Origin of the sequence: Methylobacterium sp. 37f (assembly GCF_023093475.1) — a bacterium.
Lineage (GTDB): Bacteria > Pseudomonadota > Alphaproteobacteria > Rhizobiales > Beijerinckiaceae > Methylobacterium.
The window spans coordinates 1-94,251 of the sequence record NZ_JAGHKN010000018.1 but is presented as its reverse complement, the minus strand read 5'-3'; the positions used below and the strand labels follow the sequence as shown (position 1 = coordinate 94,251).

Here is a 94,251-nt window from a genome sequence, read left to right as displayed (position 1 = left end):
ACTGCGTCCAGGACGCGAATGCGCAGATCGTGACTGTAGGCACGGGCCATGGCGATCTCCCTGACGAACCTTCAGGGATCAACGCTCACCTCGCCGCAACGACTCAGGGATCGTGGAAAACGCTCTAGGAGAACAGCGCCCGCTTCTCGTCATCGGTGAGCGCATCGATCTCGGCGAAGGCCGTGGCGATATCGGTTTGGGCCTTCTCCGAGACCTGAACCGTGGGGGGGCTCATTCGGTCGGCCACATCGTCGACCGATGCGACTTGCGGCTGGTCTTCCGCGTCCGGCCGGATCTGCGCGTCGCCGCGCCCCTCATCGGCATCGAGGGGCTTGTCGAACGAGGCGGCGGCTTCGGGAAGCCCGGTGCTGAGACCCGAGGCATCCACGTCGGGAGCGTCTCCTTCGGAAGCATCCATTTCGGGAGCGTCCGCTTCAAAGGCATTCAAATCGGAGGCTTCCAGATCGGAGGCTTCCAGATCGGGCACCTCCACCGCATCCGGCTCCCGGTCGGGCTCCATCACGGCATCGGTCACCTCCAGGAAGACGATGTCGTCCGCCATCGGTCCATCCGGCAGAGGCAGGGGGGTCGACGCCCTCGGTTCTGCGGCGGAGGTGTCCATCGCGATATAGCGGTCGACATCGCTCTGACAGAGATCGGCCGGAACCTCCGGTGTCGCGGAGCCGCCGGGCGCCGTCGGCACCGGATCGAGCGCATCGCCCCAGATCGCCATCATGGCGGCGAGGCGTTCCTCCAGATACCGCAATGTGTGGATGACGCGGGCGATGCGCTGAGCCGTGAGATCCTGGAACGAGCAGGCGGTGTAGATCGCGGTGGCCCGCCGGTCGAGTTCGTCGCAAGCCGCCGCGTCGGAGCCGGATTCGCGCAGGTTCCAGGCGGTTTCCTGGACGTTCTCGGCGGCACTCAGGATGTCCGAGGTCGCCCGCTCGGTGGAGCGCACGATGGCGTCGAGGGCCGCCGAAGCCCCGCCCAGGCTGCTCTGGTCCTGATCGGGCGACTTGATCGCCGCGATCTCGGCTTTCGTGCGGGCGATGGCATGGGCCATGTCCATCAGGTCGCCGCGGACCCGGCCGATCTGGCTGGTGTCCCGGTCGCTGGTCACGGCAGCCTCGAGCCGGGCGATGGCGTCGAGGAGAATTCCGGTGTCGCTGGTGCGGTTGCGGCGCAGGTAGGCGTCGAGAAACCAGCGTCCACGCTCGCTCTCGGTCATCGCCGCTTCGATACGGTCGTATTCGGAGACGTCGATCGACGTCAGCGATTGGGAACTCGACATCAAGCACTCGTCCTTGCCGGTGCTGTGACCGGCACGTGGTGCCTGGGTCCAAGCCACCGCAGGTTGACAGGATCGTTTTAACGCCGGCTTTACGCAGCTTCCGCCTGACGCGACGTATCCACAGGCCCCCTCGCCCCGATCCGGTCGACTTGTCCGACACCGCCTCTGCCGACACCCGCCAGGTCCATCCGGAGCCGAACGCCGCCCGGCTCTCGGTCCTGTACGCCGTCGTCTTCGTGGAGATCGGCATCGCCATGCCGTTCATGCCGGTCTGGCTGAACGCCCTCGGGCTCGACCCCACCGTCATCGGCGCCCTGCTCGCTCTGCCGATCGCGATCCGCATCGTCTCGACCGCGCCGCTAGTGGGTCTCATCGACCGGGGCATCGCGGCCCCTCGCATCCTCCTGGTCGGAAGCCTCGTCCTGGCGGCGACCTACGTGCTGATGCCGGCGGGGGCAGCGATCGGGTGGCCGGTGCTCGCGCTCCTGATCGCGCTCAATGCCGTGGCGGCGGCGCCACTGGTGCCGAGTATCGATTACCTGACCTTGAGCGCGGTGCGGCGGAGCCGGCACCTCGAATATGCCCGCATCCGCATGGCCGGCTCGATCGGCTTCCTGCTGGCGAACTTCGCGGGCGGTACCGCCCTCGGGGCGCTGGGCGAGCGCCTGGCGGTCCCGCTCCTGCTCACCGTCCTGGCGCTGATCGCCGCCGCGGTCGTGGTGCTGGCGCGTGTCGATGCTCCACCGACGCCGCCGCCTCACCCGGACGGTGGCCGCCCGCGCCTACCCGGCGTGCTGTGGCTGTCCATCGGGGCCGCCGCGCTGATCCAATCGAGCCATGCGGCGATCTATGCGTTCGGGAGCATCCACTGGACGACCCACGGCATCTCGACGGCCTGGATCGGCACGCTCTGGGCGATCGGCGTGGCATCGGAGATCGTGCTGTTCGCGCTGATCGGCCGCCTTCCGGCGCGCTGGCGCAACCCGTTCGTCCTTCTCGCCTTTGGGGGCGGGGCCGCGCTGGTGCGCGCGCTCGGCCTCGCCTGGTTCGGCGACCGGCTCGGGCCGGTGATCGTCCTGCAGATGCTGCACGGCCTCACCTTCGGGGCGACCCAGCTCGGCGCCATGGCGGCGGTGTCCCGATTCGCACCGGACGGAGCGCGCGGCCGGGCGCAGGGCACGGTGAGTTCGGCCGGCGCCCTCGCCTCGGCCTCCGCCACGCTAATGACGGGGGTCGCCTATCAGGCCGGAGGCGGCCCGCTCACCTTCGCGCTGATGGCCCCGCTGGCCGGACTCGGCTTGTGCCTCGCGGCACGCGCCGCGCGATCCGCCCGCGCTTTCGGCCTTCACACCACCACGTTTGTGGGCCAGCACACCGGATCGCGGGATCAACCTTGACCGTCCGGTAACCGTACGCGGTGATAGATGATCGCGGCATGGGAGTGCGGCGTCATTGGGTAGAGTCGAGATCAGGACCAATCCGGAAGTGGCCGACGCCGCGTTCCTCGAGAACGGGCATATCGGCCTGTCCGGACGTTGGACCGCCGACCAGGGTGCGGCCGTGGAACGGGCAGCAGCCCGCATCGCCGCCAGCGCCCCGGGCGTCACCCTGCTCATCGACCTGAGCCGCGTGGCACGTCTCGACACGCTGGGCGCGTGGGTGCTCGAACGGACCCGGGCCGAAATCGAGGCCGCGGGCGGACACGTCGCCTATGCCGGGGCCGCACCGGAACATCGTATCCTCCTCAGCGAAGTGAAGCTCCCGGTCGCCGAGCCCGCTCCGGCGTCGCGCGGGCGCATCGCCGGGTTCCTGGACGATCTCGGCCGACGGGTCGTCGGTGCCAAGTCGGACCTCGTCACCGGTCTCGCCTTCTTCGGCGAGGTCGTGCTCGCATGCATCCGCGTCGCCGCGCGTCCCGGGACCTTCCGTGGCACCGCGCTGATCAATCAGATCGAACAGGTCGCCTTCCGGGGCGTGCCGATCATCGTGCTGATCTCGTTCCTCGTGGGCGGCATCGTCGCGCAGCAGGGCATCTTTCAGTTGCAGCGCTTCGGAGCCCAGAGCTTCGTGGTGAACCTGATCGGGCTGCTCATCCTGCGCGAACTCGGCGTGCTCCTCACCTCGATCATGGTGGCGGGCCGGTCGGGCTCGGCCTTCACGGCCGAGATCGGCTCGATGCGGATGCGCGAGGAGGTCGATGCCCTGCGGGTCATGGGGCTCGACCCGATCGAGATCCTGATCGTGCCACGCATCCTCGCCCTGGTCATCGGCCTGCCGATCCTGACCTTCCTGGCGTCGCTCGCGGCGCTGGCCGGCGGCGGCCTGACGGCCTCGCTCTATGGCGGCATGACCGTCGATGCATTCCTGGCCCGCCTGCAGGCGGCCGTGTCGCTCCATCACGTCGCCGTCGGGCTGATCAAGGCCCCGTTCATGGCTCTCATCATCGGGATCATTGCGACGATTGAGGGTTTCGCCGTGGAGGGTTCGGCCGAGTCTCTGGGGCGCCACGTCACGGCCTCAGTCGTCAAGTCTATCTTCATGGTCATCGTCCTCGATGGACTGTTTGCCGTCTTCTTCGCCGCGATCGATTTCTGAGGCCATGCAGACCGCTTCCGCCCCCCACGCGCCGGCAAACGCCAGGCCGGCCAGTCCCGGCAAGGCCCTTCCCGCCGAGGCCCTTCCCACCACGGCCAGTCCCGCCATGGGGAGCGCCGCCGCGCCCGAGCCGATCATCCGGGTCCGCGACCTCGTCGTGGGCTTCGGCAGCAAGATCGTGATGAAGGGCCTCGACCTCGACATCCGGCGCGGCGAGATCCTGGGCTTCGTCGGGCCGTCGGGCCAGGGCAAGTCGGTCCTGACACGGACGATCCTGGGGCTGGTTCCGAAGCGGGCCGGCACCATCGAGGTGTTTGGCGAGGACATGGATGGCCTGACCGTGGCCCGCAGGCGGCAGATCGAGCAGCGCTGGGGCGTGCTGTTCCAGCAAGGCGCCCTGTTCTCGGCCCTGACCGTGAAGCAGAACATCCAGATGCCGATGCGCGAGCACCTGGACCTGTCCGAGCGCCTGCTGGACGAATTCGCCCGCCTCAAGATCGAGATGGTCGGCTTGAAGCCGGATGCGGCCGACAAGCTGCCGTCCGAACTCTCCGGCGGCATGATCAAGCGGGCCGCCCTCGCGCGCTCCCTGGCCCTCGACCCCGAGATCCTGTTCCTCGACGAGCCGACCTCCGGGCTCGACCCGATCGGTGCCGGCGAGTTCGACGAACTCGTCGCGACGCTGAAGCAGACCCTCGGGCTGACGGTGTTCATGGTCACCCACGATCTCGACAGCCTCTACACCGCCTGCGATCGCATCGCGGCCCTCGGCGATGGGCAGATCATCGCGCAGGGGACCATCGAGGAGATGCTGGAGAGCGACCATCCCTGGTTGCGCTCCTACTTTCATGGCAAACGCGGACGTGCCGTCGTCACCAAGGGTCCGCATCATGCGCCCGCCTGAGACCAGCGACGCGCGGCGTGTGGCCTCGCACCGCACCAGACCCATCCCGCCAAGGTATCATTGATCCGATGGAGACTCGCGCGAACTACGCCCTCATCGGCGCCTTCACCCTCGCGGTGCTGGTGGCGGCCTTCGGCTTCGTGTTCTGGCTCCAAGGCGGTTCCCGCAGCCAGGTCCGTCAGGCCGTGCGTATCGTCTTCTCCGGCAGCGTCGGAGGCCTCGCCAAGGGTTCGACCGTGGCCTTCAACGGCATCAAGGTCGGCGAAGTCACCGATGTGCGGCTTCTGCCGCAGGACCCGCGCCGCGTCGTCGCCATCGTGGAGGTCGAGCGGACCACGCCCCTGCGCGCCGACACCCGCGCGCGCCTCGACTCGGCGATGCTGACCGGCGTCTCGACGATCTCACTTTCCGGCGGCAACGCCGATGCGCCGGCCCTTACGCCGGGCTCGGGCGATCAAATCCCGACGATCTTCGCCGACAGCTCCGACATCCAGGACATGATGGCGGCGGCCAAGCAGATCGCGCAGCGCGCCGACGACGTGCTCCAGCGCCTCGACAAGGTGGTGGCCGGCAACGAAGGCGCGATCAACCGCACCCTGGCCAATGTCGAGGCCTTCTCGAAGACGCTGGCGGATGCAGGACCCGCCGTCAGCGGTCTCGTCAAGGCGATCGACGGCCAGAAGCTCAATCGCGTCATCGACAACACCGACCGGTTCACCGGCGCGCTCGCCGCCGGCAGCGGCGACATCGAAGCGGCCCTGAAGGACGCCCGTTCCCTGGCCGCCAAGCTCAACGCGTCGGCGGATCGCGTCGACGCGGTGCTCAAGGGCGCGGAAGGCTTCCTCGGTTCGGCCTCGGGCTCCGCCGGGACCAGCACCTTCACCGAAGTGCGCGAGGCCGCGATCTCGGTTCGCGATGCGGGACGCGCGTTCCGCACGCTGTCCGAGAACCTCGATAAGCGCACCTCCAACATCGCCACCAGCTTCAATCGCCTGAGCGGGACGGGACGGCGCGAGGTCGAGGCCCTGTCGACCGATGGCCAGCGGACGCTCAACACCCTGAACCGAACGGTGAAGAGCCTCGAGCGCGACCCTTCGCAGGTGATCTTCGGCGGAAAGCCATCGTTGCCGGAATACAACGGCAACCGGTGATCGGCGTTTTCCGCAGCCGACGGTGCTGCGCCACACGCCACCAATCCTGCGCTAGGTTAGTTTACCGCCACGCCGCGCTCCAGCGCAGCGATGGGTTTTCCAGAATGCGTATGTCGATCACCAACACGGCAATGGGCTTCAGGGCGGCGCCCGCGCAGGTCCGCGGCCTGCTCGCCGTGATGCTTCTGGCGGCCGGTCTCGGTGGGTGTGGAGGCGGCGCCGTGCCGCTCACCTTCGACCTCGCCGCTCTGCCCCCGAATGGACGCGTTGGCGGGACCGCGCGCTCGTTCGTCGTGACGGAGCCGACCGGCCTCCAGCCCTTCGAGGCGGATCGCATCATCGTGCGCGAGCCGGGCGGCGCCCTGTCGTTCCTGGGCGGCGGCCAATGGGCCGATCGCCTGCCACGCCTGATCCAGGCTCGCCTGATCCAGAGCCTGGAGAATTCGGGCCGTCTGAAATCGGTGAGCCGGCCCGGCGACAAGATCACGGCCGAGTATCAGCTGATCAGCGAGATCCGGGCCTTCGACATCGCCGCCGGTTCGGGCGAGGCCGTGGTCGACATCTCCGCCAAGATCATCGCCGAGGGCACTGGCAAGGTGGTGGCCGCCCGCATCTTCACCGCACGCCTGCCGGTGTCGAAGGTCGACGCGGCCAATGCGGCTGTCGGCCTCGATGCGGCCCTGGCCCGGGTGCTCGCCGATATGGTCGCCTGGGTGAATTCGGGACGCTGAGGCGATCTCGGCGCCTCGTCTTACGCCCGATCACTCCATCACGGCGGCCTTCATGATCACCACCATGATCGCCTTGCCGGGCTCGGGTCCGATGCAGCGGACCGTGTGGGGACGGTCGCAGCGATAGCGCAGGGTCTCGCCGGCGCGCGCCCGCTGGACGGTTCCGGCGACCTCCACCTCGAACTGTCCCGCCGTCACGGTCAGGGATTCCACCGAGCCGCGCTGGTGCGGATCGGAATCGAGCACGCCGCCGAAATCGGCCGCGACGTCGTACCATTGCAGCCACTCGACGGTCTTGATCCACCCGATGATGGCGAGGCGGACCTTGCCGTCGTCGGAGACCAGGATCGGCGTATCGGCCCGCGAGGTCTTCTCGATGAAGGGTTCCTCGTCGCTGGTCGCCAGAACCCGCTCGATCGACACGTCGAGGGCCTGGCTCAGGCGCCAGATCGTCGCCAGCGTCGGGTTGGTCTCGTTGCGCTCGATCTGGCTGATGATCGATTTCGCGACGCCGGATTGCTCGGCCAATTCGGACAGCGACAGGTTGTAGGCCTTGCGCAGGCGCTGGATCGTCTTGCCGAGCTGGCCCGAGAGCACTTGCGCGCCGGTGAGGATATCACGCTGCCGCCCGCGCTCGGGCGTCGTCAACTGGTCGTCCATTGTCCCTGACTTCCGCGCACCCGTTCCGTTAACCGGACGCTTGTACGGTACTTCAAACGCAAACGGCGGGTCGGCGCAAGGGTCGCGCGAGGCTTCGGCTATCGCCATACCGCGTGGAAATGATGAACCGGGCCGTGCCCGTGTCCGATCGCGACCCCGTCCGCGGCCGCGATCGCGGCGGAGACGTAGCGCTTGGCCTCTGCGACCGCCTCCACCATCGACAGGCCGCGGGCGAGCCCCGCCGCCACGGCGGAGGACAGGGTGCAGCCGGTGCCGTGGGTATTTCGGGTCCGGATGCGCGGGGCCGCGAAGCGACGGAGCGTCCCGTCGGCGCCCATGAGGTGATCGACGCTCTCGTCACCGTCGCCGTGTCCACCCTTCACCAGGACGGCGCGGGCGCCCAGCGCCAGAAGGCGACGGCCCTGGGCGACGGCCGCGTTCTCGCTCGTCGCATCGGGCTCGGCGATCAGGGTCGCGGTCTCGGGCAGATTCGGCGTGACGAGGTCGGCCAGGGGAAGAAGGTGCCAGCGCAGGGCCTCCACCGCCGCCTCGGAGATCAGCCGGTCGCCGGAGGTGGCGACCATCACGGGGTCGAGGACGATCGGGATCGATCCCGCATGGCGGGCGAGACCGGCCGCCACCGCCTCGATGGTCGCGACCTGCGACAGCATGCCGATCTTCACCGCACCCACGGCGAGGTCCGAGAAGACGCTGTCGATCTGCGCCGCGACGAAGTCCGCCGGCACGTCGTGGATCGCCTGGACCCCGCGTGTGTTCTGCGCCGTCAGGGCGGTGATCACGCTGGCGCCGTAGACGCGCAGGGCCGCAAAGGTCTTGAGGTCGGCCTGGATGCCGGCGCCGCCGCTCGAATCCGATCCCGCGATGGTGACGGCAATGGGTGTCATGGTCTGTCCTCGGCGCCGGCGGAGCTTAGGCTGCCACGCCGCGGGCGGCGAGAGCGGAATCGACCCGGCTGCGAAGATGGCGGGCCTCGTCGGCGATGGACTCCCGCGCGAACAGGGCGGAAATGACCGCGATGCCATCGGCACCGGCCGCGATCACCGATGCCGCGTTGCCGGCGTCGATCCCCGCGATCGCGCCGAGCGGGAACGCGGCGCCGCGGGCGAGCCGAGCGCGAAACACGATGCGGGTGAGGCCGTCAAGGCCCACCGGGGCATCGGGATTGTCCTTGCTCGTCGTGGCGAAGACCCCGCCGATGCAGGCATAGTCGACGGGCAGGCGGTAGAGTTCGTCGGCCTGATTGCCGGTCTTCAGCGTCAGGCCGATCAGCGCGTCGCCCCCGAGCAGGCGGCGTGCGTCGGCCGGATGGAGGTCGCTCTGGCCGAGATGCACGCCTTCGACCCCGGCGGCGAGCGCCAGATCGATGCGGTCGTTGACGAGGAGCGGCACGCCCGATCCGGTGAGGGCCGCATGGATCGCCCGGATGCGGCCCAGCGCCGCGCGCGCGTCCCCGATCGCCTTCTCCCGGTACTGGAGCAGGGTGCAGCCACCCTGCACCGCCTCGGCCGCCATCGCCGCCAGCCGCGAACCATCCAGCCCGGACACCCCCGTATCGAGAAGGCCGTAGAGGCGCAGGTCGACCGGCCGCCCCCGGCCGATGGCTTCGTCCCGTCCGATCACGCTGAGAGTCCTCGTTTCATCGCTCGATGCCGCATTGTAGGACCGGGACCGGATCATCGGAAGCTCTGGGGTCCCACCGCGATGCGGAGCCTTTCCGTCGCAGCTGGCGTTCAATCCTGCCTGACTTGGAGATGCATCCGCGCATGAGCCGAACCCAGAAGCAGAAGATGCTGGCCGGAGAGATCTACGACCCGGACGACGCGGAGCTTCACGCCGACGCTCATGCCTGCAAGGCGTGGATGCAGCGCTACAACGCGGCGCTCGCCGAAACGCCCGCCATACGACGCGATCTCCTGCGCGAACGCCTCGCCGCCGTCGGTGAGGGCGCGGTGATCCGTCCGCCGTTCCACTGCGATTACGGGCTGCACATCAGCCTCGGCGCGCATGTGTTTCTCAATTTCGGCTGCGTCATCCTGGATTGCGCGCCCGTCAGCATCGGCGACCGCACGCAGATCGGTCCCGGTGTCCAGATCCTCACGCCCGATCACCCGCGGGAGCCGGGTCCGCGTGAAGCCGGCCTGGAGTTCGCCCGGCCGATCCGGATCGGTCGCAACGTCTGGATCGGCGGCGGCGCGATCATCCTGCCGGGGATCACGGTGGGCGACCACGCCATCGTCGGGGCCGGCAGCGTGGTGACCCGCGACGTCGCGCCGGGTGCGACCGTCGTCGGGAACCCGGCCCGCGCGCTCCCCGGCCCTCAGGGCTGAATCCTGTCCTCGAAGGCCGGTCACACACGGACCGCCCGTCCGCGGTCGATTTTCCACGTTCATCACGCGTCCCCGATATGCGATGAGCACTGCGGACCAATCGGATCGGGCGAGGATCGGACGGCGTGACCACGGCGGAGGAGACCCAGCGGCACCAGGAGGGGGCTCTTTCCAATCCGTCGGCCGTGGGACTGGTGGCCGTCATCATCGCGGCCACTGATGGCGAACCGCGCGCCCTTACCGTCCAGGTCGGCGGGCAGGCGAAGGGCCGCTCCGATGGGCTGCCGGCGGGGCCGCTCGTGCCGGAACACCCGACTTTGGAGCGTGGCCTGCGGGCCTGGGTCGAGCGGCAGACGCATCAGCGGCTCGGCTATGTCGAGCAACTCTACACCTTCGGAGACCGCGACCGGCAGGGGGACGATGCCGGGGGACTGCACTCGCTCTCGGTCGCCTATCTCGCCCTGGTGCGCGAGGTCCGCCCCGGGGGCCTGGCCGAGGCGTCCTGGCGGAACTGGTACCGCTACCTGCCGTGGGAGGATTGGCGGGAGGGCCGTCCCGAATCGCTCGGCGAAATCGAGGCCAAGCTCCTGGCCTGGATGGAAACGGCCACCGATCCGAAGTTGCGCCGCCGGCGCGAGGACCGGCTCGCCCTGACCTTCGGGCTGTGCGGCGGCACCTGGAACGAAGAGCGCGTGCTGGAGCGCTACGAACTCCTGTTCGAGGCCGGGCTGATCCCGGAAGCCCAGGGCCAGTCCGGCGAGGCGCAGGACGGGGACCGGAGAACGACGGGCCAGCCCATGGCCCTCGATCATCGCCGGGTGCTGGCCACGGCCATCGGGCGCTTGCGCGGCAAGATCAAGTATCGACCCGTGGTGTTCGAGCTGATGCCGCCCACCTTCACTCTGTTCCAGCTTCAACGGACCGTCGAGGCCCTGTCCGGCACGAACCTGCACAAGCAGAATTTCCGACGGCTCGTGGCCCAGCAGGGACTCGTCGAAGAGACGGACGCGATCACCAGCGGGGCGACCGGTCGACCCGCCCGATTGGTGCGCTTCCGGAGGGAAGTCCTGCTCGAACGCCCCGCCCCCGGGTTCCGTCTACGCGCGGTTCGTCGCCCCGCCTGACCCCCGACAGGCCGCAATGACATTTGCAGTGCAGCGTCATTTTCGCGCCGCAAAAACGTTATGCTCAAACCCTGCATATCTGGACAACGGGTCCGGCGCCGCCTACGTTAGTCGGCACAATGCTCAGATTGAGCATAAGTGAGGACGCGCAATGGCAGCGACCAGTCTCCCGATCACGCCGATTTTCCAGGGGCTTCCTGGGAGCCAGGGCGTTCCTGCGAATCAACCTCTCCCCGCCGGCTTCCCACTGCCGGACATCTACGCCCGCGTGAGCCGTCATATCCCGGCGATCGAGTGGCCGGCCCTGGCCGAGGATGTCGCCGCGATCCTCGAACTGAAGAAGACCCGCAACGCCGTCATCCTGGCCCACAACTATCAGGCGCCGGAGATCTTCCACACGGTGTCCGACATCGTCGGCGACAGCCTGGCGCTCGCCCGCGAGGCGGTGACGGTCGACGCCGACGTGATCGTGCTCGCCGGTGTGCACTTCATGGCGGAGACGGCCAAGCTTCTGAACCCCGGCAAGACCGTCCTCATTCCCGATACGCGCGCCGGCTGCTCGCTGGCCGATTCCATCACGGCAGCCGATGTGCGCGGCCTCCGCGCCCAGTACCCCGGCGTTCCGATCGTGACCTACGTCAACACCTCGGCGGCCGTGAAGGCGGAATCCGACCTGTGCTGCACCTCCGGCAACGCGGTCGAGGTGGTGCGCTCGCTGAAAGCACCGCGCGTGCTGATGATCCCGGACGAGTTCCTGGCCCAGAACGTCCAGGCGATGGTGCCCGAGATCGAGATCCTGACCTGGGCCGGCCATTGCGAGGTGCACGAGCAGTTCACGCCCGCCGACATCCGCGAGGTGCGCGAGAGCTATCCGGGCGTCACCGTCATCACCCACCCGGAATGTCCGCCCGAGGTCGTCGCCGAGGCTGATTTCTCCGGCTCCACCGCGATGATGATGAACTTCGTGCTGGAGAAGCGCCCCAAGCAGGTGGTGCTCGTGACCGAGTGCTCGATGGGCGACAACATCGCGGCGGCCAATCCCGACATCGAGTTCATCAAGCCCTGCAACCTGTGTCCGCACATGAAGCGCATGAGCCTCAAGAACATCCGCCACGCCCTGGAGACCATGACGCATGAGGTCACGGTGGAGCCCGAACTCGCCGAGCGCGCCCGGATGGCGGTGGAACGCATGCTCGCGGTGCGGACGCGATGAACGCGCACGCCCCGTTCTCCTTCACGCTGCCGGCCTCGGACCGGACCATCGTGGTCGGCGCCGGGATCGCCGGTCTCGCCACGGCGCTGCGCCTCGCGCCGCGCCCCGTCACGCTCGTCACCGCCGCTCCCCTGGGGATCGGCACCGCGACGGGCTGGGCCCAGGGGGGCATCGCCGCCGCCATGGGCGATGACGACGCGCCGGCTCTCCATGCGGCGGATACGGTCGCGGCGGGCGCCGGACTGACGGAAGCCGACGTGGCTCTGCGCGTGGCCGCCGCCGGCCCCGGCCTGATCGACTGGCTGGTCGCACTGGCGGCGCCGTTCGATCGGGATGCCGCCGGTGCCCTCGCCCTCGGACTCGAAGCGGCCCATTCCCGGCGCCGCATCGTGCGGGCGGGTGGCGATTCCACCGGTCGGATCGTGCTCGAGACCCTGGTGCGCGCGGTCGGCCGGACAGCGTCCATCTCCGTCCTGGTGGCCTCGGCCCGCGATCTGATGCGGGATTCGTCAGGGGCCGTGGCCGGTGTGATCTGCGAACGCGACGGCGCGCGTTTCGCCCTGCCGGGACGCGCCGTGGTTCTGGCGACCGGCGGCGTCGGCGCGCTCTATGCCTCGACCACCAATCCACGGGGGGCCACCGGGCGCGGCCTCGCCCTGGCGGCCCGGGCCGGGGCGATCCTGCGCGACATGGAGTTCGTGCAGTTCCACCCCACCGCCATCGCCACCGGCGCCGATCCCATGCCGTTGGCGACGGAAGCCCTGCGCGGCGAAGGCGCAAGCCTGATCGACGAGACCGGCGCGCCCGTAATGGCGGGTATCGCCGGCGGCGATCTCGCGCCCCGGGACGTCGTGGCACGCGGGATCTTCCAGGCCCTGGCCCGCGGCGCCCGGGTGTTCCTCGATTGCCGGGGCGATCTCGGTGCCCGGATGCCGGTGCGGTTCCCCACCGTGGCCGGCCTCTGTGCCGAGGCCGGCATCGACCCGCGGAAACAAGCGATCCCGGTCCGACCGGCCGCCCACTACCATATGGGCGGCGTGAAGGTGGACGGAAGCGGCGCCAGCACCGTACCGGGACTTTTCGCCTGCGGCGAGGTCGCCTCGACGGGGCTGCACGGCGCCAATCGCCTCGCCAGCAACTCCCTCCTCGAAGCGATGGCGTTCGCGCCGTGGATCGCCGAGGCGGTCTCCGGTGTGGCGGCGCCGGGTTATGCCCGCGCCGAACCGATGGAGCGGCGTGTCGACTCGGATCGCGAGGCTCTGCGCCGCATCCTGGAGCGTCAGGCCGGCGTGGTGCGCGACGCGGACGGGCTCACCGAGGCGGTCCGCCATCTCGCGCCCGCGGCCAGGGCCGGTTGCGACGCGGCCCTGACGGGCCTCGCGATCGCGGCTTCCGCCTTGTCGCGGCGGGAAAGCCGCGGCGCGCATTGGCGCAGCGATCATCCCCAGCAGGTGGCGCCGGCGCACACGGAGATGTCGTTGTCGGACCTCTGGGCGATGGCGGACGCCCTCGAACCGGGCCGGGACGTCGTCGCCGCCTGACACCCGCGCGCTCCGCCCTGCCACGACGCGGCGGTCGCGCGCCTCGTTCCCCTCTTCGGAAGCTGGATCATGCCCGACCGCACCAACGCCGACCGCACCAACCTCGTGCCCCTGCCCCACATCATGGTGGAGCCCATCGTCCGGGCGGCCCTGCTGGAAGACCTCGGCCGGGCGGGCGACATCACCACGGACGCGATCGTCCCGTCCAGCGCGCGGCTGGAAGGCGTCATCGCGGCGCGCCAGGATGGCGTCATCTCCGGCGTCGATGCGGCGACGATCGCCTTCGGGCTGATCGATCCGAGCGTATCGGTCAGCGTCGAGCGCGGCGACGGCGCGCGGGTGAAGCCGGGCGATGTGGTGATCCGCCTCGCCGGTCCGGCCCGGGCCATCCTGACGGCGGAACGGGTCGCCCTGAACCTCCTGTGCCGGATGTCGGGTGTCGCCACCGCCACCGCGTCGCTCGTCGAAGCGGCCCGCCCCCACGGCAAGGCGCGCATCGTCTGCACCCGTAAGACCACGCCGGGGCTCCGGGCGCTGGAGAAGCACGCAGTCCGCGCCGGGGGCGGCTCCAACCACCGCTACGGCCTCGACGATGCGGTGCTGATCAAGGACAATCACGTGGCGGTGGCCGGCGGGATCGTCCCGGCCATCGAGCGGGCGCGGGCCTATGCGGGCCATCTGGTCAAGATCGAGGTCGAGGTCGACACCCTGGAACAGTTGGCCCAGGCGCTCTCGGTCGGCGCCGATGCGGTGCTCCTCGACAACATGACGCCGCAGCAACTCGCCGAGGCCGTGGCGATGATCGACGGGCGGGCCATCGCCGAGGCGTCCGGCCGGATCAACCGCGACACCGTCGGGGCGGTCGCGGCGTCGGGCGTCGACCTGATCTCCTGCGGCTGGATCACCCACAGCGCACCGATCATCGATCTGGGCCTGGACGCCGCCTGAGCCACCTCGCGCAGCAGCAACGACGCCACGGTGTTGCCATGAAATCACGACGCGCGCGCAAGCGTCGTTGCGGTGCGAATAGAGCTTGGCTTTGAAGCGTGAGCGTTTACGTCTTGGGCACACTTCGCGCCGTAGCGTGCGTCAAGTTTTCCAGATCGTTTCCATAGATTTCGTTCGCCTTCGAGAGGCTCCGATGCGCCGTTTCGCCCCCGCCCTGACCGGGCTCGTCTGCGCGCTGGGCGCGTGGGCATCGCCCGCTGCCGCCTACGAGATCGACCCCCTGACCCGGCAGCCGCTCGACAACGCCCTGGTGATCCGGGTGCGTCCGCAGAACGAGCCCGTCGCCCTTCCGACCGCCAACGCTTCCCTGCCTGCCGACCCGATGAGCCCGGCTTCGGCGGTGCCGCAGATGTCGGCCATCCAGCGCGAGGAAGTCGCCTTCGCCGGCAGCTACGCGCCCGGCACCATCGTGGTCTCCACCGCCGAGCGCCGCCTGTACTACGTGCTGGGTGACGGCAAGGCCCTGCGCTACGGCGTCGGCGTCGGTCGTCCGGGCTTCACCTGGGGTGGCGTTCAGACCATCACGATGAAGCGCGAGTGGCCGGATTGGCGCCCGCCGTCGGAGATGCTGCGTCGCCGCCCCGATCTGCCGCGCTTCATGAAGGGCGGCATCGAGAACCCGCTCGGCGCCCGCGCCATGTATCTCGGCAACTCGATCTACCGCATCCACGGCTCGAACGAGCCGGAGACCATCGGCACCGCCGTGTCGTCGGGCTGCATCCGCATGACCAACGACGACGTGGCCGACCTTTACACCCGCGCCAAGGTCGGCGCGAAGGTCATCGTCCAGCGCTGATCGGCTCCGGTCGTCAGCGACCTTTCAAAGGTTTGGTGGAACGAGGGGTCGGCGGAAACGCCGGCCCCTGTTTCGTTGACGCGCCGGCCCAGCCTATTTCGAGACGGCGAAGAAGCGCGACAGGAGCCAGAGCGGCACCACCACCACCGCTCCCGCCAGGATCCAGCGTCCGAAATCGTGGAAGGTGTCGAGCCCGAGGTCGATCAGGCGGCGCATCGCGTCGTAGGCGTGCCAGAACAGCAGGCCGGGCGTGACGCCGAGCATCGCCATCACGGCACCGACCAGGACGGACAGGAACAGCAGCTTCAGGAATACCGCCGCCGGTGAGCCGCCGAGGAAGCGCCGCACAGCCGAGCGTCGGTCGTGCGCCGGGAAAGGCGCGCCGGCATAGGGCTGCCCCGGATAGGGCGGCGGGCGCCGTGGATCGTGGTCGAGGGTCATGCGGTCTGTCCTGAGACGGGGCTGTGCCGCCTGTCCAACGCGGGGAAGCCGGCGGAACCGTGACGGAAGCGACACAGGTCCGACGAAACCCATCGCATGTGTGCGCGTTAGGCGGTTTCGCACATGGGATGGATGGCACCGCTCCATGCACGGTCCCATCTTACGATCAGATTTTCGCCCTGCCGACTGACGCGTCAATGAAACGAACCGATTCATGATCGACCACGCCCTGTTCGATCCGGCGATGATCGATCCCGAGACCAAGCGTCTCAACGAGGAGATCGTGGCGGCGCATGCGGCGCAGGCCGATCCCTGGACGATCCCGATCACCGAGGTCCGCGCCCGCCGCCGCCAGGGCACCCAGGCCTCTCCGGCCATGCCCCGAAGCGCACGGGCCGAGATCCTGACCATCGACGGACCGGCGGGACCGCTGGCGCTGCGCGTCATCCGCCCCGATCCGAAGAAGTGGACGAAGCTGCGTGGCGCCTACCTGCACATCCATCGCGGCGGGTGGGTGTGGGGCTCCGCCGACGAGCAGGACCCGTGGCTCGAGCGCATCGCCGATGTGTGCGGCTTCGTCTGCCTGTCGGTGGAATATCGCCTGGCGCCGGAACACCCGTACCCGGCGGCCCTGGAGGATTGCGAGGCGGCCGCCCTGTGGCTGGCCGGCCCGGGCCGCGCCGAGTTCGGCGTCAATGCGCTGACCGTCGGCGGCGAGTCCGCCGGCGCGCAACTCGCCGTGATGGTGCTGCTGCGCCTGCGGGACCGGCACGGGCTGCCACGCGCCTTTCGGGGTGCCAACCTCAACGCGGGCTTCTTCGATCTCGGGCTGACCCCGAGCGTGCGCAACTGGGGCGACCAGCGCCTGGTGGTGAACACCGAAGACCTGACCCGCTTCGCCGACGTCTACGTCCGCGACGGCATCGATCGGCGTCGACCCGACGTGTCGCCGGTCTATGCGGACCTGAAGGGCCTGCCGCCGGCGCTGTTCACGGTGGGCACCCACGATCCGCTCCTCGACGACACGCTCTACATGTCAGCGCGCTGGGCCGCGGCCGGCAATGGCGGGCACACGGCGATCTATGCCGGCGGATGCCACGTCTTCGTCCGGTATCCGGGGGCCATGACGGAGCGCGCCCTCGAACTGATCGACCGCTTCCTGATGGCCCTGGCCTGAGCAAGCCCCCGGCTAGGTCCCTGCTTCCGCAGCGCTTCGCGACTTGGTTCGCATCGCGCGGCTGGACGCCGCGTCCGCATCAGCTCGACCTGCTCGACATCGTGCGGGGTGGGCGCTCGGCGCTCCTGGTCGCGCCGACCGGCGCGGGCAAGACCCTGGCGGGCTTCCTTCCGAGCCTGACCGCCCTGGCGGAGCGACCGCCTTCGGCCAAGCGGTCCGGATTGCACACGCTCTACATCTCGCCCCTCAAGGCGCTGGCGGTCGATATCGCGCGCAATCTCGACGCGCCGGTTGCCGAAATGGGGCTCGGCATCCAGGTCGAGACGCGAACCGGTGACACGCCTTCGCACAAGCGCACCCGGCAGATCGCGCGTCCGCCCGATATCCTGCTGACCACACCGGAACAGCTCGCCCTGCTGATCGCCCATCGCGAGGCGGCCGACCTGTTTGCCAATCTGTCCTGCGTCGTCCTCGACGAACTGCACGCCCTGGTGACCTCGAAGCGCGGGGATCTGCTGGCCCTCGCCCTGGCGCGGCTGCATCGGCTCAGTCCGGGCCTGACCGCCATCGGATTGTCCGCGACCGTGCGCGAGCCGGACGAGCTGCGTCGCTATCTGGTCCCACAGGCGCCCAACCCTCCCCCCTCTGCGGGAGAGGGTGACCCACGGACGGAGTCGCGAGAGGGAAGCACCACCCCATCCGGAGGGATCAGCGCGGCCCCTCTCCCGGTCGCTCCGCGACCACCCTGCCCCGGAAGGGAGGGCGGGTCTCGGCCGGCGATGGCCGAACTGGTGGTCGTCAAGGGCGGCGCGGCGCCCGACCTGCGCATGCTCGACACGGGCCTGACCCTGCCGCTCGCCGGCCACACGGCCTGGCAGGCGATGCCAGCGATCTACGACCTGATCGGACAGCACAGGACCGTGCTGGTCTTCGTCAACACCCGGCTCCAGGCGGAGTACACCTTCCAGGAGTTGTGGCGGATCAACGAGGAGAACTATCCGATCGCCTTGCACCACGGCTCGCTCGACGCGACGCAACGCCGGCGAGTCGAGGCCGCCATGGCGGCCGGGCAGTTGCGGGCCATCGTCTGCACCGCCACTCTGGACCTCGGCATCGACTGGGGCGATGTCGACCTCGTGGTGAATATCGGCGCCCCGAAGGGCGCCAGCCGGATCATGCAGCGCATCGGCCGCGCCAATCACCGCATGGACGAGCCCTCCAAGGCCTACCTCGTGCCGGCGAACCGGTTCGAGATGCTGGAGTGCCAGGCGGCCCTCGACGCCGTGGAAGCGGCCGCCCAGGACACGCCGGATGCCCGCCTCGGCGCCCCGGACGTCCTGGCCCAGCACGTCCTCGGCATGGCCTGCGCCGACGCCTTCGATCCGGTCATGCTCTACGAGGAGATCACCTCGGCCGCGCCCTACGCGACGTTGTCGTGGGAGGATTTCGAGGCAGTGGTCGATTACGTCGCCACCGGCGGCTACGCGTTGCGCGCCTATGAGCGCTTCGCCAAGATCCTGCGGGGGCCGGACGGCCTGTGGCGGGTGCGCGATGCCCGCATCGCCCAGCAGTACCGGATGAACGTCGGCACCATCGTCGAATCGGCCAAGGTCAAGGTCCGGCTGGCGCGCGGGGTGCGCGGCAAGCCCGGGGCGATCCTGCCGAAGGGCGGCCGGGTGCTGGGCGAGATCGAAGAGGACTTCGCCGACACCCTGACCCCGGGCGATACCTTCCTGTTCGCCGGCGAAGTCCTGCGCTTCGAGGGCCTCGCCGAGGACGAGGCGCTGGCGACCCGCGCCGGTCCCGGCACCGACCCCGCTATCCCGTCCTATGCCGGCGCCAAATTCCCGATCTCGACCTTCCTCGCCGACCGGGTCCGGGCGCTGATTGCCGATCCCTTCGAATGGGACCGTTTGCCGAAGCAGGTGGCCGATTATCTGGTGCAGCAGCGCAGCCGCTCGATCCTGCCGGGCGCGCGCGACCTGCTGGTCGAGACGTTTCCGCGGGCCGGGCGCTTCTACCTCACGGCCTTTCCGTTCGAGGGGCGGCTGGCGCATCAGACGCTGGGCATGCTGCTGACCCGGCGCCTGGAGCGGGCGCGGATGCGGCCCCTCGGCTTTGCCGCCAACGATTACGGCATCGCGATCTGGCTGAACCGGGATGTCGGCGAGCGCATCGGGCGCGAAACCGATTTTCTCGAGGGTTTGTTCGCCGAGGACATGCTGGGCGACGACCTCGAAGCCTGGCTCGACGAATCCGCCATGATGAAGCGCACCTTCCGCCAATGCGCGGTCATCGCCGGTCTGATCGAGCGTCGCTATCCCGGCCAGGCCAAGACCGGACGCCAGGTCACGATGTCGACCGATCTGGTCTACGACGTGCTGCGCAAGCACCAGCCGGACCACCTTCTGCTCAGGGCCGCGCGCCAGGATGCGGCAACCGGACTCCTCGACGTGAAGCGCCTCGGTATGATGTTGAGGCGCATCCAGGGGCGAATCATCCACAAGGCACTCGATCGCGTTTCGCCGCTCTCCGTCTCCGTGATGCTCGAAATCGGGCGTGAACGGGTCTACGGCGAGGGCGCGGACGAGATCCTGGCCGAAGCCGAGGCGCAGTTGCTGGAAGAAGCGCTGGCTTGAGCGGGTGAGGCCCCCCTTCCCGAAGACAGAGGATGCGGTTTTGGCGCTCGGCCAGAGACTTGAGAAGACCACGAAGGCCCCCGGCCTCACCCTCGCCGGCGAAACCCTGGCCCTCGACCTCTGCGGCGGTCTCTGGCTCGCCGCTCACCGGACCCTGATCGTGTCCGATCTGCACCTGGAGAAGGGCTCGGCCTTCGCGGCGCGCTCGGGCCAGTTCCTGCCGCCCTACGACACCCGCGAGACCCTGGCTTGCCTGCACGAGGCGGTGGTCCGCCTCGATCCAGCCTGCGTGGTGGCGCTCGGCGATTCCTTCCACGATGCGCGCGGCCCCGAGCGGATGGAGCCCGGCGACCGCGCCATGGTGGCCGCGCTCCAGGACGGGCGCGACTGGGTCTGGATCGCCGGCAACCACGATCATGCGGTGAGCGAGGGCGTCGGCGGACGCTACGCCGAGACGCTGATTCTCGGCGGGCTGACCCTGCGTCACGAGCCGACCCCCGACGCGCCCGAGGGCGAGATCGCCGGGCATCTCCACCCCTGCGGCAAGGTCGCGATGCGCGGCCGGGCGGTGCGCCGCCGCTGCTTCGTCACCGATGGCCGTCGCATGATCATGCCGGCCTTCGGCGCCTACGCGGGCGGTCTCAACGTCCGCAACCCGATCTTCGAGCCGCTGTTTCCCGCCGGCTTCACCGCCCATCTCCTCGGCGACGGCCGCGTCTTCGCCATCGGCAAGGCGATGCTCAGCAAGGATTGAGGCGGGGGCCGGTCGATCAGGCCGCGATCAGCAGCGACGCGCCAGCGACGCCCGACAGGACGAGGCGCAGGCGCCCGAGCCAGACCGGGACCAGGCCGCGGCGGGGCAAGTCCTGGTCGACGAAGCCCCAGGCCAGGACCAGGATACCGAGGATGCGCAGGTCCCAGGGGGCCGGTGCGGCCAAGGCCGCCCAGGCGATCAGCGAGGGCAGGATGGCGATGGCATAGTCGGCGCTGCCGGAATTCCGTGCGGCGGCCGCTCCCCAGCGGATGCCGCCGAGAAAGGACGCGATCACGGCGCCGTAGGTCGAGAGCACGAGGCGTGGGCTGAGGCCGATGGTGCTGAGACCGCCATCGGAGCCGCTGACCGAGAGCAGCGCGAACCCCAGGAAGGGAATCAGCCCGGCGATCCCCAGGATGAGGGCGGCCGGTGGGACCGACGTCAGGCGCGCCATCAGTTCTCCGCTCTTCCGAACGCCGCGACCGGCGGCATGTATTCCGGCATGGATATCTCCGGGATGGATGATTCCGGAGTGGATTTACCAGGATGGGAAAGCCGGGCCGGGTCTGGCGTGCAGCTCCGTCACCGGTCACCTTACGAGGGTCACCGATGTTTCAACGCCCGAAAAGCCCGGTTCGCTGCATTGCGAGACGGCGGCAGAAGCTCGCAGGCCCCCCGAACCCGGCACCGTGGCGTGCGCCCAGCGGCAGCCGGGCTGAAGCATGGGCTCGGAAGCGAGATGCAGCGTCAGGTCCGGCGGCCGGGCGGGATCGCCGTGGTCGGTGGCGGTGCTCCGAGAAGGCTCATGGTGTTCTCGGTCACGGCCGGCGCTGGAACGGCGTTGGCGCTCGGCTCCGGCACCTTCGCCTTGAAAGCCTCGGCCTGGGCGCGGGCGGCGGCCAGATCCTTCGGCTCCAGCTTGGCCGCCACGTCGTCACGCTTCTTCCCGGCGTCCTCGTCGCCCTGCGCCGCAGCGGCGGAGAACCAGAGGTAGGATTGGACCAGATCCTGCTGCACGCCCATGCCGCGGGCATAGAGCACCGCCAGATTGTACTGGCTGTCCCGCAGGCCGAATGCGGCGGCGCGCTTGAACCAGCCGGATGCGGTGGCGAAGTCGGGCTTGCCCGCCGCAGCGGGGTTCTCGGCGTGAATGACCGCGAGGTTGTGCATGGCGCGGGCGTTGCCGAGGTCCGCCGCTCGCCCGTACCAGAGTTTCGCCTGTGCGAGGTCGCGGGTGACGCCGATCCCCTTCTCGTAGAGGTTTCCAAGCTTGTACTGGGCCGGCGCGAAGCCGCTCGCAGCCACCTGCTCGTAGATCTTCCCGGCCAGAACCGGGTTGCGCACCATGCCGCGGCCCTCGCTGGCCCGGCTGGCGAGATCGTAGGCCGCAGCCGTATCGCCCTCGAGGGCGGCCTGGCGCAGCTTGCTCAGGGTTGCCGGAACGACGCCGAGCTCGGAGGACAGGGTTGCCATGGAGGCGACGCGCGGCAGCGGGGGGCGGGCCGCGCCCGGTCCGATCGGGCTCGCGGGCTTGGCGCCGGAACTCTCGGGGGACGCTCGACTGTCGCCGAGGGATTGCGTGGTCTGGGGATCGGGGATCGCCGCCGCCGTGCCCTGGCCGTCCTGCGGCTTCGATGCGGCCGCCACCCCATCGGCGTTGACCGCGCCCTGCGTGGTCTTCGCGGCAACGCCGGCGGGGCCACCCTGGGGTGTGGATACGGCCGCGACGGGCTCGCCCGCGAGCTGATCGGTGCCGGCGGTCTTCTTGGCGGTCAGGGCCTGGAGGGCGCCGAGCAGCAACACCACGGCGGCCAGTCCAAGCAGGAGCGGCTTGCGGCGGCGGTCGATGCCGCTGCGGAAGCGCGCGAGACGGCCGCGCGGATCGGAGGCCTGGGTGTTGTCCCGCTGCGCCTGAGCCGCCGAGATTGCGGACTGTCCCGAAGCCTCGGCCTGGGCGGCCTGGGCGGCCCGCCGGGCCGCGGCGATGAAGCTGGTCTTGATGTCGCTGTCGCCGGCGCTCTGAGCCTCGTCGGTGCCGAGCCGATCGGCGGGGCGCTCGCGGCCCGGACGTCCCGCTCCCGGCTCCAGCGGCAGGTCGGGACCGGCGGAGGCCGGGCGGCCGGCGCGCATCTCGGCCGGGCGCCGAACCGGTCTCGCCGCAGCGGCGGCGGCAAGGGTCTCGGTTGTTTCCGTGTCCGGCGCGTCCTTGCCCGAACGGGGGGCCGCGATCTCCGCATCCGTCGGGCCGACGCGGCCGACGAGACGCTCCAGAGCCGCGTAGACGCCGGTAAGCGTCGACTGCATCCGCTGCTCGGACGCGACCTGATGGGCGCGCAGGTCGGCGAGGCTGGCCCGCAGTAGGGCGACTTCGCCGGTTTCGGCCGCCGACCCCATGGTTTCGGCGACGGCATTGCGCGCTGCGCGCTCCACCGCGGCCTCGATCGGCGCCTCGGCCCGCAGGGCCGAGACCTGATCGAGCAGGTCGGTCATGGTCCGCTGAAGACCGGCGAGCGCCGGGTCTGCGTCGCGGGTGTCGATGCGTCCGGCCAGGGCCAGGACCTGCTGCTCCAGGGCGTCGAGGCCCTCGTCACGCGGACCCTCGCTCGTGCCGATGCGATCGAGCTTGACGGTCAGCTCGTGCAGCATGCCGTGGATGGAGGCGAGATTCTCGTCCGGCATCGCGGGTCGGCGCAGGGTCGCCCCGAGATCTTCGAGGCGCCCGATCAGGTCGCCGACCGGGTTGATGCTGACCCGCTCGACCGTCTCGGCCAGGGCATCGATGCGATGAAGGATCGCGTCGGAATCAGTGTACGACACCGTCTCGCCGCTGCCCCGGAGGGCATCGAGCTTGACGCTCATCTTCTTGATCTGCTCGCCGATGCCGGCATCCGACCGCGACCGGAGCCCGAGGCGGATCTCCTCCAGGAGCGGGCGAAGCTCGGCGAGCCCCGTGGTCTCGCCCGGCATCCCCTCGTGGAGCTGGGAGATCTGGTTGCTGATCGACTGGAGGCCGACGGCGAGGCTCTGAATCCGCTCGAGCCCGGGCAGCGAGCCGATCAGGCGGCGGATCTCGTCGAGTTCGCGGAACAGGCCGGCCAGCACATCCTGTTCGGCGAAGACGGGAGCGACACCGTCCATCTTGGCGGCCAGGCGCTCGACATCGGCGGCGACGCGGGCATGGACGTTCTCGGCGACATCCTCGGCCAGGCGCTCGACCTGGACCCGGATGGCCTCGATGGGGGCCGCGATGGCGGCGAGGTCGGACGGGGCCTGGACCTTCTGGACGTCGGCCGCGAGGGCGTGCATCGCCTTCTCGAGCGCGCCGACATCACGGCCGCTGGCGAGGCTTCCGATCGATTCGCGCAGCCGCAGGGTCTCTGTCTGCAACTCGGCGATGGCGACGGACTCGACTGCGGCGTCGGAGCGCGGCTCGGGGGCGACGACCGGCGCGGATGCGACGACGCCACCGGCGAGTTCGCGCTGGCGCTGGCGGATTTCGCTGACCGCTTCGCGGACCTCGGTGACGGCCGGCCTGCCGCGACGGCCGAGGGGACGCGGCGTGGCGATCTGCTCGCCGAGTTCGTTCATCCGGCGCTCAATGGCGGCGAGGCGTTCGGCCATCGCGTCGCCCGGGGGACTACCGGTCCCGGCCGAAGCGATGCGGGACTCCTCGAGGCCTGCGACGGGCTGGGCCTCGATATTTGGGGACGGCTTGGTCTCCGAGGCGATGCGCTGGTCGATGCCGTCGAGACGCCGCATCATCTCCGCGAGGGCCGCGTTCATGCCGGGGGGCGACGCCGGTGATTCCACCGCCGGCGGAATCGGGTGCGGGCTGTCGACCGGTTCGGCCTGACGGGGCTTTTCGGGCGCCGGCACGTGGACAGAGGAAGGGATGGCTGACGGCGACGCGACGAGGGCGCTGGGTTCGACGATGGAGGCGATCCAAGTCTCGACCGGAACGCCCGCGCGGCGTGCGACGTCGCGCGCCGCCTCGAGAACGTCGGGATCGAAGCCTTCGAGGTTGAGCGTGGCGTTGCGTGTCATCGTCAAACCTGACTGGCGAAGTCCATGGCTCGATCCGCGAATGCTCCCGCCGCTGGAACCGAGACGGCGGGTTAACGTCAGATCCATCATCCGTGACATTTGGTAGTCTTGGTAAACAGCCGGTTAAGATGCCGTCGATTGCGGGTTTACAGCCGGGGAACGCTACCGGCTCGCACTCCGCATCTGTGCGCGGCCCCGGCTCACGCCCATTGCACTCGTCAAAGAATAGTTTAGATATGAACCATCAGGTGCGCCGGCGGCCGGAAGGTCGGTCAGGACCGCAGCGGTTTCCGGGAGATGATGCGCGATGCCCAGCTACAAGGCACCGGTCGAGGACGTCCTGTTCCTGCTGAACGACGTGCTCGGGTTTCACCGCTACGATAACCTGCGCGGCTTCTCGGACGCCTCTCCCGACGTGATCGAGGCCGTGCTGAACGAGGGCGCCAAGCTCGCCGAGACCGTGCTGGCCCCGCTGAACGCCGTCGGCGACCGGGAGGGCTGCACCCGGCATCCGGACGGTAGCGTCACGACGCCGAAGGGGTTCAAGGCCGCTTACGACGCCTACGCGCAGGGCGGCTGGATGGGCCTGTCGATGCCCGAGGCCTATGGCGGCCAGGCCCTGCCGCACACCCTCAACAGTGCGATCCAGGAATTCGCCTCGGGGGCCAACCTGGCGCTCGGCATGTATCCGGGCCTGACCCAGGGCGCGATGGCCGCCCTGGAGGTGCACGGCTCCGAGGCGCAGAAATCGCTCTACCTGCCGAAGATGGTGGAGGGCGCCTGGACCGGCACCATGAACCTCACCGAGCCCCATTGCGGCACGGATCTCGGCCTCCTCAAGACCAAGGCGGTGCCCAATGGCGACGGCTCCTACAGCCTGACCGGCACGAAGATCTTCATCTCGGCCGGCGAGCACAACCTGTCCGAGAACATCATCCACCTCGTCATCGCCCGCATCGAGGGCGCCCCGGCCGGAACCAAGGGCATCTCGCTCTTCGTGGTGCCGAAGTTTCTGGTCAACGCGGACGGCTCGGTGGGCGAGCGCAACCCGGTCTCGTGCGGCTCCCTCGAGCACAAGATGGGCATCCACGGCAACTCGACCTGCGTCATGAACTACGACGGCGCCAAGGGCTGGCTGGTCGGCCAGGAGAACCGCGGCCTGAACGCGATGTTCGTCATGATGAACGAGGCCCGCCTCGCGGTCGGCATCCAGGGACTGGGCCAGTCCGAGGTCGCCTATCAGAACGCCGTCGCCTACGCGAAGGATCGCCTCCAGGGCCGCGCGCTCACCGGCGCCAAGGCCCCCGAGAAGGCGGCCGACCCGATCATCGTCCACCCCGACGTGCGCCGGACCCTGATGGGCATCCGCGCCTTCAACGAGGCCGCCCGAGCCCTCGTGCTCTGGACCGCGCTGCAGGCCGATATCGGCCATCGCTCGGACGACGAGAAGCAGCGCCAGGCGGCGGAAGACCACATGGGGCTGATGACTCCGGTGGTGAAGGGCGTGCTGACCGACCGCGGCTTCGCCAACGCGGTCGAGGCCCAGCAGATGTTCGGCGGGCACGGCTACATCGAAGAATGGGGCATGTCGCAATTCGTGCGCGATGCCCGGATCGCCATGATCTACGAGGGCGCCAACGGCATCCAGGCCATGGACCTGATCGGCCGCAAGCTGCCCAAGGACGGCGGCCGGGCGATGATGAGCTTCCTCGGCGAGGTCCAGACCTTCCTCAAGGACCACGGCGAGGACGAGGCGATGAAGCCCTACGTCGCGCCGCTCCAGGCCGGGCTCAACGACCTGCAGGGCGCCACCATGTGGTTCATGCAGAACGCCTTCTCCAAGCCTGACAATGCTGGCGCGGGTGCCACCGACTACATGCACCTGCTCGGCCTCATCGCCTTGGGCTACATGTGGGCCCGCATCGCCAAGGCCGCCCTGGCGCGCCAAGCCGAGGCGCCGTCCGAGGCGATGGCCGCCAAGCTTGTGGTCGGGCGCTTCTACATGGAACGGATGCTGCCGGAGACCGCGACCCGGCTGGTCCGGATCAAGGCCGGGGCCGAGACGACGATGGCGCTTGGCGCCGAGGCGTTTTAGACCGGACCGACAGTCCTTCAGGCTACCGCGTCATTCCGGGGCGCTCGCAGAGCGAACCCGGAATCCAGAACCGCCGACGCGGCAAACCTTGGATCTGTTTGCGGCTCTGGATTCCGGGTTCCGCTTCGCGGCCCCGGAATGACGGAGATACGAGAACGATTTTGAATGCCGTCGCCCGATCGGAGCGACCCAGAGGGAAGCGCGCATGCCCGAGGCCTTCATCTACGATCACGTCCGCACCCCCCGGGGACGCGGCAAGCCCGATGGCTCGCTGCACGAGGTGACCGCCCTGCGCCTCGCCGAAGTGGCCCTGCGGGCGCTCAAGGAGCGCAACGATCTCGACACCCGGCGCGTCGACGACGTGATCCTGGGCTGCGTCGATCCCGTGGGTGAGGCCGGCGGCGACATCGCCCGCGCGGCCGCCCTGGTCGCCGATTACGGCGATCACGTTCCGGGCGTGCAGATCAACCGGTTCTGCGCCTCGGGCCTCGACGCGGTGAACTTCGCCGCCGCGCAGGTCATGGCCGGGCAGCACGACATGACCATCGGCGGCGGGGTCGAATCCATGAGCCGCGTCGGCCTCGGTGCCTCCGGCGGCGCCTGGCCGGTGGATCCCGCCATCGCGATCAAGTCGTGGTTCATGCCCCAGGGCGTGTCGGCCGATCTCATCGCCTCGAAATACGGTTTCAGCCGGGACGATTGCGACGCCTACGCGGTCGAGTCGCAGAAGCGCTCCGCCGCCTCCTGGGCCGAGGGCCGCTTCGCCGATGCCGTGGTGCCGGTGCGCGACATCAACGGCATCACCTTGCTAGCCACCGACGAGCACATGCGGCCCTCGACCGACATGCAGTCTCTCGGCCAGCTCAAGGCGTCCTTTGTCCAGATGGGACAGATGGGCGGCTTCGACGCGGTCGCGGTCGATGCGCATCCCGATGTCGAGACCGTCAACCACGTCCACCACGCCGGCAATTCGTCCGGCATCGTCGACGGCGCGGCCGCGGTGCTGATCGGCTCGGCCGAGGCCGGCAGCGCGGCTGGCCTGAAGCCCCGCGCCCGCATCCGCGCCTTCGCCAATATCGGCTCGGACCCCGCCCTGATGCTCACGGGGCCGGTGGACGTGACCAAGAAGGTCCTGGCCCGCGCCGGCATGAGCCTGTCCGACATCGACCTGTTCGAGGTCAACGAGGCCTTCGCCGCAGTGGTGCTGCGCTTCCAGCAGGCCTTCGATGTCGATCCGGCACGGATCAATGTCTGCGGCGGCGCCATCGCGATGGGCCATCCGCTGGGCGCCACCGGCGCCATGATCCTCGGCACCGTCCTCGACGAACTGGAGCGCACCGGCAAGGAGCGCGCCCTGGTCACGCTTTGCATCGGCGCCGGCATGGGCACCGCGACCATCATCGAACGGGTGTGAGCGGGGCGGCGATCCGGGATGCGGCGGGTTTGGCGAACACCGGGCCGTGACCACGCGGATGCGAGAGTCGCCTCCCCAAGGGGGGCCAAGTGGGTTAGACGGCGGCGCCCGCCGTCGCTCGACGATGGGCTCACAAGCAAGAAGCTTCCGAGAAATTCCGAGGACACGCCACGATGACGCGCCTGCTCGCCACCCTCTGCCTGACCACGGCCCTGTGCCTGCCGATCGCCGCCCGCGCCGATGATGCGGCCGATCGGGTCGCCGCTGCCAAGGACCTGGTTCAGAAGACCACGCTCAAGAACCTGGAGGTCGGCTTCTCGGCGGCCCTCGAAAAGACCGTGGCGCCGATGAAGGAAGACAAGGCCGAGGCGGTCCGCAAGGAGATCCGCGCCGAGTTCGATAAGCAGCGCGAGACCATGCTCGATGGCCTGTCGAAGGCCTATGCGGAGAAGTTCAGCCTCGACGAGTTGAAGCATCTCTCCGAGATCTACGGCGACAAGACCTACCAGAAGTTTCAGGCGGTGAACGCCGATCCGGCCTCCACCGTGACGGCGGTCTCGCAGGCTTCGGTCACGAAGCTCCTCAACATGCTGGCGATCGCGTCGGCCGGAGATTCGCAAGGCACCGGTGCGCCGGGCGCGCCGATGCCGATGCCGGCGCGCTAAGGCGGAAAGGCGGGCGTCCCGATGGCCGGCTCAAGCCACTTGCGCGCGGGGGAGCCCGCCCCCGGAAGAGCCGGTCATTGCCAAACCGGTCATTGCCAAACTGGTCATTGCCAAACCGGTCATTGCCAAACCGGTCATTGCAAAGCCGGTCTCGGGGTGCCTGCCACCGGGAAGCCGGACACCTGCGGCAGCGCTTCGAGATGGGGCTTGGCGAAATGGTAGCCCTGGAACAGATTCGCACCGAGGCTCCGCAGGGTGTCGAGTTCGGCCGCCGTCTCGACACCCTCGGCGATCACCGCAATGCCCAGCGAGCGGGCGATGCCGATGATGCCCGCCACGATGATCTGGCGGCGGTGATCGCTGTCGATGCCGCGCAGGAGGTCCATGTCGATCTTGATCAGGTCGGGCTGAAAATTCGCCAGCAGGTTCAGCCCGGCGAAGCCGGCGCCGAAATCATCCAGGGCGGTCAGGAAGCCCTGGCGGCGGTACTCCGCCACGATGCGGGTGACATGGGCGGTGTCGCGGAACTTCTCGTTCTCGGTGAACTCGAACATGATCCGGTCATGGGCGAAGCCGGCCTTGCGCGCCGCCTCCAGGGACGAACGAATGCAGGCCGCCGGCTCGTAGACCGCGTTCGGCATGAAGTTGATCGACAGCCGGGTCGCGTCGTCGGCCGGGAACAGACGCCCGGCCAGCTCGATCGCCTTCACCCGCGCCGCCTGATCGAAGCGGTAGACGGTCTCGGGCGTCACCCGCCCGAGAATCGAGGCGGCGGATTCTCCGCCCGCGCCACGCACCAGGGCCTCGTAGCCCCAGACGCGCTGTTCGGCGAGGTCGAGGATCGGCTGGAACGCCATGGTAAAGGTGAAGTCGAGTTCGGCTCCTTCGCTGCAGCCCTTGCAGCCGATCCGAGCGGTCATGGTCTTGTCCTGTCCCAGCAGCATGCCCCCCGGCAATTCGGCATGCATCCGCAAGTTTTGACATTGGCTTAAGCGCGCAAGCCAAAGCCGCCCACCGGTCACGAATCCGAGGATCAGCGATGAATCTCACCAATTTCCGTCTCGAAACCGATGCCGATGGGATCGCGCTGGCGACCTGGGACATGCCGGGCCGCTCCATGAACGTCTTCACCGACGCGGTAATGGATGAATTGGGTCAGATCATCGACGCCGTGGTGGCGGATGCCGCCATCAAGGGCTGCGTCATCGTCTCGGGTAAGGACAACTTCTCGGGCGGCGCCGACCTGACGATGCTGCAGGGCCTCGGCCGCGCCTACGAGGCGCTGAAGGCCGAACGTGGCGAGGAGGCGGCGATGCGCCACTTCTTCGACGAGTCGCGCAAGCTCACTTTGGTATTCCGAAAGCTGGAAACCTGCGGCAAGCCCTTCGCAGCGGCGGTGAATGGCATCTGTCTCGGCGGCGCTTTCGAACTGGCATTGGCCTGCCATCACCGCGTGCTCTCGGACGACCCGAAGACCCGCGTCGGCCTGCCGGAAATCAAGGTCGGGTTGTTCCCGGGCGGCGGCGGCACCCAGCGGGTGGCCCGCCTGATGCAGACCGGGGACGCCCTGCAGATGCTGTTCAAGGGCGAGCAGATCCGCCCCGCGATGGCCAAGAACATGGGCCTCGCGCAGGAGGTCGCGCCCAGGGACGAGATCGTCGCCAGGGCCAAGGCCTGGATCGCCGCCGGTGGCTCGGCCGTGGCCCCCTGGGACCAGCCGAAGTTCAAGGCGCCCTCCGGCAAGGTCTACTCGCCGGCCGGCATGATGATCTGGCCCCCGGCCAACGCCATCTATCGGCGCGAGACGCACGACAACTACCCAGCCGCGAAGGCGATCCTGGCCTCGGTCTACGAGGGCTTGCAGCTGCCGATGGATCAGGCCCTGCGCGTCGAGAGCCGCTACTTCGCCCATATTCTGCGCACCAAGGAAGCGGCGGCGATGATCCGCACGCTGTTCCTCTCGATGGGTGAATTGAACAAGGGCGCGCGCCGCCCGAAGGACGTGCCCGCCACGGTGGTGAAGACCGTCGGCGTCGTCGGCGCCGGCTTCATGGGCGCGGGCGTCGCCTATGTCTCCGCCAATGCCGGGATGGAGGTGGTGCTCGTCGACCAGTCGATCGAGGCAGCCGAGAAGGGCAAGGCCTATGCCCACAAGCTGGTCACCGACCAGATCAACAAGGGCCGGGCCAAGACCGCCGACCGCGAAGCCCTGTTGGGTCGCATCCGCACCAGCGCCGACTATGCGGATCTCGGCGCCTGCGACCTCGTTATCGAGGCAGTGTTCGAGGACCCGAAGGTCAAGGCCGAGGTCATCGCCAAGGTCGAGGCCGCGATCCGGCCGGAGACGATCTTCGCCTCGAACACTTCGACCCTGCCGATCACCGGGCTTGCCAAGACGTCGTCCCGGCCGGAGCAGTTCGTCGGCATCCATTTCTTCTCGCCGGTGGAGAAGATGATGCTGGTCGAGATCATCAAGGGTGACCAGACCGGCGACGCCGCGCTGGCCACCGCCCTCGATTACGTCCGGGCGATCAAGAAGACCCCGATCGTCGTCAACGACGCGCGCGGCTTCTTCGCCAACCGGTGCGTCGGCGCCTACCTGCTCGAGGGCCACACCATGCTCAACGAGGGCATCCCGGCGGCAATGATCGAGAATGCCGGCCGCCAGGCGGGTATGCCGGTCGGACCGCTCTCGCTGACCGACGAGGTCGCGGTCGACCTCGCCCTGAAGATCGTCAAGGCGACGGAGGCGCAGCTCGGCGCCGGCAGCATCGACCCGGCCCAGAAGGCGCTGCTCACCACCCTTGTGGAGGGCGAGGGACGATTGGGGCGCAAGAACAAGAAGGGGTTCTACGATTACCCCGAGGGCGCGCCGAAGCGCCTGTGGCCCGGGCTCGCCGCCCTGCAGGCGACCAAGGTCGATCCCGACGCGGTGGATTTCACGGAGCTGAAGCAGCGCCTGCTGGTGGTGCAAGCGCTGGAAGCCGCCCGCACCGTCGGCGAGGGCGTAGTCACCGATCCGCGCGAAGCGGATGTCGGCTCGATTTTGGGCTTCGGCTTCGCCCCCTTCACCGGCGGCGCCCTGTCCTACATCGACTTCATGGGCGCGCAGGCCTTCGTGACGCTGGCGCAGGGGCTGGAAGCCAAGCACGGCCCGCGCTTCGCCGTGCCGCAAAACCTCCTGGACATGGCCGCCCGGGGCGGCACGTTCTATGGCGACGCGGCGGCGAAGAAGGCGGCGTAGGCCGCAGACTACCGCCCGGCATATCTCCGGGCGGCCCCCACGACGGGTGAGGCGGACGCCGCGCCTCACCCCGATGAAGTTGCCGTCATCCGAACCCGCAGCACTGCGACGTCGTCGTGGTTGCTCGACAGAAGGTCGGTGATGTCGCCATCGAGCAGAGCCTTCACGTGGCGGCAGCGAGTGCCGTAGCGCCCGGCCATGCAGGTACAGCGCAGGTGCGGCCCGGTGCTGCGATCCTCGAGGGTGACGGCGTAGCGGTTGCCGCTGCTGCCGCGCACCGCGAAGTGCAGGCCTGGCGACGAAGCGGAGCGCGCACCCGCCGCCATCCGGGCGCGGTCCGTGAGCGAGCCCGGGCGGCTCGGGGCACGCGCAGCCGCATCGGGTCCTTCCGGCAACCGAGTGATCGGCAGGTGGATCGCCCGCGCCAGGGCGGGCACGTCCGGCGCGCCGGTCTCCCGCGCGGCGGCAAGCGCGATCTCGGCACAGGCATAGGCATCCTCGCCGGCATCGTGGTGCTCGAAGCGGATGCCGAGGCGGGCCGCGACCTTGCCGAGGCCGCAGCCCTCCTCCGCCGGAAAGACCCGCCGGGCGATCTGCAGGGTGCAGAGGTAGGCGAAGGCCGGCGGCCGCACGCCATAAGCCGCGAGCGAGGCGCGCAGCACGCCCATGTCGAATCCGGCATTGTGCGCGAGGATCAGGCCGGAGGCGAGGTCGGGCAAAAACTCCGCCATCACAGTGGGGAAGTCCGGCCGGTGGCGCACGTCGGCAGGCACGATTCCGTGGACCCGGATGTTGCCGGGCGAGAAGCGCAGCTCTGGCGGACGGATCAGGCGGGATTCCCGCCGCACCACCCGGCCGCCGGCGATCCAGGCGAGCCCAACGGCACAGGCGCTGTCGCGCCGCTCGTTGGCGGTCTCGAAATCGATGGCGATGACGGTCATGCGAGGGTCGCGGGGGCCTGTCCCGGCCGAACGCAGCCAGGCTCTCGGAAAGATGATCACCGGAGTCTAGGCGCCCGCAATTCCCGGCTCAAGCGCTGGCGACGAGCGCCAGCCATGCCTCCTCGCTGATGACCTCGACGCCGTGCTTCTGGGCGTCCTTCAGCTTGGAACCCGCGCCCGGGCCCGCCACCACGAGGTCGGTCTTGGCCGAGACAGAACCCGAGACCTTGGCACCCAGGCGCTCGGCGGTGGCCTTCGCCTCGGAGCGGGTCATCTGTTCGAGGCTTCCGGTGAACACCACCGTCTTGCCAGCGAAGGCCGTGGCGGAGGCCGGGGCCGCCATCGGCTCGGTCTTCACTTCGGCGAGCAGGGCCCGGACTGCCGCGTCGTTGTGGGGCTCGGCGAAGAAAGCGATCAGCGAATCCGTCGCCACCGGGCCGATCTCGCCATCGTCGGCGAAGTGGCGATACGCATCGCCGGGGCGCTGCCCGGCCGCCCGCGCCAAGCCCGCCGCGATGGCATCCGCGTCGCCGTAATGGGTCACAAGGCTGGCGCGCTGGGGGGCGGAGAGGCGGACATGGCCTTGCGGCTGCGCCTCGTCCCCCTCGACCGCGTCAACCACCGTCCCGTCGCGGGGAAAACCGAATTCCAGGAGCCGGTCGCGGGTGGTCGGCCCGATGCGCGAGAGCGCGGACAGCTCGATCCAGTCCGGTCCGGCCTGATCGCGGCTCGCAGCCGCGACGCCCTCCATCAGCGCCGGCATGTCGGAAAACCGTTTGGCCAACGCCTTGGCGGTGGATTCGCCGATGTCCGGGATGCCTAGGGCGAACAGGAAGCGGTTCAGCGGCAGGCTGCGGCGATCCTCCACCGAGGCGAGGAGGTTCTTGATCGCCTTGTCCTCCTCCTCGCCTTTCTTCTTGGTCGGCTTCTTCGGGGCCGGCGCGCCCTCCGTCCGGCGCTCGGCCGAAAGGGCTTCGCGGCGGGCCACGATGGCGGCCTTCAGGGGTTCGAAGGCGAGGCGGAACAGGTCGGCCGGCTGGCGAACCAGCCCGGCCTCGAACAGAACCTCGATATAGGTCTGGCCGAAGCCCTCGAGGTCGAAGCCGTTGCGCGAGACGAAGTGCTTCAGGCGCTCCACTCCCTGCGCGGGACAGATCAGACCGCCGGTGCAGCGTCGCACGGCGTCGGGCTTGCCCGTGCGCGGGTTGATCTCGCGCACCGCCCGGCTGCCGCAGGCGGGGCAGTGGGTTGGAAAGACGTAGGGCTTCGCATCGGGCGGGCGCTTCTCCAGCACCACGTCCATGACCTTCGGGATCACGTCGCCGGCGCGCTGCACCACGACGGTGTCGCCGACCCGAATGTCGCGCCCGTCGCGGATCGGCTCGCCGTCGGCCCCGACGCCCTGGACGTAGCCCTCGTTGTGCAGGGTGGCGTTCGACACCACGACACCGCCCACCGTCACCGGCCTGAGCTTCGCCAGCGGATTGAGGGAGCCGGTACGCCCGACATTGATCTCGATGTCCTCGACCACCGTCAGCGCCTTCTGGGCCGCGAACTTGTGGGCGAGCGCCCAGCGCGGCGAGCGCGAGACGAAGCCGAGGCGGCGCTGCAACGCGAGGTCGTCGACCTTGTAGACCACGCCATCGATGTCGTAGCCGAGGCTGGCGCGCTCCGCCTCGATGCTGCGGTAATGCGCGATCATCGCCTCTGCGTCGGGGCACAGCTTCGTCCGGTCGTTGACCGGCAGGCCCCAAGCGCGGAACCGCTCCAGCACGCCGTGCTGCGTCCCGTTGAGCGCCGGCACCACCTCGCCCCACGCATAGGCGAAGAACTTGAGCGGACGCGACCGGGTGATCTCCGGGTCGAGCTGCCGCAGCGAACCGGCCGCGGCGTTGCGCGGGTTTGCGAACAGCGCCTTGCCGGCAGCCTCCTGACGGGCGTTGATGGCGGCGAAATCCGCGTGCGAAAGGTAGACCTCGCCCCGCACCTCGCAGACCGGCGGCACGTCGTGACCTGCAAGCCGCTGCGGGATGTCCGACACCGTGCGGGCATTGGCGGTGACGTCCTCGCCGACCTCGCCGTCGCCGCGGGTCGCGGCGGTGACGAGGCGCCCGTCCTCATAGCGGAGTGCGAGCGAGAGCCCGTCGATCTTCGGCTCGGCCGTAAAGGCCAGCGGCTCCGCCTCCGGCCAGTTCAGGAAGCGCCGGACGCGGGCGACGAAGTCGGTCACCTCCTCGTCCGCGAAGGCGTTGCCGAGCGAGAGCATCGGCACGGCATGCCGGACCTTGGCGAATTTCTCGGATGGCTTGGCACCCACCGATGTGCTGGCAGCGCCCGTCCCGGCGAGATCCGGGAACCGCGCCTCGATCGTTTCCAGGCGCCGGCGCAGGGCGTCGTATTCCGCATCCGTAATCTCGGGCGCGTCCTCCTGGTGATAGAGCCGGTCGGCTTCAGCGATCCGCTCGGAGAGATCGGCGTGCTCGGCCCGCGCCGCCTCCGGCGTCATCGTCTCGAGGCTGTCGACGGCGTTGTCTGCGGACATGAAGCGGCTTCGTGATCGGGCGCGGGGTGCGCTTATAGCAATCGGAAACCGCCGCCGCACGGGAAGAGGTTCCGGCTGACGCGCCGCCCTCCACAGCCTGTAACCCGCGCGCGCCGCTGGCGAATGAGTCCCTGGTGCCGTCGCATCGCCGTGACCCGCCTGGCTGCCTGCGACGCCGCGCCGCCTCACCGGGTCCACCCAGACCCTATCTCTTCACGCAACCGATCAACGATTCTGGATCGCCATGCCAGCCCCGCCCGCCTTCTCCGCGCCCTGGCGCGACCGCGCCGGTCGCGTCTCCGGCCTGAAGCTCGCCACCTTCCTGTTCGCCCTGGTGCCGGGGCTGTGGCTCGCGGGCGCCTACGCGGCCGATGCGCTCGGGGCCAAGCCGATCACCGCCCTGCTGCACGGCACCGGCGAATGGGCGGTCCGCTTCCTCATGCTGTCGCTGGCGGTGACGCCGCTGCGGCGCGTGGCGAACCTGCCGAAGCTGATCCTGGTGCGGCGCATGCTCGGGCTGACCGTGATGGCCTACGGGCTGATCCACCTGATGCTCTACGTCGTCGATCAGAACTTCGTGCTCACCAAGGTCGTCACGGAGATCCTGACCCGGATCTACCTGACCATCGGCTTCGTGGCGCTCCTCGGCCTCGTGGTGCTCGGCGTCACCTCCACGGACGGAATGATTCGCCGGCTCGGCAAGGCTTGGCCGCGCCTTCACAGGATGGTCTACGCGATCGCTGTCCTCGGCCTGATCCACTATTATCTCCAGGCCAAGATCGACATCTCCGACCCGGTGTTCTGGACCGGCGCCTTCCTGTTGCTGATGGGCCATCGCGCCATGCAGCGGCTCCGGTGGCCCACCAACCCGCTGACGTTGCTCGGCTTAGCCGTGGCGGCCGCTCTCCTCACCGCCCTGCTCGAGGCAGCCTGGTACGGCGCGGCCAGCGGCATTCCAGCGAGCCTGGTGCTTGCGGCCAACCTTGACGTTCCGGACACCATCAGGCCGGCTTGGTGGGTACTGGCCCTCGGGCTGTGCGTACCGGTGGTCAACGCGGTGCGGGTAGGCCTGGGCGGCAAGGGGCGGGGGGCATCCGGAAAGGCCGCTACGGGTCCGGTCGCGGAGTCGGCCGCGGCGATGCCCGCGCGCCGGCCGGTGGCTGCCGGCTGAGCCCCGAGCACCCGGAATTTTGCGTGATGATCGTTTCGATCGAAAATTCCCGTCAGCGGCAGGTCTGTTCCAGCGGGATGCCCTCGATGACAAGCCGAGCCGGTCCGATACGCCTTGCGTCGGCTCGGCGCACAGGCGTTTACCAGTGTGGCGCTTGTCGACCCGTCATCCCGCGGGCATGAACCGAACCAGCAACACGCAAGGAACGCCCAGCATGCGCAAGTGGATTGGCCGCGGCCCACTCGGGGCGTTCGCGCTCGGGTGCCTGCTGATGAGCGATGCGGCTTCGGCGGCCTGCACGCCGCCGGAGGCCCCGTCGACCGCGACGCGTCCGATCAAGCCGACGCTGCCCGCCAAGCCGCCTTGCCTGGACGCAAAGGGTGGATGCCCGGGCTGGGAAGCCTACAGCTACAATGACGCGATCAAGGCCTACAACGTCGAGATCGCCGCGTTCCGACCCAAGCTGGAGGCCTATATCCAGGCTCTGACCAACTACGTGAAGGCGAGCAACGAGTACGCCCAGTGCGAGGTCAAGATTTTCCAGTGAACCCTTGGCGTCGGACCGCGGGTTGACCCCCGCGAGGGGCGATGCCACAGCGCAGCGCAGTTTTTATCCCGCACGCCAGACTGGACGGCCCGATGTCCGAATCCCTCGACCTCCTCGTCCTCGGCAATGCCATCGTCGACCTGATCGCCCAGACCGATGAGGATTTCCTCGCGGCCCAGGGCGTGCCCAAGGGTGCGATGCAACTGATCGACGAGGCGCGGGCCGAGTCCCTGTTCGCCGCCATGGGTCCGGCCACCATCGTGTCGGGTGGGTCCGGCGCCAACACGGCGGTGGGCGCCGCCATGCTGGGCGCCAGAACGAGCTTCGTCGGCAAGGTCCGCGACGATGAACTCGGCGGCCTGTTCGCCCACGATCTCAAGGCCACGGGCGTCCGCTTCCCGATCGCCGCCGCCACCGACGGGCCGGCCACCGCCCGCTGCTTCATCCTGGTGACGCCGGATGGCGAGCGCACCATGAACACCTATCTGGGCGCCTGCCAGGGCCTGTCCCCGGCCGATGTGGACGAGGCGACGGTGGCATCCGCCCGCGTGGTCTATCTCGAAGGCTACCTGTGGGACCCGCCGGCCGCCAAGGACGCGTTCCGAAAGGCCGTGACTATCGCGCACAAGTCCGGAAACGCGGCGGCCCTGACCCTGTCGGATGCCTTCTGCGTCGGACGCTACCGGGAGGAATTCCTGGGCCTGATCCGCGACGGCAGCGTCGACATTCTGTTCGCCAACATGGCCGAATTGCAGAGCCTGTACGAGACCGAGGACGCCGATGCGGCGATCCGGGCGCTGCGCGACGAGAGCGCCGCGCGCGGCAAGGACCTGCTCGGCCTCGTCACCCGCTCGGCCGAGGGCGCCCTGGTGATCCAGGGCGGCGACGTGCAATCGGTCCCCGCCTCCCCGGTGCATGAACTCGTCGACACCACCGGCGCCGGAGACCTGTTCGCCGCCGGCTTCCTTGCCGGTCATGCCCGCGGCCTCGATCACGTCGCCAGCGCCCGCCTCGGTGCGCTGGCTGCCGCCGAGGTCATCCAGCACATCGGCGCCCGGCCCCAGCACGACCTGGTGGCGCTGGCCAAGGCCCAGGGCCTGCTCTGAGGGGCGGAAAGCCGAGGTGCCGTCTCTTCGCTCCGCCTGTGTGGGGCGATGATTGCGTCTGAACCGCGCGCGATTCCGGGGCGCAGCAGGCGAACCCGGAATTCAGAGACGCCGACGGTGGGCTATCCAGAGCCGCCGACCGTGGAAAGCCTTGCAATACCAGTGCTTCTGGGTCCCGGGCTCCGCTGAGCGGCCCCGGGGTGACGGGGTGACGGGGTGCTCCTCGAGCCTTTCCGGCTCGTGGAACAAGCCTGTGCGATCCCCCTGTCAAAGATCGAGGGACGCGCGTCGCGCCGCGCCCCCCTGGGTAGGGTCGCACAGTTACGGGCGCGAGAACTGACGAATAAGAGGCGTGCCGTTCACATCCGCAGCAACACCTTGCCCACGGCCTCGCGCCGCTTGAGGATGCCCAGGGCCTCGGCGTATTCGGCGAGCGGATAGACACCGTGGACCTTGGCGGTCAGGCGTCCCTCCGCCACCCAGGCCAGTAACTGCTCCTGGTTGGCCCGATGCGCCTCGGGCTCGCGCTCGACGAAGACGCCCCAGTGCACGCCCTGGATGTCGATGCCCTTCAGGAGGGCAAGGTTGAGGGGAATGCGGGGGATGTCACCGGCCGCGAACCCGATCACCAGGTAGCGCCCCTTCCAGCCGAGCGAGCGCAGGGCCGGCTCGGCGTAGTCGCCGCCGATGGGATCATAGATCACGTCGACCCCCTCCCCCTCGGTGAGGCGGCGCAGGCCCTCGCGCAGGTTGTCGGCGGCGTAATCGAGGCCCATCGTGGCGCCGTGCGCCTCGGCCACGGCAAGCTTCTCCGGCGAGGACGCGCAGGCGATGACGCGGGCGCCCAGGATCGCCCCGAGTTCCACTGCCGCGAGGCCGACGCCGCCCGAGGCGCCGAGCACCGCCAGGGTCTCGCCAGGCTGAAGCCGGGCGCGGTCGCGCAGGGCGTGGAGCGAGGTCCCGTAGGTGATGGTCAGCCCGGCGGCTTGCTCGTCCGAGACGCCGTCCGGCACGGGGGTGAGGTGCCGGGTGGCGACGGCGATCCGCGCGCGGCAGGTGCCGAACTTCTGGTGGACGATGACGCGGTCGCCCACCGAAAAGCCCTCGGCCCCCTCGCCCAAAGCCTCGATCACGCCGCAGGCCTCGCCGCCGGGAGAGAACGGGAGTTCAGGCTTCACCTGATAGCGCCCGGCGATGATCAGGGTGTCGAAGAAGTTGAGCGCCGCCAGCGTGATGCGGATCACGGCCTCGCCCGGACCGGCCACCGGGTCCGGCAGATCGGCGAGTTCCAGATCCTCAGGTCCCCCGAGTCGGGTACACAGCAGCGCCTTCATGCCCACACCTCCCTGATGTTCGCATCGGCGCTTGCACCGACACGGCGGCCTGCGCAAGCACTGCGGTCCAAAGTATAGGCACCGCGATCCAGAGTGCAGGCACTGCGGCCGTCAGGGGCGTTCGTAGGTTCCCACCAGACAGCCCTTGGCAAGCACGCGTCCCGCCATCGCCTCCAGCAAGGCACCTCGGCCGGGATGCTGGGGCAGATCCAGCGCCCGGTCGAGGGCATAGGCCTGGAACAGGTAGGCGTGCGCCCCGTGGCCAGTGGGCGGATCGGGCGGCAGCCAGCCGGATTTCAGAAAGCTGTTCTTGCCAAGTTCGAGATTCTCGCCGAGACCGAGACGCGAACCGGCTTGGCTCGCCGCGCCTTCCGATAGCGGCGCGTCGGGATCGAGGTCCCAGGCGATCAGGTGGACGAGGGGATTCGGCGTCGGGCTTCCGGCATCCTCGACGAGCAGCACGACGCGGGCAGTGCCGGCGGGCAGGCCGGTCCAGGCCAGCGGCGGCGAGGTGCCTTCCCCGTCCGCGGTGAAGCGCGCCGGCATCGCAGCGCCATCGTCGAAGGCGGGACTGGTGAGCGTCAGGCCCTCCGGCGCCGCGGCGAAATCGGTCCGGTAGGCGGTCCTGTCCAGCCCGGCCTTAAGGCCAGACAGGGCGGCGCCCACGGCATGCGGAATTTTCTCGAGCAACGGCGATCTCCCGGCGGATACGCCGACCAACCCCTTGCCAGACTGAAGGTTCAGGCCGGGCGCTGCGCCGCGATCATGTAGTTGACTGCAGTGTCCCGGCTCGGGCGCCACGAGCCGTCGAGCGGGTTGAAGACCACGCCTGTGGTGTCGGTCACGCGCAGTCCGCCGGCCTCGACGGCGCGGGTGAGTTCGTCGGGCCGAACGAATTTGTCCCAGTCGTGGGTGCCCTTCGGCAGCCAGCCGAGGACGTATTCCGCCCCCACGATGGCCAGGGCGTAGGACCGCAGCGTCCTGTTGATGGTGGCGGCGAACAGCAGGCCGCCCGGCTTCACCGCGCGGGCCGCCTGCGCCACGAAGGCCGGCATATCGACTACGTGCTCCACCACCTCCATGGCGAGCACGATGTCGAAGCGCTCGCCGCCGGCCACCACGTCCTCGATGGTGCGCGCCCGATAATCGACCGGCACGCCCTCGGCATCGGCGTGGGCCTGGGCCACCTTGACGTTGGTGGGAGCCGGATCGAGGCCCGTGACCATTGCACCGAGGCGCGCCAGCGGCTCGGACAGGACGCCGCCGCCGCAGCCGATATCCACAAGGGCGAGGCCATCGAGGGGAAAAGGCGCCTTCGTGTCGCGCCCGAAATGGCGGGCGGCGGCATCCCGCACGTAAGCGAGGCGGACCGGGTTGAAGCGGTGCAGGACCCGCATCGGGCCGGCCTCGTCCCACCAAGTGGCCGCAATGGCCTCGAAGCGGGCGACCTCGTCGCGGTCGATGGAGGCGCCTGTGGGTCCGGTCATCGTCTCGGCATGTCTCGTGCGGGGTGGGCGTACCCCCTTGTTGACACGCCCGGGCGGCCCTTGTACCCGCCGAAGCCCTGTCCGGTACAGCAGCCAAGCGACGCGGCAGGCCGTACGGGGCGTGGAAATTTCGACCCGAGACCGGCCGAATCCCTGGCTGTTGCGCTTTCCCTGGCTCCTGCCGCTATCCTTGGCTCTTGCCACTATCCCTGGCTCTTGCGACGCGTCGCGGACGCGACAGGCTCCGTCTGGTGAGAACATGCCCCGTCTGGTGATGAAGTTCGGCGGCACGTCCGTCGCCAATGTCGAGCGCATCCGCAACGTGGCCGCCCACGTGGCGCGCGAGGTCGCAGCCGGCTACGAGGTCGCCGTGGTGGTCTCGGCGATGTCGGGCAAGACCAACGAGCTCGTCGCCTGGGTCAAGGACGCCAATTCGATCTACGACGAGGCCGAGTACGACGCCGTGGTGGCCTCGGGCGAACTCGTCACCGCCGGGCTCCTGGCCATCGCTCTCCAGAAGATCGGTATCCAGGCCCGCTCGTGGCAGGGCTGGCAGATCCCGATCCTGACTTCGGACGCGCACGGCTCGGCCCGCATCGAGGGCATCGACGGCGCGCGCCTCAATGCGGGTTTCCAGCGCGGCGAAGTCGCGGTCATCGCCGGCTTCCAGGGCATGAACGAGGCCACCGGCCGGGTCACCACCCTGGGGCGCGGCGGCTCCGATACCAGCGCTGTCGCCATCGCGGCCGCCATCGGGGCCGAGCGCTGCGACATCTATACCGACGTCGACGGCGTCTATACCACCGATCCGCGCGTGGTGCAGAAGGCAAAGCGCATGGAACGCGTGACCTTCGAGGAAATGCTCGAGATGGCGTCGCTCGGCGCCAAGGTCCTGCAGGTCCGCTCCGTCGAACTCGCCATGGTCCATCGCGTGCCGACCACGGTGCGCTCCTCCTTCGATCCGCCGGACAATGCCCGGCCCGGCACCCTCATCTGCGACGAGGACGACATCGTGGAACAGCAGATCATCACCGGGATCGCCTTCTCCCGGGACGAGGCGCAGATCACGCTTCGTCGCGTGAAGGACAGCCCCGGCATCGCCGCCGCCATCTTCGGGCCCCTGGCGGACGCCAACATCAACGTCGACATGATCATCCAGACCGTGTCGGGAGATCAGTCGACCACCGACATGACCTTCACGGTCCCCTCGGCCGACTACGATCGCGCCCGCAAGATCCTCGACGCGCAGAGCGGTGTGATCGCCTTCGCCCAGATCGAGGGGGCCACCGACGTGGTGAAGGTCTCGGCCATCGGCGTCGGAATGCGCAGCCACGCGGGCGTCGCCGCCAAGGCTTTCCGGGCGCTGGCCGAAAAAGGCATCAACATCCGGGCCATCACCACATCGGAGATCAAGTTCTCCGTCCTCATCGATGCCGCCTATACGGAGCTTGCCGTTCGCACGCTCCACTCGCTATACGGCCTCGACCAGGCCTGACGAGCCGGAGCGCGCGCACGCCTGCGCGCGGACCGGAGCCCGCGGCCGAAGCCGGATCGAGGAGACCATGCCCGCTGCGCCCGGAGGCCCGCGCCTGCTTCTGCGCCGCCTCCGCGAAGCGATGGCGGAGCCGGTCAGCCCACAGGCTCGCCTCGACCGCATCGTCACGCTGATCGCCGCCAACGTGATCGCCGAGGTGTGCTCGGTCTATGTGCTCAGCGATGACAATATCCTCGAACTGTTTGCCACCGAGGGCCTGAACCGCGAAGCGGTCCACCTGACCCGGATGCGGGCGGACGAGGGCCTCGTCGGCCTCATTGCCAAGACGGCCGAGCCGCTGTCGCTCTCCGACGCGCAGTCGCACCCGGCCTTCTCGTATCGACCGGAAACGGGTGAAGAGGCCTATCACGCCTTCCTCGGCGTGCCGCTCCTGCGCGCCGGCAACACGCTCGGCGTCCTCGTCGTTCAGAACAAGACCTACCGGGTCTATTCCGAGGAGGAGATCGAAGCGCTCCAGACCACCGCCATGGTGCTGTCGGAGATGATCGCCTCGGGCGAGCTTCAGGCCCTGGCGCCGGGCGCGGGCTCGGCGGCGCGCCGGCCGGTGAGCCAGCGCGGCGTGGCGCTCGCCGATGGCATCGGCCTCGGGCACGTGGTGCTGCATGAGCCACGCATCGTCATCAAGAAGCTCATCGCCGAGAATGTCGAGCGCGAGGTCGAGCGGCTGGAGCTTGCCATCGGCGAGGTCCGGTCGGCCATCGACGACTTGGTCGAACGCGGCGACAGCATCGGCACCGGGGAATCGCGCGAGGTGCTGGAGACGGTGCGCATGTTCGCGCATGACAAGGGCTGGCTGCGCCGGATGCGCGAGGCCGTGCATTCCGGACTCACGGCCGAGGCCGCTGTCGAGCGCGTCCAGTCGGATAACCGCGCCCGGATGATGCGCCAGAGCGACCCGTACCTGCGCGACCGGCTGCACGACCTCGACGACCTCGCCAACCGCCTGTTGCGCACCCTGATCGGTGCCGAGGGCAACGGGGCGCAGCGCGTGCTGCCCGAGAACGCGATCCTGGTCGCCCGCTCGATGGGGCCGGCAGCCCTGCTCGACTACGACCGCACGGCCCTGCGGGGCGTCGTGCTGGAGGAAGGCGGCCCGACCAGCCACATCGCCATCGTGGCCCGGGCGCTCGGCATTCCGGCGGTCGGTGAGATCGCCAACGCCACGGCCCTGTGCGATGCTGGCGACGCGATCATCGTCGACGGCGCCACCGGCGAGATCCAGGTCCGGCCGGGGCCCGAGATCGAGGCGGCCTATGCCGAGATGGTGCGCCTGCGCGCCCGCCGGCAAGAACAATACCGGGCGCTGCGCGACGTGCCCGCCGTCACCCTCGACGGCACCAAGATCGGCCTGCAGCTCAATGCCGGCCTGCTGATCGACCTGACCCATCTGCACGAGACCGGTGCGGACGGCATCGGCCTGTTCCGCACCGAGCTGCAGTTCATGGTGGCCCAACGCATGCCGTCGGCGGCCGAGCAGCAGACGCTGTACGAGGCTGTGTTCGCCGCGACCGGCGACCTTCCGGTGACCATTCGCACCCTCGATATCGGCGGCGACAAGATCCTGCCCTACATGCCGGCTCTGGAGGAGGAGAATCCGGCCCTGGGCTGGCGTGCGATTCGCATCGGGCTCGACCGCCCGGCCCTGCTGCGGGTTCAGTTGCGCGCCCTGCTCAAGGCTTCGGGCGGCCGACCGCTGAAGATCATGTTTCCCATGGTGGCAACGGTGGACGAGTTCACCCGCGCCAAGGCCATCGTCGAGCGCGAGAAGGCGCATCTGCGCCGCCACGGCCACGCCCTGCCGAGCGACTGCAAGCTCGGCGTGATGGTGGAGGTGCCCTCTCTGCTGTTCCAGATCGACGAGATCGCCAAGGCAGCGGACTTCCTGTCTGTCGGATCCAACGACCTGATGCAGTTCCTGTTCGCGGTCGACCGCGAGAACCGGCGCGTCGCGGACCGCTTCGACACCCTGAGCGTCCCGGCCATGCGGGCCTTCCGGATCATCGCCGAGCGGGCGGCCGCGGCCGGCTGCCCGGCCACCGTGTGCGGAGAGATCGGCGGTCGCCCGTTGGAAGCCATGGCGCTGATCGGCCTCGGCTTCCGACACCTCTCGATGTCTCCGGCCGCCATCGGCCCGGTCAAGGCCATGGTGCTGGGGCTCGACGTGAACGCGGTCTCCGACCTGATCGACACCGAACTGGCCCGGGCCGGCGACGGTGCCACCCTGCGGCCAGCCCTGGCGGCCTTCGCGAAGGCGCACGGGGTTCCTATCTAACTGGGTCGTGCCGCGACCCCGTCGTCGATCTGGCTTCCGGTCCGACGAGCCCTTGTTTCTGGTGAGAGTTTTCGACGGGCGATGACCCCTATTCCTGCAGAACGCCTCGACGCGATCCTGACGCGCCACGACATCGTGACGGCCACGCTGAGCGCCGGCTCGGCGGATTCCGACACCTTCGTGCAATTGTCACGCGAGTTGTCCGAACTGGAGGGCGTCGTCGCGGCGATCCACGCCTATCGCGCCGCCGCGCAGAATCTGGCCGACATCCAGGCGCTGATCGACGAGCCCGGCGGCGATTCCGAGATGCGGGCGCTCGCCGCCGACGAGAAGCCGGAGGCCGAGGCCGGGTTGGAATCCGCCTACCGGGCATTGCAGCTGATCCTGCTGCCGAAGGATTCCGCCGACGAGAAGAGCGCCATCCTGGAAATCCGGGCCGGCACCGGCGGGGACGAGGCGGCCCTGTTCGCCGGTGACCTGTTCCGGATGTACGGCAAGTATGCCGACGCCAAGGGCTGGAAGGTCGAGATCATCTCGGAGAGCGAGGGCACCGTCGGCGGCTATCGCGAGGTCATCGCCGAGGTGAAGGGCAAGGGCGTGTTCGCCCGCCTGAAGTTCGAAAGCGGCGCCCACCGGGTCCAGCGGGTGCCGGACACCGAAGCGCAGGGTCGCATCCACACCTCCGCCGCGACCGTGGCCGTTCTGCCCGAGGCGGAGGAGGTCGACATCGTCGTCAACGATGCGGATCTGAAGATCGATACGATGCGGTCGCAGGGTGCCGGCGGCCAGCACGTCAACAAAACGGAATCGGCCATCCGCATCACGCATCTTCCGAGCGGGATCGTGATTTTCGTCCAGGAGGAGCGCTCCCAGCACAAGAACCGGGCCCGCGCGATGTCGCTGCTACGCGCGAAGCTCTACGACGCCGAGCGGACCGCCAAGGACAGCGCTCGCGCCGCCGACCGCAAGTCGCAGGTCGGCTCGGGCGACCGCTCGGAGCGCATCCGCACCTACAATTTCCCCCAGGCCCGGGTCACCGACCACCGCATCAACCTGACCCTCTACAAGCTGGAGGAAGTTCTGGCCGGCGAGGCCCTGGATGAACTGGTGGACGCCCTCGTCACCGAGCATCAGGCCGAGTTGCTGGCGGCCGAGGGTATGGCCTGATGATCGTTGCTTCGGACCGATGACGGACGGGGCCGCGCCGGAACGGGTCGGCGACGCCGAGGCGCCTCCGTTCGATCCGGCCATGAGCCGGACCGAGGCCCTGCGGGTGATGACCGACCGGCTCGCCGCTCAACGCATCGCGGCGAGCGACGCCCGATTTCTCCTGCTCGACGTGCTGCGCCTGACCTCGACCGATCTCGTCCTCAGGGGCCGGACTCCCCTGGGAACGGACGATGCGGCCAAACTCTCGGCTGCTCTGGATCGCCGGCTCGGGGGCGAGCCGGTGGCCCGGATCGTCGGCGCCTGGGAGTTCTGGGGCCTGTCCTTCGGGCTCGCCCCCGAGACACTGGTTCCCCGCGCCGACACCGAGACCCTGGTGGAAACGGCCCTGGTGCTGCATCCCGACCGCCGCACGCCGTTGCGTCTCCTCGATCTCGGCACCGGCTCCGGCTGCATTCTCGTGGCGTTGCTCAACGAGCTTCCCAACAGCACCGCCATCGGCGTCGATCGTTCGAAGGCGACTCTGCTTCAGGCCCGCGCGAATGCGCAGGCGCACGGCGTCGGTGCCCGCGCCGCCTTCGTGGTGGCGGATTGGACAGCAGCCCTCGCGGGCTCCTTCGACCTCGTCGTCTCCAACCCGCCCTACATCCCGAGCGCGACGATCCCGGACCTCGACGTCGAGGTGCGTGAGCATGATCCGGCTGTGGCGCTTGACGGGGGGGCGGACGGGCTCGATGCCTACCGGTCGATCATCGCGGCGCTCACGGACGGCCCGGCCGGGCTCGCTGCCGGCGGCGCACTTGTTTTCGAGGTCGGCTACGACCAGGCGGACGCGGTGGCCACTCTCGGTCGCGAGGCCGGGCTCGGGATTGGGCGGATCACTCACGACCTCGCTGGACATGCCCGGGTGGTGACCTTCACCCCTGACGAGACGGTCAGAACCGGCCGGGAGGGTGTGAAAATCGGAAAAACTGAGGTCTCACCCGGCGAGAGGACAAAAAACGCTTGTTGACCTCTCGGCGAACGGCTATTCTCGCCGGCAGATCGCGAACGGTCCATCAAGATGGACTGAGGTAAGGCGGGTTGTGGCTTCGGTCTGCGACACCCTTAGAAGATCTCCCCACGATCAGGCTGGCGTGCGCGGGACGACGCGCTGGAGCTTGGTCAACTTCGTGCCTGAAAACCGAAGGACGCCTGGACGCTCAGAGCGGGCCTTGGTCAACGGACAGAGACGGCAAAGCACGGCGAAAGCGATCACGGACACATCGGACCCGGATCACGCGGCGCCAGCGACGAGCCTGCCTCAGGCGGTGTCGTGACCGCCCAGAACCCGCCGCATCATCAGACGCTCCGAGACGAACGAGGGTCAATCGAGACCGATGAGACCAAACCAGAATAGACGGATGCGCGGTCGCAACCGCCCCAAAGGTCCCAATCCGCTTACGCGTTCCTACGAATCGAACGGCCCCGACGTCAAGATTCGCGGTACTGCCCAGCATATCGCAGACAAGTACGCCCAGTTGGCCCGCGACGCGCAGGCCAGTGGCGACCCGGTGGCGGCAGAGAACTACTTCCAGCACGGCGAACACTATTTCCGGATCATCTCGGGAGCTCAGGAACAGACCCGTCAACAGGTGGGCGGTTACGCTCGCGGCTTCGACGACGACGGCGACGAGGGAGACGACGAAGGTCAGGCCGCCCCGCAGGGCTACGCTGCCTCCAGCTACGGTGCCAATTCCTACAACGAGGAATACGGCGATCCGGGTCAGCAGCCTCAGCCGCAGGCCTACGAGGGCCGGCCGGAGGCGCGACAGGAGACGCGGGCTGAGAATTACCGCCAGGATTACAATCGACAGGATTCCAACCGGCAAGACGCGAACCGCCAGGACTCGAATCGACAGGATTCCAACCGGCCGGATTCCGGCTCGGACAACAACCGGCAGAACCGACGCGACCGCTTCAGCAATCGAGGCGACCGCCCCCAGCGCTTCGACAACCCGCGCGACGGCAACCGGCCGGACTACAACAACCGGCAGGACTCCAACCGGCAGGACAACCGACGTGACGATTTCGGTCGTCAGGACGGCAACCGACAGGATTCCAACCGACAGGATTTCCGGCCGGATCAGAACCGCCAGGACGGTGCGCGCCAAGACAATCCGCGTCAGGATTACGGGCGCCAGGATGCGGGCCGGCAGGATCAGCCGCGCCAGGATTTCAACCGCCCTGCCCCGGTCCGGTCCGAAACGCCTCGCTACGAAAACGGGCGAACCGATCAGCCGGTGAACGAGGCCCCGCGTCAGGACGCCAACCGATCGGAGTTCGGTGGCCAGGACGCGGCTCGGCCGAGTTCGAGCCGCGAGGAGACGCCTCGGGCGAGCCGGACGAACGATGCCGCGCCGCGTCGCAGCCGGCGTCGCGAGGAGCGTGAACCGGTCGGTAATCCCGAGGACGTCGCCGCCCTGCCGGCCTTCCTGATGACGCCGCCGCGTCCCGTTCCGGCCGTCGAGCGGACAGCCGAACCGGCAGCCTCGGCAGAATCCCAGAACACTGGTACCGGCCCCGGCGGTTCCGACGAGGGGACGCCCGCGACCCCGAAGCCGCGCCGGCGCCGCCGCGCCCGCTTCGAGGGCTCTGAAGCCCCCGAGGGCGGCGTCGGCGGTGACGATCCGTCGTCCGTCACCGAATAAACCCGCGCATTCGCGCGACCTTCGACAAACTTCACAGGAAGCCGCCCCGATCGGGCGGCTTCTTGCGTTTGGGCTGGCACGCCGTGTCAGGCGGTGCGCCAATTCAGGAAGGCCTGAACCCGATGGCGCAGGCGGTGATGGCGCGCGGCCTCGCCAAAGGGCGCGATCTCCCAGATCCAGTCCCGGTCGGGAGGATCGAGGCGCACCCCGTGCAGAAGATCGATCCGGTCGGTAATCCGTCCGGTCCGGTCCTCCTCGAACTGCTCGATGTCGGTGAGGAGGCAGACGCGTGCCCGCAACCGCCCGAGGCCTTCGAGATGCGCCCGGACGATGCGACCGCCGAAATCGGGCGGCAACAGGCCGGGCCGGTCGAGCGGCAGGATCGGCAGTTGCGACAGGAGGTTGGCGGACACCACGAAGTCGACCTCGGCGCCACCGCAGAGCGCCGGCAGCGGATCGACCCGGCCCGGCTCGGCGTTCAGGTCGGCAGTGATCAACCGGACGTTGGGATAAGGTCGGACCAAGCGGCGCGCCGGCCACAGATGCACCGCATCGACAAGGTGGACCTCACGAAAGCGGCGGGCCAGATCCGCGATCGGCACGTCCTGGAGCAGCCCCGACCCGAGAACGACAGCGATGCGGGTCTGATCTAGGCCCGCGCAGGCGTCCAGGATCGCGGCCCGGGACGCCGCAAGATGGGACGCCCAGGCAGCGTGGCAGCGCCGGCCGCGCGACAGCAGCAGCACGCTCTCCCGCAGGTATCCCAGCCGCCGAAGGCGCAGGGGAACGGGTGTCACGAGCAGATGAAACAGTTCGACCAGCACGGGGATCTCGAGCCAAGCGATCGGCACGCGGATCGCCCGCGTTTCCACACGGCATAGCGAAGAGCCGGCCGAACATCAGCAACGGAGATGATTCACCGCAGCAATCCGTATTCGGCGCGGCGGAAAACCAGCCCTTGTCCCAACGCAGCGGGAACCTGTCCGCCGCGATCGTGTTCCGGTTGGGCCGTCGCGGCCGCGATCCTGCGACCGCATTGTTCTCGGAGCGACCGTGTCGAACCTCGTCCGCATCATTCTCGCAATCTTCCTGCCGCCCATCGCGGTCCTCATGACCACCGGCATCGGCCTGCAGTTTCTGCTCAACATTCTGCTCACGCTGATGGGCGTCCTGCCCGGCACCATCCATGCCCTGTGGCTGGTGCTGCGTGATCGCTGAGCCGATGGTATCCGTCCGCCAGGGTTGAGCGCCGGGTTGGTACCCAAGCCGGCGGAACGATGGAGGCGAGGGCAGGATGAGCACACGCGGCTTCACCGGGCGAAAGCCCCCGGAGGCAACTCGGGAGCGCCTGCCCCCGGGGCAGTACCTCACGGAGGATTTTCCGGTCCTGCAGATCGGACCGAATCCCCGTCTCGATCTCGACACGTGGTCCTTCACCTTGCGCGAGGGTTCGCGCCCTCTGAAATCCTGGACCTGGGAGGCGTTCACCGCCCTTCCGCGCACACGCTGGAGCGGCGACATCCACTGCGTGACGAAGTGGTCGAAGTTCGACACGGCCTGGGAAGGCATCAGCTTCGACGACATTCTGGCCGATGCGGGCATCGCCGCGCCGACAGCCTTCCTGCTGGCCGAGGGCTACGACGACTACACCACCAACGTTCCGGTGGGGGACCTCGTCGGAGGCAAAGGTATGGTCGCGACCCATTACGACGGGGCGCCAATCCCAGCTGACCACGGCGGCCCGGCGCGTCTGCTGGTTCCGCACCTGAATTTCTGGAAGAGCGCCAAGTGGGTGAAGGGCCTGCGCTTCACCCAGCGCGACGAGGGCGGCGTCTGGGAGTTGCGCGGCTATCACATGTATGGCGATCCTTGGCGCGAGCAGCGCTTTACCGGTGATTGAGCCGACCGCGCGCCCCCTCCCCTGGCAGTCCGCGACCCTCACGGCCATCCGGCCCGTCACCGGGCGCGTGAAGAGCTATCGCTTCCAGGTCGCCTTTGATCGGCCGGTGCTGGCCGGGCAGCATGTGGACGTACGCCTGACCGCTCCGGATGGCTATCAAGCCCAGCGCAGCTACTCGATCGCCTCGGCGCCGAGCCAGGACGGCACCATCGAGTTGATGATCGAGGGGCTGCCCGAGGGCGAGGTCTCGGGTTTCTTCGAGACGGTGGCGGAGGTCGGCGACACGATTGAGCTGCGCGGGCCGATCGGCGGCGCCTTCGTCTGGCGGCCGGAGGATGGCGGACCGCTCCTTCTGGTCGGCGGCGGTTCCGGCGTGGTGCCGCTGCTGGCAATGCTGCGCCACCGTGCGGCGGCGGCTCCCGAGGTCCCGTCCCTTTTGCTTTACTCGGTGCGCGACGCGGGGGAGGCGATCGCCGCCGAGGAGTTGGCCGTACGCGCCCGGGACGAACCGCATTTCGCGCTGATGCTGACTCTGACTCGCGCCGGCGGCCGGCGCGTCGATGCTGACATGATCGGCGAAGCGCTCCATCGGCTGGGACAGCCCGGTCACATCTACATCTGCGGCGGCAATGCCTTCGTGGGGAGAACGGCGGACCTGCTCGTCGATGCGGGAGTGGACCCGCGCCTGATCCGGACCGAGCGCTTCGGTAGCTGAAGTCGTGCTGGTCTTGTCCGGCAGCCGAGACCGGTTGTAGATCGCGTCCGGCGGTCGAGGATCGAATCGACATGACGGATGGGTCGGATCGATTTTTCGGGCAATGTCATTGCGGAGGCGTTCGCTTCGCGGCGACGCTGAGCGACGGCTTTGGCACAATCCGGCGCTGCACCTGCTCGTATTGTCGGATGCGCGGGGCCGCGGTGGTCTCGGCTGAGGGCGGCGGCGTCGAGATCCTGCAAGGGGCGGACCTGCTGACGCGCTATCGGTTCGACACCGGCGCGGCGCAGCACTTCTTCTGCTCACGCTGCGGGATCTATACGCATCATCAACGCCGATCGAACCCGCACCAGTACGGCGTCAACGTGGCCTGCCTCGACGGAGTCAGCCCATTCGACTTTCCCGAAATGCCGGTCTTCGACGGCGTGAACCATCCGAGCGACACCGGCGGAACGACTCGCCGCGCCGGAACGCTCCGTTTCGTCCCGGAGGCTTAGCCACCAGTCCTCAGACGGGATCGCGGCTTTCGGCGCCGAGGAGACGGTCGGCCACGTCCTCCGCGAGGGAGAGGCTTGAGGTCAGGCCCGGACTCTCGATGCCGAAGAGATGGACCAAGCCGGAAAATCCGTGGTCGGCCGGGCCGTCGATACGGAAATCGGCGGCCGGCTCACCGGGTCCGGTCAGTTTGGGGCGGATGCCCGCGTAATCCGGCGTCAGCACCCCATCGGGAAGACCCGGCCAGTAGCGTCGGATCGCCTGCGCGAACGCCTCGGCGCGGGCGGGATCGACCCCATAATCGAGGCGGTCGACCCATTCCACGTCGGGGCCGAAGCGCATGCGCCCGGCCAGATCGAGCGTCAGGTGGATGCCGAGGCCGCCCTCGACGGGCGCCGGGTAGATCAGGCGCGAGAAGGCCGGTCGCCCGGTGCAGCCGAAATAGCTGCCCTTCGCCAGAACCTGACGGGGGATCTGCACCTTGGGATAGCCCTCGATCCGCTGGGCAAGTGCCTGGGCGCCAAGTCCGGCCGCGTTGATCACCGCGTCGAACACCAGATCCTCGCCGGCGACGGTCACACGCCAGCCTTCGGGAATCCGGAGAATTCGAGTCGCAGGGCTGTTGAAGGCGACGGCCCCGCCGGCATCCTCCAGGTCACCCTGCAGGGCCAGCATCAGGGCATGGCTGTCGACGATGCCGGTGCCCGGCGCGTGCAGGCCGGCGACGCAGGCGAGATTCGGTTCGAGGACGCGGGCTTCGGCGCCGTCGATCAGTGCCAGACCGGGAACGCCGTTGGCATCACCGCGGTCGCGGATCGTGGCGATGGCCGCTCGCTCCGACTCGTCGGTGGCGACGATGAGCTTGCCGCAACGCCGATAGGGCACGCCGTGACTATCGCAGAAGGCCATGAGCATCGCCGCCCCGGCCACGCAGTGGCGCGCCCGCAGCGAGCCGGGAGGATAGTACATCCCACCGTGGATCACCTCGGAATTCCGGGCCGAGATGCCAGTGCCGATCGACGCCTCGGACTCGGCCACGACCACGGCATGGCCGCGGATCGCCAGAGCCCGGGCCACGGCCAGTCCTACGATACCGGCACCGACGACAAGGATTTCCATCACGGCCAGCCGATGAAGCGAAGATCGACGGGGGAGACGTCCACCAGAACGATGTCGACGCCAGGGACAGGGCGCGGAACGCTGGCCCTCGACCCATCGTCCGTACCGGCTATCAGGTGCCCGATCGATCCGCTCCGCACAAGATACCCTCGGGCCATTTACCCTCGGGTCATCGCGATCGATGATCACCGGGCAACTGCCGAGCACGGAGGCGCGCGACTGCTCGGGCGCCGACGCGCGCGGAGCCGGCATCGGGCATGCACGCACGGTCATGGCGCTGCGACCCAGTTCCCGCTACAAGGCGAACCATCCGTAACCGTTCGAGGTCGGAATCCCGTCGGCTCGGAGACGATCGCGCCCTGTCGCGAGCCCTCCCCGGCGCGTGTTTCGCCTGCTTGCCCCCTAAGGCTTCCGTCACAGTGCCCTTTCCCACCCTGCCGGCCCCGCTCGCCCGAGCGCTGACCGCGCGCGACTACGAAGACCCGACGCCCGTGCAGAGCGCCGTCATCGAGGCGGCAGCCCAGGGACGAGACCTTCTCGTCTCGGCCCAGACCGGCTCCGGCAAGACCGTGGCATACGGCCTCGCTTTCGCCGAGACTCTGCTTGACGGGGCCGAGCGCTTCGGCCCGGCCGGTGCTCCCCTTGCCCTGGTCATCGCGCCGACCCGCGAGCTCGCCATTCAGGTCGAGCGCGAGCTCAGCTGGCTCTATGCCGAGACCGGCGCCCGCGTCATCTCCTGCGTCGGCGGCATGGACCCGCGTCGCGAGAGCCGCCAGCTCAACGACGGCGCCCACATCGTCGTCGGCACCCCGGGACGCCTGCGCGACCACCTGGAGCGGCGCAACCTCGCGACCCAGGATCTGCGCGCCGTCGTCCTCGACGAGGCCGACGAGATGCTCGACCTCGGCTTTCGCGACGACCTCGAATTTATCCTATCGGTGACCCCAAAGGAGCGGCGCACGCTGCTGTTCTCCGCGACCCTGCCGAAAGCCATCGCGACGCTCGCCGAGCGCTACCAGAACGACGCCCTGCGCATCGCCGTAAAGGGTCAGGAGCGCGGTCACTCGGATATCACTTACAAGGCCATCCGCGTCGTGCCGCGCGAGCTGGAGCATGTGGTGGTCAACACCCTGCGTTTCATGGATGCGCCGACCGCGATCATCTTCTGCAACACGCGCAACGCGGTGCGCCATCTCCAGGCGGTGCTCACCGAACGCGGCTTTTCAGCCGTGGCGCTTTCGGGCGAACTCGGCCAGGGCGAGCGCAACGCCGCTCTTCAGGCCCTGCGCGACGGCCGAGCCAAGGTGTGCGTGGCGACCGACGTCGCCGCGCGCGGCATCGATCTCCCCACCGTCAGCCTGGTGATCCATGCCGACCTGCCGCACGATGCGGAGGTGCTGCAGCACCGCTCGGGTCGCACCGGGCGTGCCGGCCGCAAGGGCACCAGCCTCCTGCTGATCCCGGCCTCGAAGCGGCGCCGGGCCGAGCAGATGCTGATGATCGCCAAGGTCTCGTTCGAGTGGGCCGGTCCGCCCACCGCCGACGAGATCCGCCGGCTCGACGGCGAACGCATGTGGCAGGATCCGATCTTTACCGAGGCTCCGGCCGAGGAAGATCTGGCGATGGCCGAGACCCTGATGGGCCAGCGTACGCCTCAGGAGCTCGCCGCCGCCCTGGCGCGGATCTATCGCTCGCGCCTGCCGGCCCCCGAGGATGTCACCGATCCGGGCGCCGGCCCCGAGCGCAAGACTCGGCCCGTCTACGATCCCGCCGATACGGCGCGAATCGATGCCGAGGGACCATCGGTCTGGTTCCGGCTCAATCTCGGCCGCCGCGACAATGCCGATCCGCGCCGGCTCCTGCCGATGCTGACCCGGCGCGGCAATATCGGCCGCCAGGAAATCGGAGCGATCCGGATTTTCGACCGTGAGACCAAGTTCGAGGTCCGGGGCGGTGCCGCCTCGCGCTTCGCACAGACCTTCGCCAAGAACGGTTCGCCCGAGATTCAGGTGGAGCCGCTGCTCGAAGGCGGCGAGCCCGATCGCGAGGAGAAGGCGACGAAGTCCTTCAAGAGCCCGCGCGGCGCCCGCCACGAGCGCGAGATCGCCAAGAAGCCGCGGACCAGCCGCGCGCCTCGCTGAACCGGCAGGAGGCGCCCATTGGGCGCCTCGTCCGGTGACGATCAGGCATGCCGGGCCGAGGGCTTCGTACGATACGAAATGGGCGCCCTGTGGGTGCTTGGCGGCTGACTCGATCGGGGTTCTCATCGGTCCTGACCGGGACCAGATCAGTCGCCCGGTGAGAGCAAGATCCGGGCGATCGCCCTTAGAAGTGATCGGGCAGGCTCTTCACGGCGTTCCCGAGCGCCTCGACGCCCTCGGCGATTTTTCGTCCGGCCGGGGCCAGGGACGGCACCTTCAGGCCGAAGAGTTCCGTCTGCACCGGCTCCTCGGCGGCCGCACTGGCAGGCATTGCCTCGGGCGCGGAGGCCGACGCCACCTTCGCGGCGGCGGGCTTGGCAGCGGCGGGCTTGGCAGCGGCGGGCTTGGCAGCGGCAGGCTTGGCATGGGGTGCGGCCGCGGTGGCGACGGGCTTGCGCCGGGTCGTCTCACGCTCGGGCGGAAGCGCGGTGAAGATGCCGTTCGTCGCCCGTGACCGGGTCGTCTCCGTGGAAAGCGGCGCGATGACCGCGGCCGTGCGCGTCGCTGGAATCAGCGAGGCCGGACGAGCCGGCGGCAGCACCGCAGCGTTCTCGATCGGCGGTAGACGGACCGGCTTCTGTGTGGCGGCGACTTCCAACCGCTTCTCGGGGATCTTGACCTCGACGGCCTGAACCACGGGCGCCGAGGCCGGCAAGGACGGCGGCTCCGGCGGCTTGACGGCGGCCTGAACCACGGGAGGCGTCGCTGCGGCCGGAAGACGCTCGACCTTCGCGGGCGCCGCGACGGCGAGGGTCGGGGCCGGTGCGGCGGCTTTTGGCTGGGACGGGGCCAGTGCCGGAACGCCGTCGCGCAGGTCCGGCCATTCGGAGGCGGAGTGCTTGGTCACCGGTGAAGCGGCGGAGATCTTCGCGAGCGATGGGCGGGTGAATTGGGGGCCGGCGAGATCGCCAAGGGTGGTGAAGGCCAGCACCCCGAAACCCGCCAGACCGAGGATGCCGAGGCTCGACAGAAGCACGATGCGGAGGTTCACGTGGGATGGGCGTGGCGCCGGACTCGCGGGGCGCCGGGTCTCGGAAGGGTCGATCGTCACGGACATCATGGTCTCAGACATCTCGCACGCTGGGGAACATAGGTGTTGACCGTGGCCGGTCGATCACGCGACGCGATCCGCGCGGCGACCGCAGACGAACGGCACCGGCGTGCAACGAAGAAGACCGCGCAATGGGGCATGAAGATGTCCTGAGCCTCCGCCTTGCAGAGGATAGGACGGGACACGTCGCGAATCTGAATAACCTGAAGAGGTTTAACGACGCGTATCGACCCAGAACTTCTCAGATCAGAATTTGGTCCCGTGCCGAATCGTCATCGCCTCGGCCTGGAGCCGTACCACCCGGGCGATGTTCCGGGTGATGCGATTGGTGGTGCCGGTCGCCGGAGCCTCGCCGGCGGCGAGCTGCGCCTTCAGGGCGACGAGATCGGGCGCGCCCCAGCGGGCCAGGATCGCCTGGAAAGCCGCGTGGCGAGCGGGATCGAAGGCCCGCTCCGGCGAGGCGCAGGGATGGGGCGGCACCAGGAGAGCGACCGGCAGCAGGCCGGCCGGGATCGTGGCCGTGGCGGGGTGCGTTCGCCCGAGGGCGAGCATCTTCGGCACGAGAAAGACGCGCGGTCCGTCGGACGCGCTGGCCGACCCGCCGAAGATTTCGATGCGGCCGAGGGGCGTAATCACCACGTGGTCGACCATCGGGATCGCGTCGAGGTCACGCCAGAATTCGGGATCGTCACGAAGGTTGCGGCCGACCGCGGCGCGGAGGGTTTTGAGCGCTTCCGGATCGGCCGAGCGCAGGCGGAGTCGCCCCTGGGGGAGGTCGAGGCCGAGGTCGAACCAGTTGTCCCCAAGATTTTCGGGCCGGAGTGCATCCGGATCGCGACCCGCCTCGGCGATCGGGCGGGACCCCGGCCAGGGATGGAGCGTCGCCGGCCGGCACAAGGCGACGGCATGGCTCCAGCCCCCGGCGAAGGCCGTCTCATAGGCGACCGGGATCGCTCCGGCCGGGTCGAGGGCGATACCGCCCCGCGGGGTGACGAGGCCGAGGCGTCCGGATGCGAGCGGGGTCGCGGCTTCGTCGCCGGTGCGGCTGAAGCGGGCCAGCGCCCCGAACCCGCCCAGGGTCCAGGTCGCCGTGGGATCGGCCAGCGCGCCCGTGACGAGTTCGGCGACCCCGTCAAGATCGGGCCGTTCAGACATCGGCATCGGCCCCATGCCATCGCGCTCCGGGTCGGCTACACAGGGCGGGGCGGCTCCGCGCCACCCGTCCGACGGTCGAACCCCGGTTTCCATGCCTCACGACGCCGCCTCCGCGCCCCGGTCCCGATGGGGCCTGACCCACCGCAACGCCGCATCGCCCGCAGCGTCGGCGGACGAGGGCCGCCGTCCGTTCTGGGCCTCCTGGCCGACACGGACCCGGATGATCGTGCTGGTGCTGGCGATCGATGTCCTGGCCGCCCTGGTGTCCTGCGCGGTGATCGTCGTCAACGCCCGCTCCGCCGTCGAGGTCGAGATGCAGGCCGCGATGACGAATGTCGAGCTTCTGGTGTCGGATACCATCGATCTCGCCCAGGCGGGGCCGCCGGCCGGCATCCTCCAGACCCTGAACCTGCGCATCCACGACCTGCGCCACGTCCGGGTCACGGTGCTCGACGCCGTCGGCAAGGTCGTCACCGGCGGCCTCGGCCGGGTCCGGCACGAACAGCACGCCGCGCCGGCCTGGTTCGCCGCCCTGATTGCCCCGCCGATTCGCGAGCACGACCTGCCGATCGTGGTCCAGGGCCAGCGCATCGGCACCGCGCGCATCACCACCCAGCCGCACGACGAGATCGACGAGGTCTGGGTCTATGCCCTGTCCCTCTCGCTCGCCAGCCTGTGCCTCAGCCTGGGGCTGCTCGCCGCCCTCACGGTCGCCTTCGGCCGCGTGCTGGCGCCGCTGACCGACCTCGCCGAGGGGCTGATCCAGCTCGAACAGCAGGATTACACCGTGCGGATGGAGCCGCCGGCCTCGCGCGAACTCGCCGCCATCGCCACCCGGTTCAACCGGGTGGCCCAGGCGCTGGCGGAGACGCGGGCCGCCAACGGGCGGCTCAACCGCCAGCTGCTGTCGGCGCAGGACGACGAGCGCCGCCGCACCGCGCTGGAACTGCATGACGAGTTCGGCCCCTGTCTCTTCGCCCTGGAGGCGACCGCCGCCTCCGTGGTCCGCATGGCCGAGGCCGAGGCCCCACCGGACCGGGGGCGGCTGAAGCAGCGCGCCCAGGACATCGCCAGCATCGTCGGTCAGGTCCAGACCCGGAACCGCGAACTCCTCAACCGGCTGCGGCCGCACGCCCTCGGGCAGGTGCCGCTGACCGAATGCCTCGACCTGCTGCTACGCGATTTCCGGCGCCGCCACACCGGGACCCGGTTTGCCGGGAGCTTCGAGGGCCTGGCGCGCGGCTACGGCGACGTGACCGACCTGACCGTATTCCGCTGCATGCAGGAGAGCATGACCAACGCCGTGCGGCACGGTGGGGCCCGGAACGTCACCGTGCAGGTTCGCGACGAGGCGGCGCCGGCCGGCCGGGTCCTGCGCCTGACGGTGCATGACGACGGCACCGGCATCCCGGCCGACCACAGCCTCGGCCTCGGTCTTTCGGGGATGCGAGAGCGGGTGGAAGCCCTCGGGGGCACGTTCAGGCTTGACAATGACCAGCCCGGCGCAGTTGTGCGGATCATGATTCCGCTCGATGATGAGCGGGACGTCGACCCGAGTCCGATTCCCAGCGCATGAACGCGATCGCCACCACCGCCGAGGCTCCGACCCTCGTCATCGACGATCACCCGATCGTGCTCCAGGGCTGCCGCCGGGTGCTCGAGGATGCGGGGATCGAACGGATCATCGAGGCCACCAGCGTGGTCGCGGCCTATCGCAGCTTCCTGCGCCTGCGTCCCACCACGGTGATCTGTGACCTGACGTTCCAGGGCAGCGGCCTTGCCGGGCTCGAACTAATCCGGCGGATGCGCAACGCCAACCGGGCGGTCCGCATCCTCGTTTTCAGCATGCACAACGATCCGGTGATCGTCTCGCGTGCGCTCGAAGCCGGCGCCCTCGGCTACGTGCTGAAGGACCACGCCTCGGGCGAGCTGTTCGAGGCGTTCCAGCGGGTCCGATCCGGACGGCCCTACCTCGACCCGCGCCTCGCCACCGAAGTGGCGATGCTGCGCACCGACCCGAAGCGCACGCCCGAGACCCAGCTGACGCCGCGCGAATTGCAGATCCTGCAACGCCTCGCCCAGGGCAAGTCGTATGGCGCCATCGCGAGCGACCTGTCGGTGAGCTACAAGACCATCACCAACGCCTGCTCGCTGATGCGCCAGAAGCTCGGTCTGCGCACGCTGGCGGAGCTGATCCACGTGGCGGTGACGCAGGCGCAGCGCCAGGGCTGAGGGCCGCGTCCCCCCGGACGCTCAGCCGAGGCCGCCCATCTCCCGCACGATCGCCCATTCCGCCTCGGTGACGGGCTGGACCGAGAGGCGCGAATTGTTGGCGAGCACCATGGCGGCGAGCCGCGGCTCGGCCTTGATCGCCTCCAGGGTCACGGCTCGTGGCAGGGCCTCGACGGCGCGCAGGTCGACCATGCCGAACCGGCCGGTCTCGTCAGAATCATCTGGGTAGTAGGGCCGGATCACCTCCACGATGCCGACCACCGCCTTGCCCTCGTTCGAGTGGTAGAAGAAGCCGCGCTCGCCGACCTCCATGGCCATCAGGTGTTTCTTGGCGACGTGGTTGCGCACGCCGTTCCAGTGGGTGCCGGTGGCCCCCGCCGCGACCTGCTGATCCCAGGACCAGGTCGAGGGCTCGGACTTGTAGAGCCAATAGGCCATGCGCTTCTCCGGAGACGCCGGCTCCATACACGAGACAAGCGTGGCCGTCAGGCCCGCCCGCTTTACCAGCGTGGCCGTCAGGCCCGGCGCAAGGCGTTGTCCCAGTAGCGCAGGCTCGGCCCGTTGACCGGCGCGCCGGCCCCGGCGTTGCGGGCGTTGACGAAGGCGTGGAACTCGGCCGCCGCCTCGGGACCGAGAAGGTCGGACACCGCCGAGAGAATGCGGGTGATGCGCAGATGGTTGTGGTCGTGGCTGCGCAGCCAGCCCTCCGTCTCGGCATAGAACCGCGTCATCCGCCCGAGGGCGGCGCGCAGGCCCGACAGGGCCGCCGGATCGTTTCGGATTGCCTCCGCCTCGGCCCGGCTCAGCACCGGCGCGCCGGGCACCGCCAGGCTCGCCTCGTGCAGGGGGAAGCACCACTGGATGTAATCGTGCACACCCTCGATATGGGCGTCGTCGAAGGCCAGGATGTCGCGCAGGGTGCGTCCGGCACCGTCTCTGCCGGGGTCATCCCGGCCGGTGCCGGCCAGGAAGGCCAGGATCGGGTACTGGCTCATTCGGCTTCTCCCCGCAAAGGCCGCGCCAGCAGGGCGGCGATGACGCCGTCCACGCTGGCCCCGCCGGAAACGATGGCCGCCACGGCTTCGGCCACGGGCATCTCGATGCTGCGCTTACGGGCGAGATCGACCAGGGCGGCGGCGGTGAAGGCGCCCTCGGCGAGCTTGCCGCCGGAGGCCGACTCGGGCGAGGCGCCGGCGCCGAGGCGCTCGCCGAAGGCGAAGTTGCGCGATTGCGGCGACGAGGCGGTCAGGACCAGATCGCCGAGGCCGGACAGGCCCATCAGGGTCTCGGGCCGGCCGCCATAGGCGCGGGCGAAGCGCATGAGTTCGGCGAAGGCCCGGGCGATGAGGGCGGCGCGGGCACTGTCGCCGAGACCGCGCCCGGCGACGATGCCGGAGGCGATGGCGAGCACGTTCTTGCCCGCCCCGCCGATCTCGACGCCGCGCACGTCGTCGGTGTGATAGACCCGCAGCGTCGGCCCCGAGAGCGTGCCGGCCAGGCGGGCCGCCAAGCGCGAATCCGAGGCCGCCAGGGTCACGGCCGTGGGCAGGTTGCGGGCGACATCGGCGGCGAAGCTCGGGCCGGACAGCACCGCCACCGGCGCCGAGACGCCGAGCACCTCCACCGCCACCTCGCTCATGAAGGCGTCGCTGCCGCGCTCGATGCCCTTGGCGCAGAGCACGATCGCGGCCCCCGGCGCGAAGGCCGCGCCGAGTTCGGTGAGCACGCCGCGCAGGGTCTGGGCCGGCGTGACCATCAGGACGGTTCGGGCTGCCCCCAGGGCGCCGGCATCGGATGTGGCGACGATGCGCCGGTGCAGGGGTACGCCGGGCAGGTAGCGCGCGTTCTCCCGAGCCTGCTCCAGCCGCGCCGCCATGGCGGCGTCGCGCAGCCATAGGGTGACGGAATGGCCCGCCGCCGCCGCCGCGTTGGCCAGGGCGGTGCCCCAGGCGCCGCCGCCCACGACGCCGACGTCAGGGCCGGGGCCGGAGTCGCGGTGGGTCGCCGTGTCGAGCCCGCTCATGCGCAAAACCTCTTCAAGCACCCGGGTCCGGCGTTTCGCCGACCACCGCCGACAGACGATACAGGCGATGCGCCCGGAGCGGATGCCCCTCGGGCAGGGCCGGGTGCGCGAAGCCGCCCGCTGGCCGCATGCCGAGGCGTTCCATGACCCGCCGCGAGGCGACGTTCCCCTCGGCCGTGAAAGCCACGATGTCGGACAGGCCGCAGCGGCCGAACAGATCGCCGAGGGCGAGCCGGGCCGCCCGGGTCGCGACGCCCTGGCCCCAGGCCGAGCGCACGAGGCGCCAACCGATCTCGACGGTCTCGCCGGGCCGATCGCCGCCGGGAAACGGCATCGGCCGCATCAGCCGGGCGCCGCCGACAAGTCCGATGCAGGCGCCCCCCGTGATCGTGACGGCCCAGGGACCGAACCCGTCGACGCGGAACCGACGCTCGAACGAGCGCAGTTCGGCCGCGCTGGCGGCTGCATCCTTGAGCGCCGGGAAATGGCGCATCACCTCGGGATCGGCGTTGAGGGCCGCGAGGCGGGATTCGTCGCCCGCCTGCCAGCGGCGCAGAACGAGGCCTCCGTCGCGAAGCTGTTCCGGCGGCGGCGCGATCGTCGGCGTGTCCGGCCCAGGCGCCCGCAGCTTGTCCCGCAGGGCCAGCGAGCGTCGGTTCAGCCAGCCGAGATCCGCCCGGCCCGCCAGCACCGCCTCGCCGAGATCGATGGCGGCACCGAGCTGGTCGCCCGACAGGTTGGCCCAGGCGGGAGCCTTGACGCTCTCGCGCCAGGGTGCGCCGCAGGTGTTGTCGAGCAGGATGCGGGCGAAGCAGTGATCGGCGCGTACCGGCCAGCCGGGCCGCACGGCCTCGGGCAGGCGCCGCTCGACGAGGTCGCGCCAGCGCGCCCGTTCGGCCTCAGGCAACCGCCTTGGGCTCCGCGAAGGGCCAGCGGGCGCGAGCGGGCGCGGTCAGGTCGTCGACCATGCCGAGGCGCAGGCGCTCGATGCCCGCCCAGGCGATCATGGCGCCGTTGTCGCCGCACAGGGCCAGGGGCGGCGCCACGAAGGCGAGGCCGGCCTCGCCGGCCTGGGTGGTGAGCGCCCGGCGGATCGCCCCGTTGGCGGCGACACCGCCCGCCGCCACCAGGGCGGTCGGATGGCCGGCCACCGAGGCGAAGTCGCGCATCGCCACCCGCAGGCGGTCGACCACCACATCGACCACCGCCGCCTGGAAGCTGGCGCAGAGATCGGCCACGTCGACAGAGGAGAGCGGGGCCAGCTTCTCGGCCTCGATCCGCAGGGCGGTCTTCAGGCCGGACAGGGAGAAATTGGCCTCGCGCCGCCCCATCATCGGGCGCGGCAGGGCGAAGCGCTCCGGATCGCCGGTCTCGGCCAGCCGTTCCACCTCGGGGCCGCCCGGATAGCCGAGGCCCAGCAGCTTGGCGACCTTGTCGAACGCCTCACCGATGGCGTCGTCGATGGTGGTGCCGAGGCGGACGTAATCGCCGACCCCCTTCACCGCCACGAGCTGGGTGTGGCCGCCCGACGCGAGGAGCAGGAGATAGGGGAAGCCGATGCCGTCGGTGAGCCGGGCCGTGAGCGCGTGCGCTTCGAGGTGGTTGACCGCGATCAGAGGCTTGCGCGCGACAAGCGACAAGGTCTTGGCCGTGACGAGGCCGATCAGGACGCCGCCGATCAGGCCGGGGCCGGCCGCCACCGCGATGCCGTCGACCTGGGACAGCCTCATCCCGGCGCTGCCGAGCGCCCGTTCGATGAGCCGGTCGAGCACCTCCACATGGGCGCGGGCCGCGATCTCGGGCACCACGCCGCCATAGGCCGCGTGTTCGGCGATCTGGCTCAGGACCTCGTTGGACAGGATGCGCCCGCGGCCGCCCTCTCCGGGCATGACCACGGCGGTCGCGGTCTCGTCGCAGGTGGTTTCGATGCCGAGGACGATCATGGACGGCGGGTCGTTTCCGTTTCGCGGGCGGGAATCGGGTGGGGATGCGGGCAAGAGGGGACAGCGAGGCACCGGACCGCGCGCCGAAGGTGGTCGCGCCGGCCCGTCCGGTCGCCCGTACCCTAACGCCCGCCTCCCGTCGCGGCAACGATGGGTTGCCTCCCGGCGCCGGACCGGCATTGGATGCATCCGGGTTTTCGAGACACGCGAGGCGGGATGCGGATCTGGGTGGCGCGGCCGGAACCGGGAGCGACGCGGACGGGCGACCGTCTCGCTGGGCTCGGGCATCGCCCCCTGGTGGCGCCGGTCCTGGCCGTGGCGCCGACCGGGGCGCAGCTGCCCGAGGGCGCGTTCGCCGGGTTGATTCTCACCAGCGCCAACGCGGTGCAGGCCCTCGCCGGGCCAGACCGGGACAGGCTGCGCGCGGTCCCGACCTTCGCGGTGGGCGCGCGGACCGGGGCGCTGGCGAGGCAGGCGGGATTCCGCGATGTCCGGGTGGCGGCGGGCGATGCGCGCACCCTCGCCGAACTGGTCCGGTCCGTGCTGGAGCCGGGTGCCACCCTGCTTCACGCGGCGGGCGCCGAGCGCAAGGCCGAGCCGGCGGCCTCCCTGATCGCCACAGGCTACCGGCTCGCGGTGCGCGAACTTTATGCCGCACGGATCGCGGCGGCGCTGCCGGGGGCCGTGGCAGAGGCGCTCGGCGCGGACGCGCTCGACGCCGTGCTTCACTATTCGCGGCGCAGTGCGCAGGCGGCGCACGATCTCGCTACGGCGGCCGGCCTCGGCGGAGCCTTCGCAGCTCTGATGCATTACTGCTTGTCGGCAGACGTGGCCGTGCCCCTGGCGTCGGCCGGGATCACGGTTCATTTCGTAGCCGATCGACCCGACGAGGACGCGCTCCTCGCGGGTCTGCCGGCCTCCGGGCCAACAGGATTCCGATAAGGGCCTCGCTCCGGCGGCGGCCCTGATGCTAGGACGAGCGCAACAAGCTGCGCCGCCAGCCACGACCCACCGGGCGCCGGATGCGCCGAACGGGGCGTGGCCGGGCGGCGGGAGACGGGAAGGGAGCCTTGAACCGTGAAACCACCCAACAGCGACGCCAACCGTCCGGGATCTCCCACCGGCAACCGGCCGCCCGAGCCCGCCAAGCCGTCGACGCCGGGCCAGCCCGTGCCGCCGAAGGGCGAGGCGTCGGCCAAGCCCGACATGCCCGCCGGCGGCCCCGTCAAATCCGAGCCGCTGAAGTCCGAGCCGCTGAAGTCCGAGCCGCCAAAGTCCGACCCGGCGAAGATGGATGCCCCCAAGGGTGAGGCTCCGAAGACGGAGGCCGCCCGGGAGAGCGTTGGGGAAGGCACCAAGACCGACGCCGTGAAGACCGAAGCGGCCAAGGCCGAGATCCTGAAGCCGGAGGCCGGTAAATCGGACACCGGTAAGCCGGACACGGCCAAGCCCGAGGCGCCGAAGTCCGGCGCATTCGGCTCGACGCCGCCCGGCGGGCGTCCCGGTTCGTCCATAACCGACGGGCCGATCATCGACCTGAAGGCCAAGCGCCTCCCCGACCCGGCGCCGCCGGCGAAGCCTGCCGCAGCCGCCACGGTCGCGGCCGGGATGGCCGGTGCCGCATCGAGTGCCCAGGCCGCCGGAGCGAAGCCGGGCGATCCGAAATCCGCGCCGGCGGCGGGCAAATCGGACGCCGGGAAGCCGGACGCCGGGAAGCCGGACGCCGGAAAGTCGGACGCCTGGAAAACTGAGCCCTCGAAGGGCGAGGCGCCGAAGCCGGCCGGTTCCACCACGCCGCGCATCACGCCCGCGCCCCCCGCGGCGGCGCCGGCTGCCGCGCGCGGTCCGGGCTTCGGATCGCTGGCCACCGCCGGCCTGCTCGGCGGTGTCGTCGGCGCCGGTCTCCTGTTCGGTGTCGCCCACAGCGGCCTGCTGCCCGCTGGCGATGACGCGCGGCTGAACGCCCTCGACCAGCGCGTGGCCGCCCTGGCGCCCAAGGACGCCATCACCGGCCTCGACAAGCGCGTGGCCGCCAACGAGACCGCCCTGAAGGCAGTGCCCGAGGCGTTGTCGACGGCGCGTCAGGCCCTGGAGAAGGCCAACGCGGCCCAGGGCGGGACAACCGCACCCGCCGAGGGTTCGGCGGCTCCGGCCGCCGTACCCGCCGAGCTGACGGCCCGTCTCGATGCCCTCGACCAGCGCGTCTCGGCTCTCCAGGAGGAGCCCGGGCGGGACCAAGTCGGCGAGACGCGGATGGCGGCTGTGCCCGCCGTGGCACCGCAGATCGGCGCCCTCGAGCAGCGCCTGAAGGCGATCGAGGGCAAGGTCGACGCCGCGCCGAAGCCGGTCGTGACCCCCGATCTCGCCCCCAAGCTCGCCGCGCTCCAGGGCGACGTCGAGGCCAAGACCAAGGCCAATGCCGAGGCCGCGCAGGCCCTGAGCCAGAAGGTGACGGCGCTCCAGCAATCCCTCGAAGCGCGGGTCCAGGCCGCGACGGAAGCGGTCCAGACCGCGACCCAGGCCAGCGAGAAAGTGGCCGACGCCGCCAAGACCCAGGCGACCGAGGCGGCGAAGGCCGTGGAGCGTCAACTCCAGGCCCAATCCGAAAAGATTGCCGGGCTCGACAAGGCGGTCTCGGAGCGGGCTGAGACCGCGACCCTGCAGGCGGCTCTCCGGGTCGTCTCGGCCGACCGGATCGCCACCGCCCTCAACACCGGTGCGCCCTACGCGGATGCGCTGGCGGCCCTGCGTGGACTCGAGCCGGGCGACCCGGCCCGCCTGACCGCCGTGGCGGTCTTCGCCGACAAGGGCGCGCCGACGGCCCGGACCCTGGCGGCCGAATTCCGGCCGATCGCCGAGAAGATCGCGGCGCAACGCCGGGCGGCCCAGAGCAAGGCCGTGGCCGAGAGCGGCGACATCGGCACCAAGCTGATGAGCATGGCCGAGTCGATCGTGCAGGTGCGCCGGGTCGATGCACCGGCCACCGGCGGCGGAGCCAACGCGGCCGCGGCGGACGAGACTCCGAAGGTCCAGGACGCCCTCGATCGCGGCGCGATCAAGGAGGCGGCCGCCGCCTTCGCGGCCCTCCCCGAGGCCGACCGGGCGGCAGCGGGCGACTTCGGCACCAAGCTGACGTCGCGGGCTGCCGCTGCGGATGCGGCTCAGGGGTTGCTTGCCGACGCCTTCAAGGGCCTGCCGGCCACCGGCGCGTCCCGTTGATCCGGCGGCCGCCGACCCATCGTACCGGCGGCCTCACCCATTTCGCGCGGGAGCGCCACGCGCTCCCGCCCCCGACTCTCGGTGTCGCCGGATCGGCCGACGCCCCTCCCAGGAGCTTCTGATCTCATGTGGCGCGCCCTCGCCTTCCTGGCCCTTCTCGCGGTTGCCGCCTACGGCGCGACCTGGGTCGCCGACCATCCCGGCACCGTCACCATCGTGTGGAACGGCTACGAGGTGGCCACCAGCCTCGCCATCGGGCTGATCGGCGTCCTGATCGCCGCCATCGTGATCGGCTTCATCTGGGCCATCGTGCGCGGGTTCATCACCCTGCCGGAGACCCTGGTGCGCGGCTCGCGCGACCGGCGCCGGGCGAAGGGCTTCTCGGCCCTGTCGCGTGGCATGGTGGCGGTCGGGTCGGGCGATCCGCTGGCCGCCCGCCGGCACGCCAGCGATGCCGAGCGCCTGCTGGGCGCCGAGCCGCTGACCCTGCTGCTGAAGGCGCAGGCCGCTCAGATCTCGGGCGATCGCGAGGCGGCCGAGCAGGCCTTCCAGCGCATGGTCAACGATCCGGAGACACGGGTGCTCGGCCTGCGCGGCCTTTTCGTCGAGGCACGCCGTCGCGAGGACGATGCCTCCGCCCGCGCCTATGCGACCGAGGCCGCCCGCCTCGCCCCCAGCGTCACCTGGGCCAACGAGGCCGTTCTCGAGGCGCAATGCGCCGACGGCGACTGGAGCGGCGCCAACGAGACGGTTGAGCGTCGCGCTTCCCTCGGCCTCATCGACAAGACCACCGCCCGGCGCCAGCGCGCGGTGCTGCTCACCGCCGCCGCGCAGGAGCGCGAGGCGGGCGAGCCGGAAGCAGCCACCGAGCGGGTCCTGAAGGCGGTCAAGCTCGCACCGGATCTCGTTCCGGCCTCGGTTCTCGCGGCGCGCCTGATGGTGCGACGGGGCGACCTGCGCAAAGCGGCCAAGATCCTCGAGGCGACCTGGCGCACCGGCCCGCACCCGGACCTCGCCAAGACCTACCTCAACCTGCGCACCGGCGATTCCGTGCGCGACCGCATGGCCCGGGCAGAAACCCTGGCCAAGATCTCCTCCTGGCACCCGGAAGCCCGTCTCGCCATGGCGCAAGCGGCTTACGAGGCTCGCGAATTCGGACAGGCCCGCGATGCCCTGGCGCCGCTCCTGGCCGACCGTCCGACCGTACGCACCTGCCTGACCATGGCGCGCATCGAGGAAGCCGAGCACGGCAGCGGCTCGGGCCGCGCCCGCGAGTGGCTGTCGCGCGCCGCCCACGCACCGCGCGACCCGCTGTGGATCGCCGACGGTATCGCCTCCGAGACCTGGGCTCCCGTCTCGCCGGTCAGCGGCCGCCTGGACGCATTCGTGTGGAAGACGCCGACCGAACTCCTCGCCGGTCCCGAAGAGGCACAGGGCGATGCGAACGGCGAATCCGCGCCCAAGGCGGACCCAGCCATGACGGAGGGCAGGCTTTCCGCACCCGGGACCATCCCGGCTCCGTCCACGCCGTCCCCGGCCACAACGCCGGTGCCGAAGTCCGAAACGTCGACCGAGATTCGAACCGCGACGGTGCTGTTCCCGTCGAGTGCCCCCAACGGCACGGCACCCGTGGCCGCCGGCATGGCGGCAGCCGCGGCAAAGCCGGATTCCGGTCCGATCGTCGGAAACACGGCGACCCCGGTCGTTTTCCCTTCGCCGAAATCGCAGAGCGACACCACCAAGCCCCGGCGGGCCGGATAGCCAAGCCCCGGCGGGCCGCACAAGCCCCGGCGGGCCGGATCAACCTCGGCGGCCCGGCACTCCGAGCCTGGTTTCAGAAGCCCGGCCCCGCGGTCGGGCTTCTTGGCGATCATGGTCCGATCGCATGGCCCAATTACATGGCCCAATCGCATGGCCCGATCGACGAAAGCACAAGCAAGGATGACCTGAGCAGGATGGCGCAAGCAGGGACGCTCCCGGGGCGCCGTGCTTAAAGGTCGGTTCACGCAATTCCGCTAATCCTCGGGATCAGCGAGTTCTGCGTAACCGAAGTGCCATGTCCCCATCTTTCGACGATGCGCCGGACCTCTCCGGCCTGATCGAATTGTCGCGTCTCGACAACCTCGATCTGAAGCCCGTCATCCTTCGTGTCCAGACGGACCTCTTTCTGTCCGCGTCGGTTCGCGACCGGAAGACGATGTCGTCGTTCACCTCCCTGGCAGGCGGCCTGATCCCGATCGTGGACGATGAGACCGCCGAGGCGGTCGCCCGCAAGCTCGCGCCGTTTCCCGACACCCCGCCCGCCCTGCTGGCGGCCTTGATCGCCCGGGGCGGCGGCGCCCGGGACGCCGTCATCGCCGGCGCCCCCATCCTGATCCAGCCCATGATCGACGCGGCCCTGAGCGACGGCGCCGAAATTGGCGCCGCCATCGCAAGCCGGCACGATCTCAGCCGCGCCACCCTCGCCGAACTGATCGCCCGCGACGATCCCGCCATCGACAAGGCGCTGGCCCAGAACCCGGCCGCGAACCTGCCGAGCGAGATGCTGGCCCGCCTCGTCGGGCGCGCCCGGCGCAGGCCCGATCTCGCCCGGGTATTCCTGGCCCGGCGCGACCTGGCGCATGCCGATGTCGCCCCGCTGTTCCTCTACGCCGACGAGTCCCGTCGCGAGGCGATCGGGCACGCCATGATGGCCACGGCAGCCCTGAGGCCGCTCCCGCCCGCACCCCGCGAGGCGGGTACGGTGCTCACCGAGCTCTCGGCCCGCGGCGACATTTCAGGCTTCATCGGGGCGATCACCCAGCTGCTCGGACTGCCCAAGGGCTTTCTTACCGCCACCCCCGACCCGTCACTGCGCTATGAATTGCTGACGGTGGCCCTGCGCGCGGCCGGCCTCCACGAGGAGGAGGCGGTGTACATCTACCTGACCCTGAACGAGACCGTCGCCAGCTCGGTCGACCGCGTGTTCAATCTGGTCAAGCTGTTCCGGACCCTGCCCCGCGCCGCCGCGCGCGACGTCCTGGCGGCGATCCTCGACTGGACGCCGCAGGAACGCGCCGCCGCGACGGCGCATCAGCCCTACGCAGCCCCCGACGCACCGCGCCTGCGCCAGCAGCAGGTCGCGTCCGAGCGACCGCCCCTGCGCACCCTTCTGCCGACCCGGCTGCGCCAGTCGAGCTGATTGGGAGGCCGCCCGGTCCGCACGAAGGCAGCGCCGGCTATTCCGCGAGATCGAGGCAGTGGCGGCCCGCGCGGTCGTCGATCTCGATGATCCAGAGATCGTCGTCGAAGCGCAGCTCCTTGCCGAGGCGGACTTCCACGTCCGCCGGCATGGCCTCCTGCAGGAGCGACACGAAGCGCCGGTCGCCATCCGCCTCCGTATCGACCAGGGATTGCGGGGCCGGGCCGTAGAGATCGGCGCGGCCGTCGAGGCGATCGACCTTCACGAAGATGGCTCCGGCCTCGGCCGAGCCGCGCCGGCGCTGGACGGCGGCGATGCCCTCGATGCCGAGACGGCGCAGATGGGCGGAGACCCAGAAATCCGATCGCAGGCGTGCCATGGCGGAGGCTATAGCACGCCCTTCCGGCGGATCAGCCCCGGGTCACGCCGGCGCGGGTCGCGAGTTCGCGGAACGTCCGCTGGGACGGCTCGCCCTTGACCGGCAGCTTGCGGTCCCGTTCGAACCGCTCGAGGGCCGCGCGGGTGCTCGCCCCCATCAGCCCGTCCGCCTTCAGGGGACCGTATCCGAGCTTGACCAGGGCGCGCTGGGCCTGGGCGATCGACAGGCCGCCGAGGCTCGCCACCGAGGCGGTGGTCTCGGCGCCCGCGGGCTCGCCGGCCTTGATGAGATCGCCGATGCCGTCGCGCGGGGTCCGGGGCGCCGCCTCCGCCTTCACGGGCTCGGCCCGAACCGTCTCCGGGCGCGCGACCTCGGAGGCCGTTACCGGCGGCTTCACGGCCGGGACCGCCGGCTTCGGTGCCTCGGCCACGCGGGACAAGGCCGGCTTGGCGGCGACCTTCGGGAAGATCGGCGCCGGGTGCCGGCCCATCTGGTAGCCGAGGGCATTCAGGCAGATCATCGACACGGCGCCGAGCACGACGACGACCCCGACGACTTCTCCCGGATGGCGCAGGAAGGCGCGGCCGGCACCGGCGGCCAGGGCGCCGAAGGCCGTGAAGCGGCCCGAAGCCCGGGCCGCCGGGCGCCGATGACCGGCGGCCCGGGGTTCGCGGCTCCGGGACGGGACGACGATCTCTCGCTGGTCGCGGCGTGCTTGCGGCTCGCGCATCATGGCTCCTCGGTCTGGATCGCAACGGGATACGGGCACCGCATGGCGCGATGCCCGACACATTCGGCGTGACGGGGATCCGGGCGGCGGCTCATCCGGCCCGCCGCAGGGGGACGTAGCTCTCGCGCACCGGCTCCGGGCTCGATTCGAACAACCCCATGGTCCGGCGCTTCGGTACCGGCCCGGCCCCTGCGGCCGCCACGAGGCTGCCGCCGACCATCGGCGGGCGCGGACGAGCCCGGATCGCCGCGGTCGGGATGCTGCCGCCGGCGACCCGGCAGGCGCGCGGCAGGGTGACGGTGAAGGTGGTCCCCTCCCCGCGGGTGCTCTCCAGAGTGATGGCGCCGCCGTGCAGGCCGACGAGACCCTGAACCACCGAGAGGCCGAGGCCGGTGCCCTCGTGGGTGCGCTCATAGCCGCCGGCGCATTGATAGAACGGGCTGCCCACGCGCGGCAGATCGGCCGCGCTGATGCCAATCCCGGTATCGGCCACGATCAGGTCCAGGTTCTGGCCGGACCAGCGCAAGCCGACTTCCACGCGCCCGCCGCGCGGGGTGAACTTCAGCGCGTTCGACAGCAGATTGATGAACATCTGCCGGCAGGCGCGCAGGTCGGCGGTGATCTCCACCGGCGCGGGACCGACATCGCGCACCAGGATCACACCGGCCTGATCGAACTTGAGCTGCATGAGATCGCAGCAGGCCTCGACCAGGGCGCGCATATCGAGCGTATCCGGCGCGTAGTCGAAGTGGCCGCTCTGGATCCGGGACATGTCCAGGAGGGTGTTGACCACTTCGAGAAGGTGCTGGCCCGAATTGCGGATGATGCCGGCATATTCGCGCGTCCGCTCGGGATCGGTCGCGAGGCCGCCCTCCCCCGCCAGGACCTCGGAGAATCCGATGATCGCATTCAGCGGGGTGCGCAGTTCGTGGCTGACATTGGCGAGGAAGCGGCTCTTCACCTCGTCGGCGCGCTCGGCCTCGGCCCGCGCCTGCTCCAGTTCCTCGGAGTGTCGGCGATGCTCGGTCACGTCGCGGGTCACCGCGACGACGCTGGACTGCAGCCGTCCCGGAATGCTGACGCCGGTCGCCGGGCCCTCGATGCGGTGGATGCGCATCTCGGCGAAGATCACCCGCGGGGCGCCGTCGCGCTGGCTGTCCGGCCGATAACCGTCCGGGCGGATCGCGGCGGCGTCGAGGTGCAGGCGAAACTGGACGGTGGCGGGGCGGCCGTGGGCGGCGACATCGCTGAGCGCCTGGAGCAGCAGGGGACGGTCGCCGACATGGACCCGCTCCAGCAGGCCGTGGCCGTGCAGCAGCGTCGGCTCGGCACCGACGAACCGGGTGGCCGAGGCGCTGGCTTCGAGCACGCGGCCGTTCTCGTCGTGCCAGGTCACCAGGTCGTCGATCGCCGAGAGCAGCATCCGGTCGCGCCGCTCGTTGTCGCGCAGCCGGGCGAGCCAGCGGCCCTCATGGCGGAAATGTTCGAGGGCCTGGGCGGCGATGTGGCCGATGGCCGTGATGGCGAAGACCGGCATGGCCAGGGCGCGCGACCATTCCGGCAGCGGCGTTCCCTCGGCGAGCGGCGGCAGCAGCGCCACCGCGAGGGCACCGAGGGCGGCCACGATGGCGGCCGCCCGGGTAGCCCGGCGCGAGCCCGACACCACTGCCTCGAGGGGGATCGCCACCAGCCAGATCGCGGCGGCCGATTCCGCGCCGCCCGTCATCATGGCGAGGCAGACCACGACGCCGGTGAGACCGGCCGACGAGATCCCATGGGCGAGCCACAGGCTTCCGGTCCGCGACAGCAGCACCGCGGCGAAGATCGGCAGCAGCAGGCCCGCGATCGCCAGCGCCTCGATGCCGGTCGGGACGCCGCGCAGGACGAGATAGGGCGGCAGGCAGAGCATCATCATCAGGCCGGTGGCCAGACGAGACACGAGAAAGCGCTCGTGCCGGAAACGGACACCGCTCTCCTCGCTCACCGACTCGTGGACGAGTCCGGCGAGGCGGATATCAATGAGGGACGCCAGGGCACTGTAGATACGCAATACCGACACGCACAGCGCGGAGACGGACCTGACCGGCCACTCCGACGCCCCTTGGCTCGACGAAAACTCGACTGACCCGAACCTCGCAGACGCGACTTAAGCGAGTCTTGCGCAGGACGGCCCTATTGTCTCGTCATGCTTTCCGGGTCGTAACCATCATCGGTCGGTGCGATAGTCGTTTTCGGGTCACTAGGCTGAGATAGCCGTAACGATGCCTGGATAAGCTTGCGTTTACCATTTCGACGAACGACCCCGCTGGCGTCAGGGGGTGTTTACCGGTGAGCGCGGAGTGTTCGGGCGCGCCTGCCCGGCTCCCTGCCGGTGCGCCCCCGGGCCGGACCCATGTCGTTCCTCATCCGCGCCGGCCTGGTCATCGGCGTGCTGTCGTGGCTGGCGCTGCAGCGCTCCGCCGAGATGGGTCGCCCGATCGCGCCGGACCCGGCTCTCGCCGCGGCTGCGGTCTGGGGCGCCCTGCCGGACGCGCTTCGCGAGACGGCGCTTCGGGAGGGCGCGGCCGAGATCGCCCGGATGGCGGCCTCGCCGCTGCCGGCATCCCGGGACACGCTGGCGGAGATCGATCGAAAAGTCCCGTGGCGCGGCGCGCAATCCCACGCCGATCGCGCTAGGCTCGGCGAAAGCGGGGAACGGCTGGGCCGCTGATGCGGTACATGTTGCGAGAGGCGACAGGGGGCTAGACGATGTTCGGCTTCGGAATGGACTACGAGGGTGCCGCGTTCTGGCTGCCTCTCGTCTGGGCCGGCCTCCTGGCGGTCGCGGTGGCGATGTACGTGGTGATCGACGGGTTCGACCTCGGGGTCGGCATCCTGTTCACGGCGGCACGGAAGGGCAATTGGCGCGACCGGATGATGCTCTCCGTCGCCCCGATCTGGGATGGCAACGAGACCTGGCTGGTGCTGGGCGGCGGCGGCCTGTTCGCGGTCTTCAGCGTCGCCTACGCGATCCTGTTGCCGGCGCTGTACATCCCGATCATCCTGATGCTGATCGCGCTGATCTTCCGCGGCGTCGCCTTCGAGTTCCGGTTCAAGGCCGATCGCTCGCAGTTCGTCTGGGACAACGCCTTCCATTACGGCTCCCTGGTGGCCACCTTCGCGCAGGGCATGGTGCTCGGGGCCTTCGTCCAGGGCTTCAAGGTCGAGGGTCGCGGCTTCGCCGGCGGCACCATGGACTGGCTGACTCCCTTCAGCGTGCTCACCGGCATCGGCCTCGTCTGCGGCTACGGCCTGCTCGGGGCGACCTGGTGCGTGATGAAGACCTCCGGGGAACTGGAGATCTGGGCCCGGCGCAAGAGCCTGCAGTTCCTGGCCGCCACCATCGTGTCGATGGCGGTGGTGAGCGCCTGGGTGCCGTTCCTCGGCCTCGACATTCAGTGGCGCTGGATCTCGTGGCCGAACATCCTCTACGTGGCACCGGTGCCGGTGGTGACCGCCCTGGTCGCCTGGGGCATCTTCCGGGGCATCCGCAGCGGGCGCGACGTGGCGCCATTCCTCCTGACGATCGTGCTGTTCCTGCTCGGCTTCCTCGGCCTCGCGATCAGCCTGTTCCCCTACATCGTGCCGCCGCACTTCACGATCTGGCAGGCCGCCAACGCGGTCAGCGCCCTGCAATTCGCCCTCGTGGGGTATTCCGTGGTGATGCCGCTGACCCTTGCCTATACGGGCTACGCCTACTGGGTCTTCCGGGGAAAGGTGGCCGAGGATATCGGAGGCTACGGGCATTGAGCGATCCGGCGCCCCTGCCCAAGACCCGGATGACGGGCAAGCGGCTGCTCTGGTTCGTCGCCTTCTATGCCTTCAGCCTGGTGAGTTTCACGGCTTTGGTCTACGCCCTGCGCTTCATCGTGAAGGGCTGAGATTTCAGCCCCACAGCGCGGGTTCGGGCGGGTGGATCAGGCTGCCGTCGAAGCGCAGACCCGGCTCCCGGTCCCGTGCCAGGAGCAGCGGGCCGTCGAGGTCGACATAATCGGCATGGTGGGCGAGCAGCATGGCGGGCGCCATCGCCAGCGAGGTGCCGACCATGCAGCCGATCATCAGCGAGAAGCCGCGCGCCCGCGCCTCGTGCGCCAGCATCACCGCCTCGGTGAGACCGCCGGCCTTGTCGAGCTTGATGTTGATGGCGTCGTAGCGCCGGCTCAGAGCGTCGAGGCCGGCCCGGTCGTGCAGGCTCTCGTCGGCGCAGATGGGGATCGGCCGGGCGAGATCGGCGAGAAGCGCATCCTCGCCCGCCGGCAGCGGCTGCTCGATGAGGCCGACGCCGGCCGCGACGCAGGCTGCCAGGTTGGCTTCGATCGTCTCCGCACGCCAGGCCTCGTTGGCATCGACGATGAGACGGGAATCCGGCGCTCCGCGCCGAACGGCGGCGATGCGCTCCGGGTCGCCGACGCCGCCGAGCTTCACCTTGAGCAACGGCCGGTGCGCGGCCTTGCGGGCGGCCTCCTCCATGCTCTCGGGATCTCCGAGGCTCAGGGTATAGGCCGTGGTGGCGACCGCCGGCGCCGACAGGCCGGCGATCTCGAAGGCGGGCCGCCCGAGCTGCTTCGCCTCCAGGTCAAACAGGGCGCAATCGAGGGCGTTCCGCGCCGCTCCCGCCGTCATGCGAAGCAGAAGGTCGGCCCGGGTCGCTCCGGCGGCGATCGCCTCGGCCTGATCCCGGATCAGCGCGGTGACGCTCTCGACGGTCTCGCCGTAACGGGCATAGGGCACGCACTCGCCGCGCCCGATGCGGCCCTCCGGGTCGGTGATCGTGGCCAGCACCACCACCGCCTCGGTGCGGCTGCCCCGCGCGATGGTGAAGGCTCCCGCGATCGGGAAGCGCTCGACCGCGACGTCGAGGCGCCGGGTCACGCGCTTGCCCCCGTGATGGCGGGGGGAAATTCGGCGACGATCCGGTCGACGATGGCCTCGACGCCAAAGCGCACCGGATCGGTGGCGGGCAGATCGTGCTCGCGGGCGAGGTCGACCAGCAGCGCGCGGGCCGCCCCCTCCTCCAGGTCCTGGGTGTTCACCGCGATGCCGACCGGGCGGATGTCCGGATTGGTCAGGCTGCCGAGTTGCACCGTCAGGTCGATGACCTGACGGATGGTGGGAAGCGGATGCTGGACGCCGCGCATGGTCGTGCGGGTCGGCTCGTGGCAGACCACGAAGGCATCGGCCTGGGCTCCATGCAGCAGCCCGAGGCTGACGCCGGCGAAGGACGGGTGGAACAGCGAGCCCTGTCCTTCGAGCAGGTCCCAATGGTCCGGCGCGGCGGCGGGGGCGATCCACTCGACGGCACCGGAGATGAAGTCGGCCACCACCGCGTCGATGGCGACGCCGCGCCCGGAGATGAAGACGCCGGTCTGGCCGGTGGCACGGAAATCCGCATCGAGCCCGCGCTCGCGCATACCGCGCTCCAGGGCGAGCACGGTGTACTTCTTGCCCACCGAGCAGTCGGTGCCGACGCTGAGCAGGCGGCGGCCGGGCCGCTTCGTGCCCTTGCCGGTGGCGAAGGTCTCCGCGGTGTGGCGGACGTCGTGCAACTGGCGGCCGTTGCGCTCGGCGGCCTCGGCGATGGCCGGCACCGCGCCGAGGCGCGCATGCAGCCCGCTGGCGATGTCGAGACCGGCGTTCAGCGCCGCCACCACCTCGGCGATCCAATGCTCCGGCAGGACGCCGCCCGCATTGGCGACCCCGATGACCATCGTGCGGCAGCCCTGCGCCACCGCTTCCGCCAGGGTGAGATCGGGAATCCCGAGATCGGCGGCGCAGCCCGGCAGGCGGAGCTGACCGACGCACCATTCGGGGCGCCAATCCTTGATGCCGTAGGCGGTCTTGGCGGCGAGCCGATCGGGCACGTCGCCGAGGAACATCAGGTAGGGCGTTTCGATCTGCATCGCGTCACTCACCGTCCGAGGATGGGGGCCTCGGGGCCTGTCTATGCGCGATGAACACGGCGCTGCCAAATCGTACGCGCCGCAATGCTGGCCGGCAGAACGCACTTGCGGGGCGGCGCGATGTCGGGTGTGGTCGTCCCGCACGAGAGACGGACAAGAAACCGCGGAGCAAGGAAACAGTGCGCGCATGAAAATGTACGGCAATTGGCGCTCGGCCGCCGCGTTCCGGGTCCGCGTCGCCCTCAACCTCAAGGGGATCGCCTATGAGGAGACCTTCCTCGACCTCGATGCCGGCGAGCAGTTCAAGCCGGAATTCCTTGCGATCAATCCGCAGGGAGCGGTCCCGGCGTTCTTCGACGGCGACGGGCCGCCGCTGATCCAGTCGCTGGCGATCCTCGATTACCTGGAGGACATCCACCCGGCGACGCCGCTCCTGCCGAGCGATCCGCGGGCGCGGGCGCGGGCCCGGTCTTTGGCCCAGGTGGTCGCCTGCGACACTCATCCACTCTACGTGCCGCGGGTGCGCAACTTCCTGATGGAGACCTACGACCTGCCGCGCGAGCGCATGCTCGGCTTCGTGCGCCACTGGATGGCGGCCGGGCTGAAGACCCTGGAGACGCGCCTGATTCGCGAGCCCGGTACCGGCCGCTATGCCCAGGGCGATGCGGTCAGCCATGCCGATCTCTGCCTCGTCAGCCTCTGGGTCGGCACCGGCATCTTCGGCGTCGACACGGCACCGTTCCCGACGGTGCAGCGGATCGCCGAGGATTGCCTGGGCCAGGACGCCTTCGCCCGCGCCCATCCCCTGCGCCAGCCGGGCGCACCGGCGTGACGCATGGACCGGGTTCGCGAGGCACCCCGGTCTGATAAGTCGCCCTGTCTCCTGGGCAGCCCTGTCTCCTGGGCAGCCCTCTCTCCTGGGCAGCCCTCTCTCCTGGGCAGCCCTCTCTCCTGGGCAGCCCTGCCTGATAGGAATGGCGGTCGGTTTCCAATCCTTCTAAACTAAGCTTTCGGATCTCGTCGCGTCGCCCCGCATCTGGGGCACGCCGCCGCAAGGTTTCAACAAGATTTCAGCATCAGACAAGACTTCGACACAAGACGACAAGATCGAGGGTGTGAGCGTCATGGTACCGGCCGAATCCGAGGACAATCTGCACCGCATCGTGGTCGTCGGCGGCGGAGCGGCGGGGCTGCAGCTCGCGACCAAGCTCGGCGAAAAGCTCGGTCGGACGCAGAAGGCGCACGTCACCCTGGTCGACCGGGCGCGGACCCACATCTGGAAGCCGCTGCTGCACGAGGTCGCCGCCGGAAGCCTCGATGTGGGGCACCATGCGGTCGATTACCTGCACCACGCCCACCGGCACCATTTCCGCTACCGCATCGGCGAGATGACGGGGCTCGACCGGACCAAGCGGGTGATTCACCTGGCCGCCAGCCACGACACCGAGGGCCGCGAGGTCACGCCGGTCCGCGAGATCGCCTACGACACCCTGGTGATGGCGGTGGGTTCGACCACCAATGATTTCGGCACGCCCGGCGTGAAGGAGAATGCCATCGCGCTCGACACCCAGAGCCAGGCGGTGCGCTTCCACCAGCGCCTCGTGAACGGGATGCTGCGCGCCCACACCCAGCCGGGACCGGTGCGGCCCGGCCAGCTCCACGTCACCGTTATCGGCGCCGGGGCCACCGGCACCGAACTCGCCGCCGAACTCCATCGCACCACCCGCCACGTGGCGGCGACCGGTCTCGACCGCATCGATCCGGCCAAGGACCTGAAGATCACCCTCGTCGAGGCGGCGAGCCGCATCCTGCCCGCCGTTCCGGAGCGGATGTCCCGCGACGTCATGGTGCTGCTCGACAAGATCGGCGTCGAGGTTCGCACCGGCGCCCGCGTGACCGAGGTCCGACCCGAGGGCGTGCAACTCGCCGATGGCGGCTTCATCCCCTCCGAACTCGTGGTCTGGGCCGCCGGCGTGAAGGCGCCGCCGTTCCTGCACGAGATCGGCGGCCTCGAGACCACGCGCAACAACCAGCTCGTGGTCACGCCGACCCTGCAGACCACCCGCGACCCGGACATCTTCGCGATGGGCGACTGCGCCTACCTCGTGGAGAAGGGGTCGGATACGCCGATCCCGCCCCGCGCGCAGGCGGCTCACCAGCAGGCGACGCACCTCATCAAGATCATCCCCGACAAGATGGCCGGCAAGCCGCTGAAAGCCTTCAAATACCGCGACTTCGGCTCGCTGGTGTCGCTGGGCGAATACTCGACGGTCGGCAGCCTGATGGGGTTCATCAAGGGCAAGAACATGTTCATTGCCGGGCTCTTCGCCCGCATGATGTACCGTTCCCTGTACAAGATGCACGAGCAGGCCCTGCACGGCACCGTGAAGACGACCCTCGACGCGGTGGCTCGCGCGCTGACCCGGCGCACAGAGTCGCGCGTGAAACTGCACTGAGCACAACCGGGACCCGATCGGCATGTTTCTCGACATCGTCAAAGCGGTGCAGCAGCGCAATCCGGCGCTCGGCTCTTATGTCCTCGTCCTGCGTGGCGATTCGCGGGCCCGTGACGCGGCCGATCCGAGCCGCCTCTCCCCGGAGGCCGAAGCCTGGCTCGCCGAGCACGCCCCGGGCGCCCGATTCTCCGAGGAGAAGGTGCTGCTGTCGCCCTATCCGGGCGCGATGCCGGTCGACCGGGCGGTCACCGTCCTGGCCTTCGCGGATGCCCGCCACCTCGCGGCCTTCGCCACGGCCTGGACGGCCGACCCGGAGCCGGAAGGTCAGGATTCGGAGACTGGGGAGCCGGAAACGGACGCGTCGAAGCCCGAGGGCGGCTGAAACGCAGCCTCAGCCGCGCTCTTCGCGCGCGAGCCAGCGCAGGCGGGCCGCCTCCAGGCCCCAGACCATGCCGAGCATCATGTAGACGTGGCGCCACTTCTCGATGTCGATCTGGACCGCCTGCAGGAAGAACATCAGAAGGGCCGGCCAGACGATCTGGGCGTGGCGGCGGTAGGGCGTGTCGCGGCGCATCAACCGGAAGCCGACCACGCTGGTGGTCAGCACGAGGCCGATGAAGGTCACGCCGGCGAGCCAGCCGCCATTGGCGAAGCTGCCGATATAGGTGTTGTGCGGCTCCAGCGCGAAGATCAGGCGCCAGCGCAGGGGCCCCATCCCGAGCGGTTCATCCAGGAGCATGGCGAGGCCGCGCATTTGGTTGCCGAAGCGGCCGGTCTCGCCGGTGTCGTAATCCTGCGTGACCGCAGCGCGCTTCGAGAACATCTCGGCCGTGTCGCCGATCGACAGCAATCCCACGATGGCGACCGCCGTGGCGGCTGCGGCCAGCACCGTCAGGATGACGATGCGGCGGCGCAAGCGCGCCGAGGGCGTGGTGGTGTAGACGCTGCCCACCATCACGGCGACGGCGATCAGCGTGCCGCCCCAGGAGCCGCGCGAGAACGACAGGAAGATGCCCGCCACGATCACCATCAGGATCGCGGAGGAGAGGATCGGCCGCCGGCTGGTACCGAGCAGCAGGCCATGCATCAGGTAGAGCGCGCCCAGCGTCAGGAACGAGCCGAACACGTTCGGGTCCTGGAAGGTGCCCGAGGCACGGCCGTACTTGTAGAACAGGTCCTCGGTCGGGATGAATCCGAAATAGCCCACGATGCCGAAGGCGCTCGAGAGCAGGCAGCTCGCCACGAAGGTCTTGAGCGCCAGTTCCATCCGCGCCTCGGTGTCGTCGGAGAACAGCATGGCGAAGAACACGCCGGTGATGGCGAGATAGGCGAGCTGGATCGTCCAGGTCACCGGCAGGGGCTGGTCGACGAAGGGCATCAGCGCCACCGTGATGGCGCTGACGTAGAGGATCAGCAGCCAGAGCAGAGGCACCATGCCCCGATGCAGGCGCAGGCCGAGGCAGAGCCACAGCACGATGGTGGGGATCGCCACGACATCGTAGGGCGAGGTGTCGGAAAAGGCGAAGCAGGCGAAGAAGATGAAGGCGACGAGGAGAAGCGTCGCGAGGCGCTTCAGGACGCTGAGAACAGGGATACGGGCCCAGGCTCCCGCCTGCCAGCGCGCCGCGCCGGGTGCCATCGTGGACGCCATGCACTCAACCCATCCCCGCGCCGCCGAGGGGGCGAGCGCGCGCTACCTAATCTCCATCAGGCGCGAGAATGATTGAGATTTCGAGAAGCGGTTGTCTTCAGGTCCGCGCGCGCACCAGATCCCGGAACCGATCCCCGCGATCCTCGAAGCTTCGGAACTGGTCGTAGGACGCGCAGGCCGGCGAGAGCAGGACGACGGGCTCGGCCGCCTCCGACGCCGCAGCGGCCTCGGCCGCCTTCGCGGTGGCGACCGCGAGGGTGCCGCAGGCGGTGTAGGGCACCCGGCCCTCCAGGGTGGCGGCGAAGGCGTCGCTTGCCGCGCCGATCAGATAGGCGTGGGCGACGCGGCCGAACAGCGGCGCCAGGGATGCGATGCCCCCCTCCTTGGCCTTGCCGCCGAGGATCCAGTGGATGTCGTGGAAGGCGGTCAGGGCCTTCTCGGTGGAATCGGCGTTGGTGGCCTTCGAATCGTTGACGAACAGCACGCGCCCGCGCCGGCCGACCTCTTCCATGCGGTGGGGCAGACCGGGGAAGCTCCGGAGACCCGCCACCAGTTCGGCATCGCTGATTCCGAGAGCCCGGACGCAGGCGGCCGCCACAGCGGCATTCTGCCAATTGTGCGCCCCGCGCAGGGACCCGATGCCGTTGAGGTCCGCGATCGGGGTGCCGTCCGCATCGAACACCGTTCCGTCGCGGGCCGACAGGCCGTCGAAATCGGCATCCGGCATTCCGACATGGATGCGGACGCAAGGCCCCGTCCGGGCGTCCGCGATGGCCCGGCTGAGATCGTCGTCGACCCCGACGATGGCGCGGTCCGCCCCCGCCACCAGCCGTGCCTTGATCGCCGCATAGTCGGCCAGGGTGCCGTGGCGGTCGAGGTGGTCCGGCGTGATGTTGAGGAGGATGCCGAGGCTCGGGTCGAGGCTCGGCGTCAGGTCGATTTGGAACGAGGACAGCTCGATCACGTGGATGCGGTCGGCCGCCGGCGGCGCCAGGGACAGGATCGCGGTGCCGATATTGCCGCCCATCTGCACGTCGCGGCCGGCCGCCGTCAGGAGGTGGGCAATCAGCGCCGTGGTGGTCGATTTGCCGTTGGTGCCCGTGATGGCGACGAAGGGTGCGCCCGGCGCAAGGGCGCGGCGCTCCCGGACGAACAGCTCGATATCGCCGATGATCGGGATGCCGGCCTCGCGCGCCTTCGTGACGGTCCAGTGGGGAACGGGGTGGGTCAGCGGCACGCCGGGGGCGAGGATCAGGGCGGAGAAGCCGGTCCAGTCGGCCTCGTTCAGGTCGAAGACGGTGATGCCCTGGTCGCGCGCCCGCGCCGTGCTCTCCGGGGAATCGTCCCAGGCGAGCACGTCGGCGCCCCCGGCGATCAGAGCGCGCACGGTGGCGAGGCCGGAGCCGCCGAGGCCGAACAAGGCGACCTTCCGGCCGGCGAAGGTGGTGACGGGCGTCATGCGGATCAGCGCAGCTTCAGAGTGGCGAGGCCGGCCAGCGCCAGGATCACGGCGATGATCCAGAACCGGATCACGACCTGCGGCTCCTTCCAGCCCTTCTGCTCGAAATGGTGGTGGATCGGGGCCATGCGGAAGACCCGCTTGCCCGTGAGCTTGAACGACGCGACCTGGATGATCACCGACATCATCTCGAGCACGAACAGGCCGCCCACGATGGCCAGCACGATCTCGTGCTTGGTGGCCACCGCGATGGTGCCGAGGAGACCGCCGAGCGCCAGCGAGCCGGTATCGCCCATGAAGACCTGCGCCGGCGGCGCGTTGAACCACAGAAAGCCGAGCCCCGCCCCGATCACCGCGCCGCAGACCACCGCGAGTTCGCCGGTGTCGCGCACGTAGTTCACCTGCAGGTAGCCGGCCGTGAACACGTTGCCGACGAGGTAGGCGATGACGCCGAAGGTGCCGCAGGCGATCATCACCGGCACGATGGCGAGGCCGTCGAGTCCGTCGGTCATGTTCACGGCATTGCCGGTTCCCACGATGACGAAGGCGGCGAACAGCACGTAGAACCAGCCGAGGTTCAGGAGCGCGTCCTTGAACACCGGGAAGGCGAGCTGGTTCTGCAGGGTCGGGGCCGAGTAAACCGAGATCAGCACACAGGCCGCGAGGGCGATACCCGCTTCCAGCAGGAGGCGGAACTTGCCCGAGAAGCCCTTGTGCGACTGCTTCGTCACCTTGAGATAGTCGTCGTAGAAGCCGATGGCGCCGAAGCCGAGGGTCACCGCCAGGGTGACCCAGACATAATGGTTGCGCGGATTGGCCCAGAGCAGGATCGCCACGACGCAGCCGGCCAGGATCATCAGGCCACCCATGGTGGGCGTGCCGCGCTTCGTCAGCAGGTGCGACTGGGGGCCGTCCTCGCGGATCGGCTGGCCCTTGCCCTGGCGCAGACGCAGCAGCGAAATGATCAGCGGCCCGAACCAGAACACGAACAGGCCCGCCGTGAACAGCGCGCCGCCGGTGCGGAAGGTGATGTAGCGGAAGACGTTGAGGGCGGAGACGGTGCCGCTCAAGTCCGACAGGAGATACAGCATCCAGCACCCGGCCGTGGTTCAATTCGAAACTCGGCCGAAGGCACGGGGCACGCGTCCCCTCCCCGGCCGTGATGAAGGTGGCCTCAGCGCGCGACGGCGTGCGGCGGTTCGGCTTGGGCGTTCGCGTAACGGGCTTTGAGCGCTTCCACAATCCGGCCCATGCGGATGCTGTTCGAGCCCTTCACCATCACGGCGTCGCCGGGGCGCAGGGTCGAGAGCACGGATTCGAGCAGGTCGGCGGAGGTGGCCGCGCAGGCGCCGCGCCGGCTCACCGGCAGCGCCTCGAAGAGGTTGCGCATCAGCGGACCGGCCGTGAAGACGAGGTCGACCTTGGCCGCTTCCACCGGTCCGGCCAGGTCGCGGTGATGGGCTTCGCCCTCGGGTCCGAGTTCGAGCATGTCGCCCAGCACGGCGATGCGGCGTCCACGCGGGCCGGTCTCGATGGCCGACAGCGTCGCGAGCGCGGCGCGGATCGAGGCCGGATTGGCATTGTAGCTCTCGTCGACCAGGAAGGCCTCGCCCGCCCCGATCGCCAGCGCGGTGCGCTCGCCGCGACCGACCGGCGGCCGCAGGGCGGCGAGCGAGAGGGCGGCGAGGGCGAGATCGGCCCCCAGCGCATGCACCACCGCCATCACGCCGAGCGAGTTCATCGCCGTGTGCCGGCCGGGGGTGCCGAGCTGATAGGTGACGGGGATGCCCATCACCACCGCGTCCACCACCGAGAGGTCGGGGCGCAGGACGATGCGCTGAGCGCGAACATCCGCCTCCGGATGCTCGCCGAAGGTGATGACGCGACCCGCGCGCGAGGCCTGGGCATGGGCGAGCAGGCGCGGATAGCTCGGATTGTCGCGGTTGATGATCGCAGTGCCGCCGGCCTTCAGGCCGGAGAAGATCTCGCCCTTGGCGTCGGCGATGGCCGAGAGCGAGGCGAAGTGTTCGATGTGCACGGGCTCGACGGTGGTCACCAGGGCGATGTCCGGCTGCACCATGGCGGTCAGCGGCACGATCTCGCCCGGATGGTTCATGCCGATTTCGAACACGCCGAACTGCGCATCGACGGGCATCCGCGCCAGGGTCAGAGGGACGCCCCAGTGGTTGTTGTAGGAGGCGATGGAGGCGTGGGTCATTCCCTGCGCCGACAGGACGTGACGCAGCGCTTCCTTGGTGCCGGTCTTCCCGACCGAGCCCGTCACCGCGACGATGCCGGCCCGGCTGCGGGCCCGGGCAGCGGCCCCCAAGGCCCGCATGGCGTCGAGAACAGGATCGTCACCCGAGCCGGACGCGTTGCCGGAAACCGCCAGGACGGGACCGGCCCCGGCGAAGTCCGGCGCGCGTTCGGTGGCGACCACCGCCGCTCCGGCGCCACGCTCCAGGGCGGCGCGGACGAAGTCGTGCCCGTCCCGTGCCTCGCCCTTGATGGCGAAGAACAGGTCGCCCGGCTGCAGCGTGCGGGTGTCGATGGAGGCGCCGGTGATGGCCCTCGGCGCGCCGTGCACGGTCCCGCCGGTGGCGGCCTCCAAGGCGTCCTGCGTCCAGAGCGGGTTCGGTTGGGTCATCGTGAGCGTTCCGCGATCGCAGCCCGGAGGACGTCGTGGTCCGAGAAGGGCAGAACCTGTGACCCCACGATCTGGCCGGTTTCATGGCCCTTGCCGGCCACCACCAGCACATCACCGGGCGCGAGCGCCCGCACGGCGGTCCGGATCGCCTCGGCCCGGTCGCCGATCTCGATCGCTCCCGGGGCAGCGGCCAGGATCGCGGCGCGGATCGTGGCCGGGTCCTCGCTGCGGGGATTGTCGTCGGTGACGATGACGGCGTCCGCCATCCGTGCCGCGATGGCGCCCATGATGGGGCGCTTGCCCGTATCGCGATCGCCGCCGCAGCCGAAAACCACCCGCAGGCGCCCGGTTGCGAACGGGCGCAGCGCCGTCAGCACGCCCTCCAGCGCTTCGGGTTTGTGGGCGTAATCGACGAGGCAGAGCCCGCCATTGGCTTCGCCGATCCGCTCCATCCGGCCCGGAACCCCGGTGAGATGTTCGAGGGCGGCGATAACGCCGGGGCAGTCCGCGTGACCGGCCGGAGTCGCCAGGACGAGACCGGCGGCGAGCAGCGCGTTCTCCACCTGGAAGCCGCCAACGAGGGGCAGGCGGACGCCGTATTCCTCGAGAACGCCGCTTGTGCCCGGCGCCAGGAGGGTAAGGTGCTGGTGAAAACCTTCGGTGCGGGCCGCGATGAGGCGTACCGTGTCGCCCTTGGTGCCGGTGGTGTGAATGTCGAGCCCACGCGCGGCGGCGGACGCCACGACCACGTCGGCATAGGCGCCGTCGAGGTTGATCACCGCCGGGATGCCGGGCTGCGCCAGGGTCGTGAACAGGCGGAGCTTGGCGGCGAGGTAGTCCTCGATGGTGGCGTGGTAGTCGAGATGATCGCGCCCGAGATTGGTGTAGCCCACCGCCGCGAGATCGACGCCGTCGAGGCGTCGCTGCTCGATGCCGTGGGAGGACGCCTCCATGGCGAGGTATCCGATGCCGTCATCGGCCAATTGCGCCAGGGTGGCGTGGAGCGTGACGGGATCGGGCGTGGTCAGCGAGCCATAGGTCGCGCCCCGTCTGGTGACGATGCCGACCGTGCCGAGGCTCGCCGCCTCGACGCCAAGGCGCGCCAGGATCTGGCGCACGAAATCCGTGACCGAACTCTTCCCACTTGTGCCGGTCACCGCGACGACCTGGGCCGGCTGCCGGCCCGAAAAGGCGCGGGCGGCGCGGGCGAGGCTGCGCCGCACATCGGCGACGGCGATGTAGGGCACGGCTCCGTCGAGATCGGCCGGCCGCGCGCCCTCGCTCACCACCGCCACGGCACCGGCTTGCGCGGCCTGCGCCACGAAGCGCCTTCCATCCGCCGCGGTGCCGGGTACGGCCACGAACACCATGCCGGGCGCGACCTTGCGCGAATCCGCCGTCAACCCGGAGACGGGCAGGCCGGCGAAGGCCGCCTCGGCCTCGGGAAACAGTGAGCCGAGGGTCGGCCCGCTCATCGCCCGTCCACCTGCGTCGCGTGATAGGCGCCGAGTTTCACCATGAGGGGGAAGGGCTTGACCGGCGGATCGAATTGCGGCGGCAGGCCGAGGATGGGCGCGACCCGCTCGATCACACGGCCGGTAACGACACCGGAATTCCAGGCGGCCGTCGCGTAACCGCCGGATTCCGGAAGGCCCTGCGGCTCGTCCATGATGGTGACGAAGAGGTATTTCGGGTTGTTCATCGGGGCAGCGGCCATGAAGGTCGTGAACAGGCGGTTCTTCACGTAGCGGCCGTGAATGACCTTCTCGGCGGTGCCGGTCTTGCCGCCCACGAAGTAGTACGGGATCGACGCCTTCTTGGCCGAGCCCTCGACGGCGTTGAGGCGCATGATGAAGCGCATCGCCTCGCTGGTCTCGGGCTTGAGCACGCGGGTGGCCTTCGCCATGGCGTCCGCCTGCGTGGTCTTCAGGAAAGTCGGCGTCATCAGGAAGCCGCCATTGGCGATAGCCGCCACCGCCGCCGTCGCCTGGATCGGCGCCACCGCGAGGCCGTGGCCGAACGCGATCGTGATGGTGTTGATCTCGGTCCAGCGCGGCGGTACCAGCGGTTCGGCGCTCTCGGGCAGTTCCGTCCGCATGCGGTCGGTCAGGCCCATCTTCTTCAGGAAGGCCTTGTGGCCGGGCACGCCGATGCCGAGCGCCATCTTGGCCGAGCCGATGTTCGACGAGTGCGTGAACACCTCCGGCATGGTGATGACGCGGTTGGTGCCGTGATACTCGTGGATCTTCTGGCGGCCCCAGTTCAGCACGCCGCCACGGGTGTCGAAGGTGGAGTTGACGTTGTACTTGCCGGAATCGAGCGCCATCGCGAGGGTCATCGCCTTGAAGGTCGAGCCCATCTCGTAGACGCCGACGTTCATGCGGTTGATGCGGTCGGGGTTGAGCGCGTCGGCCGGATCGTTCGGGTCGAAATCCGGCAGGGAGGCGAGCGCGATCACCTCGCCGGTCTGCACGTCGAGGATCATGCCGGCGGCGGCCTTGGCCTTGAAGTGCTCCAGACCCCAGGCGAGTTCATCGCGCACCGCGAACTGCGCCCGCAGGTCGATGGAAAGCTGGACCGGCGCGAGGTCGGTCTGCTTCGCCACGAGGCCGAAATCGTTGAGCGCCTTGTTGCCCTGGTTGTCGATGTATTTCTCGATGCCGGCGATGCCGATGTTGTCGAGGTTGGTCACGCCGAGGATGTGGGCGGCGGCGACGCCGTTCGGGTAGACGCGCTTGTGGTCGGGCAGGAACCCGATGCCCGGGATGCCGAGGCGGTGGACCTCGGCCTGCTGCTTCGGGGTGATCTCGCGCTTGACCCAGACGAAGCCCTTCTTGGTGGAGAGCTTGGCGCGCAACTCGGTGGCGTTGATCTGCGGAAGCACGGCGGTGAGCAGTTCGACCGCCTCGTCCTTGTCGTAGATGTTGCGCGGTTCCGCGAAGATCGAGACCGTGCGGATGTCCGTGGCGAGGATCTCGCCGTTGCGGTCGACGATGTCGGGGCGGATCGCCGTCGTGGCGGCCGCCGCGATCCGGCGATCGCCGTTATCGGGCTCCGGGAAGGCCGCCCCGAAAATCAAGCGCCCGGCGATGGTGGCGAACACCAGCGCGAAGGCGAGACCGACGAGCCCGACGCGGGTATAGGACCGCTCGATGGCGAGGTGGAACATCGCCTTCGCGTGCCGGAGCACCCACTCGGCCCGCGACACCGGCGGTGCGGCCGGTGCCTCGGGCGCGGGCTCGAGTACCGTCCGTTCGACCTGGGCGGCGCCCGGCGCGGAGGCCGGCCCCTGGGGGGCGACGGTTTCCACGGACGCGACGGATTCCCCGCGGGCGGGCGCGCCGGTCGACTCGGCTGCGTCGTGAGTCGGGACTTCGGACACGGGCACTACCTCGAAGGCGTGGTCGGAGTTCTGGTCGTGGTGGTGCGGGGCGTGATGCTGCCGGTGATGCGCGGCTCATCGGACCCGCGAGCGGCCACCGGCTTCTCCTTGGGCGTCGCCGTGGCAGCGAGGAGCCGCCCGATCTCGTCGCCGCGATCGGGACGCGCCGGCAGGTCGGCCAGGCGCCCCAGATGGGCGGTGCCGATGGGCTCGAGGGCGAGATAGCGATCGACCGCTGCCTGAAGCCGGTCCGGCCGCGTCAGCAATTGCCACTCGGCGCGCAGGACCGCGATGGCCTGACGCTCCTTCTTGAGCTGGGTCTGGGCCTTCGAGACCTGTCCCGCCTGGTAGAGGGTGTCGTACTTGATCGAGTAGGCGTAGATCGCCGAGCCGATCAGCCCGAGCACCGCGATGAGGTTGAGCAAACGGATCACCGGCGTGCCCCTCCGCTCCGACCCGTCCGCGCCGGTAGCGCCGCCAAGGTCTCGATGGCCGCCAAGGGTTCGGGCGCGGGCGCGTCCGTGCGCTCCACCGCGCGCAGCTTGGCCGAGCGGGACCGGGGATTGGCGGCGGTCTCGGCCGAGCTCGGCAGGACCGGTCCCTTAGTGACGGCGCCGAAGCTCCGGGGCGCCGGGGCCTCCAGGCTCGGCAGGTGGCGGGAGGCCTGAGCCGCCCGGCCGCTGCGGGCCGAGAAGAACTGCTTCACGATCCGGTCTTCGAGCGAGTGGAAGGTCACCACCGCGAGGCGGCCACCGGGCCGCAGGATGCGCTCGGCGGCGTGCAGCGCCTGGACCAGCTCGCCGAGTTCGTCGTTCACCGCGATGCGCAGGCCCTGGAAGGTCCGGGTCGCCGGATGGATGCCGCTCGCCGGATCGGCCCAGACCACGCTGGCGACGATGTCGGCCAGCGCCGCGGTCGTCTCGATGCGCCCCTTGCGGCGGGCCTCGATGATCGCCCGGGCGACGGCGCGCGAGCGGCGCTCCTCGCCGTAATGGAAGATGATGTCGGCGAGGTCGGCTTCCTCGGACTCGTTGACGAGGTCGGCCGCGCTCGGGCCTGCGCGCTCCATGCGCATGTCGAGGGGGCCGTCGTTGCGGAAGGAGAAGCCGCGCTCCGGCTGGTCGATCTGCATCGACGACACGCCGATATCGAGGACCACGGCATCGGCCAGCGCATGGCCGGCGCCCTCCACGCAGGCGTCAAGGGTGCCGAAACGGCCCGGCACCAGGGTCAGGCGTCCGGCCGCCTCGGCGACCAGGGGGGCGCCGCCCGCGATCGCGCCCGGATCGCGGTCGATCGCCAGAACGTGAACGCCTGGGTCGGCCTGCAGCATCGCGCGGGTGTAGCCGCCGGCCCCGAAGGTGCCGTCGACGGCGAGGCTGCGGCCGGGCAGATCGAGGGCGGCCAGCACCTCACCGAGGAGGACGGGGACGTGCGGCGCGCCGTCGAGGGCGCGCGGGACCCGCGCTTCGCGAGGAGCACGCATCATCGGATGGCCTCGGCGTGCCGCCGTTGCGCTCCGAAGCGGAGCCGGAAATCGACGGGAGTGAAGCGGCGCATGCGTCCCTTCCACGGGGCTGGAGCACGCAGGCGCGGCTCGGAGAGACGGGGCGTCTCCGGGTCGACGCGAGACGCGACCGCGCATGCGGACACCGGCCTGCCTGGGACAGGCTGCGTCCGTCGATCCGAAATTCGCCGTTGACGGGATGAATCGGGGTACCATGGGCCTCTGAGCGCCGTCAACGAACCTGGCCGAGGGGAAGCGGCCAGCGTCGATCAGACCTCAGCAAGGTTAACCGAGCGTAAGGATCGGGCGTCAAAGGCACATCCGGGATGCGCGCCGGCGCCTCGATGTCGGCGTCGAGGCGGCAGAACTTCTCGCGCGGAGGACGCGGCTTCGGCCGTCGTCGCCAAGCAATCGCGATCAGGCCGCCCGGACGTTGCCGAGGAAGTTCTCGATCTCGGCCCGCAGGGTCCGTGACTGACCTGCGAGAGCATCGGCGGCGGTCGCCACAGACTGGGCGACCTGGCCGGCAGCGTCGGCCGAACGGGCGACCTCGGAGATGTCGGTTGTCACCCGGTCGGTGCCGGAGGAGGCCTGCATCATGCTGCGCATGATCTCCTGCGTGGTGGCCCCCTGCTCCTCGACCGCGCCGGCGATGCTCGTCGTGACGCCGCTCATCGCGTGGATCTGGGACGTGATCTCCTCGATCGCCAGCGCGGCGCCGCCGGTGGCGGCCTGGATTGCCCCGATCTGCTGACGGATCTCCTCGGTGGCGCGGCTGGTCTGGGAGGCAAGCTCCTTCACCTCCGCCGCCACCACGGCGAAGCCGCGGCCGGTCTCGCCCGCGCGGGCCGCCTCGATGGTGGCGTTGAGGGCGAGGAGGTTGGTCTGGCCGGCGATGGTCGAGACCAGCCCGACGACGTCGCCGATCCGGGTCGCGGCGGCGGAGAGCGCCGCCATGGTCGCGCCGGTGCGGGATGCGGCCTGCACGGCGGCGGCGGAGATCTCGCTGGCCTGATCGACCTGCCGCCCGATCTCCCCCACCGTCGAGCCGAGCTGGTCGGCGGCGGCCGCCACGGCGGTAACATTGCCGGACGTCTGCCGCGCGGCCTCAGCCGCACTGGTGGAGCGCAGGGCGGTGCCCTCGACCGCGCTCCGCATAGTGTCCGACGACGACTGCAGCCCGGTGACCGCCTCGGCCACGTGGGTGACGATGCCGCCCACCGAGCGCTCGAAGCGGTCGGCGAGGTCGCGCAGCAGGGTGCGCCGGGCCTGATCCTCGCGCAGCCGCGCCGCTTCGGTGGTCTGGAGCTGCTCGGCGGCGTCCGCCAGGGACATGTCGCGGATGGCCATCACCGCCCGGGCGATGTCGCCGATCTCGTCCCGGCGCCGGGTCGCCGCCAGGGCCACGTCGGTGTCGCCGTTGGCGAGGCGGGTGGTGTCCTCGGTGAGGCGCTCCAGCGGACGGGCCAGCGTTCCGGCCAGCCACCACGCGGTGCCGGAGCCGACGAGGACGACGCCGCCGACGAGGCCGAGCATGGCCCAGATCTTCCAGACCGTGCCGGCATGCGTGGCCTGGATCTGGGCGCGCGCATCCTCGGCGGCCAGCGCGACGGCCTCGTCGAAACGCTGCCGCAGGCGCTGGTTCTCCTGTGCCATCCGCTCCAGAGTCGGGACTTGGGCGGAGGGCCGGAGGCCGAGCAGGACTTCCGCATCGGCGCGCCATTGCCGGGCCTCGGCCTGGGCGCTGCGGGCCAGGATCAGCATCCGATCGGACTGGGCCAGAGCCTCGAGCCGGCCCAGGAGAGCCATGATCTGATCACTCGCCGCCGTGAACTCGCGGTTGATCGGGCCCATGTCGACCAGATCGGTCATGGCGCTGACGCGGGCGATCAGATCCTCGGCGCGGTTGAAGCGGTCACGCGCGATGCGGCTCGCCTCGTTGGTCTCGGTGGTGCGCGAGCCGAGCAGGGACAGGTCGCCGACCGCTCCGAGGCCGACCCAGCCGGTCACGCCGGAGAGAAGACCGGCCAGGAGCATGAAGCCGAGGAGCGGAAGCAGGATCGTGTAGCGGATCGACATCGCGGTGGCTCTCGTATCGGACTTGGTTCAAGCGCCGTTCGGCAGGTTTCAGTTCGGAAGATTCGGCAGCGCCGTCCGGGTCTGCTCCGCAGTGAGGGAACGCAGGACCGCGATCAGGTCTGCGCGCTCCTCCGGCGCCAGCCGAAGGGGCTTCATCAGCGGCGACTTCGACGGGCGGACGATGCCTCCGGTCTCGTAAAAGTCGACGATCGACTCCAGGTTGGCGAACTGGCCGGCATGGCCGAAGGGCGCGCGGTAGGTCAGATTGCGCAGGCCCGGCGTCTTGAAGGCATGGCGCGCCAGGGGCGCATCCGGTTCGAAGGCCGCGCGCCCGATATCCTTGGTCGGGAGGCCGAGGTCGTGGAACTGGTTGTCGGTAAAGTTCCAGCCGGTGTGGCAGCCGGCGCAACCGGCTTTCCCGTTGAACAGCGCGAAGCCCCGTTGCGCGGCTGGCGCCATCGCCGCCTCATCGCCGTCCACCCAGCGGTCGAACGGGGCCCACCCGGACACAACCGTCCGCTCATAGGTCGCGATCGCGGTGAGGATCGCCTCCTGCGTCACGCCCTTGCCGGGAAACAGTTTGGCGAACCAGGCCGCGTATTCCGGCGTGCCCTTCAGGCGGGCGATGATCTCGGGAAACTTGCCGTCCATCTCCGCATCCGCGGTGATCGGCCCCATCGCCTGCGTCTCGAGGTCCGGCGCGCGCCCGTCCCAGAACAGGGTCGGAATCCAGGCGGCGTTCAGCACGGTCGGGGCCTTGCGGCCCAGCGGCGTGTTGGTCGCCCCGATGGCACCGGCGACCGGGACCTCGAAGCCGAAGGAGGGATTGTGGCAGCTGGCACAGCTCAGGTTCTGCTTGCCGCTCAAACGAGGATCGAAGAACAGCATCTTGCCCAGCGTCGCCAATTGCGGCGAATAGGGCGCGGCCTCCGGAAATGGGATCGCGGTCGGACGTTTGTAACGCGCTTTGAGATCGTCCAATTCTGCCGAAGTCGCTCCGTCGCCCGCATACAACACCATGCCGACGGCCAGCATCATCACCCCGCGCAGAAAAGCCATTGCCTAACCTCGGACCGGTTCCGCCAATAGTCGAAAGAAACAAATCTCGACTTGAGGAAGCCCAAATACGGGAATTGAATTAAATATTTCTTTGCCTGAATATTTTATAAAACCACTAGATTCCGCCATGTAATTGAAGGACGACGGATCTTCATTCCATGTTTTCCGTCTGTCTCTGGCACTTCCGAAACAAGTCCTTCGTTGGGTCAGGAAGACAATTTCGGATGCCAGGCGTTCTGGCGCGATCGTATCCGATCGAAATCCTTGGTCATCCGGCTCGAAGGGTTCGTTCTTGATCTGAAACCGAAATTTCCGCCAAGGATTCGGTCCGATAACTTACGGCATGGCGTCCAAATGCTTGCGCCGGCTCGGAGCACGAACGATCCCGGAGGCGGAACCCCGGCCGTCACGCATGAAATCGGTCCGGCGCATTTTGACGCGGCAGCCCGGACATGCCGGTATCCTCTTGGGCAGCTCCCGAAAGCGCGAGGTGGATCAGTCGGCCTTTAAGCCGGGTTCTGTAGGGCCCGGACGCCTGACGGCATCCGAACGTGGCGGCCATTCCTCTGGGACGATCGTTACCGACCGCCTCGAGCAACCAACCCGGGCGACGAGCCTGGAGAGAGGGCCTGAACGGGCCGCGAGGCCCGCCGTGTCGCCCCTATTCGGTTTTGCTCCCGGTGGGGTTTGCCGTGCCGTCCGCGTTGCCGCGTCCGCGGTGCGCTCTTACCGCACCCTTTCACCCTTACCGCGGATCGACTCACGCCAATCCGTGGCGGTCTGCTCTCTGTGGCACTGTCCCTGGGGTCGCCCCCGCCGGACGTTATCCGGCACCGTCTCTCCATGGAGCCCGGACTTTCCTCCCCGGGCCTGAGGCCCGGAGCGGCCGCCCGGCCGACTGATCCGGCGCGGGTGTGCGCCGGGCGCGGGCCGGGGGTCAAGGCCCGAGTGAGAAGGCGCGGGGGACTTCCGGCGCGATGTTCCGCACGGGGGTGCGAGATTTCCGGCGCCCGGCTTGCTGGCATCTCGAAGGAGGACTTGCCCGCCCGCGAGATGGAAGCCTGCCTCGCGGCCGGGGC

80 protein-coding genes and 1 other RNA gene are annotated in these 94,251 nt (G+C 69.7%); 43 read left to right on the top strand and 38 right to left on the bottom strand.

The genetic code is table 11. From position 1 onward, the window contains the following. Positions 1 to 124: 124 nt before the first annotated feature. Positions 125 to 1,294, bottom strand: coding sequence for a hypothetical protein (locus J7U37_RS14085; protein WP_247636109.1), 1,170 nt, complete (start codon positions 1,292 to 1,294; stop codon positions 125 to 127). Between the two features lie 149 nt (positions 1,295 to 1,443). Between J7U37_RS14085 and J7U37_RS14080 the strand changes: the two genes are divergently transcribed. The 5 genes from J7U37_RS14080 (at position 1,444) to J7U37_RS14060 (ending at position 6,675) form a co-directional block, all read left to right on the top strand. Then, positions 1,444 to 2,691 carry an MFS transporter gene (locus J7U37_RS14080; RefSeq protein ID WP_247636108.1) on the top strand — a complete coding sequence of 416 codons (1,248 nt, stop codon included), beginning with the start codon at positions 1,444 to 1,446 and terminating at the stop codon, positions 2,689 to 2,691. Between the two features lie 88 nt (positions 2,692 to 2,779). Beyond that, the gene (locus tag J7U37_RS14075; protein WP_247636107.1) at positions 2,780 to 3,889 is read left to right on the top strand and encodes an MlaE family lipid ABC transporter permease subunit; all 1,110 of its coding nucleotides are present in this window, start codon (positions 2,780 to 2,782) and stop codon (positions 3,887 to 3,889) included. Positions 3,890 to 3,995: 106 nt separating this feature from the next. Beyond that, positions 3,996 to 4,793, top strand: coding sequence for an ABC transporter ATP-binding protein (locus J7U37_RS14070; RefSeq protein WP_247636117.1), 798 nt, complete (start codon positions 3,996 to 3,998; stop codon positions 4,791 to 4,793). A gap of 68 nt (positions 4,794 to 4,861) precedes the next feature. Further along, positions 4,862 to 5,944: an MlaD family protein gene (locus tag J7U37_RS14065; RefSeq protein ID WP_056188485.1), complete on the top strand. Its 1,083-nt coding sequence runs from the start codon at positions 4,862 to 4,864 to the stop codon at positions 5,942 to 5,944. Positions 5,945 to 6,123: 179 nt separating this feature from the next. Next, the gene (locus tag J7U37_RS14060; protein WP_244477042.1) at positions 6,124 to 6,675 is read left to right on the top strand and encodes an ABC-type transport auxiliary lipoprotein family protein; all 552 of its coding nucleotides are present in this window, start codon (positions 6,124 to 6,126) and stop codon (positions 6,673 to 6,675) included. A gap of 30 nt (positions 6,676 to 6,705) precedes the next feature. On the opposite strand, the gene J7U37_RS14055 is transcribed toward J7U37_RS14060, so the two are convergent. The 3 genes from J7U37_RS14055 to thiE form a co-directional block, all read right to left on the bottom strand. After that, entirely contained in the window at positions 6,706 to 7,335 is a 630-nt protein-coding gene (locus J7U37_RS14055) for an XRE family transcriptional regulator (RefSeq protein ID WP_056188490.1), read from the bottom strand. 98 nt (positions 7,336 to 7,433) lie between these two features. Beyond that, the gene (thiD, locus tag J7U37_RS14050; protein ID WP_247636106.1) at positions 7,434 to 8,240 is read right to left on the bottom strand and encodes a bifunctional hydroxymethylpyrimidine kinase/phosphomethylpyrimidine kinase; all 807 of its coding nucleotides are present in this window, start codon (positions 8,238 to 8,240) and stop codon (positions 7,434 to 7,436) included. Positions 8,241 to 8,265: 25 nt separating this feature from the next. Further along, positions 8,266 to 8,976, bottom strand: a complete 711-nt coding sequence (gene thiE, locus J7U37_RS14045) for a thiamine phosphate synthase (RefSeq protein ID WP_247636105.1) — start codon at positions 8,974 to 8,976, stop codon at positions 8,266 to 8,268. Positions 8,977 to 9,119: 143 nt separating this feature from the next. On the opposite strand from thiE, the gene J7U37_RS14040 reads away from it, so the two are divergent. The 6 genes from J7U37_RS14040 (at position 9,120) to J7U37_RS14015 (ending at position 15,365) form a co-directional block, all read left to right on the top strand. Beyond that, a complete protein-coding gene (locus tag J7U37_RS14040) occupies positions 9,120 to 9,683 on the top strand; it encodes a sugar O-acetyltransferase (protein WP_056188496.1) in 564 nt (187 codons plus the stop codon). 125 nt (positions 9,684 to 9,808) lie between these two features. After that, complete coding sequence (locus tag J7U37_RS14035; protein WP_056188500.1) at positions 9,809 to 10,807, top strand: hypothetical protein; 999 nt, start codon at positions 9,809 to 9,811, stop codon at positions 10,805 to 10,807. 247 nt (positions 10,808 to 11,054) lie between these two features. After that, positions 11,055 to 12,020, top strand: a complete 966-nt coding sequence (gene nadA, locus J7U37_RS14030; protein ID WP_247636116.1) for a quinolinate synthase NadA — start codon at positions 11,055 to 11,057, stop codon at positions 12,018 to 12,020. Then, the gene (locus J7U37_RS14025) at positions 12,017 to 13,561 is read left to right on the top strand and encodes an L-aspartate oxidase (protein WP_247636104.1); all 1,545 of its coding nucleotides are present in this window, start codon (positions 12,017 to 12,019) and stop codon (positions 13,559 to 13,561) included. The genes nadA and J7U37_RS14025 overlap by 4 nt, the downstream gene beginning before the upstream one ends. A 69-nt stretch (positions 13,562 to 13,630) precedes the next feature. After that, a complete protein-coding gene (gene nadC / locus J7U37_RS14020; protein WP_056486572.1) occupies positions 13,631 to 14,509 on the top strand; it encodes a carboxylating nicotinate-nucleotide diphosphorylase in 879 nt (292 codons plus the stop codon). Between the two features lie 193 nt (positions 14,510 to 14,702). Then, positions 14,703 to 15,365, top strand: a complete 663-nt coding sequence (locus J7U37_RS14015; protein WP_056188509.1) for a L,D-transpeptidase — start codon at positions 14,703 to 14,705, stop codon at positions 15,363 to 15,365. A 93-nt stretch (positions 15,366 to 15,458) separates the two neighbouring features. On the opposite strand, the gene J7U37_RS14010 is transcribed toward J7U37_RS14015, so the two are convergent. Continuing rightward, positions 15,459 to 15,806: a DUF6460 domain-containing protein gene (locus J7U37_RS14010; RefSeq protein ID WP_056188512.1), complete on the bottom strand. Its 348-nt coding sequence runs from the start codon at positions 15,804 to 15,806 to the stop codon at positions 15,459 to 15,461. A gap of 214 nt (positions 15,807 to 16,020) precedes the next feature. Between J7U37_RS14010 and J7U37_RS14005 the strand changes: the two genes are divergently transcribed. From J7U37_RS14005 to pdeM, 3 genes are read left to right on the top strand one after another with little or no spacing between them, the layout of a single operon-like run. Continuing rightward, entirely contained in the window at positions 16,021 to 16,983 is a 963-nt protein-coding gene (locus tag J7U37_RS14005; protein ID WP_056188515.1) for an alpha/beta hydrolase, read from the top strand. Beyond that, entirely contained in the window at positions 16,980 to 19,622 is a 2,643-nt protein-coding gene (locus J7U37_RS14000) for a ligase-associated DNA damage response DEXH box helicase (protein ID WP_247636115.1), read from the top strand. The genes J7U37_RS14005 and J7U37_RS14000 overlap by 4 nt, the downstream gene beginning before the upstream one ends. Positions 19,623 to 19,662: 40 nt before the next feature. Beyond that, positions 19,663 to 20,376, top strand: coding sequence for a ligase-associated DNA damage response endonuclease PdeM (pdeM, locus tag J7U37_RS13995; protein WP_247636103.1), 714 nt, complete (start codon positions 19,663 to 19,665; stop codon positions 20,374 to 20,376). Positions 20,377 to 20,392: 16 nt separating this feature from the next. Here pdeM and J7U37_RS13990 read toward each other — a convergent pair whose 3' ends face one another. Both J7U37_RS13990 and J7U37_RS13985 read right to left on the bottom strand, forming a co-directional pair. Further along, on the bottom strand, positions 20,393 to 20,830 hold the full coding sequence (locus tag J7U37_RS13990; RefSeq protein ID WP_056188523.1) for a DUF3429 domain-containing protein: 438 nt from the start codon (positions 20,828 to 20,830) through the stop codon (positions 20,393 to 20,395). 293 nt (positions 20,831 to 21,123) lie between these two features. After that, entirely contained in the window at positions 21,124 to 24,420 is a 3,297-nt protein-coding gene (locus J7U37_RS13985) for a hypothetical protein (RefSeq protein ID WP_247636102.1), read from the bottom strand. A gap of 307 nt (positions 24,421 to 24,727) precedes the next feature. Between J7U37_RS13985 and J7U37_RS13980 the strand changes: the two genes are divergently transcribed. From J7U37_RS13980 to J7U37_RS13970, 3 genes are all read left to right on the top strand, one after another. Beyond that, entirely contained in the window at positions 24,728 to 26,515 is a 1,788-nt protein-coding gene (locus J7U37_RS13980; RefSeq protein ID WP_247636101.1) for an acyl-CoA dehydrogenase C-terminal domain-containing protein, read from the top strand. 205 nt (positions 26,516 to 26,720) lie between these two features. Next, the gene (locus J7U37_RS13975; protein WP_247636100.1) at positions 26,721 to 27,929 is read left to right on the top strand and encodes an acetyl-CoA C-acetyltransferase; all 1,209 of its coding nucleotides are present in this window, start codon (positions 26,721 to 26,723) and stop codon (positions 27,927 to 27,929) included. A gap of 173 nt (positions 27,930 to 28,102) precedes the next feature. Beyond that, positions 28,103 to 28,594 carry a hypothetical protein gene (locus J7U37_RS13970; protein WP_056486560.1) on the top strand — a complete coding sequence of 164 codons (492 nt, stop codon included), beginning with the start codon at positions 28,103 to 28,105 and terminating at the stop codon, positions 28,592 to 28,594. 134 nt (positions 28,595 to 28,728) lie between these two features. Here the strand turns inward: J7U37_RS13970 and J7U37_RS13965 are convergent, their stop codons facing one another. Then, positions 28,729 to 29,514 carry an EAL domain-containing protein gene (locus tag J7U37_RS13965; protein ID WP_247636099.1) on the bottom strand — a complete coding sequence of 262 codons (786 nt, stop codon included), beginning with the start codon at positions 29,512 to 29,514 and terminating at the stop codon, positions 28,729 to 28,731. Between the two features lie 119 nt (positions 29,515 to 29,633). Between J7U37_RS13965 and J7U37_RS13960 the strand changes: the two genes are divergently transcribed. Then, a complete protein-coding gene (locus J7U37_RS13960) occupies positions 29,634 to 31,838 on the top strand; it encodes a 3-hydroxyacyl-CoA dehydrogenase NAD-binding domain-containing protein (protein WP_056486557.1) in 2,205 nt (734 codons plus the stop codon). A 65-nt stretch (positions 31,839 to 31,903) separates the two neighbouring features. Here J7U37_RS13960 and J7U37_RS13955 read toward each other — a convergent pair whose 3' ends face one another. Further along, the gene (locus J7U37_RS13955; RefSeq protein WP_247636098.1) at positions 31,904 to 32,779 is read right to left on the bottom strand and encodes a 3'-5' exonuclease; all 876 of its coding nucleotides are present in this window, start codon (positions 32,777 to 32,779) and stop codon (positions 31,904 to 31,906) included. Positions 32,780 to 32,867: 88 nt separating this feature from the next. Beyond that, positions 32,868 to 35,321: an NAD-dependent DNA ligase LigA gene (gene ligA, locus J7U37_RS13950; RefSeq protein ID WP_247636097.1), complete on the bottom strand. Its 2,454-nt coding sequence runs from the start codon at positions 35,319 to 35,321 to the stop codon at positions 32,868 to 32,870. A gap of 244 nt (positions 35,322 to 35,565) precedes the next feature. Between ligA and J7U37_RS13945 the strand changes: the two genes are divergently transcribed. The 3 genes from J7U37_RS13945 (at position 35,566) to J7U37_RS13935 (ending at position 38,145) form a co-directional block, all read left to right on the top strand. Next, entirely contained in the window at positions 35,566 to 36,492 is a 927-nt protein-coding gene (locus tag J7U37_RS13945) for a protein-methionine-sulfoxide reductase heme-binding subunit MsrQ (RefSeq protein ID WP_247636096.1), read from the top strand. Between the two features lie 271 nt (positions 36,493 to 36,763). Further along, positions 36,764 to 37,039: a hypothetical protein gene (locus tag J7U37_RS13940; RefSeq protein WP_247636114.1), complete on the top strand. Its 276-nt coding sequence runs from the start codon at positions 36,764 to 36,766 to the stop codon at positions 37,037 to 37,039. A gap of 92 nt (positions 37,040 to 37,131) precedes the next feature. Next, positions 37,132 to 38,145: an adenosine kinase gene (locus J7U37_RS13935; RefSeq protein ID WP_247636095.1), complete on the top strand. Its 1,014-nt coding sequence runs from the start codon at positions 37,132 to 37,134 to the stop codon at positions 38,143 to 38,145. A gap of 359 nt (positions 38,146 to 38,504) precedes the next feature. On the opposite strand, the gene J7U37_RS13930 is transcribed toward J7U37_RS13935, so the two are convergent. From J7U37_RS13930 to ubiG, 3 genes are all read right to left on the bottom strand, one after another. Then, entirely contained in the window at positions 38,505 to 39,479 is a 975-nt protein-coding gene (locus J7U37_RS13930; RefSeq protein WP_247636094.1) for an NADPH:quinone oxidoreductase family protein, read from the bottom strand. A 111-nt stretch (positions 39,480 to 39,590) separates the two neighbouring features. Then, positions 39,591 to 40,169 (bottom strand): YbhB/YbcL family Raf kinase inhibitor-like protein, encoded by a 579-nt coding sequence (locus J7U37_RS13925; protein ID WP_247636093.1) that lies wholly within the window; start codon positions 40,167 to 40,169, stop codon positions 39,591 to 39,593. A 50-nt stretch (positions 40,170 to 40,219) separates the two neighbouring features. After that, complete coding sequence (gene ubiG / locus J7U37_RS13920) at positions 40,220 to 40,966, bottom strand: bifunctional 2-polyprenyl-6-hydroxyphenol methylase/3-demethylubiquinol 3-O-methyltransferase UbiG (protein ID WP_247636092.1); 747 nt, start codon at positions 40,964 to 40,966, stop codon at positions 40,220 to 40,222. A gap of 259 nt (positions 40,967 to 41,225) precedes the next feature. Here ubiG and J7U37_RS13915 point away from each other — a divergent pair, with 259 nt between their 5' ends. The 5 genes from J7U37_RS13915 to J7U37_RS13895 all read left to right on the top strand — a co-directional run bounded on the left by J7U37_RS13915 (position 41,226) and on the right by J7U37_RS13895 (position 48,650). Then, on the top strand, positions 41,226 to 42,461 hold the full coding sequence (locus J7U37_RS13915; RefSeq protein ID WP_056188565.1) for an aspartate kinase: 1,236 nt from the start codon (positions 41,226 to 41,228) through the stop codon (positions 42,459 to 42,461). Positions 42,462 to 42,528: 67 nt separating this feature from the next. Continuing rightward, positions 42,529 to 44,793 carry a phosphoenolpyruvate--protein phosphotransferase gene (gene ptsP, locus J7U37_RS13910; protein WP_247636091.1) on the top strand — a complete coding sequence of 755 codons (2,265 nt, stop codon included), beginning with the start codon at positions 42,529 to 42,531 and terminating at the stop codon, positions 44,791 to 44,793. Between the two features lie 81 nt (positions 44,794 to 44,874). Further along, positions 44,875 to 45,960 carry a peptide chain release factor 1 gene (prfA, locus tag J7U37_RS13905; protein ID WP_247636090.1) on the top strand — a complete coding sequence of 362 codons (1,086 nt, stop codon included), beginning with the start codon at positions 44,875 to 44,877 and terminating at the stop codon, positions 45,958 to 45,960. Between the two features lie 82 nt (positions 45,961 to 46,042). Then, positions 46,043 to 46,972, top strand: a complete 930-nt coding sequence (gene prmC / locus J7U37_RS13900; RefSeq protein ID WP_282103845.1) for a peptide chain release factor N(5)-glutamine methyltransferase — start codon at positions 46,043 to 46,045, stop codon at positions 46,970 to 46,972. A gap of 391 nt (positions 46,973 to 47,363) precedes the next feature. Next, on the top strand, positions 47,364 to 48,650 hold the full coding sequence (locus J7U37_RS13895; RefSeq protein ID WP_247636089.1) for a DUF4167 domain-containing protein: 1,287 nt from the start codon (positions 47,364 to 47,366) through the stop codon (positions 48,648 to 48,650). A gap of 86 nt (positions 48,651 to 48,736) precedes the next feature. Here the strand turns inward: J7U37_RS13895 and J7U37_RS13890 are convergent, their stop codons facing one another. Then, positions 48,737 to 49,474 carry a hypothetical protein gene (locus J7U37_RS13890; protein WP_247636112.1) on the bottom strand — a complete coding sequence of 246 codons (738 nt, stop codon included), beginning with the start codon at positions 49,472 to 49,474 and terminating at the stop codon, positions 48,737 to 48,739. Positions 49,475 to 49,703: 229 nt separating this feature from the next. On the opposite strand from J7U37_RS13890, the gene J7U37_RS13885 reads away from it, so the two are divergent. The 4 genes from J7U37_RS13885 to J7U37_RS13870 all read left to right on the top strand — a co-directional run bounded on the left by J7U37_RS13885 (position 49,704) and on the right by J7U37_RS13870 (position 51,762). Next, the gene (locus tag J7U37_RS13885; RefSeq protein WP_082487210.1) at positions 49,704 to 49,868 is read left to right on the top strand and encodes a YqaE/Pmp3 family membrane protein; all 165 of its coding nucleotides are present in this window, start codon (positions 49,704 to 49,706) and stop codon (positions 49,866 to 49,868) included. A 76-nt stretch (positions 49,869 to 49,944) separates the two neighbouring features. Then, positions 49,945 to 50,550 carry a sulfite oxidase-like oxidoreductase gene (locus tag J7U37_RS13880; RefSeq protein ID WP_247636088.1) on the top strand — a complete coding sequence of 202 codons (606 nt, stop codon included), beginning with the start codon at positions 49,945 to 49,947 and terminating at the stop codon, positions 50,548 to 50,550. After that, positions 50,510 to 51,265, top strand: a complete 756-nt coding sequence (locus tag J7U37_RS13875; RefSeq protein WP_056486522.1) for an FAD-binding oxidoreductase — start codon at positions 50,510 to 50,512, stop codon at positions 51,263 to 51,265. The genes J7U37_RS13880 and J7U37_RS13875 overlap by 41 nt, the downstream gene beginning before the upstream one ends. 71 nt (positions 51,266 to 51,336) lie before the next feature. Continuing rightward, on the top strand, positions 51,337 to 51,762 hold the full coding sequence (locus J7U37_RS13870; protein ID WP_247636087.1) for a GFA family protein: 426 nt from the start codon (positions 51,337 to 51,339) through the stop codon (positions 51,760 to 51,762). A gap of 10 nt (positions 51,763 to 51,772) precedes the next feature. On the opposite strand, the gene J7U37_RS13865 is transcribed toward J7U37_RS13870, so the two are convergent. After that, positions 51,773 to 52,879: an NAD(P)/FAD-dependent oxidoreductase gene (locus tag J7U37_RS13865; RefSeq protein ID WP_247636086.1), complete on the bottom strand. Its 1,107-nt coding sequence runs from the start codon at positions 52,877 to 52,879 to the stop codon at positions 51,773 to 51,775. A 419-nt stretch (positions 52,880 to 53,298) separates the two neighbouring features. Between J7U37_RS13865 and J7U37_RS13860 the strand changes: the two genes are divergently transcribed. Then, positions 53,299 to 55,020, top strand: coding sequence for a DEAD/DEAH box helicase (locus tag J7U37_RS13860; protein ID WP_247636085.1), 1,722 nt, complete (start codon positions 53,299 to 53,301; stop codon positions 55,018 to 55,020). A 184-nt stretch (positions 55,021 to 55,204) separates the two neighbouring features. Here the strand turns inward: J7U37_RS13860 and J7U37_RS13855 are convergent, their stop codons facing one another. Both J7U37_RS13855 and J7U37_RS13850 read right to left on the bottom strand, forming a co-directional pair. Continuing rightward, positions 55,205 to 56,140, bottom strand: a complete 936-nt coding sequence (locus tag J7U37_RS13855; protein WP_247636084.1) for a hypothetical protein — start codon at positions 56,138 to 56,140, stop codon at positions 55,205 to 55,207. A gap of 237 nt (positions 56,141 to 56,377) precedes the next feature. Further along, complete coding sequence (locus tag J7U37_RS13850) at positions 56,378 to 57,292, bottom strand: hypothetical protein (RefSeq protein ID WP_247636083.1); 915 nt, start codon at positions 57,290 to 57,292, stop codon at positions 56,378 to 56,380. 85 nt (positions 57,293 to 57,377) lie between these two features. On the opposite strand from J7U37_RS13850, the gene J7U37_RS13845 reads away from it, so the two are divergent. After that, the gene (locus J7U37_RS13845; RefSeq protein WP_247636082.1) at positions 57,378 to 58,862 is read left to right on the top strand and encodes an ATP-binding protein; all 1,485 of its coding nucleotides are present in this window, start codon (positions 57,378 to 57,380) and stop codon (positions 58,860 to 58,862) included. Then, complete coding sequence (locus tag J7U37_RS13840) at positions 58,859 to 59,518, top strand: response regulator transcription factor (protein WP_056486500.1); 660 nt, start codon at positions 58,859 to 58,861, stop codon at positions 59,516 to 59,518. Before J7U37_RS13845 ends, J7U37_RS13840 begins: the two co-directional genes overlap by 4 nt. 21 nt (positions 59,519 to 59,539) lie before the next feature. Here J7U37_RS13840 and J7U37_RS13835 read toward each other — a convergent pair whose 3' ends face one another. The 5 genes from J7U37_RS13835 to tsaD form a co-directional block, all read right to left on the bottom strand. Beyond that, positions 59,540 to 59,956: an EVE domain-containing protein gene (locus tag J7U37_RS13835; RefSeq protein WP_056188596.1), complete on the bottom strand. Its 417-nt coding sequence runs from the start codon at positions 59,954 to 59,956 to the stop codon at positions 59,540 to 59,542. A 77-nt stretch (positions 59,957 to 60,033) separates the two neighbouring features. Continuing rightward, positions 60,034 to 60,513, bottom strand: a complete 480-nt coding sequence (locus tag J7U37_RS13830; protein WP_056188600.1) for an opioid growth factor receptor-related protein — start codon at positions 60,511 to 60,513, stop codon at positions 60,034 to 60,036. Continuing rightward, the gene (locus tag J7U37_RS13825; RefSeq protein WP_247636081.1) at positions 60,510 to 61,541 is read right to left on the bottom strand and encodes an NAD(P)H-dependent glycerol-3-phosphate dehydrogenase; all 1,032 of its coding nucleotides are present in this window, start codon (positions 61,539 to 61,541) and stop codon (positions 60,510 to 60,512) included. Before J7U37_RS13825 ends, J7U37_RS13830 begins: the two co-directional genes overlap by 4 nt. A gap of 13 nt (positions 61,542 to 61,554) precedes the next feature. After that, entirely contained in the window at positions 61,555 to 62,448 is an 894-nt protein-coding gene (locus J7U37_RS13820) for a GNAT family N-acetyltransferase (RefSeq protein WP_247636080.1), read from the bottom strand. After that, complete coding sequence (gene tsaD, locus J7U37_RS13815; protein ID WP_056188606.1) at positions 62,441 to 63,484, bottom strand: tRNA (adenosine(37)-N6)-threonylcarbamoyltransferase complex transferase subunit TsaD; 1,044 nt, start codon at positions 63,482 to 63,484, stop codon at positions 62,441 to 62,443. Before tsaD ends, J7U37_RS13820 begins: the two co-directional genes overlap by 8 nt. 216 nt (positions 63,485 to 63,700) lie before the next feature. Between tsaD and J7U37_RS13810 the strand changes: the two genes are divergently transcribed. The 4 genes from J7U37_RS13810 (at position 63,701) to J7U37_RS13790 (ending at position 69,884) form a co-directional block, all read left to right on the top strand. Beyond that, entirely contained in the window at positions 63,701 to 64,426 is a 726-nt protein-coding gene (locus J7U37_RS13810; RefSeq protein ID WP_247636079.1) for a uroporphyrinogen-III synthase, read from the top strand. A gap of 135 nt (positions 64,427 to 64,561) precedes the next feature. Continuing rightward, the gene (locus tag J7U37_RS13800; RefSeq protein ID WP_282103838.1) at positions 64,562 to 66,703 is read left to right on the top strand and encodes a hypothetical protein; all 2,142 of its coding nucleotides are present in this window, start codon (positions 64,562 to 64,564) and stop codon (positions 66,701 to 66,703) included. Between the two features lie 126 nt (positions 66,704 to 66,829). Next, complete coding sequence (locus J7U37_RS13795; RefSeq protein ID WP_247636077.1) at positions 66,830 to 68,464, top strand: heme biosynthesis HemY N-terminal domain-containing protein; 1,635 nt, start codon at positions 66,830 to 66,832, stop codon at positions 68,462 to 68,464. 295 nt (positions 68,465 to 68,759) lie between these two features. After that, positions 68,760 to 69,884, top strand: a complete 1,125-nt coding sequence (locus tag J7U37_RS13790; protein ID WP_247636076.1) for a DUF2336 domain-containing protein — start codon at positions 68,760 to 68,762, stop codon at positions 69,882 to 69,884. Between the two features lie 37 nt (positions 69,885 to 69,921). Here J7U37_RS13790 and J7U37_RS13785 read toward each other — a convergent pair whose 3' ends face one another. The 3 genes from J7U37_RS13785 to J7U37_RS13775 all read right to left on the bottom strand — a co-directional run bounded on the left by J7U37_RS13785 (position 69,922) and on the right by J7U37_RS13775 (position 73,052). Next, positions 69,922 to 70,263 (bottom strand): DUF1491 family protein, encoded by a 342-nt coding sequence (locus tag J7U37_RS13785; protein WP_056188623.1) that lies wholly within the window; start codon positions 70,261 to 70,263, stop codon positions 69,922 to 69,924. 31 nt (positions 70,264 to 70,294) lie between these two features. Next, on the bottom strand, positions 70,295 to 70,993 hold the full coding sequence (locus J7U37_RS13780; RefSeq protein ID WP_247636075.1) for a peptidoglycan-binding domain-containing protein: 699 nt from the start codon (positions 70,991 to 70,993) through the stop codon (positions 70,295 to 70,297). 91 nt (positions 70,994 to 71,084) lie between these two features. Then, positions 71,085 to 73,052, bottom strand: coding sequence for a PAS domain-containing sensor histidine kinase (locus J7U37_RS13775; protein WP_247636074.1), 1,968 nt, complete (start codon positions 73,050 to 73,052; stop codon positions 71,085 to 71,087). A 333-nt stretch (positions 73,053 to 73,385) separates the two neighbouring features. Between J7U37_RS13775 and J7U37_RS13770 the strand changes: the two genes are divergently transcribed. From J7U37_RS13770 to J7U37_RS25130, 3 genes are read left to right on the top strand one after another with little or no spacing between them, the layout of a single operon-like run. Then, positions 73,386 to 73,703, top strand: coding sequence for a hypothetical protein (locus J7U37_RS13770; protein ID WP_056188630.1), 318 nt, complete (start codon positions 73,386 to 73,388; stop codon positions 73,701 to 73,703). A 38-nt stretch (positions 73,704 to 73,741) separates the two neighbouring features. After that, positions 73,742 to 74,782 (top strand): cytochrome d ubiquinol oxidase subunit II, encoded by a 1,041-nt coding sequence (gene cydB, locus J7U37_RS13765; RefSeq protein WP_247636073.1) that lies wholly within the window; start codon positions 73,742 to 73,744, stop codon positions 74,780 to 74,782. Continuing rightward, the gene (locus J7U37_RS25130) at positions 74,779 to 74,913 is read left to right on the top strand and encodes a hypothetical protein (protein ID WP_274533567.1); all 135 of its coding nucleotides are present in this window, start codon (positions 74,779 to 74,781) and stop codon (positions 74,911 to 74,913) included. The genes cydB and J7U37_RS25130 overlap by 4 nt, the downstream gene beginning before the upstream one ends. A gap of 4 nt (positions 74,914 to 74,917) precedes the next feature. Here the strand turns inward: J7U37_RS25130 and dgcA are convergent, their stop codons facing one another. Further along, complete coding sequence (dgcA, locus tag J7U37_RS13760) at positions 74,918 to 75,904, bottom strand: N-acetyl-D-Glu racemase DgcA (protein WP_247636072.1); 987 nt, start codon at positions 75,902 to 75,904, stop codon at positions 74,918 to 74,920. Then, a complete protein-coding gene (gene dgcN / locus J7U37_RS13755; RefSeq protein ID WP_056486463.1) occupies positions 75,901 to 76,932 on the bottom strand; it encodes an N-acetyltransferase DgcN in 1,032 nt (343 codons plus the stop codon). The genes dgcA and dgcN overlap by 4 nt, the downstream gene beginning before the upstream one ends. A gap of 187 nt (positions 76,933 to 77,119) precedes the next feature. Between dgcN and maiA the strand changes: the two genes are divergently transcribed. From maiA to J7U37_RS13740, 3 genes are all read left to right on the top strand, one after another. Then, positions 77,120 to 77,764 carry a maleylacetoacetate isomerase gene (gene maiA, locus J7U37_RS13750; RefSeq protein ID WP_247636071.1) on the top strand — a complete coding sequence of 215 codons (645 nt, stop codon included), beginning with the start codon at positions 77,120 to 77,122 and terminating at the stop codon, positions 77,762 to 77,764. 292 nt (positions 77,765 to 78,056) lie between these two features. Continuing rightward, positions 78,057 to 79,388, top strand: coding sequence for an NAD(P)/FAD-dependent oxidoreductase (locus J7U37_RS13745; protein WP_056188646.1), 1,332 nt, complete (start codon positions 78,057 to 78,059; stop codon positions 79,386 to 79,388). A 22-nt stretch (positions 79,389 to 79,410) separates the two neighbouring features. Beyond that, positions 79,411 to 79,770, top strand: a complete 360-nt coding sequence (locus tag J7U37_RS13740) for a hypothetical protein (RefSeq protein WP_056188649.1) — start codon at positions 79,411 to 79,413, stop codon at positions 79,768 to 79,770. A gap of 9 nt (positions 79,771 to 79,779) precedes the next feature. Here the strand turns inward: J7U37_RS13740 and J7U37_RS13735 are convergent, their stop codons facing one another. The 11 genes from J7U37_RS13735 to rnpB all read right to left on the bottom strand — a co-directional run bounded on the left by J7U37_RS13735 (position 79,780) and on the right by rnpB (position 94,074). Beyond that, the gene (locus J7U37_RS13735; RefSeq protein WP_247636070.1) at positions 79,780 to 81,039 is read right to left on the bottom strand and encodes an O-antigen ligase family protein; all 1,260 of its coding nucleotides are present in this window, start codon (positions 81,037 to 81,039) and stop codon (positions 79,780 to 79,782) included. A 97-nt stretch (positions 81,040 to 81,136) separates the two neighbouring features. Next, a complete protein-coding gene (gene murD, locus J7U37_RS13730; RefSeq protein ID WP_247636069.1) occupies positions 81,137 to 82,498 on the bottom strand; it encodes a UDP-N-acetylmuramoyl-L-alanine--D-glutamate ligase in 1,362 nt (453 codons plus the stop codon). A gap of 5 nt (positions 82,499 to 82,503) precedes the next feature. Then, positions 82,504 to 83,589: a phospho-N-acetylmuramoyl-pentapeptide-transferase gene (gene mraY, locus J7U37_RS13725; protein WP_056188657.1), complete on the bottom strand. Its 1,086-nt coding sequence runs from the start codon at positions 83,587 to 83,589 to the stop codon at positions 82,504 to 82,506. A gap of 83 nt (positions 83,590 to 83,672) precedes the next feature. Continuing rightward, positions 83,673 to 85,145: a UDP-N-acetylmuramoylalanyl-D-glutamyl-2,6-diaminopimelate--D-alanyl-D-alanine ligase gene (locus J7U37_RS13720; protein WP_247636068.1), complete on the bottom strand. Its 1,473-nt coding sequence runs from the start codon at positions 85,143 to 85,145 to the stop codon at positions 83,673 to 83,675. Next, positions 85,142 to 86,620 carry a UDP-N-acetylmuramoyl-L-alanyl-D-glutamate--2,6-diaminopimelate ligase gene (locus J7U37_RS13715; RefSeq protein WP_247636067.1) on the bottom strand — a complete coding sequence of 493 codons (1,479 nt, stop codon included), beginning with the start codon at positions 86,618 to 86,620 and terminating at the stop codon, positions 85,142 to 85,144. The genes J7U37_RS13720 and J7U37_RS13715 overlap by 4 nt, the downstream gene beginning before the upstream one ends. Next, complete coding sequence (locus tag J7U37_RS13710) at positions 86,617 to 88,353, bottom strand: penicillin-binding protein 2 (protein ID WP_244477040.1); 1,737 nt, start codon at positions 88,351 to 88,353, stop codon at positions 86,617 to 86,619. Before J7U37_RS13710 ends, J7U37_RS13715 begins: the two co-directional genes overlap by 4 nt. A 179-nt stretch (positions 88,354 to 88,532) precedes the next feature. Further along, the gene (locus tag J7U37_RS13705; protein WP_056188666.1) at positions 88,533 to 88,961 is read right to left on the bottom strand and encodes a hypothetical protein; all 429 of its coding nucleotides are present in this window, start codon (positions 88,959 to 88,961) and stop codon (positions 88,533 to 88,535) included. Next, on the bottom strand, positions 88,958 to 90,016 hold the full coding sequence (gene rsmH, locus J7U37_RS13700) for a 16S rRNA (cytosine(1402)-N(4))-methyltransferase RsmH (RefSeq protein WP_056188669.1): 1,059 nt from the start codon (positions 90,014 to 90,016) through the stop codon (positions 88,958 to 88,960). Before rsmH ends, J7U37_RS13705 begins: the two co-directional genes overlap by 4 nt. A 435-nt stretch (positions 90,017 to 90,451) precedes the next feature. Then, on the bottom strand, positions 90,452 to 92,113 hold the full coding sequence (locus tag J7U37_RS13695) for a HAMP domain-containing methyl-accepting chemotaxis protein (protein WP_056188672.1): 1,662 nt from the start codon (positions 92,111 to 92,113) through the stop codon (positions 90,452 to 90,454). A gap of 48 nt (positions 92,114 to 92,161) precedes the next feature. Further along, positions 92,162 to 93,133 carry a cytochrome c peroxidase gene (locus tag J7U37_RS13690; protein ID WP_247636110.1) on the bottom strand — a complete coding sequence of 324 codons (972 nt, stop codon included), beginning with the start codon at positions 93,131 to 93,133 and terminating at the stop codon, positions 92,162 to 92,164. A gap of 530 nt (positions 93,134 to 93,663) precedes the next feature. Then, positions 93,664 to 94,074, bottom strand: an RNA gene (rnpB, locus tag J7U37_RS13685) — RNase P RNA component class A. Between the last annotated feature and the right edge of the window lie 177 nt (positions 94,075 to 94,251).

What these genes read in the sequence shown, in the direction of transcription:
- J7U37_RS14085 (WP_247636109.1), bottom strand. Translation starts at nt 1,294, where the DNA reads ATGTCGAGTTCCCAATCGCTGACGTCGATCGACGTCTCCGAATACGAC.
- J7U37_RS13740 (WP_056188649.1), top strand. Translation starts at nt 79,411, where the DNA reads ATGTTTCTCGACATCGTCAAAGCGGTGCAGCAGCGCAATCCGGCGCTC.
- J7U37_RS13810 (WP_247636079.1), top strand. Translation starts at nt 63,701, where the DNA reads ATGCGGATCTGGGTGGCGCGGCCGGAACCGGGAGCGACGCGGACGGGC.
- J7U37_RS13960 (WP_056486557.1), top strand. Translation starts at nt 29,634, where the DNA reads ATGAATCTCACCAATTTCCGTCTCGAAACCGATGCCGATGGGATCGCG.
- nadC (WP_056486572.1), top strand. Translation starts at nt 13,631, where the DNA reads ATGCCCGACCGCACCAACGCCGACCGCACCAACCTCGTGCCCCTGCCC.
- J7U37_RS13690 (WP_247636110.1), bottom strand. Translation starts at nt 93,133, where the DNA reads ATGGTGTTGTATGCGGGCGACGGAGCGACTTCGGCAGAATTGGACGAT.
- J7U37_RS13830 (WP_056188600.1), bottom strand. Translation starts at nt 60,513, where the DNA reads ATGAGCCAGTACCCGATCCTGGCCTTCCTGGCCGGCACCGGCCGGGAT.
- J7U37_RS13975 (WP_247636100.1), top strand. Translation starts at nt 26,721, where the DNA reads ATGCCCGAGGCCTTCATCTACGATCACGTCCGCACCCCCCGGGGACGC.
- J7U37_RS14015 (WP_056188509.1), top strand. Translation starts at nt 14,703, where the DNA reads ATGCGCCGTTTCGCCCCCGCCCTGACCGGGCTCGTCTGCGCGCTGGGC.
- thiD (WP_247636106.1), bottom strand. Translation starts at nt 8,240, where the DNA reads ATGACACCCATTGCCGTCACCATCGCGGGATCGGATTCGAGCGGCGGC.
- J7U37_RS14060 (WP_244477042.1), top strand. Translation starts at nt 6,124, where the DNA reads ATGCTTCTGGCGGCCGGTCTCGGTGGGTGTGGAGGCGGCGCCGTGCCG.
- prmC (WP_282103845.1), top strand. Translation starts at nt 46,043, where the DNA reads ATGAGCCGGACCGAGGCCCTGCGGGTGATGACCGACCGGCTCGCCGCT.
- J7U37_RS13840 (WP_056486500.1), top strand. Translation starts at nt 58,859, where the DNA reads ATGAACGCGATCGCCACCACCGCCGAGGCTCCGACCCTCGTCATCGAC.
- murD (WP_247636069.1), bottom strand. Translation starts at nt 82,498, where the DNA reads ATGACGCCCGTCACCACCTTCGCCGGCCGGAAGGTCGCCTTGTTCGGC.
- J7U37_RS13970 (WP_056486560.1), top strand. Translation starts at nt 28,103, where the DNA reads ATGACGCGCCTGCTCGCCACCCTCTGCCTGACCACGGCCCTGTGCCTG.
- J7U37_RS13835 (WP_056188596.1), bottom strand. Translation starts at nt 59,956, where the DNA reads ATGGCCTATTGGCTCTACAAGTCCGAGCCCTCGACCTGGTCCTGGGAT.
- rsmH (WP_056188669.1), bottom strand. Translation starts at nt 90,016, where the DNA reads ATGATGCGTGCTCCTCGCGAAGCGCGGGTCCCGCGCGCCCTCGACGGC.
- J7U37_RS13980 (WP_247636101.1), top strand. Translation starts at nt 24,728, where the DNA reads ATGCCCAGCTACAAGGCACCGGTCGAGGACGTCCTGTTCCTGCTGAAC.
- maiA (WP_247636071.1), top strand. Translation starts at nt 77,120, where the DNA reads ATGAAAATGTACGGCAATTGGCGCTCGGCCGCCGCGTTCCGGGTCCGC.
- J7U37_RS13745 (WP_056188646.1), top strand. Translation starts at nt 78,057, where the DNA reads ATGGTACCGGCCGAATCCGAGGACAATCTGCACCGCATCGTGGTCGTC.
- J7U37_RS13865 (WP_247636086.1), bottom strand. Translation starts at nt 52,879, where the DNA reads ATGGAAATCCTTGTCGTCGGTGCCGGTATCGTAGGACTGGCCGTGGCC.
- J7U37_RS13720 (WP_247636068.1), bottom strand. Translation starts at nt 85,145, where the DNA reads ATGACCCAACCGAACCCGCTCTGGACGCAGGACGCCTTGGAGGCCGCC.
- J7U37_RS14010 (WP_056188512.1), bottom strand. Translation starts at nt 15,806, where the DNA reads ATGACCCTCGACCACGATCCACGGCGCCCGCCGCCCTATCCGGGGCAG.
- J7U37_RS13770 (WP_056188630.1), top strand. Translation starts at nt 73,386, where the DNA reads ATGTCGTTCCTCATCCGCGCCGGCCTGGTCATCGGCGTGCTGTCGTGG.
- J7U37_RS13985 (WP_247636102.1), bottom strand. Translation starts at nt 24,420, where the DNA reads ATGACACGCAACGCCACGCTCAACCTCGAAGGCTTCGATCCCGACGTT.
- J7U37_RS13965 (WP_247636099.1), bottom strand. Translation starts at nt 29,514, where the DNA reads ATGACCGCTCGGATCGGCTGCAAGGGCTGCAGCGAAGGAGCCGAACTC.
- tsaD (WP_056188606.1), bottom strand. Translation starts at nt 63,484, where the DNA reads ATGATCGTCCTCGGCATCGAAACCACCTGCGACGAGACCGCGACCGCC.
- J7U37_RS14065 (WP_056188485.1), top strand. Translation starts at nt 4,862, where the DNA reads ATGGAGACTCGCGCGAACTACGCCCTCATCGGCGCCTTCACCCTCGCG.
- J7U37_RS13715 (WP_247636067.1), bottom strand. Translation starts at nt 86,620, where the DNA reads ATGAGCGGGCCGACCCTCGGCTCACTGTTTCCCGAGGCCGAGGCGGCC.
- J7U37_RS13940 (WP_247636114.1), top strand. Translation starts at nt 36,764, where the DNA reads ATGAGCGATGCGGCTTCGGCGGCCTGCACGCCGCCGGAGGCCCCGTCG.
- J7U37_RS13915 (WP_056188565.1), top strand. Translation starts at nt 41,226, where the DNA reads ATGCCCCGTCTGGTGATGAAGTTCGGCGGCACGTCCGTCGCCAATGTC.
- J7U37_RS13845 (WP_247636082.1), top strand. Translation starts at nt 57,378, where the DNA reads ATGCCTCACGACGCCGCCTCCGCGCCCCGGTCCCGATGGGGCCTGACC.
- J7U37_RS14040 (WP_056188496.1), top strand. Translation starts at nt 9,120, where the DNA reads ATGAGCCGAACCCAGAAGCAGAAGATGCTGGCCGGAGAGATCTACGAC.
- ubiG (WP_247636092.1), bottom strand. Translation starts at nt 40,966, where the DNA reads ATGACCGGACCCACAGGCGCCTCCATCGACCGCGACGAGGTCGCCCGC.
- dgcN (WP_056486463.1), bottom strand. Translation starts at nt 76,932, where the DNA reads ATGCAGATCGAAACGCCCTACCTGATGTTCCTCGGCGACGTGCCCGAT.
- J7U37_RS13870 (WP_247636087.1), top strand. Translation starts at nt 51,337, where the DNA reads ATGACGGATGGGTCGGATCGATTTTTCGGGCAATGTCATTGCGGAGGC.
- J7U37_RS14025 (WP_247636104.1), top strand. Translation starts at nt 12,017, where the DNA reads ATGAACGCGCACGCCCCGTTCTCCTTCACGCTGCCGGCCTCGGACCGG.
- J7U37_RS13930 (WP_247636094.1), bottom strand. Translation starts at nt 39,479, where the DNA reads ATGAAGGCGCTGCTGTGTACCCGACTCGGGGGACCTGAGGATCTGGAA.
- cydB (WP_247636073.1), top strand. Translation starts at nt 73,742, where the DNA reads ATGTTCGGCTTCGGAATGGACTACGAGGGTGCCGCGTTCTGGCTGCCT.
- J7U37_RS13735 (WP_247636070.1), bottom strand. Translation starts at nt 81,039, where the DNA reads ATGGCGTCCACGATGGCACCCGGCGCGGCGCGCTGGCAGGCGGGAGCC.
- J7U37_RS13935 (WP_247636095.1), top strand. Translation starts at nt 37,132, where the DNA reads ATGTCCGAATCCCTCGACCTCCTCGTCCTCGGCAATGCCATCGTCGAC.
- J7U37_RS13790 (WP_247636076.1), top strand. Translation starts at nt 68,760, where the DNA reads ATGTCCCCATCTTTCGACGATGCGCCGGACCTCTCCGGCCTGATCGAA.
- mraY (WP_056188657.1), bottom strand. Translation starts at nt 83,589, where the DNA reads ATGCTGTATCTCCTGTCGGACTTGAGCGGCACCGTCTCCGCCCTCAAC.
- J7U37_RS14070 (WP_247636117.1), top strand. Translation starts at nt 3,996, where the DNA reads ATGGGGAGCGCCGCCGCGCCCGAGCCGATCATCCGGGTCCGCGACCTC.
- J7U37_RS13850 (WP_247636083.1), bottom strand. Translation starts at nt 57,292, where the DNA reads ATGCCGATGTCTGAACGGCCCGATCTTGACGGGGTCGCCGAACTCGTC.
- ligA (WP_247636097.1), bottom strand. Translation starts at nt 35,321, where the DNA reads ATGTCCGCAGACAACGCCGTCGACAGCCTCGAGACGATGACGCCGGAG.
- J7U37_RS13895 (WP_247636089.1), top strand. Translation starts at nt 47,364, where the DNA reads ATGCGCGGTCGCAACCGCCCCAAAGGTCCCAATCCGCTTACGCGTTCC.
- ptsP (WP_247636091.1), top strand. Translation starts at nt 42,529, where the DNA reads ATGCCCGCTGCGCCCGGAGGCCCGCGCCTGCTTCTGCGCCGCCTCCGC.
- J7U37_RS13785 (WP_056188623.1), bottom strand. Translation starts at nt 70,263, where the DNA reads ATGGCACGCCTGCGATCGGATTTCTGGGTCTCCGCCCATCTGCGCCGT.
- J7U37_RS13990 (WP_056188523.1), bottom strand. Translation starts at nt 20,830, where the DNA reads ATGGCGCGCCTGACGTCGGTCCCACCGGCCGCCCTCATCCTGGGGATC.
- J7U37_RS13955 (WP_247636098.1), bottom strand. Translation starts at nt 32,779, where the DNA reads ATGACCGTCATCGCCATCGATTTCGAGACCGCCAACGAGCGGCGCGAC.
- J7U37_RS13795 (WP_247636077.1), top strand. Translation starts at nt 66,830, where the DNA reads ATGTGGCGCGCCCTCGCCTTCCTGGCCCTTCTCGCGGTTGCCGCCTAC.
- J7U37_RS14055 (WP_056188490.1), bottom strand. Translation starts at nt 7,335, where the DNA reads ATGGACGACCAGTTGACGACGCCCGAGCGCGGGCGGCAGCGTGATATC.
- prfA (WP_247636090.1), top strand. Translation starts at nt 44,875, where the DNA reads ATGACCCCTATTCCTGCAGAACGCCTCGACGCGATCCTGACGCGCCAC.
- J7U37_RS13780 (WP_247636075.1), bottom strand. Translation starts at nt 70,993, where the DNA reads ATGCGCGAGCCGCAAGCACGCCGCGACCAGCGAGAGATCGTCGTCCCG.
- J7U37_RS13875 (WP_056486522.1), top strand. Translation starts at nt 50,510, where the DNA reads ATGGCGATCCTTGGCGCGAGCAGCGCTTTACCGGTGATTGAGCCGACC.
- J7U37_RS13825 (WP_247636081.1), bottom strand. Translation starts at nt 61,541, where the DNA reads ATGAGCGGGCTCGACACGGCGACCCACCGCGACTCCGGCCCCGGCCCT.
- J7U37_RS13945 (WP_247636096.1), top strand. Translation starts at nt 35,566, where the DNA reads ATGCCAGCCCCGCCCGCCTTCTCCGCGCCCTGGCGCGACCGCGCCGGT.
- J7U37_RS13880 (WP_247636088.1), top strand. Translation starts at nt 49,945, where the DNA reads ATGAGCACACGCGGCTTCACCGGGCGAAAGCCCCCGGAGGCAACTCGG.
- J7U37_RS13695 (WP_056188672.1), bottom strand. Translation starts at nt 92,113, where the DNA reads ATGTCGATCCGCTACACGATCCTGCTTCCGCTCCTCGGCTTCATGCTC.
- J7U37_RS13855 (WP_247636084.1), bottom strand. Translation starts at nt 56,140, where the DNA reads ATGATGTCCGTGACGATCGACCCTTCCGAGACCCGGCGCCCCGCGAGT.
- J7U37_RS14005 (WP_056188515.1), top strand. Translation starts at nt 16,021, where the DNA reads ATGATCGACCACGCCCTGTTCGATCCGGCGATGATCGATCCCGAGACC.